The sequence below is a fragment of the Acinetobacter sp. SFB genome, assembly GCF_001647545.1.
GTDB lineage: Bacteria > Pseudomonadota > Gammaproteobacteria > Pseudomonadales > Moraxellaceae > Acinetobacter.
Window position 1 is genome coordinate 490,444 of the sequence record NZ_LSZH01000001.1, and the last position, 115,343, is coordinate 605,786.

Annotated in this window: 106 protein-coding genes, 3 tRNA genes and 6 pseudogenes (1 of these 115 running past the window's edge); 48 read left to right on the forward strand and 67 right to left on the reverse strand. The window is 39.7% G+C overall.

What is annotated here, in order from left to right; genetic code table 11:
- From AY606_RS02265 to AY606_RS02280, 4 genes and pseudogenes are all read left to right on the forward strand, one after another.
- Positions 1-885 (forward strand): annotated as a pseudogene (locus AY606_RS02265) (IS3 family transposase); the annotation flags it as partial.
- Between the two features lie 364 nt (positions 886-1,249).
- The gene (locus AY606_RS02270) at positions 1,250-1,633 is read left to right on the forward strand and encodes a hypothetical protein (protein WP_067864072.1); all 384 of its coding nucleotides are present in this window, start codon (positions 1,250-1,252) and stop codon (positions 1,631-1,633) included.
- A gap of 139 nt (positions 1,634-1,772) precedes the next feature.
- Positions 1,773-3,944, forward strand: a complete 2,172-nt coding sequence (locus AY606_RS16485; protein ID WP_249409204.1) for an McrB family protein — start codon at positions 1,773-1,775, stop codon at positions 3,942-3,944.
- A gap of 12 nt (positions 3,945-3,956) precedes the next feature.
- Positions 3,957-5,234, forward strand: coding sequence for an McrC family protein (locus tag AY606_RS02280; RefSeq protein WP_067864075.1), 1,278 nt, complete (start codon positions 3,957-3,959; stop codon positions 5,232-5,234).
- Positions 5,235-5,356: 122 nt separating this feature from the next.
- On the opposite strand, the gene AY606_RS02285 is transcribed toward AY606_RS02280, so the two are convergent.
- Complete coding sequence (locus tag AY606_RS02285) at positions 5,357-6,229, reverse strand: competence protein CoiA family protein (RefSeq protein WP_067864079.1); 873 nt, start codon at positions 6,227-6,229, stop codon at positions 5,357-5,359.
- Positions 6,230-6,426: 197 nt separating this feature from the next.
- Here AY606_RS02285 and AY606_RS16490 point away from each other — a divergent pair, with 197 nt between their 5' ends.
- The 3 genes and pseudogenes from AY606_RS16490 to AY606_RS16500 form a co-directional block, all read left to right on the forward strand.
- A complete protein-coding gene (locus tag AY606_RS16490; protein WP_249409205.1) occupies positions 6,427-6,771 on the forward strand; it encodes a hypothetical protein in 345 nt (114 codons plus the stop codon).
- Positions 6,772-6,872: 101 nt separating this feature from the next.
- Positions 6,873-7,319, forward strand: coding sequence for a hypothetical protein (locus AY606_RS16495; protein ID WP_249409206.1), 447 nt, complete (start codon positions 6,873-6,875; stop codon positions 7,317-7,319).
- 20 nt (positions 7,320-7,339) lie between these two features.
- Positions 7,340-7,522 (forward strand): annotated as a pseudogene (locus AY606_RS16500) (metallophosphoesterase); the annotation flags it as partial.
- 1,391 nt (positions 7,523-8,913) lie between these two features.
- Here the strand turns inward: AY606_RS16500 and AY606_RS02300 are convergent.
- Together AY606_RS02300 and AY606_RS02305 are read right to left on the reverse strand one after the other, a co-directional pair.
- The gene (locus AY606_RS02300) at positions 8,914-9,384 is read right to left on the reverse strand and encodes a hypothetical protein (protein WP_067864085.1); all 471 of its coding nucleotides are present in this window, start codon (positions 9,382-9,384) and stop codon (positions 8,914-8,916) included.
- Positions 9,385-9,479: 95 nt separating this feature from the next.
- Entirely contained in the window at positions 9,480-10,730 is a 1,251-nt protein-coding gene (locus AY606_RS02305; RefSeq protein WP_155858093.1) for a YncE family protein, read from the reverse strand.
- Positions 10,731-11,319: 589 nt separating this feature from the next.
- Between AY606_RS02305 and AY606_RS02310 the strand changes: the two genes are divergently transcribed.
- From AY606_RS02310 to AY606_RS02345, 9 genes and pseudogenes are all read left to right on the forward strand, one after another.
- A complete protein-coding gene (locus AY606_RS02310) occupies positions 11,320-12,108 on the forward strand; it encodes a tellurium resistance protein (protein ID WP_067864088.1) in 789 nt (262 codons plus the stop codon).
- Positions 12,109-12,128: 20 nt separating this feature from the next.
- Positions 12,129-13,262, forward strand: a complete 1,134-nt coding sequence (locus AY606_RS02315) for a toxic anion resistance protein (protein ID WP_067864091.1) — start codon at positions 12,129-12,131, stop codon at positions 13,260-13,262.
- 42 nt (positions 13,263-13,304) lie between these two features.
- The gene (locus AY606_RS02320) at positions 13,305-14,225 is read left to right on the forward strand and encodes a hypothetical protein (protein ID WP_067864094.1); all 921 of its coding nucleotides are present in this window, start codon (positions 13,305-13,307) and stop codon (positions 14,223-14,225) included.
- 231 nt (positions 14,226-14,456) lie between these two features.
- Positions 14,457-16,022 carry an alkyl hydroperoxide reductase subunit F gene (gene ahpF, locus AY606_RS02325; protein ID WP_067864096.1) on the forward strand — a complete coding sequence of 522 codons (1,566 nt, stop codon included), beginning with the start codon at positions 14,457-14,459 and terminating at the stop codon, positions 16,020-16,022.
- Between the two features lie 200 nt (positions 16,023-16,222).
- Positions 16,223-16,333, forward strand: a pseudogene (locus tag AY606_RS16505) (hypothetical protein); the annotation flags it as partial.
- A gap of 1 nt (position 16,334) precedes the next feature.
- Positions 16,335-16,731: pseudogene (locus tag AY606_RS02330) on the forward strand (FAD-dependent oxidoreductase); the annotation flags it as partial.
- 200 nt (positions 16,732-16,931) lie between these two features.
- Complete coding sequence (locus AY606_RS02335; RefSeq protein ID WP_067864100.1) at positions 16,932-17,273, forward strand: hypothetical protein; 342 nt, start codon at positions 16,932-16,934, stop codon at positions 17,271-17,273.
- Positions 17,274-17,397: 124 nt separating this feature from the next.
- Positions 17,398-18,090, forward strand: a complete 693-nt coding sequence (locus AY606_RS02340; protein WP_067864102.1) for a VIT1/CCC1 transporter family protein — start codon at positions 17,398-17,400, stop codon at positions 18,088-18,090.
- 140 nt (positions 18,091-18,230) lie between these two features.
- Positions 18,231-19,442 carry a YeeE/YedE family protein gene (locus tag AY606_RS02345; protein ID WP_067864104.1) on the forward strand — a complete coding sequence of 404 codons (1,212 nt, stop codon included), beginning with the start codon at positions 18,231-18,233 and terminating at the stop codon, positions 19,440-19,442.
- Between the two features lie 66 nt (positions 19,443-19,508).
- On the opposite strand, the gene AY606_RS02350 is transcribed toward AY606_RS02345, so the two are convergent.
- From AY606_RS02350 to AY606_RS02360, 3 genes are read right to left on the reverse strand one after another with little or no spacing between them, the layout of a single operon-like run.
- Positions 19,509-20,030, reverse strand: coding sequence for a hypothetical protein (locus AY606_RS02350; RefSeq protein WP_502692101.1), 522 nt, complete (start codon positions 20,028-20,030; stop codon positions 19,509-19,511).
- 53 nt (positions 20,031-20,083) lie between these two features.
- Positions 20,084-20,863 carry a TIGR03915 family putative DNA repair protein gene (locus tag AY606_RS02355; protein ID WP_067864107.1) on the reverse strand — a complete coding sequence of 260 codons (780 nt, stop codon included), beginning with the start codon at positions 20,861-20,863 and terminating at the stop codon, positions 20,084-20,086.
- The gene (locus AY606_RS02360; RefSeq protein WP_067864110.1) at positions 20,863-22,122 is read right to left on the reverse strand and encodes a putative DNA modification/repair radical SAM protein; all 1,260 of its coding nucleotides are present in this window, start codon (positions 22,120-22,122) and stop codon (positions 20,863-20,865) included. Before AY606_RS02360 ends, AY606_RS02355 begins: the two co-directional genes overlap by 1 nt.
- A 206-nt stretch (positions 22,123-22,328) precedes the next feature.
- Between AY606_RS02360 and AY606_RS02365 the strand changes: the two genes are divergently transcribed.
- Entirely contained in the window at positions 22,329-23,372 is a 1,044-nt protein-coding gene (locus AY606_RS02365; RefSeq protein ID WP_067864113.1) for an NAD(P)H-dependent flavin oxidoreductase, read from the forward strand.
- An 86-nt stretch (positions 23,373-23,458) separates the two neighbouring features.
- On the opposite strand, the gene AY606_RS02370 is transcribed toward AY606_RS02365, so the two are convergent.
- Positions 23,459-24,082 carry a hypothetical protein gene (locus tag AY606_RS02370; protein ID WP_067864115.1) on the reverse strand — a complete coding sequence of 208 codons (624 nt, stop codon included), beginning with the start codon at positions 24,080-24,082 and terminating at the stop codon, positions 23,459-23,461.
- Between the two features lie 271 nt (positions 24,083-24,353).
- Positions 24,354-25,376, reverse strand: coding sequence for a tRNA dihydrouridine synthase DusB (dusB, locus tag AY606_RS02375; RefSeq protein ID WP_067864117.1), 1,023 nt, complete (start codon positions 25,374-25,376; stop codon positions 24,354-24,356).
- Positions 25,377-25,458: 82 nt separating this feature from the next.
- Here dusB and AY606_RS02380 point away from each other — a divergent pair, with 82 nt between their 5' ends.
- Positions 25,459-26,667, forward strand: a complete 1,209-nt coding sequence (locus AY606_RS02380) for a DUF1615 family protein (RefSeq protein ID WP_067864119.1) — start codon at positions 25,459-25,461, stop codon at positions 26,665-26,667.
- Positions 26,634-27,284 (forward strand): HAD-IB family hydrolase, encoded by a 651-nt coding sequence (locus tag AY606_RS02385; protein ID WP_067864121.1) that lies wholly within the window; start codon positions 26,634-26,636, stop codon positions 27,282-27,284. The genes AY606_RS02380 and AY606_RS02385 overlap by 34 nt, the downstream gene beginning before the upstream one ends.
- Before the next feature lie 109 nt (positions 27,285-27,393).
- Here AY606_RS02385 and AY606_RS02390 read toward each other — a convergent pair whose 3' ends face one another.
- Complete coding sequence (locus AY606_RS02390; RefSeq protein ID WP_067864124.1) at positions 27,394-28,488, reverse strand: fatty acid desaturase family protein; 1,095 nt, start codon at positions 28,486-28,488, stop codon at positions 27,394-27,396.
- Between the two features lie 14 nt (positions 28,489-28,502).
- Positions 28,503-29,570 (reverse strand): ferredoxin reductase, encoded by a 1,068-nt coding sequence (locus tag AY606_RS02395; protein ID WP_067864127.1) that lies wholly within the window; start codon positions 29,568-29,570, stop codon positions 28,503-28,505.
- Between the two features lie 139 nt (positions 29,571-29,709).
- Here AY606_RS02395 and fabR point away from each other — a divergent pair, with 139 nt between their 5' ends.
- On the forward strand, positions 29,710-30,405 hold the full coding sequence (fabR, locus tag AY606_RS02400; protein ID WP_067864130.1) for an HTH-type transcriptional repressor FabR: 696 nt from the start codon (positions 29,710-29,712) through the stop codon (positions 30,403-30,405).
- Positions 30,406-30,457: 52 nt separating this feature from the next.
- Here fabR and AY606_RS02405 read toward each other — a convergent pair whose 3' ends face one another.
- From AY606_RS02405 to AY606_RS02425, 5 genes are all read right to left on the reverse strand, one after another.
- Positions 30,458-31,285, reverse strand: coding sequence for an alpha/beta fold hydrolase (locus AY606_RS02405; protein WP_067864132.1), 828 nt, complete (start codon positions 31,283-31,285; stop codon positions 30,458-30,460).
- 157 nt (positions 31,286-31,442) lie between these two features.
- A complete protein-coding gene (locus AY606_RS02410; protein WP_067864135.1) occupies positions 31,443-31,709 on the reverse strand; it encodes a PAAR domain-containing protein in 267 nt (88 codons plus the stop codon).
- 151 nt (positions 31,710-31,860) lie between these two features.
- Entirely contained in the window at positions 31,861-34,698 is a 2,838-nt protein-coding gene (gene rapA / locus AY606_RS02415) for an RNA polymerase-associated protein RapA (protein ID WP_067864139.1), read from the reverse strand.
- 144 nt (positions 34,699-34,842) lie between these two features.
- Positions 34,843-35,487: an RluA family pseudouridine synthase gene (locus AY606_RS02420; RefSeq protein ID WP_067864141.1), complete on the reverse strand. Its 645-nt coding sequence runs from the start codon at positions 35,485-35,487 to the stop codon at positions 34,843-34,845.
- 129 nt (positions 35,488-35,616) lie between these two features.
- Positions 35,617-36,327, reverse strand: a complete 711-nt coding sequence (locus tag AY606_RS02425) for an acyl carrier protein (protein ID WP_067864144.1) — start codon at positions 36,325-36,327, stop codon at positions 35,617-35,619.
- Between the two features lie 237 nt (positions 36,328-36,564).
- Here AY606_RS02425 and AY606_RS02430 point away from each other — a divergent pair, with 237 nt between their 5' ends.
- Positions 36,565-36,987 carry a hypothetical protein gene (locus AY606_RS02430; RefSeq protein ID WP_155858097.1) on the forward strand — a complete coding sequence of 141 codons (423 nt, stop codon included), beginning with the start codon at positions 36,565-36,567 and terminating at the stop codon, positions 36,985-36,987.
- Positions 36,988-37,206: 219 nt separating this feature from the next.
- Here AY606_RS02430 and AY606_RS02435 read toward each other — a convergent pair whose 3' ends face one another.
- The 4 genes from AY606_RS02435 to AY606_RS02450 form a co-directional block, all read right to left on the reverse strand.
- Positions 37,207-37,623, reverse strand: a complete 417-nt coding sequence (locus AY606_RS02435; protein ID WP_067864148.1) for a GlcG/HbpS family heme-binding protein — start codon at positions 37,621-37,623, stop codon at positions 37,207-37,209.
- Positions 37,624-37,700: 77 nt separating this feature from the next.
- Positions 37,701-39,002 (reverse strand): glutamate-1-semialdehyde 2,1-aminomutase, encoded by a 1,302-nt coding sequence (gene hemL, locus AY606_RS02440; RefSeq protein ID WP_067864151.1) that lies wholly within the window; start codon positions 39,000-39,002, stop codon positions 37,701-37,703.
- Between the two features lie 39 nt (positions 39,003-39,041).
- Positions 39,042-39,662 (reverse strand): thiamine phosphate synthase, encoded by a 621-nt coding sequence (gene thiE / locus AY606_RS02445; protein WP_067864154.1) that lies wholly within the window; start codon positions 39,660-39,662, stop codon positions 39,042-39,044.
- A 596-nt stretch (positions 39,663-40,258) separates the two neighbouring features.
- On the reverse strand, positions 40,259-40,642 hold the full coding sequence (locus tag AY606_RS02450) for an Mpo1-like protein (RefSeq protein ID WP_067864157.1): 384 nt from the start codon (positions 40,640-40,642) through the stop codon (positions 40,259-40,261).
- A 271-nt stretch (positions 40,643-40,913) separates the two neighbouring features.
- Here AY606_RS02450 and AY606_RS02455 point away from each other — a divergent pair, with 271 nt between their 5' ends.
- Together AY606_RS02455 and AY606_RS02460 are read left to right on the forward strand one after the other, a co-directional pair.
- Positions 40,914-42,374, forward strand: a complete 1,461-nt coding sequence (locus AY606_RS02455) for a CYTH domain-containing protein (RefSeq protein WP_067864159.1) — start codon at positions 40,914-40,916, stop codon at positions 42,372-42,374.
- Between the two features lie 162 nt (positions 42,375-42,536).
- Positions 42,537-43,997 (forward strand): CYTH and CHAD domain-containing protein, encoded by a 1,461-nt coding sequence (locus tag AY606_RS02460; protein WP_067864162.1) that lies wholly within the window; start codon positions 42,537-42,539, stop codon positions 43,995-43,997.
- 33 nt (positions 43,998-44,030) lie between these two features.
- On the opposite strand, the gene AY606_RS02465 is transcribed toward AY606_RS02460, so the two are convergent.
- On the reverse strand, positions 44,031-44,663 hold the full coding sequence (locus AY606_RS02465; RefSeq protein WP_067864165.1) for a hypothetical protein: 633 nt from the start codon (positions 44,661-44,663) through the stop codon (positions 44,031-44,033).
- Positions 44,664-44,772: 109 nt separating this feature from the next.
- On the opposite strand from AY606_RS02465, the gene AY606_RS02470 reads away from it, so the two are divergent.
- Positions 44,773-45,168, forward strand: a complete 396-nt coding sequence (locus AY606_RS02470; RefSeq protein WP_067864168.1) for a DUF3144 domain-containing protein — start codon at positions 44,773-44,775, stop codon at positions 45,166-45,168.
- Between the two features lie 121 nt (positions 45,169-45,289).
- Entirely contained in the window at positions 45,290-46,354 is a 1,065-nt protein-coding gene (locus AY606_RS02475) for an amidohydrolase family protein (protein ID WP_067864171.1), read from the forward strand.
- A 132-nt stretch (positions 46,355-46,486) separates the two neighbouring features.
- Here the strand turns inward: AY606_RS02475 and AY606_RS02480 are convergent, their stop codons facing one another.
- Both AY606_RS02480 and AY606_RS02485 read right to left on the reverse strand, forming a co-directional pair.
- Positions 46,487-49,258 carry a M16 family metallopeptidase gene (locus AY606_RS02480; protein ID WP_067864174.1) on the reverse strand — a complete coding sequence of 924 codons (2,772 nt, stop codon included), beginning with the start codon at positions 49,256-49,258 and terminating at the stop codon, positions 46,487-46,489.
- 138 nt (positions 49,259-49,396) lie between these two features.
- A complete protein-coding gene (locus tag AY606_RS02485; RefSeq protein WP_067864177.1) occupies positions 49,397-50,218 on the reverse strand; it encodes a PhzF family phenazine biosynthesis protein in 822 nt (273 codons plus the stop codon).
- Positions 50,219-50,433: 215 nt separating this feature from the next.
- On the opposite strand from AY606_RS02485, the gene gloB reads away from it, so the two are divergent.
- Positions 50,434-51,165 (forward strand): hydroxyacylglutathione hydrolase, encoded by a 732-nt coding sequence (gene gloB, locus AY606_RS02490; RefSeq protein ID WP_067864180.1) that lies wholly within the window; start codon positions 50,434-50,436, stop codon positions 51,163-51,165.
- A 21-nt stretch (positions 51,166-51,186) separates the two neighbouring features.
- Here the strand turns inward: gloB and AY606_RS02495 are convergent, their stop codons facing one another.
- A complete protein-coding gene (locus AY606_RS02495) occupies positions 51,187-51,459 on the reverse strand; it encodes a hypothetical protein (protein WP_067864183.1) in 273 nt (90 codons plus the stop codon).
- A gap of 496 nt (positions 51,460-51,955) precedes the next feature.
- Here AY606_RS02495 and AY606_RS02500 point away from each other — a divergent pair, with 496 nt between their 5' ends.
- On the forward strand, positions 51,956-52,159 hold the full coding sequence (locus AY606_RS02500) for a hypothetical protein (protein WP_067864186.1): 204 nt from the start codon (positions 51,956-51,958) through the stop codon (positions 52,157-52,159).
- A gap of 157 nt (positions 52,160-52,316) precedes the next feature.
- Here the strand turns inward: AY606_RS02500 and AY606_RS02505 are convergent.
- The 5 genes from AY606_RS02505 to AY606_RS02525 form a co-directional block, all read right to left on the reverse strand.
- Positions 52,317-52,401 (reverse strand) — tRNA-Leu (locus AY606_RS02505).
- 37 nt (positions 52,402-52,438) lie between these two features.
- Positions 52,439-52,512, reverse strand: a tRNA-Trp gene (locus AY606_RS02510).
- Between the two features lie 33 nt (positions 52,513-52,545).
- Positions 52,546-52,630, reverse strand: a tRNA-Leu gene (locus tag AY606_RS02515).
- A gap of 104 nt (positions 52,631-52,734) precedes the next feature.
- Positions 52,735-53,565 carry a protein kinase domain-containing protein gene (locus AY606_RS02520; RefSeq protein WP_249409207.1) on the reverse strand — a complete coding sequence of 277 codons (831 nt, stop codon included), beginning with the start codon at positions 53,563-53,565 and terminating at the stop codon, positions 52,735-52,737.
- Positions 53,555-55,066 carry a DUF3336 domain-containing protein gene (locus tag AY606_RS02525; protein ID WP_067864192.1) on the reverse strand — a complete coding sequence of 504 codons (1,512 nt, stop codon included), beginning with the start codon at positions 55,064-55,066 and terminating at the stop codon, positions 53,555-53,557. Before AY606_RS02525 ends, AY606_RS02520 begins: the two co-directional genes overlap by 11 nt.
- 186 nt (positions 55,067-55,252) lie before the next feature.
- Here AY606_RS02525 and AY606_RS02530 point away from each other — a divergent pair, with 186 nt between their 5' ends.
- Entirely contained in the window at positions 55,253-56,125 is an 873-nt protein-coding gene (locus tag AY606_RS02530) for an ATP-binding protein (protein WP_067864195.1), read from the forward strand.
- A 314-nt stretch (positions 56,126-56,439) separates the two neighbouring features.
- Entirely contained in the window at positions 56,440-57,006 is a 567-nt protein-coding gene (locus AY606_RS02535) for a DUF4385 domain-containing protein (RefSeq protein WP_067864198.1), read from the forward strand.
- A gap of 470 nt (positions 57,007-57,476) precedes the next feature.
- Here the strand turns inward: AY606_RS02535 and AY606_RS02540 are convergent, their stop codons facing one another.
- Together AY606_RS02540 and tsaD are read right to left on the reverse strand one after the other, a co-directional pair.
- Positions 57,477-58,418 (reverse strand): sensor domain-containing diguanylate cyclase, encoded by a 942-nt coding sequence (locus AY606_RS02540; protein ID WP_067864201.1) that lies wholly within the window; start codon positions 58,416-58,418, stop codon positions 57,477-57,479.
- A 205-nt stretch (positions 58,419-58,623) separates the two neighbouring features.
- A complete protein-coding gene (tsaD, locus tag AY606_RS02545) occupies positions 58,624-59,640 on the reverse strand; it encodes a tRNA (adenosine(37)-N6)-threonylcarbamoyltransferase complex transferase subunit TsaD (protein ID WP_067864205.1) in 1,017 nt (338 codons plus the stop codon).
- Positions 59,641-59,784: 144 nt separating this feature from the next.
- Here tsaD and rpsU point away from each other — a divergent pair, with 144 nt between their 5' ends.
- A complete protein-coding gene (gene rpsU, locus AY606_RS02550) occupies positions 59,785-60,000 on the forward strand; it encodes a 30S ribosomal protein S21 (protein ID WP_004652785.1) in 216 nt (71 codons plus the stop codon).
- A 32-nt stretch (positions 60,001-60,032) separates the two neighbouring features.
- Positions 60,033-60,479 carry a GatB/YqeY domain-containing protein gene (locus AY606_RS02555; RefSeq protein WP_067864208.1) on the forward strand — a complete coding sequence of 149 codons (447 nt, stop codon included), beginning with the start codon at positions 60,033-60,035 and terminating at the stop codon, positions 60,477-60,479.
- Between the two features lie 73 nt (positions 60,480-60,552).
- Here AY606_RS02555 and AY606_RS02560 read toward each other — a convergent pair whose 3' ends face one another.
- The 14 genes from AY606_RS02560 to AY606_RS02625 form a co-directional block, all read right to left on the reverse strand.
- A complete protein-coding gene (locus AY606_RS02560; protein WP_067864211.1) occupies positions 60,553-60,915 on the reverse strand; it encodes a hypothetical protein in 363 nt (120 codons plus the stop codon).
- Positions 60,916-60,996: 81 nt separating this feature from the next.
- Positions 60,997-61,365: a GFA family protein gene (locus tag AY606_RS02565; RefSeq protein ID WP_067864213.1), complete on the reverse strand. Its 369-nt coding sequence runs from the start codon at positions 61,363-61,365 to the stop codon at positions 60,997-60,999.
- Positions 61,366-61,414: 49 nt separating this feature from the next.
- The gene (locus AY606_RS02570) at positions 61,415-62,854 is read right to left on the reverse strand and encodes a M48 family metalloprotease (protein ID WP_067864216.1); all 1,440 of its coding nucleotides are present in this window, start codon (positions 62,852-62,854) and stop codon (positions 61,415-61,417) included.
- Between the two features lie 86 nt (positions 62,855-62,940).
- Entirely contained in the window at positions 62,941-63,909 is a 969-nt protein-coding gene (locus AY606_RS02575) for a 2-hydroxyacid dehydrogenase (RefSeq protein ID WP_067864219.1), read from the reverse strand.
- Positions 63,906-64,574 carry a hypothetical protein gene (locus AY606_RS02580; protein WP_067864222.1) on the reverse strand — a complete coding sequence of 223 codons (669 nt, stop codon included), beginning with the start codon at positions 64,572-64,574 and terminating at the stop codon, positions 63,906-63,908. Before AY606_RS02580 ends, AY606_RS02575 begins: the two co-directional genes overlap by 4 nt.
- A 114-nt stretch (positions 64,575-64,688) precedes the next feature.
- Positions 64,689-66,539 (reverse strand): M48 family metalloprotease, encoded by a 1,851-nt coding sequence (locus AY606_RS02585; protein WP_502692102.1) that lies wholly within the window; start codon positions 66,537-66,539, stop codon positions 64,689-64,691.
- 131 nt (positions 66,540-66,670) lie between these two features.
- Entirely contained in the window at positions 66,671-68,209 is a 1,539-nt protein-coding gene (purF, locus tag AY606_RS02590; protein ID WP_067864228.1) for an amidophosphoribosyltransferase, read from the reverse strand.
- Between the two features lie 24 nt (positions 68,210-68,233).
- The gene (locus tag AY606_RS02595; protein WP_067864231.1) at positions 68,234-68,821 is read right to left on the reverse strand and encodes a CvpA family protein; all 588 of its coding nucleotides are present in this window, start codon (positions 68,819-68,821) and stop codon (positions 68,234-68,236) included.
- Positions 68,818-69,828 (reverse strand): quinone-dependent dihydroorotate dehydrogenase, encoded by a 1,011-nt coding sequence (locus AY606_RS02600; RefSeq protein ID WP_067864234.1) that lies wholly within the window; start codon positions 69,826-69,828, stop codon positions 68,818-68,820. Before AY606_RS02600 ends, AY606_RS02595 begins: the two co-directional genes overlap by 4 nt.
- Before the next feature lie 90 nt (positions 69,829-69,918).
- The gene (locus AY606_RS02605) at positions 69,919-70,398 is read right to left on the reverse strand and encodes a type II secretion system protein M (RefSeq protein ID WP_067864237.1); all 480 of its coding nucleotides are present in this window, start codon (positions 70,396-70,398) and stop codon (positions 69,919-69,921) included.
- The gene (gspL, locus tag AY606_RS02610) at positions 70,398-71,537 is read right to left on the reverse strand and encodes a type II secretion system protein GspL (protein WP_067864241.1); all 1,140 of its coding nucleotides are present in this window, start codon (positions 71,535-71,537) and stop codon (positions 70,398-70,400) included. The genes AY606_RS02605 and gspL overlap by 1 nt, the downstream gene beginning before the upstream one ends.
- 30 nt (positions 71,538-71,567) lie before the next feature.
- On the reverse strand, positions 71,568-72,023 hold the full coding sequence (gene sixA / locus AY606_RS02615) for a phosphohistidine phosphatase SixA (RefSeq protein ID WP_067864244.1): 456 nt from the start codon (positions 72,021-72,023) through the stop codon (positions 71,568-71,570).
- 77 nt (positions 72,024-72,100) lie between these two features.
- A complete protein-coding gene (locus AY606_RS02620) occupies positions 72,101-73,174 on the reverse strand; it encodes an NAD(P)H-dependent glycerol-3-phosphate dehydrogenase (RefSeq protein ID WP_067864247.1) in 1,074 nt (357 codons plus the stop codon).
- 48 nt (positions 73,175-73,222) lie between these two features.
- Positions 73,223-73,798 (reverse strand): nitroreductase family protein, encoded by a 576-nt coding sequence (locus tag AY606_RS02625; protein WP_067864250.1) that lies wholly within the window; start codon positions 73,796-73,798, stop codon positions 73,223-73,225.
- A gap of 224 nt (positions 73,799-74,022) precedes the next feature.
- On the opposite strand from AY606_RS02625, the gene AY606_RS02630 reads away from it, so the two are divergent.
- The gene (locus tag AY606_RS02630) at positions 74,023-74,403 is read left to right on the forward strand and encodes a hypothetical protein (RefSeq protein WP_067864254.1); all 381 of its coding nucleotides are present in this window, start codon (positions 74,023-74,025) and stop codon (positions 74,401-74,403) included.
- A 117-nt stretch (positions 74,404-74,520) separates the two neighbouring features.
- On the opposite strand, the gene rhlB is transcribed toward AY606_RS02630, so the two are convergent.
- Together rhlB and AY606_RS02640 are read right to left on the reverse strand one after the other, a co-directional pair.
- The gene (gene rhlB / locus AY606_RS02635; protein WP_067864257.1) at positions 74,521-75,672 is read right to left on the reverse strand and encodes an ATP-dependent RNA helicase RhlB; all 1,152 of its coding nucleotides are present in this window, start codon (positions 75,670-75,672) and stop codon (positions 74,521-74,523) included.
- A 98-nt stretch (positions 75,673-75,770) separates the two neighbouring features.
- The gene (locus tag AY606_RS02640; protein ID WP_004648643.1) at positions 75,771-75,983 is read right to left on the reverse strand and encodes a cold-shock protein; all 213 of its coding nucleotides are present in this window, start codon (positions 75,981-75,983) and stop codon (positions 75,771-75,773) included.
- Positions 75,984-76,363: 380 nt separating this feature from the next.
- On the opposite strand from AY606_RS02640, the gene AY606_RS02645 reads away from it, so the two are divergent.
- The 5 genes from AY606_RS02645 to AY606_RS02665 all read left to right on the forward strand — a co-directional run bounded on the left by AY606_RS02645 (position 76,364) and on the right by AY606_RS02665 (position 79,140).
- Entirely contained in the window at positions 76,364-76,597 is a 234-nt protein-coding gene (locus tag AY606_RS02645; RefSeq protein WP_067864525.1) for a sulfurtransferase TusA family protein, read from the forward strand.
- 139 nt (positions 76,598-76,736) lie between these two features.
- Positions 76,737-77,606: an RNA polymerase sigma factor RpoH gene (rpoH, locus tag AY606_RS02650; protein WP_067864260.1), complete on the forward strand. Its 870-nt coding sequence runs from the start codon at positions 76,737-76,739 to the stop codon at positions 77,604-77,606.
- A 148-nt stretch (positions 77,607-77,754) separates the two neighbouring features.
- The gene (locus tag AY606_RS02655; RefSeq protein ID WP_067864262.1) at positions 77,755-78,120 is read left to right on the forward strand and encodes a DUF423 domain-containing protein; all 366 of its coding nucleotides are present in this window, start codon (positions 77,755-77,757) and stop codon (positions 78,118-78,120) included.
- Between the two features lie 24 nt (positions 78,121-78,144).
- Positions 78,145-78,342 (forward strand): sulfur carrier protein ThiS, encoded by a 198-nt coding sequence (gene thiS / locus AY606_RS02660; RefSeq protein WP_067864265.1) that lies wholly within the window; start codon positions 78,145-78,147, stop codon positions 78,340-78,342.
- Between the two features lie 12 nt (positions 78,343-78,354).
- On the forward strand, positions 78,355-79,140 hold the full coding sequence (locus tag AY606_RS02665; protein ID WP_067864268.1) for a thiazole synthase: 786 nt from the start codon (positions 78,355-78,357) through the stop codon (positions 79,138-79,140).
- 289 nt (positions 79,141-79,429) lie between these two features.
- On the opposite strand, the pseudogene AY606_RS02675 reads toward AY606_RS02665, so the two are convergent.
- Positions 79,430-80,011 (reverse strand): annotated as a pseudogene (locus tag AY606_RS02675) (NAD(P)H-dependent oxidoreductase).
- A gap of 189 nt (positions 80,012-80,200) precedes the next feature.
- Entirely contained in the window at positions 80,201-80,812 is a 612-nt protein-coding gene (locus AY606_RS02680; RefSeq protein ID WP_067864272.1) for a glutathione binding-like protein, read from the reverse strand.
- 219 nt (positions 80,813-81,031) lie between these two features.
- Between AY606_RS02680 and AY606_RS02685 the strand changes: the two genes are divergently transcribed.
- The 3 genes from AY606_RS02685 to trmB all read left to right on the forward strand — a co-directional run bounded on the left by AY606_RS02685 (position 81,032) and on the right by trmB (position 83,960).
- On the forward strand, positions 81,032-82,480 hold the full coding sequence (locus tag AY606_RS02685) for a SulP family inorganic anion transporter (RefSeq protein WP_067864528.1): 1,449 nt from the start codon (positions 81,032-81,034) through the stop codon (positions 82,478-82,480).
- Between the two features lie 96 nt (positions 82,481-82,576).
- Positions 82,577-83,005, forward strand: coding sequence for an EamA family transporter (locus AY606_RS02690; protein WP_067864275.1), 429 nt, complete (start codon positions 82,577-82,579; stop codon positions 83,003-83,005).
- A 238-nt stretch (positions 83,006-83,243) separates the two neighbouring features.
- On the forward strand, positions 83,244-83,960 hold the full coding sequence (trmB, locus tag AY606_RS02695; protein ID WP_067864278.1) for a tRNA (guanosine(46)-N7)-methyltransferase TrmB: 717 nt from the start codon (positions 83,244-83,246) through the stop codon (positions 83,958-83,960).
- A 60-nt stretch (positions 83,961-84,020) separates the two neighbouring features.
- Here trmB and AY606_RS02700 read toward each other — a convergent pair whose 3' ends face one another.
- The 6 genes from AY606_RS02700 to AY606_RS02725 all read right to left on the reverse strand — a co-directional run bounded on the left by AY606_RS02700 (position 84,021) and on the right by AY606_RS02725 (position 90,101).
- Positions 84,021-84,695, reverse strand: coding sequence for a class I SAM-dependent methyltransferase (locus AY606_RS02700; RefSeq protein WP_067864281.1), 675 nt, complete (start codon positions 84,693-84,695; stop codon positions 84,021-84,023).
- 54 nt (positions 84,696-84,749) lie between these two features.
- Positions 84,750-85,529 carry a Rossmann-like and DUF2520 domain-containing protein gene (locus AY606_RS02705; RefSeq protein WP_067864284.1) on the reverse strand — a complete coding sequence of 260 codons (780 nt, stop codon included), beginning with the start codon at positions 85,527-85,529 and terminating at the stop codon, positions 84,750-84,752.
- 84 nt (positions 85,530-85,613) lie between these two features.
- A complete protein-coding gene (locus tag AY606_RS02710) occupies positions 85,614-87,092 on the reverse strand; it encodes an OmpA family protein (protein ID WP_067864287.1) in 1,479 nt (492 codons plus the stop codon).
- A 164-nt stretch (positions 87,093-87,256) separates the two neighbouring features.
- Entirely contained in the window at positions 87,257-88,492 is a 1,236-nt protein-coding gene (locus AY606_RS02715; RefSeq protein WP_067864291.1) for a dihydroorotase, read from the reverse strand.
- 9 nt (positions 88,493-88,501) lie between these two features.
- Positions 88,502-89,518 (reverse strand): aspartate carbamoyltransferase catalytic subunit, encoded by a 1,017-nt coding sequence (locus tag AY606_RS02720; protein WP_067864294.1) that lies wholly within the window; start codon positions 89,516-89,518, stop codon positions 88,502-88,504.
- Between the two features lie 232 nt (positions 89,519-89,750).
- On the reverse strand, positions 89,751-90,101 hold the full coding sequence (locus tag AY606_RS02725; protein ID WP_067864297.1) for a hypothetical protein: 351 nt from the start codon (positions 90,099-90,101) through the stop codon (positions 89,751-89,753).
- Positions 90,102-90,332: 231 nt separating this feature from the next.
- Here AY606_RS02725 and rlmKL point away from each other — a divergent pair, with 231 nt between their 5' ends.
- Positions 90,333-92,537 carry a bifunctional 23S rRNA (guanine(2069)-N(7))-methyltransferase RlmK/23S rRNA (guanine(2445)-N(2))-methyltransferase RlmL gene (gene rlmKL, locus AY606_RS02730; RefSeq protein ID WP_067864300.1) on the forward strand — a complete coding sequence of 735 codons (2,205 nt, stop codon included), beginning with the start codon at positions 90,333-90,335 and terminating at the stop codon, positions 92,535-92,537.
- Between the two features lie 553 nt (positions 92,538-93,090).
- Here rlmKL and AY606_RS02735 read toward each other — a convergent pair.
- The 5 genes from AY606_RS02735 to AY606_RS02755 form a co-directional block, all read right to left on the reverse strand.
- Positions 93,091-94,260: a GNAT family N-acetyltransferase gene (locus AY606_RS02735; RefSeq protein WP_067864303.1), complete on the reverse strand. Its 1,170-nt coding sequence runs from the start codon at positions 94,258-94,260 to the stop codon at positions 93,091-93,093.
- A gap of 20 nt (positions 94,261-94,280) precedes the next feature.
- Entirely contained in the window at positions 94,281-95,825 is a 1,545-nt protein-coding gene (locus AY606_RS02740) for a GH3 family acyl-acid amido synthetase (protein WP_067864306.1), read from the reverse strand.
- A gap of 2 nt (positions 95,826-95,827) precedes the next feature.
- Positions 95,828-96,655 (reverse strand): hypothetical protein, encoded by an 828-nt coding sequence (locus tag AY606_RS02745; protein WP_067864309.1) that lies wholly within the window; start codon positions 96,653-96,655, stop codon positions 95,828-95,830.
- A gap of 214 nt (positions 96,656-96,869) precedes the next feature.
- Complete coding sequence (gene clpB / locus AY606_RS02750) at positions 96,870-99,452, reverse strand: ATP-dependent chaperone ClpB (RefSeq protein WP_067864312.1); 2,583 nt, start codon at positions 99,450-99,452, stop codon at positions 96,870-96,872.
- A gap of 495 nt (positions 99,453-99,947) precedes the next feature.
- The gene (locus tag AY606_RS02755) at positions 99,948-100,370 is read right to left on the reverse strand and encodes an OsmC family protein (protein WP_067864315.1); all 423 of its coding nucleotides are present in this window, start codon (positions 100,368-100,370) and stop codon (positions 99,948-99,950) included.
- Between the two features lie 146 nt (positions 100,371-100,516).
- Between AY606_RS02755 and crp the strand changes: the two genes are divergently transcribed.
- On the forward strand, positions 100,517-101,224 hold the full coding sequence (crp, locus tag AY606_RS02760; RefSeq protein ID WP_067864317.1) for a cAMP-activated global transcriptional regulator CRP: 708 nt from the start codon (positions 100,517-100,519) through the stop codon (positions 101,222-101,224).
- Positions 101,225-101,417: 193 nt separating this feature from the next.
- Positions 101,418-102,467 (forward strand): NADP(H)-dependent aldo-keto reductase, encoded by a 1,050-nt coding sequence (locus AY606_RS02765; protein ID WP_067864320.1) that lies wholly within the window; start codon positions 101,418-101,420, stop codon positions 102,465-102,467.
- 182 nt (positions 102,468-102,649) lie between these two features.
- Here AY606_RS02765 and AY606_RS02770 read toward each other — a convergent pair whose 3' ends face one another.
- From AY606_RS02770 to AY606_RS02785, 4 genes are all read right to left on the reverse strand, one after another.
- Positions 102,650-103,426: a M48 family metallopeptidase gene (locus AY606_RS02770; RefSeq protein ID WP_067864324.1), complete on the reverse strand. Its 777-nt coding sequence runs from the start codon at positions 103,424-103,426 to the stop codon at positions 102,650-102,652.
- Between the two features lie 113 nt (positions 103,427-103,539).
- Positions 103,540-103,848: a hypothetical protein gene (locus tag AY606_RS02775; protein ID WP_067864327.1), complete on the reverse strand. Its 309-nt coding sequence runs from the start codon at positions 103,846-103,848 to the stop codon at positions 103,540-103,542.
- Positions 103,849-104,043: 195 nt separating this feature from the next.
- Positions 104,044-105,363: an adenylosuccinate synthase gene (locus AY606_RS02780; protein ID WP_067864330.1), complete on the reverse strand. Its 1,320-nt coding sequence runs from the start codon at positions 105,361-105,363 to the stop codon at positions 104,044-104,046.
- Between the two features lie 68 nt (positions 105,364-105,431).
- Positions 105,432-106,598, reverse strand: coding sequence for an ATP phosphoribosyltransferase regulatory subunit (locus AY606_RS02785; protein WP_067864333.1), 1,167 nt, complete (start codon positions 106,596-106,598; stop codon positions 105,432-105,434).
- 327 nt (positions 106,599-106,925) lie between these two features.
- Between AY606_RS02785 and AY606_RS16780 the strand changes: the two are divergent.
- Positions 106,926-107,036: pseudogene (locus AY606_RS16780) on the forward strand (AzlD family protein); the annotation flags it as partial.
- 21 nt (positions 107,037-107,057) lie between these two features.
- Here AY606_RS16780 and AY606_RS02790 read toward each other — a convergent pair.
- Both AY606_RS02790 and AY606_RS02795 read right to left on the reverse strand, forming a co-directional pair.
- Positions 107,058-107,375 carry a hypothetical protein gene (locus AY606_RS02790; protein ID WP_067864336.1) on the reverse strand — a complete coding sequence of 106 codons (318 nt, stop codon included), beginning with the start codon at positions 107,373-107,375 and terminating at the stop codon, positions 107,058-107,060.
- A 534-nt stretch (positions 107,376-107,909) separates the two neighbouring features.
- Positions 107,910-108,935, reverse strand: coding sequence for a type I glyceraldehyde-3-phosphate dehydrogenase (locus AY606_RS02795; protein WP_067864338.1), 1,026 nt, complete (start codon positions 108,933-108,935; stop codon positions 107,910-107,912).
- 428 nt (positions 108,936-109,363) lie between these two features.
- Between AY606_RS02795 and alaS the strand changes: the two genes are divergently transcribed.
- The 3 genes from alaS to csrA all read left to right on the forward strand — a co-directional run bounded on the left by alaS (position 109,364) and on the right by csrA (position 113,916).
- Positions 109,364-112,057, forward strand: a complete 2,694-nt coding sequence (alaS, locus tag AY606_RS02800; protein ID WP_171255339.1) for an alanine--tRNA ligase — start codon at positions 109,364-109,366, stop codon at positions 112,055-112,057.
- A 65-nt stretch (positions 112,058-112,122) separates the two neighbouring features.
- Positions 112,123-113,403: an aspartate kinase gene (locus AY606_RS02805; RefSeq protein ID WP_067864343.1), complete on the forward strand. Its 1,281-nt coding sequence runs from the start codon at positions 112,123-112,125 to the stop codon at positions 113,401-113,403.
- A 249-nt stretch (positions 113,404-113,652) separates the two neighbouring features.
- Complete coding sequence (csrA, locus tag AY606_RS02810; RefSeq protein ID WP_067723263.1) at positions 113,653-113,916, forward strand: carbon storage regulator CsrA; 264 nt, start codon at positions 113,653-113,655, stop codon at positions 113,914-113,916.
- Between the two features lie 59 nt (positions 113,917-113,975).
- Here the strand turns inward: csrA and rnhB are convergent, their stop codons facing one another.
- Both rnhB and AY606_RS02820 read right to left on the reverse strand, forming a co-directional pair.
- Positions 113,976-114,554 (reverse strand): ribonuclease HII, encoded by a 579-nt coding sequence (rnhB, locus tag AY606_RS02815; protein ID WP_067864346.1) that lies wholly within the window; start codon positions 114,552-114,554, stop codon positions 113,976-113,978.
- 64 nt (positions 114,555-114,618) lie between these two features.
- Complete coding sequence (locus AY606_RS02820; RefSeq protein ID WP_067864348.1) at positions 114,619-115,011, reverse strand: hypothetical protein; 393 nt, start codon at positions 115,009-115,011, stop codon at positions 114,619-114,621.
- A gap of 223 nt (positions 115,012-115,234) precedes the next feature.
- Between AY606_RS02820 and AY606_RS02825 the strand changes: the two genes are divergently transcribed.
- Positions 115,235-115,343 carry the start of a cytochrome b gene (locus tag AY606_RS02825; RefSeq protein ID WP_067864350.1) on the forward strand. 446 nt of this gene lie beyond the right edge of the window, so 109 of the gene's 555 nt are visible here — the first part of the coding sequence; its start codon is at positions 115,235-115,237; its stop codon lies beyond the right edge, outside the window.

Sequence of the window (115,343 nt, forward strand, 5' to 3'; positions counted from 1 at the left end):
CAAGCCAGTCCAAGTGAGGTATGCCTTTATTCAGGACAATCAGCGTATATGGCCGATTCGTCGTTTGTGTTCAACTCTGGATGTTCATCACAGCGGCTATTATGCATGGTTAAAGCAACCATCAGTAAGACTGTTAAGAAACGGCAACAGCTTTCAGGATTGATTAAACAATTCTGGCTCGAATCTGGTGGAGTTTACGGCTATCGCAAGATTTACTGTGATTTAAAAGATCTCGGTGAAGGCTGTGGAATTAATCGGGTACATCGGCTGATGAAAGCGGATGGGCTTAAATCACAGCGTGGCTATCGCAAACCTAGAGCTCATGCTGGTACTCCATCGATTGTTGCTGCAAATACTTTAGATCGTCAATTTAACCCAACTCATCCTAACCAACTGTGGGTGACTGATATTACTTATATCCGTACGCATGAAGGTTGGTTATATCTTGCTGTGGTGATTGATTTATTTTCAAGTCTTGTTGTTGGCTGGTCTATGAAATCGAGAATGACTACAGATCTAGTTTTAGATGCATCATTGATGGCGCTATGGCGAAGAAAACCACAAAATAAAGTCCTGATTCATTCTGACCAGGGCAGCCAATACACCAGCCATGAATGGCAAGCATTCCTTAAACAACATAATCTGGAATGCAGTATGAGCAGAAGAGGAAACTGTCATGATAATGCTGTTGCTGAGAGTTTCTTTCAACTGTTAAAGCGAGAGAGAGTCAAAAAGAAAATATACGTATCGAGATCAGATGCAAGAGCAGACATATTTGAATATATTGAAATGTTTTATAACTCAAAACGACGACATAGTTCCAATGGGCAACGTTCTCCATTAGATTATGAAAGGACCCATCAAAAGATGGTTAGGTGTGTCTAGAATTTTGGTGGCTATTCACATTTAAAGTATTTAATGTAATTAGTCAGAGAGTGGAAGCACTGATATACAAGCATGACATTCGCTATTGGTCCTTTAGTTCAACATCGGGAAAAAAAGCCAATGTTTATGAAAAATTGCTAAAACGTTGGATGAATCGTCATACATTGAATTTTAGATTTGATCGTATAGCCAATGATTTCTATGTCTATGTAGAAAAAAGTTCTAATGATTAATAGTGAATTAGTTTCAAAATAGTACACAAGAATAGTCTGAGTGCATATGGCGCATAGCTTAAAGTGGAATTCTGAAAATGTATTACTTAAATATGATCGTATATAAGATAAAAAACTAGAGGGGAAGCTAAATGAAAAAACCAGTTGTGGGATTTAAACCCATCTATTTAGATAAGGTTTTAATGGGTAGGGGATGTGCTGAAGAACCACCACAATTATTCCATGAAATTGCACAAGCAAATCAAAGATTTATAATTAAATTGAATGCCTTTAAACAATTGATTGATTGTTTAAGTGGAGACAAGGTTTTTTTACTTAGGATTAGTGACACAGAAGAGTTACTACAACATTCTGAAGAGAACTTGCGACAACTAGCTCATGGGATGCATGAGCAGCATTTTATTGAGCAGCATAGCATGATGGCTGGAAGAATTTTAGATTTAGCAGGTCGTATAACGAAGGCCATTGGGAATATGGTGTATCTCAAGAGGCAGATCAACAGTTTGATGATCTGACGGAGTTATGTAGTCGCATTTGGGATAAAGAAAGTAAGGCGTGGAAGGTATTAGCTAGAGCTTGGCGAAATATTTAAATCAACTGAACTCATATATTAAGTAACAAAGAAAAATTAAATCTTTAGAGATTAGGTGGTTTATGAATTATTGGATGTTAGGGGCTGATTGGGATGGTGATGATCAAACTAAAAAGTTCGTTGAACAAGGCATTTGGCAAAATGGATATACAGATAAGTTTTTAGATACAGCCAAACGTGTCCAAGTTGGCGATAAAGTTGCGATTAAAACCGTATATGTGCAAAAGAATAGTTTGCCATTTAAAAACTACGGCTGTGATGTCAGTTGCATGAAGATCAAAGTCATTGGGGAAGTGACTGAGAACTTAGGCGATGGGCGGACGTTAAAAGTGAAATGGGAACCGCTTGATCAAGAGCGCAAGGTATATCTTTATACATATTGGCATACGATTATGCGTATTGCACGACCCTTTGTTAAAGAATGGATTTTCGATGAAGTACCACAAGATTACGCAGAATTAGAAGAAATTTATAAAAAAAGAGCTGGAATCGCTGAAGATCAAATATCGGATGAGCAAATCTTAAATCACTTTAAAACAGTGAATGGCTATTTAGAAATAATACAAAACGAAGAATATAAGTCTCTCTTTTTAGATTTTGTGCGTTTTATGCATCATATTCCGTTTGATTGGTGGATTACGTACAATGATAGCAAACATCAAATTCGATTCGGTGAAAACAAGAGTTATAACGTTTTACATAGCACTAATCGTATTTTGGGTTTCTTAGACTTTAAGCCTGAGGGTTTATTTTTAACCTCAAATCAGGATGATTTTTTTTCTGCACAAGAACGAATTCAGTTAACCCGTGAAATATTTAATGAATTAAAAAAAGGTGACTTTGTTGCGATTGATAAACAACGAGAACCTTATGTGGGTTATTTCCCAAATGATTATGTAGATACGAATATGGACGAAAACAAAAAAAATCCAACTCTCTCAGAAGAATCAGTATTAAACCGTATTCTATTTGGTGCCGCAGGTACAGGTAAAACCTACAATACCATTAATCATGCTTTAGCAATTTTAGAAGATAAAGATTTAATTGAAATTGAGAAACAGGAAAAACAACCAGGTGGAAGAAAGAATTTAAAAGATCGATTTGATCAATTTAAAAAAGAAGGGCACATTAAATTTGTGACTTTCCATCAAAGCTTTAGTTATGAGGATTTTGTAGAAGGCATTCGTGCTGAAACAGATGATATAGGGAAGCTGACATATGATGTTCAATCTGGTGTATTTAAAGAAATTTGTAAAAGAGCTGTTTTCAAGCAAGTGTCAGAAGTTGATATAGATAGAACAATAGATGATTTTGTTGAACAAATTTCTCTAAATGAAAAGGTGCTAGAAACAAAAACAGGCGTGGAATTCACAGTATTTAACAGCTCGGGGAAAGGAGGAATATCTGTTAGAACAACGACACAAAATGAAATTGTGATTTCAAAAAAAGCAATCAAAAACTACTTATTAGACCCTAGCGAAAATATACGTAGTAATCAGGCTTATGCTTGGGCTGTTGCTCGCTACATTAAATCTAAATTAGATGAAAAAATTTCAGACGTTGAGACTAGCGCAAAAAATTATGTATTAATCATCGATGAAATCAACCGAGGGAACATTTCCCGTATCTTTGGCGAGTTAATCACGTTAATTGAAGATTCAAAACGTCAAGGCGCTGAAGAAGAGTTATCTGTAACGCTGCCATATTCAAAAGAAGAGTTTTCTGTACCAAGTAATGTCTACATCATTGGCACAATGAACTCCTCTGACCGATCTTTAACAGGTTTAGATATTGCATTGCGCCGTCGTTTTACCTTTATTGAAATGCCACCAAAACCTGAGCTACTGAATGATATAGAGGTAGAGGGATTGAATATTGGTAAATTATTAAAGGTCATTAATCAACGTATTGAGGTGCTGTTAGACCGTGATCATTGTATTGGTCATGCCAACTTTATGCGTTTGAAAAAAAAGCCCATACTTGCGCATTTGGCATCGATCTTTAAACAGCAAATTATTCCTCAACTGCAAGAATACTTCTTTGATGACTGTGCAAAGATTAATATGGTTTTAAATGCCAATGGTATGTTGACACCTAAACCAGTTGAGCGCTCGGTATTATTTCCAAATGTAAATACTGAATCAGAAGGCTTCTTTGAAGAACAAAAAACATGGCAATTGGTGGATACGTCTTTTGATTCAATTGACAGTTTTGCCAAGATTATTAAGCATTAATCGGGGAAAGTAATGCCTGATTTTACCGTCCGAGAATATGCTTTCATCAGTGTTGATTATAAAGGTTGTCCTATATCTAGCTTGGATCATGCTTATATTCCTGAAAAAGCATTTGAGCATTTGTGTGAACTTGCCGCTTCCTTTTCTAAGCACGGCGCAAAAGTGTTTGAACTCGCAGGACGTAGAAAGCTAAAGTTAGACCAATATGTGGGTGTGATTGAAACGCCTTGTGGTACGCGTATCGAAATATTACCGAAGCATGTCGAGCTTAATGGGACAAGTGATAAAACGATTATTCAAGACGAGCGGAAACTTCTGCAAAAAATGCTAAGTGTTTCATTACATTTACCATATAGAGAAGCAGGCAGTGCCAATTTAAATCGTTTTAAACAGCCTTTGCATGAATGGATTATGACGCAGTTCCTCGCGTCATTTGAGTGTTTGGTACAACGAGGTCTGCGTTTTGACTACAACCGTGTGAAAGAGGAACAAAAGTTTTTACGTGGGCAATTACAGCATGTGAAATATATGCGTCAGACACCTGCAAAGAAGCATATATTTCCAATTGAACATGATGTCTATGAAGTCAATCGTCCTGAGAATCGTCTAATTCGTACAGCATTGGAAGTGGTCTGTAAAAAGACTAAAGATGCAGGGAATTGGAAGCTTGCCCAAGAACTGCGTTTGATGACTAGTGAAATACCACGCAGCCAAAAGCTTCAGCAGGACTTTAGACAATGGCAATCAGGGCGTTTACTCGCACTATATGCTGAGATCAAACCTTGGACAGAGCTGATTTTGGGTGAATACATGCCTGTATCTACACAAGAGGAATGGCGAGGTATGAGCTTATTATTCCCAATGGAAAAGCTCTTTGAACACTTTGTGGCTTATCATTTACGCCGTAATTCCCCTGCATGGAATGTTAGGACACAACATGCCACTGAGCATATCTGTGAGCACCGTCAGAGTAAGATCTTTAAGCTAAAGCCTGATATTTTTATTGAACGTCCAAATGCGAAGTCGATAGTAATGGATACCAAATGGAAACTCATTGATCAAAGTGATCGTGGTGGTCGTTATGGTTTAAAAGATAGTGATATTCAGCAAATGTTTACCTATAGCCATTATTATTTAAAACATGAAAGTGAAGTCGTACTCATCTATCCATATCGGAAGGACAAGTTTACACAGGCATTAGATGACTTCGAGTTTAGGCTTACCACTAGTGCAAAACTACGTGTGGTGCCATTTAACTTAGATGAGCCACAAAATTTCAAAATTATTTAGTATGTACTTTGTCTGCTAAGTGCAATATTTGGTACTTAAAGCTACTTTTTGGCTAGGTAGGTTCCAATTTTTGCACTTATCGTATGGCATATATAGGCATGTAATTTATGGGGGATACCCCTTCATTCATTGAGTGCTTTGAGTCTTTCCAGAACTTTCTCGGAAAATGGTAGCCAATAGTTCCAGGATTTATATGTAGGATTATACGAGCCACGCCCTTCACGTCTCCACTCTTTTAGCATAGCAATGATTTCAGGGTTGTATGCACTATTTACGGAGATCATTCCACTCGAAAAATGGCGTACATTCACATGCATGCCTTTAACTGTAAATTTATAGTCCTGCCATTTTGGGAGAGTATTTTGTTGCTCCGAAATTAATTGTGGTGTGTTGATGATTTGGGGATAGACAAGGGGGTTTTGTTGGGTAGATGATTGTTCCATTTGGATTGGGTAAACCCATTTTTTATTATCTAGGTTCTCAATGATTTCTTTTTTTGCATCAGGGCTTGGTATAGAAATATTGCTTTTAAGAAGCGAGGAGAGATTAATTTCAATACATTTTGATTTAAATATTTCGATGCGTTTTAGTTTTTCAGCATCAATAAAATGAGTTACAGCAATTTCAATTAAGATAGGTTCTCCATCAAAATAACCAACTAAATCTGGACGTATCAATCCTAGAGAGAATTCTGGTAATAATGTTTCGAAGCTCCACCATGCGGCTGCATTATCTGAATCGGGTAAAGCAGGAAGCATGAGCCCCATAGATTCGAGAATAACTTCTTTAGCATATTTCTGTAGTACGGACTCGGTGTTAATCGTACAGCTTGTTTTATTGCTTGCGTGAGCAAAATGATGTTCTTTAATTTCACCCTTACGAGCGATAACTGTTTCACCACATTCAAAGCAAGTACATTGGCAAGCAAAACCGCGTTTAACCTGCTCAATACTAACCAATTTATTATTTTCGTCTAATGCAATATTCATAGTCATGATTAAAACCCTTTAGGAAGTTGATTTACTCACTTACTATGCTTGTGGTCTAATCCTCATAACACCGTATAAAAGGGGTCAATACGGGTATCTGGGGGTTTAAGTGTTTGAATTAAAATTAAAAGTTTTATATATTTTATTGGAAGTGCTGAAGGATGATTTAGCACAAAATAGGGCATTATGAATGCTTAAAGGTCATGTGTGCTGAGACAATCGAGGCACTTAACAGTCAAACTGAAGAGCATGTTGCTTATTCAAGGTATAAATTGAAGTCAGCTGTAGATGGGAAACTTTCTGCGGATAGAGTCGATCCAAAAGAATTAGGAAAATGGATTACTGAAAGAAAATTGAATGAATATCTTGATCGCTTGTGTATTAAGCATCGTCAAAAATTTTTAGAAATTGGATATGTGCCTGTTATACGCACGAATGAAACCGTTGGTGGGAAAGGTAATGAGCGCCTCTTTTGGCTGGACATCAATGAGATCTTGATTGAAAGTATAGATGAAGAATTAATAAAAGAAGAAGGGGGGAATTCATAACTTATGAACGAGTTGATCCTTCTGAAATCAAGCTATCGTGGCTTTATCGATTTATTTTTAAAAATGGTGAAATAAAAAATAAAAGTATGAGAGGGTTATTTATGTTGATAGTTCTCTTTGGCGGTTTTATTACATGGGCATTATATGTTTGTGCATTTTCATTAGTTTTAGTGCGTGAAGGACAAAATTTCACGACTTTTGATTTGTTACTTATAGTCTGTCTACTGGGATTTTCTTATCATTCATTTAAATATTGGTTTATACCAATTTGGAATTTACCAGAGCATCGTGTCATTAAGGCACCCATGACGTTTATTTCATTCACAGAAGAGCATGCTGATATTGAAATGTATCGTGACAGGGATCGTCATCAATTAACAAGAGTGACTCGTTTTAAAGGTATATGTCCAATCTGTTCTTCAAATGTCATTCTGAGAGATGGAAAGACAGATCAACGAGTCCCTTTGGTTGGACGATGTGTAGAAAGCCCTTTTGCGCATGTTTATAGTTTTGATCGTATACTAATGACTGGGAAGATTTTTAAGTAATCGATTTGATTGGAAATAATAATGCATCATGGGGAAGAGGGCGTATTCGTCAGCAATCAGCATACTACGATATTGTCGAAAATATTGATGAAATTTATCTAGGTCATACCATTGTAAAAGAACCAACTAAAATTGATAATTGCCATTATATTGATGTTGGATCTTTCTTCACGAAGAAGCTTTGTATTGTCAAAATCCAATGAGCCTAGAGTTAAGGTAGGGGGGTGATGGAAAAAGCTCGATTGATTAAAAAATAAACATTTAAACCATGTATCCTGAAACATATTAGAATAAATTAATGCAATAAAAACAATTGGTTGGTTGGTTGATAATTTTTGTCCGTCTGGGGGCATCAAATTAATTAGTTTTTAATATACCTATATTAAAGTTCGACAGACTATAGTTATCTGGCAGTGGTAGCGGCACTAGTAAAGAAAGATGCTTTGACCAAAGAGAATAAAACGATATCCTTACAAAAAGATACAATAAAAATCATAAATTTTCTTGTATCACAACGTGTATCACTGAAATATTTTAATTTAATAAAGTGTTAAAAATCAAAATATTATAATGATCATGGGTAGTGCTTATACCTACCAAGATTCAAAGCGGTATGTTATAAGGGTTTTAAGCGAAAACAGTAGCTTAAAACCCTTTTTTAATGCCTGTCGTAAAGTTTGCTCTAAACCTTACATTCTGCAAAATCGGTATTTTATGCAGATGATTTAGTTGCAGCTTTTAATGGATAAAAATAAGCCTACTTTTTAGAATTGGAAAAAATTGATATTGGACAGCGCGAAAGCAATGATTTAAATAAAGCAGCTTAAATAAGAATGATTAGAGCTTTATAAAAAGAAAGGAAAAATATGATTTACGTTCTTCTGCTTGCCTTAGGTATTTTGTTGACTATTCCACTACTTATAATTTGGTATTTAGTTCTACCGAAAACATACTTCCTGACATTTGATGGTGATACACCTTCACGGATTTATATCTTCACACATCTTTTCTTCTCCTTCATCCTGTTATTTATAATTATTGGTTCGAGTTCTGAAATAGCATTTAATCATCCAAAAGGTACAGTCTCACCAATATTTTTCTTATTATCTATCCTTGTACCACTAATCTTCTGCATTTATTTTGGGAGGAATAAAATAAATTTGGGTGATAAGAAAAGAGTATAAATATCCAAAAATGATCACAACCAATTTCAATATTACTTTTTTGTTCAATCCATTATTACTTAAAGCTCGAAGACGAGCTTTTAACCTATACCATATAAGAAAAAAATATTGACAGAAATGAAGCCAATCAAAATGCTGATAATAAAAGGATAGATCCACATTTAGATCTCCTTTGTTTGTACTTTATCAATACAACGTTCAATGAGGCGGTGCTCTTTTTTAACACTGTTTACAAACGTTAGTTATAAGGGTTTTAAGCGAAAACAGTAGCTTAAAACCCTTTTTTAATGGTTCTAAAACAGTTTAATAAAAAATATAAGATACTGGATGTTAAATTCACTGGTAGCAGACTCGTGCTATTAAATTTGTATTATTCCTTTGCCATACGATAGTAAAATTCCAGATCAAATTTATGATGTGGAATATTTAAATTGTTCTAATTTCAAAATATGTTGATTAATCTGATGATCCATATCGGGTAGAATTTGCCTTAAAAATTGGCAATATGAAATTGCATCGTTCGCTGAAAGCCCGCCTGCTTTTACCAGCTGTTGTTGCTTGTCTAATAAATCACTTACTTGGCGAAAATCAGGTTGTTGTCCCACACTCAATGACTGACTGATTGCTTCAAAATCCCGATAAAGTTGGTCACGTTGTTGAATCAATTCTATTTGAGTCGGCAATGATGTTGAAATTACTGGATCTTGCTTTATAAATACTTTTTCTTTTTCTAACGAAATATGAGCTTGAGCATTAACAACTCTTGGCTTAACCGTATTTTCTTGAGATATAACAGAGGGTTGAAAGAGATAGATAATGCCGATGAGCGCCCATGTCACAATTATTCCAGCGATAATCCCAAGTCGTATAGTGCGATCCATCTATTAACCTTGTTAATTTCATTTAAATTAAAAAATAGACCCAATCTAGGATCAGGTCTGTTCAACTCATCAATTATCCACTCATTAACTGTTCATTACTTCGTTGACCAGCCAGCCGGTGCATAACCGATACGAACACGCTGTGGATGATTACCGACTGGTACACTCAGCACTTTTTCACCTGTGGCAAAATCAATTACGGTGACCACATCAGTCGCACTCTCTGAAATCACACAACTTTTTCCATCCGGACTTTGCGTTGCCCAATATGGCTTGCCGGCAGCGATCAGCTTCCCAGCTTTTAGCGTTATGCGGTCGACAATGGTGGCATAGTCATCCATAGTGCCTGCTACACATAATTTCTCACCATCCGCACTGATGGATAATCCATGATGGCGGGAGTCATTGACATATTTGGTTCGGTCAGAGGGAATGGTCGAGCTGCCCGGTAATTGTCCAATTCGAGTAACTTTATCCTGATTCAGGTCATACTCAATCAAGCCGTTGAAAAACGAAACCTGAGCATAAATTTTACTTTCATCCTTGCTAAATACGATCGGACGTACTGCATTGGATAAATCCTTACGGCCTACCGCATCGAGTGCTGGACGGAAATCAATTTTTTTGAGCACTTTAAATGTATTGGCATCGGCAATGGTAATGAACCGTTTACCCTTGGTGAAATCTTGCCATGCGGCATCCATGGCGGTCTCTACATTGCCAATGGCTGAGTTTAAGATTTTTGTTCCACCACTAAAGAAAATGTTTTCATGTGGTTTGTCACCGGTTGCAAAGCGACCCAGTTCCTTACCGGTATTAATATCTAAAACATGAACCACATTTCCAGAAGAAGCAGATACCGCTAGACGCTGACCATCAGGAGAAACTGCCATATGATCGGCACGGAATCCTTCTACAGGCGTGCGCCAGTTGACCTTGCCGGTAGTAATATTGATAGACACCACATCTGCAAAACTTGGGCGAGAGGCAACCACTGACTTTCCATCGGGTGTTGAGTACATGTCATCAACCAGTTGATCATTCCCTTCACCAGCGGTGGACTGAATATAAGTATAAGCAATCAGTTTAATTGGGTTGAGGTGGATTTCCTTTAAACGCTCTGACCGGTCAGGGACCATGTTAATAACACCGATTTTGCCAAAATCCTGTGAGGGACGAATCACGGTTACGGTTCCATCCCAGTTATTGCCCACAAAGAAAACTTGCTGGCTATTCGGTGGGGCAGGCGTTGTTGCTGTGATTGCATTTACACAGAGGGATGTGAATGCGCTAGATGCAAGCACGACCTTCGTAGTCCATTTAAAAAATAATTTTTTGTTTTTCATATTCGTTTTATCCAGTTCAGTTCCATGAAAGCAATTTTTATTTGAATTTTCATTGCCAATACTCCTGTATTAGCAGAACAATAGAATAAAGAACTGAGTGATAATTAACCACAATTACCCGATAATCATGTATACAGGATGATTATTGGCTTAGGGAAATTCACCAAACCTGATCAGTAAATTGAATCATTCTTTATTTAAATACTTGAAATATATATTTTATAAATTGTTATTTTGAGTTTGTGGGAAGTGGTTTTTGCAGAGAATATTTATGAGCATCAACGTTCAATGTAGAAATTGAGATTCTAGGCAGACTCATCACTCTGCATTACTCCAGCTTTTAGACGCTTAAAAATGATGCTGAGAAGTGGGTGCAGGTGATCCAATATTTCACATATTCAGCGTAGTGAACGAAATGAGCAAAAGATAGAATTAGGCGAGGTAAATTTTATTTTTTAAATCTTGTTCGAATTTTGATTGAATTTCTTATCAAATTTATGATTTATAGCAAACAGGGATTGCAAAAATCTACATGATATTTTTTCTAAAAAGCTTACTATAAAAATGATTTTATTGAGTTTCTAATATTATGTCTCAGATAGATGTTCTCGTTCCCTTGGCTGAAATTGAAGTGAATCGGGCTGAACTTTTCTCCATTCAGCGTAATGATTTAGTGCCTGTGCTGAATGATCAATATCGTCTGAATCATTATGCTGATCAACTTATTCAAGCACAGTCAGTGCTGTTAAACGGGGTAGATCCACATTTAACCCAACAGTTAAGCTCGACCATTGAACAACTGATTCAATCCCTGGCCGATTCAAAAAAATATTTAAAAAAACGTAAGTTCAATGCCTTGCAAAAGTGGCTAGGTATCGACTTGGAATATGCTGCCGGGCAGGTCGAATATTATAAAAATCTGGATCAATTGCTCAATCGTGCCAATCATTTAAGTCAAAAATTGCAAATCGAGATTCAAAAGTCGCAAGCTCGTTTTCAGCAGTTGCTCGGGCTTCGTGAACAAATGGCAAAATATATTATGGCTGCGCAAGAATTTTTGGTGGAATATCCCAATTTTGTCAAGAACCAGCATCCACTCGATAATTTTTCAGAAAGATTATCTAAGAAAATTAATACACTACAAACATTACAAGCCAGTAATGACATTGCAATTACACAGATGCAGTTATCTCAACAGCTCTCGTTTACCTTGCTGGATCGTTTTAAAGAGGCGCAGCAAGTCTTGATTCCTGCATGGCAATATCATGTTAAACAAAGCAACCAAAGCAATTCGACAAGTGAATTGGAAAAGCTGGATAATAGCCGAGAGAATCTGATCCAAACTTTAAAAAAATCCCTTCAGAAACCGACACATTAAACAGAATATTCAGGTGAAGCATGACCGATTTTGAACAGAAAGATCTCCCTGCTGAAGTGAACACTGATGTGGTTCAGCAAAAATTTCAGCAATTAAATTTACAAGAACTGGGTTTGCAGCATTCAGACTTTAATGAAGTGATGAATGCACATAAAGAATTAGCTGCAATGAACCATACCGCAGTGGCGGAATATGGCAAAAATATTGCGACTAAAACATCAAGCTATACTGACGAGCTACTCAATCTGGTACAGAACAAAGACCTGGACACGACCGGTCAAAAGTTAAATCAGGTGGTACAGGTTGCCCAGCAGTTGAATACCAGTAGCATTCTCAACAAGAAAAAGAGTTCCGGTTTTTTGGGTGGCTTGATCAGTAAAATGAAAGGAGCCAAGCAAAGTTTCGATCAGAATTTTAATAGCACCAAAGAACAGATAGATGTTTTGGTGAAAGAAATTGAAACTTCACAATCCGGACTGAAAAGTCGTGTGGATACCTTGGATAAGATGTTTCAGGGTGTGCAAGACGAATATAAACAACTGGGTATTTATATTGCTGCCGGGAAATTGAAAGAGCATGAAATTCAGCAACAAATTGGATCTTTAACCATACAACCCCAAGATCAAACCACCGTTCAAAAAGTCTATGACCTGAATCATCTGGCCAATAATCTGGAAAAACGGGTCAGTGATTTACAGGTTTTGCAGCAATCGGCAATGCAAACCTTGCCGATGATTCGGATTATTCAGTCCAATAACTTGATGCTGGTAGATAAATTCTATGCCATTAAAAACATCACTTTACCTGCTTGGAAAAATCAGATCAGTTTAGCCATTTCCTTAAATGAACAGAAAAATAGTGTCCAACTTGCCAATAGTATTGATGATGCCACCAATGACCTGTTACGCCGTAATGCAGACTTGCTACATCAAAACTCGGTCGATACCGCTAAAGCCAATCAGCGTTCAGTCATTGACATCGAAACGCTTGAACATGTGCAAAACACCCTCATTAAAACAGTGAATGATGTGATTCAGGTACAGCAAGAAGGCATGCAAAAACGTGCTGAAGCCACCACGCGCTTACGTGCTTTGCAGGAAAATTTGAATCATTTGGTTATAGAATCAAGTACCAGTGGAGCGAATAAATCTTAAGAATACACTTAAGTTGATTGCTTGCACTTTAGGAGAAACCGTTTGCCTCCCTTAGATGAATATGCTGTGAATCCGCAACAGATTGAATCGGGTGTAGTCGCGTTGAAAAAACGTCAACGCAATTTAATGTTGTTGGGGATTACCAGCAGCACTGTTTTTATTGCTTCAGTGGTAGCTTTATTTTTACAACATGATTTTGTGTATAGCTTTTTTGGAATTAGCACTGAATTAAAGCAATTGCATATGCCGATGAGTGTGGATGCAAATCTGGCTGAACTTGGGCAGCATACCGATTATTTTACTAATCTGTTGTCATGGTTTGGCTGGCTGATTCTGAAGCTGTTTGTGTCTTTTGTCGGGGCATTTTTTGTTATTCATTTTTTGAAAAAAATACGTTTTTTTTATACTCGTTTTCAGTCTTTTATTCTGAAATTTGTGGGCTGGCTGGTTGCCTTTATTGTGTTGTGGTCAGGCTTAACCTTTCTGCAGTACGATCTAAATGATGATGCAAATAATGCTTATAGCGAAGCGATTCAATACAATAAAAATATTCAGCAAAGCGAATTGGCACAGGATTTACAGCATTCTGATCTCGATGCGCCAGTAAAGGCTTATTTGTTGGCTCAAACTGCGCTACTCCATAGACCGGTCGATAAAGATGCTGCCATTCCTCAGGTTCTGGCTTTGGTTAAAGCGGAAAAAACAGATCCGCATTTTATTGAATATGGCTTCAAGCCTGAACAACTCTGGACCATGCAGCATCAACTTTATGGAAAAACACTCACCCCGATGGCGCAGAGTGTTTCGAAGCAAGTGGATCAGGCTGAGCAAGTGAGCAATGTAGTCAATATCTTTATTATTGCAATGCTCATGCTATCTGCAATTCTGAGTTTGATTTTGTTTTTATTATCGCAGTATTTAAAAGGGCGCGTGTTAAGAGTTGAACAACGCATTACACCTTAAATGAGGTAAGTCAAAAGCTCCGGAAGGGGCTTTTGTTGTTTTTATTGACGGTTATTTCATTATGGTTTTTCTTAAGTTTTAAAATCATGCTGAGCTTTGTGTGAATAAGATAAATGCTATTTGATTTGATAATCCGATCATAACAATAAAAACAAACTGTTTTACCTATATTATTGTTTGCATTAGTATAGCTTTATTCAATAAGCATTTACTCCCTTGGAGACGTTAGCCATGTTAGACCCAAATACTTCAGCTCAGTTAAAAACACTGCTTGAACGTCTGGAAAGCCCGATTGAAATTGTGGCGACTTTGAACGGTTCGGATAAATCAGACAAGATCAAGGAACTGGTCACGGAAGTTGCGGCGCTATCGGATCAGGTCACTGCCCGTTTCGATGGTACAAACTCACGTGCACCCAGCTTCGGGATCGCCAAAGTCGGTGAACAGCCACGGGTCAACTTTGCCGGCTTGCCGATGGGACATGAATTCACTTCCTTGATTCTGGCATTGCTGCAAGTCTCGGGTTATGCCCCAAAAGTGTCGGATGATGTATTGGCACAAATCAAGGGTCTCAATCTGACGGATGATTTTGATGTCTTTGTCTCGCTCAGCTGCCATAACTGTCCGGACGTGGTGCAGGCGCTGAACCTGATTGCAATTTACAATCCGGGTGCAACAGCAACCATGATTGACGGGGCTTTCTTCCAGGACGAAGTGGAACAGCGCAAAATCATGGCGGTACCGATGCTGTTCCAAAATGGCGAGCATATTGGTCAGGGCCGTATGACCCTGGAAGAGATTGTAGCCAAACTGGATTCCGGTTCATCCGCCAAAGATGCCGACAAACTCAATGCCAAAGGCGCCTTTGATGTGCTGGTGATTGGTGGCGGACCTGCAGGCAACACTGCGGCAATTTACGCGGCACGTAAAGGCATTCAAACCGGGATCGTGGCTGAACGCTTTGGTGGCCAAGTCATGGATACCATGGACATTGAAAACTACACCTCGGTGCAGAAAACCCAGGGGCCGAAATTTGCTGCTGAAATGGAAGCCCATGTGCGTGCTTATGATGTCGATATCATGAACCTGCAAAAAGTTGCTGCTATTAAAGGCGCTGATGAAACTAAAAACGGTCTGGTTGAAGTGACTTTGGAAAACGGCGCCAAACTGGAGTCGAAAACCATCATCCTGTCAACCGGTGCACGCTGGAGAGAGATGAATGTTCCTGGTGAGCAGGAATACAAAACCCGTGGTGTAGCATATTGCCCGCACTGTGACGGTCCACTGTTTAAAGGCAAACGTGTTGCGGTGATTGGTGGCGGTAACTCGGGTGTGGAAGCAGCAATTGATCTGGCCGGTATTGTGGAACATGTGACCTTGGTTGAGTTCGATACCAAACTGCGGGCCGACCATGTATTGCAGGACAAGCTCAACAGCTTGCCGAACACCACGGTGATCATGAATGCCTTGTCGACTGAAGTAGTCGGTGACGGTTCACAGGTGACTGCGCTGAAATACAAAGACCGTGCTACTGATGAAATTAAAACAGTTGAACTGGCCGGAATCTTTGTGCAGATCGGTTTGTTGCCGAACACGGAATTCCTGAAAGCATCGAAAGTTGAACTGTCTAACCGTGGCGAGATTGTGATTAATGACCGTAACGAAACCAGTGTCAAAGGGGTGTTTGCTGCCGGTGACTGTACCACAGTGCCGTACAAGCAGATCATCATCGCCACCGGTGAAGGTGCCAAAGCAGCACTGTCTGCCTTTGATTACATTATCCGCTCAGGGCAATAATTGCATCATTCAGACCATTAAATTTGGATAAAATAGAAAAGGCTTATATCTCCCCATAGATATAAGCCTTTTTTTTCACTCGTTTTTTTCACCAAACGTTACATTTAATCAACAATTTTTGAGCGTTATTTAAAAGACTTTTCGATTATATTCGCTTTATCCCATTTATCTGGGTAAAACAATTACAAGGACATATGAAAATGAATAAATTACTTGTTGCTTTAGGTCTTGCTGCTACCGTTGCTTTAGTTGGTTGTAACAAAGACAAAGCGCCTGAGACGGGTGCGACAACTGGCGAACATATGCAGAATNAGTTGAACTGGCCGGAATCTTTGTGCAGATCGGTTTGTTGCCGAACACCACGGTGATCATGAATGCCTTGTCGACTGAAGTAGTCGGTGACGGTTCACAGGTGACTGCGCTGAAATACAAAGACCGTGCTACTGATGAAATTAAAACAGTTGAACTGGCCGGAATCTTTGTGCAGATCGGTTTGTTGCCGAACACGGAATTCCTGAAAGCATCGAAAGTTGAACTGTCTAACCGTGGCGAGATTGTGATTAATGACCGTAACGAAACCAGTGTCAAAGGGGTGTTTGCTGCCGGTGACTGTACCACAGTGCCGTACAAGCAGATCATCATCGCCACCGGTGAAGGTGCCAAAGCAGCACTGTCTGCCTTTGATTACATTATCCGCTCAGGGCAATAATTGCATCATTCAGACCATTAAATTTGGATAAAATAGAAAAGGCTTATATCTCCCCATAGATATAAGCCTTTTTTTTCACTCGTTTTTTTCACCAAACGTTACATTTAATCAACAATTTTTGAGCGTTATTTAAAAGACTTTTCGATTATATTCGCTTTATCCCATTTATCTGGGTAAAACAATTACAAGGACATATGAAAATGAATAAATTACTTGTTGCTTTAGGTCTTGCTGCTACCGTTGCTTTAGTTGGTTGTAACAAAGACAAAGCGCCTGAGACGGGTGCGACAACTGGCGAACATATGCAGAATGCTGCAGATCAGGCAGGTCATGATATTTCTAATGCAACCGCTGAAGCCGCTGCAAAAACCGAAGCTGCGACTGATGATGCTGTAGCTAAAATTGATGCTGCAGGTAAAGAAGCTGCTGCAAAAACTGAAGCTGCCGCACAAGATGTAAAAGAAGCGACTAAAGAGGCTACTGCAGCAACTGCTGGTGCTGTAGAAGATGGCGCTGCTCACGTTAAACAAAAAGCCCAATAATAATTTAATTAATTAAATAAAAAAGCTCCTTTTTTAGGAGCTTTTTTATTTTTTAACAATCTTGCTTTTATCTTTCTACTTCTTATATGGTTGAAGTGCCAATATTTTTTAAGAGCATGTTTACATGTCATATTCTATTCATCATGAAAAACATTATATCCAAAGAACTGGTTGGCTTCGTGCAGCAGTATTGGGCGCAAATGATGGGATTATTTCAGTCACCAGTTTAATTATAGGAATGGCCGCAAGTGGAGCTTCATCGCAAACCCTACTGATCACATGTGTTGCAGGTTTAATTTCAGGCGCAAGCTCTATGGCCGCAGGTGAATATATTTCTGTCAAATCACAAGTAGACATTGAAAAAGCAGATTTGCATATGGAGGCTCACGAACTTAAACATAATCCTGAACATGAGCTTAAAGAACTGTCCCAAATCTATATTATGCGCGGTTTAAAACCTGAACTTGCACATGAGGTTGCGCTACAACTCACGGCACATGATGCTTTGCAAGCGCATGCCAGAGATGAAATTGGGATTCATGAAAATACAGCAGCCAAGCCCCTACAGGCCGCTGGTTCCTCTGCCCTGGCTTTTTCACTGGGAGCATTATTTCCAATGTTTTCAATTTTGGTCAGTCCGGAACGCTATGTAGCAATGACTGTCATGATTGTTGGGGTTTTATCTTTAGCTATACTGGGGGGATTATCAAGCTATTTTTCCGGCACCTCCCTCGTTAAAGGCAGTTTGCGTATTACGCTTTGGGGCATTATTGCCATGACTTTCTCTGCATGGATTGGTTCTCTCTTTAATCTTTAACCGATTTAGTTAATTTATTTTATTGATATACAAAATAAGTTATTCTCAATTAAATATCCTATAATCTATCAGTTTAGATAATATTAAAGGTGAATAATCGATTAAAATATCATTAATCATTTATTCAATTTTATACTCCCATGTCTGTTATCGCTGCAAAATCCAATCGATCTAATCTATCGATCTGGGTTGCTCTTTTTCTATTGCTGGTGGGTACACTCGGTGCCTATCAAGTGGTTGGGCTGAATCAAGCCTTATTGTTTCTGGTTGGCGGTGCTTTAGGCATGACGCTTTATCATGCTTCATTTGGTTTTACCTCCAGCTGGCGGGTTTTTATTAAAGAACGTCGTGGTCGCGGCTTACGTGCACAAATGATCATGTTGGGTCTTGCGGTATTGCTATTTTTCCCGGCGTTAGGCGCAGGTGAGCTATTTGGCAATCCGGTTAAAGGTAATGTCAGCCCTGTCTCCATGTCGGTGATGATTGGTGCATTTATCTTTGGTATAGGCATGCAATTGGGCGGTGGTTGTGCTTCCGGCACACTTTACACGGTGGGTGGCGGTAGTGCCCGCATGATCGTAACGCTGATTTTCTTCTGTCTGGGGTCTTTAATTGCAACGACACATTTGGATTGGTGGTTTAACCTGCCTCACCTTGAACCTATTTCTATAGTTTCAAGTCTGGGCGTTATTCCTGCGTTAATTGTCAGTTTTATTCTGTTTGCCGCGATTGCATTTGCCACCATCTTTTTTGAAAAAAGACGTCATGGTTCACTTGAAGTCGAACCCATTGCTGAAACTCAAGGTTTCAAACGTTTTCTACGTGGTCCATGGCCGTTGGTCTGGGGCGGGATTATTTTAACCTTGCTTAACTTTGCCACTTTGGCTTTAGCCGGTCGTCCTTGGGGTGTCACTTCTGCCCTTGCAGTTTGGGCAGCTAAATCTGCGAGTTTGATGGGTGTAGATGTAGCATCTTGGGCTTATTGGCAATTACCGGGTAATGCCAAAGCGCTCTCGCAATCATTATGGTTCGATATTACTTCCATGATGAACTTCGGCATTATGCTGGGTGCATTATTGGCGGCAAGTCTGGCGGGTAAATTCGCACCAAACCTGAACATTCCAAAGCGTTCATTTATTGCTGCTGTGGTTGGCGGATTATTACTCGGTTATGGTGCACGTTTGGCCTATGGCTGTAATATTGGCGCTTACTTCAGCGGTATTGCCTCAGGTAGTTTACATGGCTGGCTGTGGCTGATTTTCGCCTTTATTGGTAACAGCATTGGTGTCAAACTTCGTCCAATTTTCTTCCCGGGTGAACGTCCACAACCTGAAAAATTAACCGGTTGTTAATTCCAAAATACTGAAATTAAAAAGCCCATCAGATGATGGGCTTTTTATACATTTTATTTTTAGTATTTAGTTTAAAGCGGCTTTTAAATTACAGCCAAAACCCATAATTTCTTGCGCCTGACGGTAGGTCGTATAACGATTTAAAATAAAATCATAGAACTGATCGGCATCTGCAAAACTTTTTGCCAGGTCTTCCCCCTGCGCATTGGGTAACTGGACTTGTCCGATTAAATTCAGGTTTTGATTGCCCAAATGATACATCTCGGCAAAATATCCATTCATCATTTCACAATAAGCCTGTTTAACTGGCTTTAAGGAAGTCCGGCTTACAGCATTCTGATCCAATGTCCTGAGCTGATTGACATCAAGTACCGACTGATCTGAAAAGGCAATATTATTGGTTTTCTTAAATGCCTGATAATTTTTAGATAACTGTTGATTTAAAGTCTCGAAACGCTGCTGCAAACTTGCGAGATCTTGAACTTTGTATTGTTGAGGATCAATCTGTGTTTTATGCTGTTCAGAGCTTGAACAAGCTGAAAATAATAAACTTGAAATCAAAATCGTAAAAATTAACCGCTTCATCATCACTTGCCCAGTAGTCGCATTATACAACCCCATATTATGCCTGAATTATCCGGTTAAATTGACTTTTCATTCATATAGCGCCAATACCGTTTCGGTACATATTGAATGTGCAATTTCATGTTTTGTCGTGCCTGAATGTTTATACTCTGGAAATAGTCTTTCCACAGCTGATCATAAAGCCATTCTTGTTCATCCAGTTTTACAGTAAAGGATTGACTAAAACCGGCAGCGAGCTTGGCATCGACTTCACCGGCATTCATTTCAATTTGATGTACTTTCTGCAAATCATAATAAATCCCATACTTACGTTTTTCATCATAAATTAGCCAGGTTTGATCCTGATAACGCGCTTTAAAATGTCGTTCAATCAAGGGCAGAACGTTAAAATCTGGTCGAACCAGACTTAAAAACAAACCATCCTGACATTTCTTAAAACGCACAAAGGCTTCCATACGATGTTTTTCACGCCCCACCTGTTTGGTCCACTGTGCTAAGGCCAAAACATCGGGATGTCCATAATTTTCATCGACCTTATATTTATGCTGAAAAATATACAGGCAATAATTAAATAAGTGCTGATAAGCAGTTTGATTTTCCGATAGATAAGTATAGTAAAAATTGCGCTGACTCTGACTCGAGGTTTTTTTCTTTAATCCTTGCCAGACACGCTGCGCCTGCTCATCATTTGAAGCGACCTGAATAAAATCATCAAATAATCCATTTTGGGCATGTTCGTCGCTGGTGATCTTGACTTGAAAATCTTTAAATTGAAATGCGCGAAATACACAACTGAGCAAGCCAGTCATACTGCCATCGAAGCCATAGGTCGCCATCAGAAACCAAAGCCTAATTGTGGGGAGAGTTGTTGAGTATATTTTGACTGTCCCGACTGTAAAATCTGATGACGAATCTGGCTCGGTAATTGTTCTTTGATAAATTTAGGCGTATCTGCACAACGAATAAAATGTTGCGCCCAGTTATATGCCACCCCTATACGTTTTAGTTGATCAATATAAATTTTACCGAAACGACGCGCCTGTACAATTTTTTTCGCAGAACGCACTCCTATACCCGGTACACGTAAAATCATTCGATAATCCGCGCTGTTCAAGTCCACCGGAAATTGCTCCGGATGACGCAAGGCCCAACTCAGCTTGGGATCAACATCTAAATCCAGATTCGGATATTTATCATCGACCAGTTCTGTCGCATTAAAACCATAAAAACGCATTAACCAGTCACTTTGGTATAAACGGTTTTCTCTGATTAAAGGCGGTGCGGAACCAATCGCCGGCAAAGATTTTTCCTGCTCATTAATTGGAATATAACCGGAGTAATACACACGTTTCAGATTAAATTCTTTGTAATGACGATCTGCCATTAAAATAATATCCTGATCTGTTTCACTATATGCCCCCACCACCATCTGCGTAGTTTGCCCTGCTGGAACAAACTTAGGAACGGAGCGTATGAGCTTGCCTTCATCTTTAAGTTGAATTAAACGGTCGCGCACAATGCCCAAATCTTTTTGCACTTCTGCATGGTTTTTTTCGGGCGCAAATTTTTGCAAGCCTGCTTCAGTCGGCATCTCCAGATTAATACTCATCCGGTCTACATACAGACCCGCTTCGGTAATGATTTCCTGTGATGCTCCAGGAATGGTTTTTAGATGAATATAACCGTTAAAATTTTCTTCCAGGCGTAATTTTTTCACCACTTGCAGCATACGTTCCATGGTGTAATCTGCCGATTTAAAAATACCGGAACTTAAAAACAAGCCTTCAATATAATTGCGGCGATAAAAGTTCATGGTCAAATCGACCACTTCCTGTACGGTAAATGCGGCTCGTTTTACATCGTTGGAGCGTCGTGATACACAATAAGAGCAGTCAAAAATACAAACATTGGAAAATAAAATTTTTAGTAAGGATACACAACGACCATCTTCGGTATAGCTATGACAAATTCCGGAACCGGTATTACCCAAACCTTTATCTTTGTTTTTATGGTTACTGCCACTTGAAGAACACGACACATCATACTTGGCAGCATCGGCTAAAATTTGCAGTTTTTCACGGATCCGTTCAGACATGAGCAGGCAACATTTGACGATAAAAACACATTATAAATTTTAATTTCATAACGAGCTGTTCACTAATCTTGGACGCGACAAATAATGACGTTTTATTTTTTAATTCAGGGACTAAAACCCCTTTTTATTTCACCAGGAAATAACGAATATTATTTGCTTAATTTTCAGGGCTTGGGCAAAGTAATACGGATGAGGAGGAACCAAATATGACTTTATTACAACAACTCGAGATTAAACATCCTATTTTCCTTGCTCCAATGGCGGGGGTTTCTACTCCAAAATTGGCTGCCGAAGTCTCTAATCAGGGAGGTTTGGGTTCACTCGGTTTGGGAGCAAGTTCTGTTGAAGCTGCACGTCAACAAATTTTAGAGACTCAAGTACTGACCCATCAACCTTTTCAGGTAAATTTTTTCTGCCATCAAAGTTTAGAATCAGACCACGAGATTGCACAGCAATGGATTGAATATTTAGCGCCTCAATTTGAAAAGTATCATGCTGTTCCTCCAACAGAATTAAAATGTATTTATCCCAGCTTTTTAGAAAATGACGACTATCTAAACCTGGTTTTGGAAACCAAGCCTAAGGCGGTCAGTTTTCATTTTGGTATTCCTCATCCTCATCAGATTCAGGCTTTAAAAGCTGCCGGTATTATCACTATGGTTTCCGCCACCAATTTGGCTGAAGCCCTAGAAATTGAAGCTGCAGGTATTGATATCATTATTGCCCAAGGCATTGAGGCGGGTGGACATCGCGGTATCTTCAATGACACATTTGACAGCGCGGTTAAAACACCAGATTTGGTTCAACTCCTTAAACAATACTGTAGCCTTCCTATTGTCGCAGCAGGTGGCATTATGAATGGGCAACAAGCGCAGTTATTAATGAAATTAGGTGCAGCAGCTGTTCAGCTAGGCACAGCCTTTGTACAATGTAAAAGTTCCAATGCGAATGCTGCGTATCGAAAAGCCCTGTTTAGCAAACCGATTACCCAAATCAGCGCAAGCATTTCGGGTCGTCCTGCGCGTGGCCTGATTAATCACTGGCATACTCAAGTAGATCGTCCTGAACGACCTGCTGTTGCGACTTACCCCTACTGTTATGATCTGGGTAAACAACTGAATGCCGCAGCAACAGCACAAGGCGAATATGGTTTTGGTGCATTTTGGGCAGGAACCAACGTGGCACAAATTCGAGAAATTGAAGCTGCCGATTTAATTAATCAACTGGTTTTAGAGATGATCCAACACTAAACCTCTCTATCCCGAAAATTAAAAAGCCATGAAAAAAACCTCTCCAGAGAGAGGTTTTTTAACTTAACATTTACATGAATAACAGATTAGCGATGAGCACGCAGCCAGGCATCTTTAGCGGCATATTTTGCCTGTTCCCAATTTAGACGAGATTGTCCTTTATTGCCTTCCCATTGACTTTGTAGTTCAGGCTCTACCTGTTCAAAATGGGTATCGCTATCAAATAAAGGACGATTTTTATATCCGACTTCATACGCCCCACGATAATCCCGATCATAATCTAGATCATGATGTGTAGTACGTGTTTCATGGAAGTAAGGCCTGTCTTGGTGTTGCTCGCGCCAGTAAGCATCTTCCGCTTCTGGATTAGATTTTTGCGCGATGTCATTACCCGCAAGCCCACCTACAATACCTCCGACAATACCGCCAATCACAGCGCCTGGGGGACCACCGACCATACCTAGTGTCGCCCCGACAGCTGCACCCCCTACAGTACCGGCACTGGTTGCAGCCAAATGATCACCCGCTTCAGTCATATCTGGTACACGACGGCTTTCAGTCGCTGGCGAATTCAGATCAGGACGTGCACTGGCATCGGTGGCTGGACTCGATATTAGCGCATCATTATTGATTGCATCACTGCGTTCTGGAAACCGTTCTGTTGCAGCTGCCGGATTAATATCTGAAACTGGTCGATTAGTACTGGTCATTTTTCATCTCCCTCGATCTTATTTCTTCTTTAAACAACATTGCTTGGACAAGACTAAAATTACATCTTGTTATCTATGTAGACTTTCAGCATAGAGAAAATTTAGGTAAATAATGTTCAAGTCCTGTCCAGTTTCAGTGAATAAAGGACGGCGCTATGTATAAGAAGATATTTCATGTAACCGGTGTGTTGAGAAAACATGACACAAGATAAAAAAAGGTACTGTCTCCACAACAGCACCTTGATTGTTTTTTCTATCAGTATTGATTACATCAGGGTTGCAGCAGATTAACCTGTTCAATTTGTACATCACTCATAATTTCACCTTGAGTGAGTAACTGATTAAAATAGTCTTCAACTACATTAAATTGTTCAGCCGTACTTTCAACCTTATACATGTTCTGACGAAACTCATTACTTGAACGCAAACCTTTGGTATACCAGGCAATATGTTTACGTGAAATCCGGCAACCCGAATATTCTCCATAGAAGTCATACAGTTCAGATAAATGCCCCAACAGCACATCTTTCACTTCCTGAATATTCGGTGCAGCCAAGTGCGTCCCAGTAGCTAAATAGTGAGAAATTTCACGGAAAATCCACGGTCTGCCTTGTGCTGCCCGTCCAATCATGACCGCATCAGCACCGGTGTAGTCGAGCACATATTTGGCTTTTTCAGGACTGTCGATATCGCCATTGGCAATCACGGGAATATTCAGCATCTGTTTGACTTCTTTAATCAAACTATAGCGCGCAGTATTTAAATACATATCTTCACGAGTCCGACCATGCAATGCCAATGCAGCTATACCCGCTTCTTCGGCACGTTTGGCAACCCGCATAATATTTTCATGGCCATTTAAATACCCCAAACGCGTTTTTAAAGTCACCGGTACATCCACCGCAGCCACGACCGTATCTAAAATACGTGCAACCAGATCTTCATCTTTTAATAATGCAGAACCTGCCAGTTTATTACAGACTTTTTTGGCGGGACAGCCCATATTGATATCAACGATCTGTGCGCCATTGGCAACCTGATAACGTGCTGCTTCGGCAAGCTCGAATGGGTCGGAACCTGCAATTTGTGCAGATATCGGCGCAAGTTCACCATCAAAATTGGCACGGTACAAACTTTTCTTACTCATGCGTAAGGTCTGGTCTGAGGTCATCATTTCACTGACGGCATGTCCTGCGCCAAAATACTTACACAACGTCCGAAAGGGACGATCCGTAACACCTGCCATGGGAGCAACAATTAAATTATTTGACAGCTGATATGGACCAATATACATATAAATTCATCACTTTTTCGACCGGCATAGTATACTGCATCTGCGGTATTGGCTCATCCTTTTGGAATATGTTTTCATCATTATGAAAAAAACTTTTGTTCATTCATCTTACGTTAAATCTTTGAGTGTTTTAGCTTTGTCTCTTAGCTTGGTAGCATGTGGCGATAGTTCCTGGTGGTCAAAAAATAATGAACCGACTTTAGAAGAAGATCAAATCAAGCATCTTGTTCCACCACGCGTCAATGATCGTAGCTCATGGGCTAAAGATATTTTCGATATTACCGACCAGCTCGGTATTCCCCAAACCAAAGAAAACATTTGCAGCATTGTGGCAGTTGTCGATCAAGAGTCCAACTTTGTTGCCGACCCGCAAGTAGCCGGTTTAGGCGAAAAAGCAGTTAAAGAAGTTCAGGACCGTTTGGATGAAAAATTTAAAGATAAATTGGGTGATGCAATTGGTGGAACCGTTGCAGGCTATTTTCAGGAAGTCTTAAAAAATCAGCCAAGCCCTGAAGATAACTATTTAAACCAAATGCGCCGGGTAAAAACTGAACGAGAATTAGATGAATTATATCGTGAAATTTTTACTTATATGTCAAAGCATTATCATGTCAGCGCATTAACAGGCGCCGCTAAACTGGTTGGACAAGATATTGCTGAAAAATTAAATCCAGTTACTACATTGGGCTCAATGCAAGTCCATATTGGTTATGTCAAAGAACACAAACGTCAAGGCGGCAATATCGCCGAATTACGTACTGACTTATATAGCCAGTATGGCGGTTTGTATTACGGCATTCACCGTTTAATGATGTACCCTGCCGATTACGACAAAGCCATTTATCGTTTTGCAGATTATAACTCGGGTATGTATTCAAGTCGCAATGCAGCTTTCCAGAGCATGCTGAATGATTTAACCGCAGCTGAGCTAGAGCTGGATGGCGACTTGCTGCTTTACACTAAAGAGGGTTCAATCCGTTCTGTCGGCAGCCAGTCGGAACGCGAACTGATTAGTGTTTTTGCAGCCAACAATATATTGGTCACACCACGCCAAATTCGCTCGGACTTGAAAAAAGAAAAGGATAAAGCTTTTGAAGACACAGCCACCTATCGTGCTGTAACCAAGCTTTACCATGAGAAAACAGGCAAAGACCCTATGTATGCGATTATGCCTGAAGTGGTCATTTCTGGTCCTAAACTAAGCCGTGAATATAATACCAACTGGTTTGCAACACGCGTAAATGGAAGATATCAATCATGTATGCAACGAGCAAAAAGAATAAAAATTTAGCGCTTTTTGATTTTGATGGAACCCTGTGTAAAAAAGACAGTTTTACGGGGTTTATCTTTTATGCTTTATCTAAACGTCATATCGTTAAACAAGGCATTAAAATCCTGCCTTGGATTCAAGCCTATTATTTAAATGCTTACCCTGCGCATGCCATGCGCTCTAAATTATTTCGCGCAATGTTTAGTAATGCAAATGCTTTAGAATTAGAGAAAGTTGCTCAGCAATATGCCAACAATCTAGTCTCCCAATTAAATCCGCCTTTGCTAAAACAACTTAGACAGCATCAGGCTTTAGGCGATGAAGTTGTACTTGTTTCTGCATCAGTTGATATCTATCTGCAACCTGTTTGTAGCTTATTGAATATTGATTTAATCTGTACCCAGACTGAACAAATAAATGATACTTATACTGGTCAATACACAACTCCAGACTGCAGTTCGGAGCAAAAAAAGCAGCGTATTTTAGAAAAGTATTCTTTAGAGCATTATTCTGTCATTTATGCCTATGGAAATAGCATTGAAGATAAGGAAATGCTGGAGCTAGCTGATCATCGCTATATGGTCGGCGTAGATAAAACCATTCCGCAATTACCTGCCAATATTCAAATTGCAATTTAAAGAACTGCAAAAATGGTAATTACAGGAATTTGATTAAAACCTTATGCGCGCATATGCATGATATAAAAAAGCCACTTCAATTGAAGTGGCTTTTTATTTGAGATTTTATTTATTTCTTAAATGGGAAAGCATATTTAGCAATACGTTTAATCACGCTTCCGTATTGTTTGATCAGACTGGCATTGTTGTAGTTTAAGCCATACTTTTCGCAAACCGCTTGTACTTTTGGTGCCATTTTACGATAGCGACGTGCCGGAACATCTGGATATAAATGATGTTCAATTTGATGACTTAAATGGCCGGTCAAAATATGAAAGGCTTCTGAACCGGTTAAATTCGATGAGCCACGAATCTGACGCATATACCAGTGACCGCGACTTTCGTTTTCAAGTACTGTTTTTGGGAAGACTTCAACATCTTTCGTGAAGTGACCACAGAAAATAATACTAAAAGTCCAAATATTACGCATACCGTTCGCCACCAAGTTACCCGCTAAAACAGGTAAAGCTGCCGGGCCGGCAATTAATGGGAAGAACACGTAATCTTTAAACAATTGTTTAGTGATTTTGCGTTGCATCGGACGCCATTCTTCTTTCGCTTGTTCTTTGGTTTTACGACCAAACAATACTTTACCTAATTCAAGGTTCTGAATCGCTACGCCCCATTGAAACAATAAGCAAAATGGAATTGCATAGATCGGTTGTAAAAGATAGCCGGGTTTCCAGCGTTGTTCCGGGAAAAGTCGAAGCAGTCCATAACCGATATCATCATCCATACCCTTAATATTTGTATAGGTATGATGTTTATAGTTATGGGTTTGACGCCAGTTATCCGCTGTGCCGACAATATCCCATTCGTAAGAAGGGCCATGGAATTTTGGGTCATTCATCCAGTCATATTGACCATGCATAACATTATGACCTAACTCCATGTTTTCCATAATTTTAGAAAAACCAAGTAAAGCTGTACCTAAAAGCCATGCTGGCGGAAACCAACCTGCAAACAAACAGGCACGACCCGCGATTGATGAATAACGCACGGTTGAATAAACACGGCGAATATATTTCGCGTCTTTTTCCCCAATATCATCTAACACTTCTTGCTTAATGGCATCTAACTCACGTGCCAATCCATCTAACTGAGATTGAGTGAGTTCACCATTTTTAGGATTTTTAAAATATTCTATTTTTACGGGCATATTCATGATATTTGACTCACTTATAAATCAATAACAAGATCAGACTGTGCTGAATTGATACAAATTTTTAATAAATTACCGGGTTCTGTATTTTGTCCGCCATTTACCAGATTCCTGGTTGAACCTTCGACTTTATTGCAGACACATTTATTACAGATTCCCATACGGCAGCCATGAATGGGTTTAACATTCTGCTGCTCAAGGCTGGCTAAAATTGACTGGCCCTTTGGAATGGCCAGCACTTTTTTCGATTTCAATAAGGTTACATTTACAAAGCCAGTTTCAGAATTTTCCAGAGCTGTCATGCTGAAAGCTTCACTTTTAAAACTTTGTGCATGTGCAAATAACTGTTCAGCCTGTGCGACGAATCCAGATGGACCGCACGCATACACCACGCTATTTTCAATATTTTTCAGCAATGCAGCATGGTCTTGGTTTAGGCGCTTACCAGCATCGGCTTCTTGGGTATAAAACACCTGAAATGAGAAATTTGGATATTGTGCAGCAAGCTGTTCAAAACGTGCTTTGAAAGCGACATCTGCATATTCTCTAACCCAATACAACAACTGAATAGGTGCTTGAATCATGCGATCTGTTTTAGACAGGGCTTCGAGTAAACTTAGCATCGGGGTAATACCACTACCCGCAGCAAGCAACACTATCGCTTGAGCCTGTTCAGATAACAGCATATCGCCATAAGGCTGCCCAAATTCGAGGACATCACCCACTTGCGAATGTTCAACCAACCAAGAGCTGACTTTGCCCTGGTCGACTTTTTTCACCGTCAACAAAACACGTTGTGAATCAAGTTGAGTCAAACTATAGCTGCGCTCATAACGAATACCATCGACTTCTACAAAGATCGGATGATGCTGTCCTGCTTGTCCCACCTTAAAATAACGATTGAACTGAATGGTGAGGCTCACCATATTTTGAGCAGAATTTTCTTTTTTAACAATTTTGCCCAACGCCTGGTTAACTGACCAAAGCGGATTAATTTTTTGCAGCCAAAAGTTTGCTGCATGCTGATCAATAACAGTTTCAGCAAGAGAACCCAAGGGAGATTTGGTTTTTTCTAACACATGCACAGTAAGCACCACGCGATTGAATTTTAATTATTATACACATGTATATATATTTGTATATATATTCGTATTGTTTCTATTCATTTCCCAAGTGAGCTAGCAACAGCTATAATGGTTGGGTACCTCTAATCCTTTGAAAAATATGAATCAGTCTTCAATCAAAAAAAATGTTGATGTCATAACCACTCCCCAAGGCCTTGCTCATGAGCTAGTTATGGTCCGTACGGTTGGTCGAAAAGCAACAATTACCAAAGAAGAACTGTTTCAAGCTGCACTTAATTTAATTGGTCCTCAAAAAAGTATTTCATCCTTAAGCCTGCGTGAAGTTGCCCGTGAAGCAGGTATTGCTCCGAATAGTTTTTATCGACATTTTAAAGATATAGATGAACTTGCAATTGAATTGATTGATCGTTCAGGGAATGTATTACGTCAAATTTTGCATCAGGCACGCCTAAAAGCCTCCAAACAAAGCAGTATTATTCGCAGTTCAGTTGAAGTTTTTATTGAACAGTTAGATGCAGATGAAGGAAATTTAAGCTTATTACTGCGTGAAGCCTATACCGGTTCTGCTTCTTATAAATTAGCGGTTGAGCGCCAGTTAAATTATTTTCAACAAGAATTAAAAGATGATCTGATTCGTTTGGAACGTCTTAATCACAGTAAATTGTTTCATCCTGACATTGTGGCAAAAGCCATCACCCAATTGGTGTTTAATATGGGTGCGATCGTAATCGATATGCCCATAACTGAACGCAAAGAAATTGCAGAACAAACCATGATTATGATTCGCATGATTTTGGAAGGTGCACGTCACCTGGATGAAGCACAAATTCGCTAAGTGTTGAATATTTTAGAACTCAATCCTGATTGATTCAATTCTTCATGTGTTTTTAAATGCTTTTCTGCTGAGCAATAATGGATTTAACCAGTTCAGCTGTTTTTTCGGGCTGTTCCAATGGGAACATATGTCCGCCTGGCATTAAACTATAATTAATCCGATAAATCTTTTGCATCGCTTGCGGAAAACCTTGCTTGTAAAAGGGGCTGTTCTGCGCACTCATTAAATGTACAGGCACAGCTGGGGCTTTTCTTGGCGTACGCCACCACCATGCAGGCACCGTTCTAAAAATCTGCGCTTCAACACTTTTAGGCACAGCCAAAGTCAAGCCTCCACGTTGAAGATCTAGTTGCAAACCGCAGGCTAAAAAATCCTGAAAACAGCTTTCATCAAAATGTTTAAATAATGAGTTATGCCGCATGGAAGCATAGGCTTGCTCATGATTTTCCCAGTGATCTGTACGTTTTAAGGTAATTCCTGCGGGTGTAAACCGGTCGACTGACTTAAGGTTTAATTTTTTTGCAATCTCAAATATGGGTGACTTCGCACCAATCACAAAAGGCGGATCCATAATCACCAATTGTGAAAATAAATCAGGGCGCTTATAGGCACTCATGAGTGTGAGTAATGAACCAAAAGAATGCCCAAGACCTATGACCTTTTTTCCTTGAAATTTCTGTTCAATATCATTAATAATTTGATCAACCAAATAGCGCCAATCATGGGTAATCGGATATTGTGGATCCATTCCAATCATGGGAATAGCTTTCAAATCAAACTCATCTTCAAAGCAGGCAAAAAACTTTTGATAACTTGGTGCAGGAATTCCATTGGCATGGGTAAAATGAATCGCGGTCCTATTAAATAATGAATCCTGCATGTAGTTAAGCTCTTCTTTTATTAAACCTATGAACGTCGTCTAGCTTAAGGAAAAGTCTGCTTAATTCAAATCTTTAAATCGTAGATCAGCTGACTTTAAAGTCAGTCTTTTCTTATGATGAAGCATTATGATAAAAATACTTTTCAATGCATTACCATTATTTCTGAGAAATAACCAGAAACTGATTGCCTAGAAAAGTTGCGCCACACGTGGTCTTATCTCCCGCAATAACAACGCCCCGTCCTTTCACAATGGTAGATTGATCTGTAGCGACTGCAGCCACCACTACGTGACATTGGGGACAATAATGTTTCATACCATGCAAATGTACTGCAATTCCATTGATGATAAATGTATTTTCGCATTCGGAGACAATGCCGCCATGCGTGGTTGACGAGCCCAGAGTCACTAAAGATTTAGCCATATTTTTCTAATTTTATTTATAAAATTTATGCGCCATTTTAACATGAAGTGATTTACAAGCTCTAATCGTCCACTGTTCACACAAAAATAAACGAGAGAATTTTCAACAATAAAAAAGCACCCGAAGGTGCTTTTTAAAACAAGTCTCAAAATTATGGTTTAACCACCACCAGCACTTGAATGGCTTCTGGTGTTACTGATAAACCATCTAGCAGGCTAATGCCTTCTGATTGAAATTTTTGTAAGCGTGCAATTTCATCTTCACGAATACTTGGATTAAATTGTTTCAAGTAAGTTAAACGGTCAATTTCATATTGCCACTTATTGCCATACACTTCTCTGGCTTGTTGTTTGAAGTTCGGCAGTGCGGTTTTAGCAATATCAAGCGCTTGTGTATAACGCTCCTCAATCACATCACGGCGAGCTTTCACCACCTGACGGCAGCTATTACTATCTAAATGATGCAAATACGGTTTTAAAATACTTGGATCAATCTTGGCAGATAAATCCTGACCGGTTTCGCTGAGCAATACGCGAATCAACTGCTGTGGCAAGCTGGAAGGCAGATTCAATGCTTTTGGTGCAATGACATCTACTTTAAACCACACTTCTAACAATAAAGAACCCTGTTTCAAGGCATTGGATTTTAACAGTGCGACGTTGGTGCTACCAAATGACTGGGTATTAATCATTTCCATCACACTTTCAGTGAATGGATGTTCCAGCGTTAAGTATTGCGCATCTTCACGGATTAAAGCCTGATCACGATAGAAAGTCGCGGTCATACCTTCTTCATCAAGAGACAAGCCTTGCACCTGCATTTGATCGGTTGGCTTGATGATTACCGTACCATTGCTTTGTTCATCAAAATCGATGTTTGTTGATGCCATGAAGCGCTTCATAAACATAGGCAAAGTGGTGTTGTCATCGTAGTTTTCAAGCGCTTGAACAATTTCTTGCGCCACAATTGGACGACATGAGTTGTATTCAAGCAAACGGTCACGACCTTGCTGCAATTCTGTTTCCAAGGCTTCACGCTGAACACTGACTTCTTCAAGCAAATCTTCAAACTGTTGTCCTAAATCAGCCAATAAACAGCCTTTTAATTTAGCAATGAAGTTTTCTTGTAGCGTTTGCGCAGTGGGCGAAATATTGCTGAAGATATTTAAACCTTCGTTATACCAGCGGAACATACGCTCTTGCGCCGTACCAACCAAATAAGGCACATGAATTTGAATACGGTTTTCTTGACCAATACGGTCTAAACGACCAATACGTTGTTCTAAAACATCCGGATTTGCAGGTAAGTCAAACAGAATGAGGTCAGAGGCAAACTGGAAGTTACGTCCTTCTGAACCAATTTCAGAACATAATAAAATTTGCGCACCATAAGACTCTTCTGCGAAATAAGCGGCTGCTTGGTCACGCTCTAAAAGGCTCATGCCTTCATGGAACATGGCAGTACGAATACCCGCATGGAGACGAAGTACATTTTCCAAAGCTTCAACCACGGGACCACTACGCGCGATGAGCAACACTTTTTTGTGTTTAAGCTCGGTACGCAGCATTTCCATCAGCCACATCACACGTGGATCATGTTCCATCCAAGCACCATCAAGCTGCGCTTCTTCAGGCCACATTTGTTCACGTAACTTGCCGTCTTTCGACCATTGAGCAGGTGCCGGTAACGGTGCAGGTTGACAGTCACGACCAGGAAAACCTCGAATGGCTTCACGAGTATTACGGAATAAAATACGACCAGTACCATGACGGTCTAACAATTCATGAATGGCACGGAAACGCTGTTCTGGCTCATCCTGAATACTATGACCCAATAAGCCTTCAATCGCAGCCAAATGGTCTGGCTCCAAAGGCAGATCCGACATCAGCACTTCAGCAATTTTTGCCGTGTGGTGATATTGCTCTTCTTCATCCAAGAAGCGATCAAGCGAACTAAAACGCTGCGGATCAAGTAGGCGTAAACGGGCAAAATGGCTTTCTACACCCAACTGTTCAGGTGTTGCGGTAAGCAATAATACGCCCGGCGTTTTTTCAGCAAGTTCTTCAACAAGGTCATAACGGTCGTTACCACCTTCTTCTTCACTCCACATCAGGTGATGTGCTTCATCGACGACAAGAAGATCAAAACCGGCTTCTAAAGCCTGTTCACGTAAATCTTCGTGATCGACCATCAAATCCACACTGGCAATAATGCATTGCTCAGTCAGGAATGGATTTAAATCTGGATCATGTTCTTTAATAGACGCGGTACGGGTCAAATCAAACAATGAGAACTGTAAATTGAAACGGCGACGCATCTCAATCATCCACTGATATTGCAGTGAATCTGGCACTAAAATCAGGATACGGTCAGAACGACCGGTTTTAAGCTGCTGATGAATGATCAAGCCTGCTTCAATGGTTTTACCCAAGCCTACTTCATCTGCAAGTAAAACACGCGGTGCAAAACGCTGACCGACTTCATGTGCAATATAAAGCTGATGGGGAATCAGACCCACACGCGCGCCAATCATGCCACGCAATGGACTGGATTTCATATTGGCTTGCATCATCAAGGCTTCAATACGAAGGTCATACCATTCTTTATAGTCCACTTGACTGGCAAGCAAACGGTCCAGCGGCTTTGAAAGCTGAATCTGTGCGCCAACACGGGTTTCATTTAAAGCTTTGCGTTCTTCAGTACCATCTTCCAGGGTGCGAATTACGTTATAACGAACTACGCCATGACGGTCTTCAAAAGACTCAACCAGCCACTTGGTGCCTTCCTGATCCTGCAATTCATCTTTAATGTTAAAAACAATACGCGATAAAGGTGCATTGTTACGTGCGTAAACACGTGTTTCATCACTCTTCGGGAATAAGATGCTAACCGATCGTTCATCTACATCAATGAGAACCCCTAATCCAAGCTCTGTTTCTGTATCTGATAACCAACGCTGACCAATAGCAAACTGATGCAATTTTTCCACCTTTATCTAAAAATGAGGACACTTATTTTCACGATCAAAACCTGATGAGTATTTGAGCAAGAAAACAGGTCTTTAAGCAATATATTTTGACATAAAGCCCACTAAAAAGTGCGCAAAACCGATGACGATTAAAAAGTTTTTACCTTAAAAAGGAACAGGATAATAAAACTCTACCCGCTCCTGTGTTTGGGGATGATAAAAACTCAAGTGTTCAGCATGCAAGCACAGTCGAGGAATCAACTGTTGCTGTTCTGGTGTGGCATATAAAGTGTCACCGACAATCGGATGACCGAGATACTGCATATGTACACGAAGCTGATGTGAACGACCTGTAATGGGAGTAAGTTTGACACGCGTTACCGCCTGTCCTTGAATTTCAAAATGCTCGATGGCTTGCCAATGCGTTAACGCAGGCTTGTTGTGATCTGGAGCTGCAATATGTAAAGGCGGATGTTCAGGATCGTAAATTACCGGTACATCAACCGTGCCTTCGCCCTCAAGATGTCCGGCAACGACCGCTTGATAGGTTTTCTCGGTTTGGCGTTCCTGAAACTGACGGGAAATGGTTTTTTGTCCCCATTTGGTCAGGCCAAACACCAGAATACCAGAAGTATCACGATCAAGACGATGAATCAGTAAGGTTTGCGATTCTATTTTTAATAATCGGTTGATCACGCAATCTTGTAAATCTTCAGTTTTACCGGGAACGGTGAGTACACCTGCAGGTTTATGGATCACCATAAAATCTTCGTCACGATGGATCAGGTGTTCGGTTAGAAAATTACTCAATGTTCAATTCCAAGCGGATCGCGAAAACAAGCCGGCAATGATAGAAAGCTTGGCGCAGAATTACAATGCACAATACCGGAATTGGCGACGGATTTTCCGATTTTGCTCAAAAATTATTTTAATCTCGTGTTATGAACGTGCGGATTGCAATATAAAACCCGCCAGTTCATGCATAGAAGCATGTTCTAAAACATCTTCATATTGCACATTTGCACCATGCGCGCGCCAAATGCCGGCCAAAGTGACAATGGCGATAGAATCCAAACCGTATTGTCTCAAATCGACAGAAGGATCAATTTCAAGCGCATCCATGTTCAACTGCTCTGCAACAGCAAGCATAATTCCCTTGGTTGAAATTACATATTTTGACGGTGCAGTTAAATCACATAGCCGAGCCAAACTATAGCTAGACATGTGATGCAGACCTTGTGCCGAGATATTTTCAATCCACTGAATATGCTGGTCTTGATTCGACAATAAAATCGCATCATCAACCACACAAATTTGCTCGGAGACACTTTGTAGATGCGGCAAAATCTGCTTGAGCATCGGACTCACCTGCCCTGCAAATACCATTTGTGGATTCGATGATGCATATTCACCGAGTTGTTGCATTCCCTGTATCAAATCATCACCATACAAATCAACAATTGGAATGTCTAATGCTTTGGCTTTATTGCTGATCTGGATTAGATTACTCAGCAAATCAGTGTCTTGAATTCCGGCCTGCATTCGCAAATTTTGCAATCCAATAAGTACCAATACTGAATTTGCAGCAGCAAGCTGCCATTTGGCTTGAGAGGGTGCAAGTTGGATTTTTTTGGGCATGGGGTAAAGCATGGGAGATTATTTATCTAACATTTACATAGTTAGACCATGCTAGCTTAGATTGATTTGTTTAATTGATAAGCTTCTCAAGTAACCGAAATATTTTTTAATATGAATTTCGTATAACGAACAGTATTATTAAATGGAAGTTTTTTAGCCTAGCCAATTAAACAATAAATTATACTAAACTAGCTCTTATGACTTAGTATCTAAATCGATAAATGCATGCTAAATATAGGATTTAGTTCCATGAAAATAAAAGGTTTTCTTTTAAACCAAAGTCCAGTATTTTTTGATGGGAATGCATATATTTTCAAAAATCCGCCTACGATAAAAATAAAAAAACTCTGGAGTATGTGTAATAGAAATTTTAGTGATCTTACTAATAAAAACTATCCCGAGGTAATTCAATTAGTTTTTTCTAAATATAAAGTGAATGAACAGACAAGCTCATTTGATTCCACAGGAAAAATATTAGAGTTTGATATTTCATGCTCTATGTATGATTGTTTGGCATATGAAGAAACTGAGGGATTCTTCGATGAGTGTGATTGTCCCCCCCCAGAGTTTTGGATTGCTTATATTCCAAAAGAATATTTAGATATAGCAAATTTAGGTGTAGAAATATCTATGAGCGGAAGCTTGCAATGGATTCAACCATTCCTAGATTAGATTTTTCTTTTTATTCGTTTATAAGTTTTTCTAAAATCAACATAATAAAATTTATAGAAAATATCTTATTAATTTAATATAAATCAATCGTTTAAATTTCAATAACAAAGCCCAATTAAAAAATATTGGGCTTTGTTATTGAAATTTCACGCTCAGCACTTAATTTTCGTAAAACTTAAGATAACTTTACTCAGTTAAGCTTGTAATTTTTTATTTGAATTAGCTCGTCTGCGCCAAAAACTTCTCAATCGCCTGTTGTGCAATCTCCGCATCTTCAAAGGATTTCACCCCGGAAACACCCATCGCCCCAACCAACTGCCCTTGATACAAAATCGGCTCGCCACCTTCCAGCATGCCAGAAAAACTGTCCATAGTCAGAAAACCCATTTGACCGCCCTTAATAATATCTTCAAAAAGCTTGGAAGGACGACGGCTCATGGCCGAACACTTGGCTTTTTCTATTGCCAAATTTGCAGTCATCGGTGCTGCGCCATCCATACGCTTCATGACTAATAAACTCCCTGTTTCATCTACCACAGCAATACTGACATTGAAACTGTTCTGAATCGCATATTGATGGGCCTGATCTAATAGAAACTCAGCATCGCTTAAAGTCAAATAATGTTTGGTTTGCATCCGTCTTTTTCCATTTTCAAAATCTATATAAAAAAACCCGAACGAGTTCGGGCTTGGGCTAATTTATACTATAAATATTAAGCTTTCATTTCGGCAAAGGTTTCTTTGGCAGCTTGAATCGTATAAGCAATATCTTCATCACTATGCGCTGCTGAAATAAAGCCTGCTTCAAAAGCAGATGGTGCAAGGTTCACACCACGGTCTAACATGCCATGGAAGAATTTACGGAAGGCAGCAACATCACATTTCAACATTGAATCAAAACTGGTGATGTCTTCTTGATCTGTGAAGTACAACCCAAACATACCGCCCACTTGTTGCGTCTTAAATGCAACACCCGCTTCTTTCGCAACTGCTTCCAAACCTGAAAGTAACTTAGCAAGTTGGGCAGTTAAATTTTCATAGAAGCCTTCAACACGTAAATGTTTGAACATTTCTATACCGGCACGCATCGCCAACGGATTACCTGACAATGTCCCCGCTTGATAAACTTTACCCAGTGGCGCGATGCATTCCATCACTTCACGTTTACCACCAAAAGCACCCACCGGCAGACCTGCACCGATGATTTTACCCAATGTGGTTAAATCAGGGGTTACGCCATAATGCGCTTGCGCACCGCCAAGACCGACACGAAAACCGGTCATGACTTCATCAATAATAAACACCGCCCCATGTTCATCACATACATCACGGATTGCTTGCAGGAAACCATCAATCGGTTTCACCAAGTTCATGTTGCCTGCAACAGGTTCAACAATGACACCGGCAATTTCATGACCAAATTTTGCAAAGCATTCTTTTAAAGTAGCAATGTCATTGTATGGAAGCGTCAGCGTATGCTTGGCAAAATCAGCAGGCACCCCCGCAGAAGTCGCTTCACCTTCACCGCTGGTCAACATACCTGAACCTGCTTTGACTAAAAGCGAATCTGAGTGACCATGGTAACAGCCTTCAAATTTTACAATCTTGTCACGACCGGTATAACCGCGTGCCAGACGAATCGCGGTCATGGTGGCTTCGGTACCTGAATTGGTCATACGAACCAACTCAATGGACGGCATAATTTCACAAATAATATCCGCCAATGTGGTTTCATGAACGGTTGGTGCACCAAAGCTTAATCCATCAACCGCTGCTTCTTGAACGGCTTTAATAATCGCTGGATGTGCATGACCCAAAATCATCGGTCCCCATGAACCCACATAATCGACATAGCGTTTACCATCAACATCGAACAAATACGCACCTTTGGCTTTTTCAATAAATACAGGCGTACCACCCACCCCATTAAACGCACGTACCGGGGAATTCACTCCACCTGGAATATGTTTACTGGCTTGTTTGAACAATTGTTCTTGCTTTGGAGATAAGCTCATGAAGGCACTCGACTAAAAATTAAATCTATCAAAAATATTTTATGCTGTAGCTTGAAAAAGCGCAGACCATTCATCTAAACGTTCAGGAATGGCATACATGGGAAGTCCCAATATATCACTAATCACGGCGCAATAATCTGCACCTGATTCAATGACTTCTCTGGAATTTTCGACCGTTAAACCGCCAATTGCACAGAGGGGTACATTGAGTTTTTCTTTGGCCAGTTTTAAGGTCTCCAAGCCAATGTTACCTGCTTCTGGTTTGGTATCGGTGGCATAGATTGCACCAAATGCCACATAATTTGCACCCTCTGCAATCGCCTGTTCAGCCAGCTCAAGCGAGTTATTGCAGCTGCGGCCTATTAACACGCCTTGAGGCAAACGTGCAACAGCATCAACAATAGAACCGTCACCCTGCCCCAGATGCACACCTACCCCGTATTTGACCGCCATTTCAAGATCATCATTAATCACGAAAGGTACACCGTATTCAGCACACATGGCTTTCATATACTCGATTTCGTAAATTTGGTCTTCTTTGGCGACTTTTTTACGACGGTACTGCAACACCGCAATGCCACCATTGGCCATTGCACCTTCCAACTTCGCCAATAAAACCTCTACAGGATCATCATTAGTAATTAAATATAAACCGCGCATAAAAAACTGCCAAAACGAGAACTGTCTTATTATATGCATATCAACAGCGAGATTCAGCGCATATCATGCAAATACAAATGAATTGCTAGCGGTAAATTCTCAAAAAATTGGCAGTTGATCATCATTTTCATATTTTTTCTGATCAAGTAAAAAACATCTAGTTTTATTGATCGATCATATGGACATTAAAACGATTTAATTCGTCTTAAAATAACAGTCAATAAAATATAAAAATTACAACAACGATCTGACTTTCTAATCCATTTTTATAAAACGCGCTATGGGAAGTAAAGACACGATTAGAGAGTAGTATCTATATTTCAATTCAGATTTAAATTCAGATTTAAATTCAGATTTAAATTCAATTTAAATAAAGCCATAAAAAAAGCCCGGAGAAAGGTCGCTCCAGGCTTGGAAAACTTAAAAATTACATGGTTTATTCAATCCGAGAAAGGAATTAAATAAGCACAACATCATTAATAGAATATTCGCTCTTTTTTTGCAAGTCTTAGCGGTTTAAATTTTGTATTATTTTACCTTTTAGTCAAATTTTGTTTTTAATTGTGCAACGATTATTGCCTAAAAATTTAAATCCATTAACTTGGGATTTTATCCAGTGACCGATCATTTAAACTCAAATTTCCGCGTAGCACATCAGAGAACATACGCCAATCCGAGATAAAGCTATACAGCGGTTGCTTAAAACTGGCAGGTTTATTCTTCTCAAACATAAAATGCCCCACCCATGCACAGGCATAACCAGACAATAAACCATAAGCCAAATATTTTGGTTTCCTGTGGCGAATTGCCTGAGTAAAGAAATATACACCGACGCTGCTTCCAAATACATGCAAACGGCGACTGGTAATATTGCGATGCTCGGTCAAATAAAACCGATAAAATTCATGATAGTCTTGAATCGGAAGCTGAAATTCCGGTTCTAGAGGATGTTCGAATTTTAGCTTTACAAGTCCATTCATTGTTATGATCCCGATTATTTTTATTTACGTTAGCGTATATTTTGTCCAAATAAAAGCTTTGTTTGTTATTCGTTTTTGTTCATTTCAAAAGCGCTTACTTAAGAATTGCCTCGTCAAGTCTTACATCAAAAATCATTTTCGTTACAATCGAGGACTTAAAATGCAGAATACAATTCCAGCGCTATAAAAGAACAGATTTCATAACGCATTTGTACCGTAAAGAGGACGTATTTCATTGCTGAAATAACGTCAGAAATTAGGATGAAAGATCATGGTCGAAGTTGAATTAAAATTTCAAATTCCTGAAACAAGACGTAATGCTTTACTGAAAGCTTTAGATCCTAAAAAATCGGAAATGATTCAACTTAAAGCAAAATATTACGACACTGAAGAGCGCCTGCTTTCCCAACATGGTGTTGCCCTACGCCAACGGCTGGAAGGTACACGTTGGATTCAAACCTTAAAAGCTGCCGGGAAAAGTCATTTACACCGCTTTGAGCATAATTATGACCTTGGGGAATTTGAACAGGCGCCACAGCTTGATTTAAGTATTTATGAGGATGATGCTGAAGCACAGCAAATCTTAAAAAATGCTTTAGGCGATTCACAAGAGCCACTTAAATTACAATTTGAGACGGATATTCAACGCACCTTCCGCGTGATTCAGTTCCAAGAGACTGACATTGAAGTCAGTCTAGATGTGGGTGAAGTACGAACTGAAACTGCGCAAAATGCAGTGCATGAAGTCGAATTTGAACTTAAGGCAGGTTCTGTACAATCACTGTTGGCCTTCAGCTTTGAATGGGTTAAAAAATACCAGCTCTGGCTCGATGTTCGTAGTAAAGCCGAGATCGGTAATCTTTTGGCGACGACTCAAAAAGTTAGTCCAACAAAATCAGCCAAAGAATTCACTTTAAGCAAAAAAGACCCAGCCAATAAAAATTTACGTTTATTGATTGCTCAACAATTACAGCATTTACTGCCTAATATTGCCGCTATTTCGGCGGTGGTTTCTGAAAAAGAACATATTCAGCAAGCGCAAATTGCTCTAGATCATTTGAATTTGACGCTATCGTTATTTAAAGACTGGAATGAGGCTGTCTCAGACAAATGGGCCATGCAACTCGGTGCATTCAAGCAGCAATTTGATCATTTGCAGCATTTGGAACATATACAGACGACTTTGGGAGCTTTTTTACAGAACCCCAATACCGCATCAAATTTAACTAAAGATATTCTATATGCCAAAGAAAAGTTATCTAATTTGGTTCGCTCAACTCAAAATGTGCATCACTATTTAGAATTACTCATGTTTAGTTTAGACACTGAAGAAAAGACTCAGGATCATGACTTGAAATGGTTTGCGCAAAATACCTTGCAAAATCAATATAAGCAATTACAAGACAGTTTAACCAGTGCAGACATTACTGATTTTGAAAGCTTGGATAAATTAGCCACTAAAATTCATGAATTGAAATTTAGTTTTCCTATTTTAACTTCTATTTATGATGTCAAAAATTTACAGAAATACAGTAAAGCTTTAAATGATGCACAACTTGCCGCAAGTGAATATCAAATTTTGGCATCCTCTGCGGATTATATTCAGCAAACTGAACTTGAGGCCAGTGACTGGTTTGTATTGGGCTGGCTGACAGCCAAACAGGAAGTTTATGCACAGAATTTACTTGAAGCGACAGAACAATTTTTAATCAGTCGTAAATTCATTAAGTAACAGGCAAAATTAAAGCGTAGCGCAGGATATTTCAACAATTGTTATGAAATATCCTGCATAGACTTTGCTTAATTTCGCGCAAAACTCCACTACTCTTTTTTGCCGTCTGGCTTAAACTCGAAGTCATCACAACTTTGATTGTAAAGTATCAGGAGTTTTAACATGCTCGAAGTAGAATTAAAATTTCAGATTCCTCTATCACATCAAAAACAAATTCATCAATTATTTTTGTCCAAAAATGCTCGTCCGATTTCTTTATCTGCACAATACTATGACACGCCCGAACGGCATTTAGCCCAACACAATATTTCATTGCGTCAGCGTCTTGAAGACTCGCACTGGATACAAACGTTAAAAGCTCCCAGCAGTCACAACCTAGAACGTTTTGAATTAGAGGTTGATTTAGGTGAGGTAGATCAACCTGAATTAGATCTCAAAATTTATCATGCTTATCCTGAAGCAAAAAAGTTGCTGCAACAGGTATTAGGCAAACAGGTTAAAAACCTAATCAAGCAATTTGAAACGGATGTCGAACGTCTGGTTTATGTGGTGCATTATAATTGTGCAGAAATTGAAGTCAGTTTAGATCGCGGCGAGATTCGCCATGATGATCAGTCATTAGCGATTTACGAGATTGAATTTGAGCTTAAACAAGGATCTATACAAGACTTAATCAAATTTATTCAACCCTGGGTCAAACAATATCATTTATGGCTAGATGTCAGAAGCAAAGCGCAACGTGGAGATTTACTTGCCCAGGATTTAAAAATTTCACCGGCCCAGTTTGCAAGTCCCTTACAGTTAAATCAAAAAGATTCCATAGATAGTGCATTAAAACAGATCGTCAATAATGCCTTGCGCCATCTTTTACCCAATGCTTCCGCCATTTCTTCAGAATACTATAGTAGCGAGCATGTTCATCAAACTCGTGTCGCGATTCGCCGTTTAAGAAGTGCCTTACGTGTTTTCGGCGACTGGTCAACAGATGTCGATCCTGATTGGCAAGAACAACTAACGACCTTATTTCGTCAACTCGGTTCAACCCGAGACCGCGATGCTTTAAGCGAAGGGCTTTTACCTCAGCTTGAAGCAGCTGGAGCACCGTTTGTGCAACTGCCAAACCTCCCTGAAGAAAACAGCATTCCGATTGATGCATCTTTACGCTCTGCTAATTCGGTTCACTTATTATTGGCTTTACTACAACTCGTGCATCAGCCTTGCGCAAAAAAGCAAAAGACCACATTAAAAAAAGATATCGCAAAAAAACTTCAGAAATTGCATCAACAAATTTGCAAAGATGCCGCTCAATTTTTAGAACTGGATATTGAATCACGGCACCGTACCCGTAAACGGATCAAACGCTTACGTTATTGCGTCGAATTTATTGCTTCGCTCTACCCAAGCAAAGATGTAAAAAGTTACTTAAAAGATTTAAAACCTGCTCAAGAAAGCTTGGGCCACTATAACGATTTAAATGTGGCTGAGGCTATGTTTCAAGACATTGTCAAGCGGAAGCAAAAAGCATGGTTCATCTTGGGCTGGATTGCAAATGAGAAAAAATACACCCTGCAACAAGCTCAAGAACATTTAGACACTTTTTCTAAAACCGAGACTTTCTGGTAAGAGGAAGATAATCTTGATTAATGTCACACCAGATTAGCGATATTTACCAAAAATCTTCCAGGTGTCATTATCCGCCAAGGGATCGCTATAACTGTCATTACGTTGTTTACGTGGCTTATCCCGGGCATCGACCAATTCAAAATGTGGCTCGGTACTGAGTACAATGCCATTCACATAAAATCGGGTACGCGTGTATTCACTTTGCCCATGCTGGAACACATAAGTACGCAAATCAATAAATTCACGGTGTGCAACCAGGACAGCGGTATCATCACTGTCTAGCCACAGTCTCATGGCTTGAATTTGCTCTGGCTCAAATTGCCCGCATTTATCGATCAGACTCGCTATGCCACGAAAAGTTTTCGACTCTTTGGCACGGGTTTTATTAATCCGGATTCGATCCACATGAAAATAAAATAACGGTAAATTTAAATGACTGGGTAAATGAACCGCATCGAGGGTTTCATCCTCCATAAAAGGTTGAAACAGATCTTGCGCCCTCTCAATCAGGCCCGTCCATTGTCGGTAATATTCTGCGACTTCTGACTTCGAGCCATAATAAATCGGCAAGCCTTCCACATTGGCCAAGTTTGCAGGTGGCCAAATGTTTTGACGTAATAAGGCAATGTCACTTTTTAAACTTTGTACCGCAATGGCATCTTGCATTGGATTATCCATTTTCACGCTTAGGCTATTTTTAGATTAATCCAAAGGTTTAGTTTCTGCAAGGCTTTGCCTATAATATGCCATTAGATCGTTTTTGCAGGAAAAGTTCATGGTTCAAAAGATTGAAGCAACAGATGTCACCGAAGAAGAAGCGTTAAATGCTGTTTTTTTTGAACGTGCTGATGAATTTATCAAACAAGCCAATGAGTTTTGTCGGGTTGAAAAAGGTTCACAAGTGAAACCTGCTGAAATGCGCGGTCAAGTCAGTGCTGCAATGCTGTTTGGTACTGCTCGCTTTAATACCTGGGTTGCAGCAAACAACTTTAAAGATGGCAATGAAATGCGTGATGCCAAAGACCAAGTTATGTCTTACATCATGCAGCAGTTTCAGATGATGCTTGAAGACAACTATGACGAATATTGTGAACAGTTTGAAAACTATCTTCGCTTCCGTCATAACGAAGAATTTCATGCCAATAAGCATGATCCTGAGCATAAACACTGATCAGTCGATTAAAAGCCCGAAAGGGCTTTTTTTACGCCCCTCTTTTTGGATAAAAGGTCATTCAAAGCCATGCCACTTTGCAGTATGGTGATAACAGAGAGCTGCTGAATTAAGGAAAAATATGCAACAACTGGACTTTGCAATTATTGACTCGCACATTCACCAATGGGATCCGTATAACACGCCCCATGCAGCGGCTTTGGCAGTTAAATTATTGGGCAAGCATCCTTATCTGCTGGATAAATTTATACGTCTGGTGAAGTCAGATGATCTCATTGAAACGGTCGGACTCACCAACCATATTACCGCGCCCTATTTACCTGAAAATTATATGCAAGATATTGGACATTATCAGGTCGAACAGGTGATCCATGTAGAAGCCAATTGGCATAAAAATAAAGGCAAAGGGGTGATAGGCGAAACAAAATTTATTGAATCTCTGCCTTTTAACCAAGGGACGGTGAAACTGGGCGGTATTGTGGCCACAGCAGATCCACGAGATAGTAATTTTAAGAAAATTTTACAGCTACACCAAAAGGCCTCACCGCGTTTTAAAGGCATTCGTAAAATGGCCGCGGTGCATGAAGACAAGGATATTCATGCCTGGGCAGATGAACCCCATTTATATCTGAATAAACAATTTCTTAAAGGTTTTGAGATCTTAGCGCAAAATAATTTGACCTTTGATGCCTGGGTTTATTCAACGCAATTGAATGACCTCATTTCCTTAGCCAAACAATTCCCTGAAACCCCGATTGTGCTAGATCATTTTGGAACACCTGCGGGAATTTTCGGTCAAGTCGGAACACTGACCGGACTAACAAAAATAGCCCGTGAAAACATTTTCATGCGTTGGCAAGAAGATATTGCCGAACTTGCTATGTGCCCAAATGTCTATACCAAGATGTCAGGCTTGTTAATGCCTGTTTTAGGCCATCAATTCCATAAGCAAGATCGACTCGCCAACAAACAGGAAATTTATGATTTAGCCATGCCACTGATTAGCCATGTACTCAACTGTTTCGGTACATATCGGGTGATGTTCGCTTCCAATTTCCCGATGGATCGTGTCAGCTCATCATTGGTGAATATTATTGATGCCTTTAGTGATGCAGTTGTCGCCTATGACCCGAATGCCTTAGAACAAGTCTTTCATCACAATGCGAAGCAGTTTTATCATTTATAGTTTTACTCAATTCAGCAAAATCTAAAAACCTCTCCCTTTGCGAAATAACATTTCTTAGCTTTCTAAAAGGAAGAAGTTTTAGTGCCCCTTTTAAGATGAGAGGTACTCATATATAAAGGTTTAAATTAAGAATTATGACTTGTTTTGTGCTTTCCCATATTGATCCGCCATAACTTCAACCAGCTGATCCAGCTTGATATATTTTTTGATCACGCTATCAACATCAGCTTTGGTCAATTTTGCTAGCGCCTGATCACGTTTTTCACGAAACAATAGGTCACGATCACGTTCCAATTGTGGCGTTAACATTTGATGAATATTGCGCTCATCTTCCAAAGCCGTAACACGTTTTTTCAGGATATTGGCTTTGGCTGCTTCCAGTTCTTGGTCTGTTACCCCTTTCGTTAGCAAGTCATTTAAAACTTTACGCACGCCTTGTGAAACTTGAGCCGATTTACCTGCCGTGTAATTGGCTTCAATGGTTAGCGCACCTGAATCAATCCAGTCATCCAGTTCGACATTACTGCCAAAACCATAAACCAGGGCATTTTTTTCACGTAATTCTTGTGCTAAACGTGAAGAGAGTTGTGAGTCACCTAAAATATAGCTGAATACGATTAACGCTGTAGCATCGGCATGATTTGCACCGGCTGGAAAAGTCAAAATAGATTGATAACTGCCGAACTCACGTTGTTCGGATAAAGTATGAATTTTCTGTGCCGGATAGGCTTGATAATCAGAACTTAGACGTTGATATGGTAGTTGTGCTTTCCAATCACCAAATTCCTTTTGAACTAATGTGAGCATGGGTTGGGCTTGGTAATCACCGGTAATCGCGATTTGTGCGTGATTGCTAATGAAGAAATCCTGATACAATTTCTTCACTTGCTCAACCGTTGCAGCTTTAATTTGTTGCTTGGCAAGATCAGGCTCAAAATGGTAACGCAAATCACCGGGTTGATAGGTTTCAAGCAGTCGGGTCATGGTCAGCGCCGCAACAGTTTCAGGCTCGGTATAAGGACGATCCAATGCAGATAAAGTTTGCGATTTAATCAAATCAAATTGTGACTGTTCAAACTTCGGCTTTTTCAACACCTGCAGCATAAATTTAAAATAATCATCAAACTTTTCTTTTTTCGCCACAATCTGAATGGTAATACTATTGGCTGATGCAGTTGCAGTGGCGCCACCACCGGCTTCAATTGATTTATCGGCAATATCTTGCAAGCTATATTGGTCTGATCCACGTAATAATAAATACGCCATCAGATCAAGGACTTCACCTTTATTAAACAGCGATTTCTCCGTACCGAAATCGACAGAAATGGTGGCATAGGTTTTGTCATCACGGGTCGATGTTGGATACAACGCGTATTTAATTCCATTCTTTAAGCTGCCGCGTTGAATTTTCTTCTCAGTATCAACTAAATACTGTTTCGAGGTTTTAACATATTCAGCAACCTCTTTTTTATATTCACTGCTATCTTTCAACGGCTCTTCTTTTACATCGCTTTGATCAAGCGTTTTAGGCTGATCAGCTGGCTGTTTTTGCTCTAATGCTTTTTTCTGATCTTCAGGTGTGGGTGTGATATCCCCTGAAATACGATGTTCGGGCACTAAGAACTGGGTTAAAGTTTGATTGACTTCAGAGAGGCTCAATTTTTTAACATTATCCAGATCAGTAAAATATTGTGACCAATTGCCTTGATAAGAGACGTAATAATCACTCAAACGTCCGCCCAAAGCTGTGGCATTACTCTTGATGTTGTCTGCCTGATTCTGAATCAGATTTTTGACCCTATTCAGCTCGGTTTCATTAAATGGCTTGCTTTTTTCTACTCCTGACACCAATTCAGATTGGACTTTCTTCGCATCATCATTTGGGGCATAAATAGCACCCATGAAAACCAGATTGAAGTCCTGATCTAACCAGGTCGTAGATTGAACTCCGGTACTTACACCTGTTTCCACCATACTTTGGTAGAGATGTCCACTTGGCTGCATGGTATATAAAGACGGTGCTAAGGCCAGTGCAGATTTGATCTTTTCATTTTTGCCATTCAGATAAATATTGAATTTAGCCAGATCACTGCCCTTTTGTACCAGAAAGTTTCTGTTCTTAATTTTGGCTGAATCAAGAACAGGAACTTTAATCTGTGCTGGAACTTGGCGTGCCGCAATTGGGCTGAAACGCTTATCAATCTGTTTTAATACTTCTGCTTTATCAAATTTACCTGAAATCACCATGACTGCATTATTCGGTGCATACCAAGTACGGTAAAATTTATTCAGCTCACCCATTTTAATAGACTGTAATTCGTTTAGGTCTCCGATCGGTAAACGCCCCAGATATTGATTGCCATAAGCCGACTTCCACATTTGATCCATCAGGACCGAAAAAGGTTGGTCCATTCGAACTTCACGTTCCCGTTTCACAATTGAAATTTCAGAAGGTACAAACTTTTCTTGCAGCACCAGTTTATCCATTCGTTCCGCTTCGAGAGAAATCACTTCATTAATGGCACTCTGTTCTGGGCGAATAATATTGGTATATTTAGTCGAGTAATAATCGGTGCTGGCATTGGTCATTAAGGTGTATTGATCCAGACGGCGCTGGAATTCTTCGCCTTTGATATTTTGCGTGCCTTTAAATGCCAAATGTTCTAATAAATGCGCCAATCCCCCTTTGCCTTGTGGATCATTGAGTGAACCTGTGAGATAGACGGTATTCATAAATACTTTATTTTCTTTGTCATTTTGCGCAAGTAATATGCGCAAACCATTATCTAATTTATATTCCTCAATCTTCTGTTGCGATTTTACTAAAACAGGCTGTGACCAAGCGGTTGCGCTAAAGCCAACCAATAATAAAGAGATGGTAAGTTGTTTAAACCGCATTAACATAATTATTCCAATTTTATTCAACACTATGAATTTTTATCACCCACGCCATCTTAGAAAATGCATTTGAGTTTTAGTAGTAGTTTTTTGAAAAAACAGCCGTTTATTTCAACGGCTGTGTAGCAAATTTATTTACATATTTTATAGATACAGCTCTGCCTGCATATACAACTTTGCATAACCTGAAATTTCGATGCGCTCATTTTCAAGTATCACACAATACAATTCACCACCCCGTTTTGATGCCTGATAAGCCAAAATTTCACTTTTACCCAGTTTTTCAGCCCATAGCGGTGCAATGGCGGTATGAATTGAACCGGTCACCGGGTCTTCATCAATGCCATTGGCAGGCGCAAAATAACGTGAAACACAATCATATTGCTCAGCTTGTGCAGTCAAGGTTAAATCCATACATGTTCCTTGCGCTGTAATTGCCGTACGAATGCGCCCCAATTGTTTGAGCAATGCCAGATTTGGAGTTTCATCAACAACATCTTGCGGATTTTCATATTCCACAATATAGGCTTGGCTATTCAAATAGACATTTTTAAAGGGCTTGCTTAAAGCTTGATTTAAAATTTCAGGATAACTTTCAATTTTCTCTGCACGGCGAACAGGAAAATTCATTTTGATTTTGCCATCAGCTGCTTCTGTGACCACAAAAACGCCCAAATTTTTCACATGAAATTGGATGACTTTTGCCGAGGTAAAATCTTTAAACAGCACAAAACTGCTGGCTAATGTGGCATGTCCACAAAAGTCCACTTCTGTGGTTGGGGTAAACCAACGGATTTCATAATTCTCTGCATCAATGATTTTCACAAAGGCGGTTTCAGACAAATTGTTTTCCAATGCAAGATTCTGCATCAAAGTTTCATCTAACCATTGCTCAGTCACAATCACAGCGGCAGGATTTCCCTTAAACAGCTCATGGGTGAACGCATCCACCTGATACATTTTCATCTTCATTTACCTGATTTTATTTGCGGTCATTTTACCAATTGAAAACTTGGATATAGAAAAAGAATTAAAAATAATTTTATCGATCATTTTTACAAAATACAGATAGTTATTACTTTATTGAAATTAAGTTTTATGATGGATTTGCAACCTTCTACTGGCAAAAAATCGACATTAACGATAGCTTATTGATATCTCTCTCATTGATCGCCTATCTCATGACTTTTCAAATCCATATGATTGATGTCAAAAATCAACTACAAAACTATATTTGGTTATTGGAACATACGCCGACTAAGCAAGTTGTCGCAATTGATCCCACTGAAGCGCATTTGGTAGAGGCATATTGTGCAGAAAACAATTTAAAGCTAAGTCAGATCTGGCTGACCCATTGGCATAAAGACCATACCGGTGGTGTACCTGAGCTTTTGCTCAATCGTAATATCCCGGTCTATGGTCCACGTGAAGAATTAAGTAAAGTTCCTTTTATCAGCCATCCCCTGCAACACGAAGCTCATATTACTTTCCACGATTTAGATATAGAGGTCATTGCCGTACCGGGGCATACCTTAGGACATATCGTCTATTTTATTGATGCTTTAGATGTTCTTTTCTGCGGCGACACCCTGTTTGCGATGGGCTGTGGTCGGGTCTTTGAAGGCACATATGAGCAAATGTATCACTCACTTAATCGCTTAGCTGCTTTACCTGCCCGAACCAAAGTTTATTGCACCCACGAATATACCCTTTCCAATGCAAAATTTGCATTGCACGTGGAACCGGACAATCTGGCGATTCAACAGCGTTTCGAAAAAGTTGAAACTCAACGTATGCTCGGTCAATGTACACTACCGAGTACTATTGAATTGGAGTTGGACACCAATCCGTTCTTAAGGGCTGAAAGCGTTGATGAATTTCAACGTCTGCGAGAGTTAAAAGATGATTTTTAATATGAGGCAAATATAGAAGGTTTATAAAATCTGATGTGTTTGCGCATAAGCATCTAGCTCAATTTGACTCACCACACGAGTCATATTCATTTCATCAACCCGAACCAAGAGCAAACCACCTAAAGCAGGTTGATAACGTCGGGCACTGCCAAAAGGCGTATAAGACACATTTGATTGTTCCGCAAAGACCAGCCAATCTTCATGTCCTAACATGACAGCAACAGGGACTAAATCTTGTTGCTGCATATTTTGAATTTGATTCAATACATTTTGTTCAATTGTGTCTATCGTCATTTCAATATAATCATCATCTTAATAAACATTACACATCTGCCAGAATTCAAAAATCCCTCGGCATGGCGGAGATACAGTTTATCTTATCTTTTTTTAATATCGGAAGCATTGTGATTTTTTTTGACTCATTTTTAGTCGCTTATAAAATGATAATGATTTCCCGCTTCAGCTCAGTATTTCTAAATAATCCTCCAAAGACAGCTCAAATATAAATACATTTAAGCTACATTGAAAATTGTGTATAAATATTTCCACCTTTAAAAACCCAAACAATCAATAAATTTTTATATAAATCAATTTCATAAGAACAATTATCTCAGTATTTGGTTAAATTTTGACTTCGATTTTAGATATTATTTGGTCTTTTTAAGCATAAAAAATATACGTAATATTTATTTTATAAAAAACAATACAAAGCGACCCTTTAAAAAAAAACCTGCATCCCTATTATTAATTTAATACTGTAATGTATCCAATATACACAAGGAGTTCTCTCGTGAAGAAAGTTGTTAAGGCAAAAAATTTAATTGCGTTTCGCATTTGGCTAGAAAAATTAGGATATTCAGTAAGAACATTAACCGATAATCGTGGCTTCACTTTTAGTTTTAAAAAAGAATATGGCTTAGTTACCTGTGATTTGGCCGGTAATTCACTGGCTATGCAACTTGGTGAAGAATTCGAGGATCACCTAAAAGCTTAAAAATATATTTCACGTTTGAATCGAGATAAAAACAACCTATTTAAAATATATTTTTAGAAATAACTTTTGAAGCCCTCTTTTGGGCTTTTTTATTTTATCTTTCACTTTTTTCCAGACAATAAAAAAGCAAGGTAGAAACCTTGCTTCAATATCTTGATGGTGGGGACGGAGAGACTCGAACTCTCACACCTTGCGGCGCTGGAACCTAAATCCAGTGCGTCTACCAATTTCGCCACGTCCCCATCAGGGTACTAACATAGTGTTAGATTTTTTAAAACTTGGCAGAGGATCAAGGACTCGAACCTTGACGAACGGTTTTGGAGACCGTCATGCTACCATTACACCAATCCTCTACAGCCTTATTACCAAACAAGTTTGATAATAATTGGTGGGGACGGAGAGACTCGAACTCTCACACCTTGCGGCGCTGGAACCTAAATCCAGTGCGTCTACCAATTTCGCCACGTCCCCAATGGCTGTGTATATTATAGAGATCGTTTCCTGATGACAAGACCTTTTTATGAAAAATCCACTTGTTTGTTTAAATAAAAAACAAAAGTGGTTTTTTTGTATTTTTATTGAACATTTTCAGTGAGTAAGCACTGTTTTACAGTGTAAATATCGGTAAATCTTCGCTCTTTTTGCTTTGCCAACATCCCCGATAAAAGCTTTTTAAATATTAATAAATGTTCTGGAAGTTCAATTCTTAAACGCTGGCAATGTAAATATGCCCAATCTTGATAATTTTCTGCAGTTAAACGCTGCCCTGTAAGCCACTCATAAAAAATAATCCCTACAGCATAAATATCAGTTTGTATGGTTTTTTTTGCTGCATGAAAAAGTTCAGGTGCCATATAGCGTGGAGTTGCGGTCAGGCTTTGCATTTTTTGGGATAAATTGACTTTTTCAACCTGTTCAAAATCAATCAAACATACGCGCTGCTGGTATTGAACAAAATGCTCTCGCTTTAAATCGGCATGAATCCAGCCAAGCTGATGTAATTGATCCAATACATCGAGTACTTTTAACAGCGTCTTTTTAATCTCATTTAGCGACATATCAGAACAATCACTAAAGAATGATTCAGCATGACTTAAAATCAAAATAGGGCTTCTCCCCGACTCCGCTTGCCTATCAGTTTTTAAATGAGCAATCACTTGAAAGGGTAATAAAAAATCAGGCATGAGGTTGGAAGAACTGCGTTGCTCTACAAATTGCTGATAAAAAGCCAACTCATTTAAAAACCCTGCTTCATAACTTTGATTTGTGCTGAGTGCTTGAGTTTTTAACCAGTAGTGTTGCTGCTGATGTTCAAAGGTATATAAAAAACGCCCAAAAGTTAGACTTTTAGGCTTAGTTTTAAGTATTAAGTTTAATGAAGAAAAATCTTCCTTTTTAAACTGCAATAAATTCTGCGGCTTTTTGCTCTGGATCATGTTTATAATTTAAAATTTCCAAACAATGCTGGATGGTTTTCCCTACCCGGGCATGCATTTCAATTGAAGATATCTTAGGCCACGTCGCCCGCTCACCTTCACGTTGTAATAATTTGAACAAATATGGTCGCGGGTTCTGAAACATATAACTGTAGTGTCGCAAGCTATAATCACCGACAATATTTAAATCGCCATAATAACCTTGATCAATCACACCAAAACCATGATCAAGCAATCGTCGAACCGGGGGGATTTTTCCAACCCGATCACGGGTAAAGTCCATAATGCCTTTGCTAATCACCTTCCCCTGACGACGAATAATCCGTTCTGGCCAACTCAACAGATCTCGACGGTGACGTTCTGCATCACTTTGCATAAACGGCACAATATGAGGATTAACCTGACTTGCGATGGTGTAATTTAAATTATACAGTCTTGCCATTTTTTCTTGAGGGAAATCACTGCGTACACTGCCATCTACCCAACGTGTGTCTGCCATATAAGGCGTTAATTGACCATTTTGACGTTTACTGGTCAATTTAACCGGTGGAAATAAAATAGGAACTGCACAGGAGGCCAATACTGCACTCCAAACCAGCAAATCTGGCGAAGTATAGGCATTCAAAATCCGGGCTTCTTGTGAAGCATCATACGGGGCAACAGCCACATTAATATGTAAGCCAGAGATTTTAAATGCTTCTTCAAAGGTCACATCACCCAAATTTTCAATCAAGAATTTCTTTAGGTACATCACATCGGCAAAACCACCGTTGCCCTTTAAAATTTCGCTAAATTTACGAAAATGAAAAGCTTCACTAAAAAAGTTCTCACCATTTAAAAGACCTGAAATATCTGACGGTTTTGAAGTTCCCAACATGGCCGTCATAATTGCACCCGCGCTCGAACCAGATAGCACTTTTGGCATTAAATCTTGTTCAAGCAATGCCTTACATACACCTGTATGAAACAATCCCAACGTCGCACCACCTGAAAACATGATAGCAGGCTGGCCGTACGCCTTTTTACAATGCTGAAAAAATTCAATTTTTTCAGCAAGACATAAACAAGAACAATTATCTGAAGCAATGTAGGCCAGACTTTCACTGACTTCTTCCACATAATCTTCTATGATTTTTTTCGTTCCCACATATGTGGCGGTAAATAACATCGGATTTGCAATATTGGCGATATCATAGGTTAAACCTTCACGTAATATATACATGATATCTTCAGTACGTTTCTGGAAACGATAGCGTTTTAACCGGCTTAATCGCTCGGCAATAATTTCAGCATCAAAATAAGGTGAACAGTTATCATATTTCCATTCTTGCGCACCGGTTTCTTCATCTATTTCTAATGCTAGGCTTTTCCATTCTTCATATGTTTCAGCTGTTTCAAGTTGGCGCTTTAATTTTTTTATGCGATAGGCTTGATGTGGATTAATATCCTGTGTGAAATCTTTAAATAGCATATCTATCCCTCAAACACTTTCATTATTATTTGCATCTTATGATAGGTTATCATACATGACATTGACAGAATACTCGGTGGAATATCGGTGCAAAAATGTCTATTGTATTAGCAAATCATGACTAATTCATATACAGTTCTTCAGTAAAACCACCCTTTTACTTTTACACGTATAAGCTGAACAATCATGGCAACAATTGATTTACCTGATCATATCTTACAAGCACTTTCTACTGTACTCCAACAACTACAGCAAAATTTACCAGAACTGAAACAAGAAACTGACTTTTCAGCATCTGCTTATAAATGGCAAGACAAACAATTAAAAGCCATTCAACAGCCTAAAAAAATGTATTTGAATGATTTAAAAGGTATTGAAAGACAAAAAGAAAAAGTGATTCAAAATACTCTGCAATTTCTGAAGGGTTTGCCGGCTAACGATGTTTTACTTACCGGCTCACGTGGTACAGGTAAATCTTCCATTGTGCGCGCCCTACTTACTCAATATGAAGCAGAAGGTTTACGTTTAATTGAAATTGAACGTGATGATTTGTCTGACCTTCCTATCATTCAGAAGCTGATTGAAAACCGTCCGGAAAAATTTATTGTCTATTGTGATGATTTAGCCTTCAACGCAGAAGATGAAAACTATCGCAGTTTAAAAAGTGTTCTAGATGGCTCATTACAATCCGGTTCAAGTAATTTTATTATTTATGCCACCAGTAACCGCCGCCATTTACTGCCTGAGTTTATGCATGAAAACACCCCAATAACGCGTGTAGATGTGCCGCAATATACTGAGCTTCACCCACAAGAAGCGATTGAAGAAAAAATTTCACTTTCTGACCGTTTTGGCATGTGGCTGTCATTTTATCCAATGGATCAAAATTTGTATTTAGAAATTGTTGAGCATTATTTATCAAAGGCCAATATGCCAATGGATGAGTTTACCCGTGCTGAGGCGTTACGCTGGTCTCAGGCTCGTGGACAGCGTTCGGGGCGTGCAGCCTATCAGTTTTCAAAACACTGGATTGGTTCGCAAAAATTGGCATCGTTTTAAGTCATCACTATTTAGCCATTTTTAATACCTTCATAAATACCGAAATAAAGATCTAAACTTCACCTCAAGATAACGTTTAATCTTTATTTCAGTCATTACACTTTGCAAAAAATTCTGGATTATTTATTCTTTTAGATCTTTCCTCAAAAGATTTAAATCAGTTTATTTGGACGATATAAACAACTGTTGCTATATTCATTGCAATTTTGACATATCAAAGTCCATCAAAATGCTTCAAACTCTGCAAAATCTCTTGAGAGTCACGAATATTGTTCATTATTCAGTGGACTCACACATTTTAAGGAATCTCCCCTATGACCAATAACGAACAAGACTCATTAACAGCCAAGCCTGATGGCAAACCATTTTCACGCAGCTTTGACTTTTCACTCGACTTTGAAAAAATTAATTTTAGAAAGCGTCCAGAATTATATCGAATTGGTCGTGGTGAAGATGGTGTTTTATTGGTTGAACCTTATACATCTGAAATTTCACCATTTTGGAAATTTGAAGATGAAGCTCAAGCTATTGAAAGTAGTACAAAGATTTTTGAATTATTTCAAGATTATTTAGAGAAAAATGATTTTGTTGGCGCAGACATGGCAAGAAAGTTTTTGCTGATGGGCTACACCCGTGCACGTCGCTATGCACACCATAAAAAAGGCAGCCAAAAAACTGGCCGAAAAAATAAAGGTGTTACCTCTACAGTTAAAGCAGAACTAAATGAGGCTGTTACAGCCGAAAAAAAGCCACGTAGCACCGAAGATCAGGTGAAAGCTGCTGTTGCGAAAATCTTTAAAGACAAGAGCGATCAAGCTAAGTTAAATCAGAAATATATCGAACTTAAAGAAAAATTCAATGAAATAATTCGCGAGGATTAATTGAACGCCGTTATTTAAATATCAATGATAGTTAACAATTAAAGAGCAGTTTAAATTTAGAAACTGCTCTTTTTTCATTGTCTAAAATCATTTTTATCCATGTCACATTGCATGGCTTTGTTCTACGAATTCAGGCTAACTGCCGATGTAATTTCTATGATGCAATCAACAAAGAATTCTATCTATTTATTAGAATTAATTACAATTCTATTCTTTTAATAGATTTTTCAAACAGAAGTTTACCAAAACATTCTGCTGTTATATTGAATTATGAATAAGAAGTTTTATGGATCGAAGCTTATAAATTAAAAATACTTGCTTATTGGAAATGTGCAAAGGCAACTCAAGCTGTCACTGCTTTTTTTGAGCAAGGTACGATAAAGCCGAGATAAATAACGCCTATCTAATATTAAAAGACCAATTCAATCATTTTATGGAAGAAAATAACCATAATTGATTTGATAAAAATTTTAGGCTTTCAACTTGATTTGATGTTTATGCTCATACATCTTTTTATCTGCCTCAACAGCCGCCTTAAAGAGGCCTTGAGAAGGATGACGCATAGCGACTCCAATTGCTGCGCATATTTTTGCTTGTGCTAAAGCCTCTGTAATTCGATTTAAAAGTAGGTTTGCACCCATTTCATCATTTTCCACACTTAGAATTACAAACTCATCTCCACCTAAGCGCGCCACAATATCGTTTCCGCGTGCGGTTTCACGCAATACATATGCAGCCTGCTGAATCAAGTCATCCCCTTTATTATGTCCTAAGCTATCATTCACTTTTTTTAGATCATTTAAGTCGATAAAAAAAACTGCAGCAGGATGCCCATAACGCTTACAACGTTCTTCTTCTGCATTTACCAACTGCTCCCAAGCTCGACGGTTGTAGAGTCCGGTTAATCCATCTCTTAAAGCTTCCGCTTCTAAGCGCTCACGCTGACGAATTTGTTCATTTTGACGCAGTTCAGCTTGCAGAATATTACTTAACAAGTTACCGAATAATTCGATTAATTCGACATCCTGAATAATGGCTTCGGATTTTGTTTGCGGATCAATGGCACAAAGCGTACCAAACAGGCTTCCATCTTCATTAAAAAGAGGCTGGCCAATGTAGGATTTAATACTGACCTGTCGGTTAATTGGCGCAGTTGCGTATAACGGTATGTCTTCCGAGCGAGGCGCAATTTTAGGCGCTTTACCAACAACCATATGAGAGCAAAAAGAATCTGCCCACAGAAATACCTGTCCAGGTTTAACATCATAACCATGGTCTTCGCTCTGTAGTACAATCCAGTCTTTACCCTCTACTCGAGTAATCATCCATAAATTAAATCCGAAGCGTTGATAGAGATACTGTAATACAACTTTTCCAGCTTCTTGAAAACTTTCGATATTTTTATGTTTCATCCGAGTTGGCCTATTTTTATGATCTTGAAATAATGATTTTTCATGATCTAATTTAAAAGATTTTTCAAAAATTCAGTAAAACCTATTCTGAATATAATATCTGATATACGCATGGATCTATGCAATTATTTTTTGCAAAATCAGTTCGCATTAAAATAAAAAAGAGACTTCAGCCTCTTTTTTTTAAATCTTGAAATTTCACTCATTAAGCTTCGTTTGGATTTGAAAGCTCTGTCATCGGCCAACGTGGGGTCGTCGTAACCGCCAAACCCTCATATTGCCCAGCTTTTAAACGCTGATAACCTGCAAAAGCAATCATTGCACCATTGTCAGTACATAAAGCAGGTTCTGCATAATAGACTTGCGCCTGAATTTTCGCTAAATCTGCTTCCAGGCGTTCACGTAAACGTTTATTCGCGCTAACACCTCCTGCGATTACTAAACGTTTTAACCCTGTCTGTTTCAGTGCTTTAACCGATTTTTTCACCAAGGTATCCACCAAGGCTTCTTGGAATGATGCTGCAATATCCGCTTCACGGTTTTGACCTTCGACTTTTTTCAATTGAATTGAAACCGCAGTTTTTAAACCACTAAAAGAAAAGTTCAGACCTTGATGCAACATTGGACGCGGGAAATCAAAGGCTGTTGCGCTACCTTGCAGTGCCAATTTTGAAATATTGGGTCCGCCCGGATAAGCCAAGCCCATCATTTTAGCGACTTTATCAAAAGCCTCACCCGCTGCATCATCAATCGATTCGCCAAGCAATTCATATTGACCAATACCGTGCGCTGCCATGAGCTGAGTATGACCACCTGAGACCAATAAAGCGACAAACGGAAATTCTGGTGGTGTAGCAGATAATAAAGGCGCAAGCATATGGCCTTCCATATGATGCACACCAATGGCCGGTTTGTTTAAGGCAAATGCCAAGGTACGCCCGAATAATGCACCCGTCATTAATGCACCCATCAAGCCTGGACCACGCGTATATGCGATAGCATCAATGTCTGATTTCTCAATATTACTTTGTTCAAGCAATTGATTAATTAAAGGAATTAATTTTCTTACATGGTCACGTGAAGCCAGTTCCGGCACAACACCACCATATTCTGCATGCAGTTTAATCTGACTATATAACACCTGTCCTATCAAGCCGACTTCACTGTCATAGAGTGCTAACCCAGTTTCATCACAAGAAGTTTCTAAGCCAAGAACGATCATTAAACTGCCTTTTACCAGTATCTAAATATTGCTAAAGCTATTATAGACTTGTGGTATGAGATGTAAATGAGTAAAATACTGTCCTTCACTTGTGATCTAAGGCAATCGTGCCTAGATCTTATCCATAACTTATGAGGATTCTTCATGCCACAAGTTAAATTGAAAGAAGGCGAACCAGTAGACGTAGCTATCCGTCGTTTCAAACGTTCATGCGAAAAAGCTGGTGTTTTAGCGGACGTTCGTAAACGCGAATTCTACGAAAAACCAACTCAAGAACGTAAACGTAAAAAAGCTGCTGCAGTTAAACGCTATCAAAAGAAATTGACGCGTGAATCTGTACGTACTACTCGCCTTTACTAATTAATTTGTGATTGACTGCCTGGACAAGATAAATGACTACTTTAAAAAACCAAATAACCGACGTTTTGAAAGCAACTATGCGTGCCAAAGAAATGTCAAAGTTAACGGTAATACGTGGTCTTCAGGCGGCAATTAAGCAAATCGAAATCGATGAGCGTAAAGAGCTTGACGATGTTCAAGTTCTTGCGGTCATTGAAAAACAAATTAAACAACGTAAAGATTCGATTAAAGCCTTTGAAGGCGCTAATCGACAAGACTTAGCTAGTAAAGAACAAGCCGAACTTGAGATTTTATCTCAATTTCTACCAGCAGCTATGACTGAGGAAGAGCTTGATTCTATCATTGCGCAGACTATTTCTGCTCAAGAAGCTACTAGCATGAAAGATATGGGTAAGGTGATGAATTCTCTGCGTCCGCTCATAGCCGGGCGCGCCGATCCTGCACAAGTTTCCGCTAAAATTAAAGCTAAACTTGCATAATCCTACTTCTATATAATTCTTGACTTAACGTTGAACTGCCTTTATTTAAAGACAGTTCAAGTGTATCCCCTTCTTATTTCAGATCACACTGAATATTATATTTTTTCAAAACCAGCATCTCTTTTGATAACATCACTTGATGAATCACATCCTGCTTAGTTATCTGTCTAAATTTACGATCTAAAGAATCCCGGTTTCGATCTGCTGCTTGATACAACTGTTCCACATAATTACCCACAATTCCGCAGAATTGAACGTGCTGTTGGGGTGTGAAACTGGTTTGCTGAGCATCTAGACTACTGAAAAAATTTCTGGTGTCCTGCTTATATTGTTCAGAAATTTTTTCTACCGATAATACGTATTGCTCAACACCTGCCAAGACAACACTTGATGCCGTGCACCCAATTAGAAAACAAGAAAATAATATTTTTTTCATCATTTAATCAATCTTGTTAATCGTTAAAAATATAAATATGGCTCAATATTATCATATACTTAGCTTTTATAACGGTAGATTTTATCCATCAATATGTAGAAAAGATGGCTGATATTGAATATAAGCCTGCTCTATGGGTGCCGGTAATTCGCCCACAGTGACCGTTCCCAAGCGTAAGCGGATAATTTCAGGTGAATCTATCCGATAAGAATAAATTGGACTACCGCATTCCTGACAAAAAACACGTGCCTTATTCGGGCTATGAAAATATTCTTTTAGAAATTTAATCCCACTGCTAATTTCAAATTTTGATTTCTGCAAAGGACTGTTCCAGCCAAAGATTGAACCTTGAGCCATTTGGCAGTCTTTGCAGTAACATATGATAGTTTTTTCAATTTCACCATGATAGCGATACTTCACCATTCCACATAAACATTGACCTTCTATCATGCTTAACTCCTTATTTTTATTATTCAAAATTTAAAATAATGAATTTAATTTAAATTTTTAACTGTCGCTCTTTTTGCATTTCATTAATTCGTATTTTTAATTTTGCCGACAAGACTTCATTATTTTTAACCAAGCGCTGTGCATGCAATAACGACTTAATCGCATTTTCTTCCCAGCCCGACCAATATTCTACTTCTGCACGATAACGCAGGACATTGACCGTTCTAAATGGGGATTGTTGATCAATATTTGCAGTTTGTTGCATCAAGCGCCAAGCCTGAATATCCCGAGGATTTTTATTGGTAAAACGCTGAATTAAGCTCTGGGCTTGAGTAGCCTGTTTTTGACGAATCAACACTTCCGCCAACTTGAAAGCCAAAGCACGATTTTCAGGCATAATTCGCACGGCCGACTGAATTGCTTTATAGGCTTCATCGGTTTTATTTTGCCCCAAATAGATATCAGTTTGTATGAGCACCAGCAAATTATTTAAGCGCTGCTGTGCCTTGGCCTGATCTAAAACTTGTTGGGCTAAAACATAGTCGCCTTGTTTGAGATAAAAAGCGGATAGCGCCAACTGTCCTGCAAAATTTTTACGATTGGCTAAAATTTGTAATTGCTGTTCAGTGGCTTGATTAGAAATTACCCTACTGTACCATTTCAGTATTTCAAAATCTTCATCATGCAAACTTGATTTCACTTTGGGGAATTGATTGGCGCGTAAACGTGCTTCACTCATCCGTTCTGTACTGAGTGGATGGGTTAACCAAAAATCCGGCAAAAAACTGACTTTGCTGGTTGCCCGATCCATCACCTCAAAAAAGTCAGCCATACTTTGCGGATTATATCCGGCGGTATACATGTACTGCATACCGATACGGTCTGCTTCACGTTCCTGGTTGCGACTATAATTCAGCTGCTTGTCCATTATTGCAGCCTGCGAGCCCAACATCACTGCTGTACCCACATCACTATCTGCTTGTGAAGCCACCAACGCTCCAACCAAAAGCCCAGCAAGTGTCAGAAAACCTTGTCCCTTAAATGCCTCTTGTGAGCGACTGTAATGACGTTGTGATACATGGGCAACTTCATGCGCCATTACTCCCGCCACTTCATCCATATTTCGTGCAGAGGTCACCATCCCTGTATTAATGGCAAATAATCCACCGGGAACAGCAAAAGCGTTAATTTGAGGGTCATTGATAATGACTAAACCAATAGGTTGCCCAAACTGGGTTTGACTTAAAATATGGGAAAATACACTGACCAATTGATCCTCTAACCATGGATTTTGCAGCACAGGCATTTGTTTTTGAACTTCGCGAAATACTTTTTCGCCAATCATTTTTTCTTTTTGTTGATCAATTAAACCGACTCCACCGCCGATTTCAGGAACATTAAACTGTGGCGTTGAATTCACATTCGCACTGTGCGTCAGCCCCATGATTGACACTAAACCAATACTGCAAGCCAATAAAAACCGTTTCAATGTTATATTCTCAAACTGCTTTTTCTCAATTTATCCGACTATAACATTGAAAATTGGAGGGATTTGCAATGAAGTGTTATCAATTTTTAAGAAAATGAAGCATTCACCACATAAGGCGGTGTTCGCCCTTCAAGCGCATCGACCAAATTACGATAAGCCAATTCAGCCATTTTTTTGCGTGTTTCTGCAGTCGCAGAACCGACATGTGGCAAAGTCACCACATTCTCTAAATTAAAAAGCTCTGATTCCTGTAAAGGCTCTTTTGCATAAACATCTAATCCGGCAGCAAAAATCTTGCCTGCTTTTAAGGTTTCAATTAAGGCCTGCTCATCTACCACAGAACCACGGGCAATATTCACAAACACAGCATGTGGCTGCATTTGATCAAACTCATGCTGACCGATCAAGGCTTTGGATTCTGGATTTAAATCAACAGCGACCACTACAAAATCTGATTGTTGTAATAATTCATCTAAACCGCAATATCGTGCGTTTAAAGGCTGTGCCAATTCCAGCTTTTCACGGCGATTATGATAAAGAATATTCATATTAAAGCCATAAAAGCCACGACGCGCGACAGCAGCACCAATATTACCTAGACCAATAATACCTAAAGTTTTACCAAAAATATCACGTCCAAATTGTACTTCAGCTGCGGTACGTTTCCATTGTCCTTGCTTGGTCCATTGATCCAAATAAGGCACTTTACGCGCAGCACTCATCAGCAAGGTAAAAGCCAAATCGGCTGTGGTTTCCGTAAGCACATGAGGCGTGTTAGATAACCAGATTTTTCTCTGATTTAAATAAGCAAGATCGTAGTTGTCATAGCCTACGCTAACACTGGAAATAATTTTAAGTTGTTGTGCTGTGACCAAATTACTTTCATTCAGCAGGCGCCCTGCACCAATCATGGCATCTGCATCTTTAACCTGTTCTCCGATCTGCTCGTTGACGTCCCCCAGTTTTGGATTAATGACTTCCACCTGATATTGAGCTTGTAAACGCTGCAGCACCTCTGCATCTAACTGACTAAAAACAACAACTTTTTTGTTCATGTAGCATCCGGGTTTTGGTTGGTTTTTTGCATAAATTGCCATAAGCGTTTTTTTAATAATGGCTGGCCCAGCATCTCTTGCAAACCAGCCAGATGAATACTTTTTGAATGATTAAAATAAGGGAATTGCCCTAAAAAAATAATATTCTTATCCGTACTAATGGCATCTATAAAACCTTGTACATAACTTTCTGCACCGCGCCCATCCTGAAAATTCATTAAAGGAAATGGCCACTGTAATTCATAATATTCCGCTTGAACGGCTTGCTGAATATTATTCCACAATTGCTGTTGTTCAGTGCTCAGTTCAGTCGCATCAATCACAATAACACAATGTGGCAAACCAAAAGCCTGCAATTGAAAAGCCGCTATGTGGAGTGCTGGTCGCTCTTCAATCACTTGAGACACAACTTCAGCTTGAACTTCTTTATCAACAACCGGTGGCGTTGGGAGTTGTTCTGGTAGATCAAGTGTTTTAAGCTGTTCAGTCTTTGGCTGTGGAGCTAGGGGGATTTGAGCTTTCGCAACCACAATTTCGGTCAGATATTCAGGTGCAGCCTGATCTCGCCAAATGGATGAGGATGGCATATTTTGGCACACAGCACCCTGAGGAACCCAGATATCGATTCCTAATGTTGCCAGTATGTCACGCTGATGCCCTATCATCTTTTTCATCACCCATTGAATGCTTGGTATTCTAACGAGATTAGTTGCCTTTTGCTGATCTTTTCTCAAAGATTAGTTTAATCATCACCCATCTATAATTTTATCGCATCCAGCTTATACAATTATTAAACTATTTTTTTTCTGCATTTGCTCAACCATTTCATTCGTTTCGAAACCCAAACGCCAATACAGCAATTGCAAAACATCCAGTTCATCTTGGGTGATAATACGATCATTCCACAAACATAATTCAGCAATGCCTAAAATACTTAAACGGTCACGCAGTAGTAAGCCTGCAATATCATTTAAGATTTCTGCCAAATCAATCGGCTCATCTGAAATCTCGGTATACATTTCCAGTTCTTTCGCACTCAACACACGCTTGAGAATCTTTTCACGTACATCCAGCTGATTCAGGCTATTGATTTGCTGCACATGCAATAAGGCATCAATCAAACGTACAATATGCGGTTTCACTTCTTCTAATGACGTTGGTGTATGTAATGGCAGAAGATTGAGTTCAAATTTCACATATTCAAGTAGCAAGGCATCTAGCAGACCAATTTCACCATCTTCTTGAATAATACGTGCCAATTTCATTAAAAACTGCCGCGCAATGGTGGCAGGCATTGCTCCAATATTTTTACAGGCATCATAGAAAATAGAGATATGGACTCGTCCATCTAAATTCAACAATGAATCCACAATCGCCCGACTGACTTCAGCATCTGCAGGGATAAATTCACGATACTGCCGAATCATTAAAATCGACACCATCACTTCTCGCGAACCTGTCGCCGTCTGTAAGGCACGCTGGATTAACTCAGGGCGTCGTATATTATTTCGGAGGGCCGGATTTAAAGGCTTAATCGCGTCATTAATTGCAAAACTAATCGGTGATAAACGCAACAGTGGAAGCGGTTGAGGGGAACTCCACGGTGAATATACTTCACTATTCATTTCATCCAGTGACCGGAACAAACTAAACAGCGGCTGATTACGTAATTTTTTTAAATTTTCGAGCTGTAAATCCTGTACCAATCCTGGGTTCATTTCATAAATGCGCTGCTCAATGCTTGGATGGATATTCATCCAGTTTTGCGGACTTAAAGAATTAGCAAAACACATATGAGAAATGGATTCCGCATATTCACTGTGAATTTGCGAGCCGGAATGATGGACATAAATTCTTAATAGGGTTTGTACATTGGCATCGTTTTGAATCAGACGTTTGGTTTTTTGATCATTTTTATATGTTCGCCCACCCAATGAAATATATTTAATAAATCGTGCAATCAAAACACCGAGACTTCCAACCAGCCAAATTACCCCACCCATCGCCACAAAAAAAGTTGCGAATTTATGCGTATGTGCTTGACCATGCTTGGTAAAACCCAGCTTGGCAATTTTACTGCCCCACTGGCTAAAAGTGGTCAGACTACTGTAGAGAATTTTTAGACGGGTATTTTCGGCGGTTTCACCGGATAAAATTTTATTAAACTCATGACTTAACAAGCCATAAAGTTCCAGTTCATCTAAATTTTGCAATGCCCCCCAAGTCAAAATAATGACAATATCACTTGGATAAAAACCTGCCGTGAGTGCATTCACCCCCACTTCATCGGGCAGCACATAGACTGCGGGAGTATCAATTAAAAAGGTTTCGGCAAGTTGCTGGGTTATTGTTAAGGCAACACTTTCTTCAGGAATACTTTCGATTAAGCTTAATCGACGCGCACCCAACTGTTTTGTCAGCGAATGCCCCCCAGAACGAAAGACATAGAATTCATACAACACAGAAATCGTCATCAGGCTCAGCAAGAGCGCAATGAGATAAGGACTCAAAACATGCCAAAAAACGGACTGGGTAGGATCAAGATAAAATACCCACAACCCCGTGATCGTATTTAAAATGAATAGTGTGAGCAATACCGCAAGTACACAAACACTTGCAGACCAAACCATATTTTTGTTTTGAATAAAAGAATAACCCGCACTCTTCAATGTGAAGATCCTTTATTACAGTGTATTTTGTTTAAACATCATAAATTAAAAAAGCGGGAAATTCCCGCTTTTCATAGAATTAAGAAGAATTTTTATTCTTCTTTCACTCCAGTAAGGTCAACCGATGCAGCATCAATATTGACATCAATATAACCACTGACAGCTTTTTTTGCAGAATCATTGCGTTTACGCTCAAGCTCATCTAGATAAGCTGCATCAATTCCGCCTGCCACATACACACCATCAAAAACTGAACAATCAAATTCTTGCAGTGCAGGTACTTTACTGGTGCGAACAGCACCTTTTAAATCTTCCAAATCTTGGAAAATCAAACGGTCAGCGCCAATAATTTCACGAATTTCTTCAACGCTACGGCCGGATGCAATCAGCTCATCTTTCGCAGGCATATCAATACCATACACGTTTGGATATTTTACCATCGGTGCAGCGGAAGCAAAGAACACTTTCTTCGCACCGGCATCGCGTGCCATTTGAATAATTTCGTTACAGGTTGTACCGCGAACAATCGAGTCATCCACCAGTAAAACATTTTTGCCTTTAAACTCAAGCTCAACCGGGTTCAATTTTTGACGAACTGATTTTTCACGTTGTTGCTGACCCGGCATAATGAAGGTACGTCCGATATAACGGTTCTTCATAAAGCCTTCACGGAATTTAACGCCCAAGATATTGGCAAGCTCTAAAGCTGAAGTACGTGATGTATCTGGAATTGGTATCACCACATCAATATCGTGCTCTTCGCCCCACTCACGTGAAATTTTATAGGCAAGTTTTTCACCCATTTTTAAACGTGCTTTATAGACTGAAATGCCATCTATGATTGCGTCTGGACGTGCAAAATACACATATTCAAAGATACAAGGACGATATTCAGGATTTTCTGCACATTGCTTGGTAAACATTTCACCTTCTGAAGTAATGAAGATTGCTTCACCCGGCTCAATATCACGTTCAACTTTAAAGCCCAAAGCAGTAATGGCGACTGATTCAGAAGCAATAATATATTCCATGCCTTTTTCAGTTTCACGCGAACCATAAATCAGTGGACGAATACCGTTTGGATCACGGAAGCCCACCAAACCATGTCCGGTGATCATTGCCACAACGCCATAAGCACCTTTACAGCGCTCATGTACCCGTGTAACCACCTGGAAAATATCTTCTGCAGCAGGATTCAACTTGCCATTTTTTTGCATTTCATGCGCAAAAACGTTTAGAAGCACTTCAGAATCTGAATCGGTATTCATATGACGAAGATCTGTTTTAAACAAATCATCGTGAATTTCTTCAGCGTTGGTCAAGTTACCGTTATGCGCCAAGGTAATCCCATAAGGCGAATTCACATAAAACGGCTGTGCTTCTGCACTGCTTGATGAACCTGCTGTTGGATAACGTACATGACCAATACCGTAATTACCTAGCAGTGCACGCATGTGACGCGTATGAAAGACGTCTCGTACCATACCGTTGTCTTTACGCAGGAACAAACGCCCTTCATGACAAGTTACTATTCCGGCTGCATCCTGACCACGATGCTGTAACATCGTTAATGCATCAAACAACATTTGGTTAACAGGTGATTTACCAGCTATACCAACTACTCCACACATAGCAACCTCGCAAACAAGCTAGGATTAATAAAAAGGATTATTTGTTGATTCATCTGTACGCGCTGCATGTTTCTGCGTTTTATCAGATGATGAGTCGGAAGATGTCGGCGCACCTTCATCGGACTTGATATGATTGAGCGCTCCATGCGCGGCTTCTTTGGAAAGCTCGGCTGCCCATGGTGCATAAGGGATAAGAAGTTGTACAAATTTAGACTGTTTCCAGTGCGGAGAACTTTCCACCCAGGGACCAATGCCCTGCATGGTAACAAGTACAATCATTAAACCCTTTAAAGAGCCAAAAGCACCACCTGCCAGTCTGTTGAGCGGGCCCAGTTTTAGACTCTTTAATATCTTGTTGAGGAATGCAGTAATAATCCAGGTTAATACCACCATGACCAATACAATAAATGCAAAAGCTGCAATTTTTTGTACCACCGGATCTCCACTGAGTGAGACCATCGAAGGTGCCAGGATGGTTGCATATTTTGCACCGATGATGAGTGCAAAAATCCATCCTACCAAGTTCGCAAAGGCTGAAATCAATCCTTTTCGCAAACCGTTAAGCCCTCCAATGAGCAAAATAATCAGTATGAAGATATCCAGTGTATTCATGGAGTATTTAGCACATCAACACACTCTTTAACCAGTGTTGGACCTGTATATATGAGGCCGCTATAGATTTGTACAAGGCTTGCACCTGCAGCTTGTTTAGCAACGGCCTGCTCACCCGACAAAATACCGCCGACTCCAATTAATGGAATTTGACCTTTCAATGCTTTTGAAAATGCTGCAAGACAAGCGGTACTTTTTTCAAACACCGGTGCGCCCGACAAGCCACCCGCTTCATTACCGTGCTTGAGATTTTCCACGCCTTCACGTGACAAAGTCGTATTCGTCACAATCAAACCATCAATTTTAAACTGGATCAATTGCTTTGCAATAAATTCGATATCTTCGACTGTTAAATCTGGCGCAACTTTAAGCACCAAAGGGACATAATGCTGATGTTCTTCGGCCAGTTCAAGCTGACGCTTTCTTAATGTTTCCAGCAATTCTGTCAGCGCATCACCGCTTTGCAAGCTGCGCAAATTTTTGGTATTCGGCGATGAAATATTGACCGTCACATAAGAGGCGTAGTTATAAACTTTTTCCAGACAAATCAGATAATCATCGACTGCATTTTCAACAGGAGTATCGGCATTTTTACCAATATTAATCCCCAAAATGCCTTTGAATTTTGCCGCTTTGACATTTTCAATCAGTTTGTCTACGCCATCATTATTAAAACCCATTCGGTTAATAATGGCTTTGGCTTCAGGTAAACGGAATAAACGTGGATGAGGATTACCCGCTTGTGGACGCGGGGTAATGGTTCCAATTTCAATAAAACCAAAGCCCAGTCCAGCCAGGGCATCAATATAAGCGCCATTTTTGTCTAAACCGGCCGCCAAACCTACCGGATTGGGAAATTGAATCCCCATACAAGTCACTGGTTTAGAGGCAATGCTTTGACGCATCATGCCCATGCGATGAGCTGATTTCAATAACGATAGTGTCAGCTCATGTGCACGCTCTGGTGCTAAAGAAAACAACAAAGGGCGGGCAAGAGAATACAACATATCTGTAAAAGTCTACTGCTTTTTAAGTCGCCATATTATAGGCATAGCCCATGGAAAACGCCATGCTTAGCGGATCTTTATTTTTACCTATTATTGCACTGTCGCTGTTAATTTAATCTGACCTGCCTCGGAAATGAATTCTATTTTTTCAAGACTTAATCCCATTTGCGCGAGTTGGGTTAAAAAATTTGCCAAAATGGCATAATTTTCATGGGCTGCCACAATTTGAATTTGTTCACCCGCTTGCTGTGATGCAACCGATAACCCTTGCTGCTGGGCAACACGTTGCACTTTATCTGCTGCAGTTAACTGCAAATCATCTGCTGGTTTCATGGTCACTGCATTACTTTGCATCCACACCATCATGTCTTTTAAATCATTAACTCGGTTTTGCTGCTTGTTTGCTGCTGCATGCATAAACCAAAGTGTCGAACCAATCGCTATAACCACAACAAAAATAGTGGTAAAAATTACCATGTAGCGTTCACGTACAGACAGCCGGTCTAAATAATCGGTAACTCTCTCGATGGATTGATCAATCGAGCTTTGCAGTTTTTCTGATGTATTCATTATTGTATTTTCACCAATCCAATTGCACCCGTGCCATTCGGCTGAATATTGCCTAATTCAACTTTAAACCCTTGCTGATTCAGTTGTTGCGTTAAAGTTTGCAATGCCGTCGCAGAATTGGCTATCAGTTCCATATTTAAAACTGAAGCATCGTAGTTGATACGCTTCGCCACAATTTGATTCTGCATTAAAACCGGCCCCACCCGACTGAGTAATTGCAAGGCTTGAGTATTGGCACTTTTATTCAAACGCACATGACTTTCAAACTGGCTTTTTAAATTCTGCTCGGTGACACGGCTACTCTGTCCAAACCAGTATTTATATTGATCAATCGCTTGTAGCGCGGTCTGATCTGCCACTTTTCGATACTTATACCAGCGTGTTGCATCATAGCTAAACTGCACTATCAAAGCAGCGACCAACACGGCAGCACAGGCTTTCCAATACCCTGCAACACCAGTGCTGTTTTTCGCTTTCGGCAAGATATTAAAAGGATGAGCTTTGGCTTTTTTTAAGACGGGCAATACATAATGAAAAAATTCTGTCTGCTCATGCGTGACCATCGCTTCCAGGCTTTGCATTTGCTCAGCACTAAAATTGCTAATTTTATAACGTTGTCCTGGCGGCTGATAATCTAAAAATAAGGCTAAGTCATCAACCGAATTTCCCAGAAATTCATTTTCACGTGCTAGCAAGCGCCCAGATATATTAGCTATAACAGTTTGACCTGCTTCAGGAATAGGTAAAATCTGAAAATCAGGCAACAAGGAAATGACTTTAACCGGAATCAAGCTTAAAGCATGATTTAGCATTTCTACTGTGCTATTGGCTACACCCAAAATGAACAACTGATCTGGATTTTGAAAATGATGTAAAACTTTCATTGCATCAATGGGTAAAACCACAAACTCTTCTAAAAGATACTTGACCCCATCCCCACCCAATTTTTTATATTGTGATTTGGCTAAAGTCTGTTGCAGCATTTGCGTATCACGGCTTGGAAAAAACACGATGGCCTCTTCCCCATGATAAGCTTGAGTTTCTTGAATCAAATGTTCAAGACTAGAGACTGTATACCAGTTCTCTCCAGTCGACCATTGCCAAACCCCATTGGCTTCAGGCATCCATAAATACAACATTAATGTTTTTCTGCCGTTTTAATTAATATTTTATGTGTTTGGAATAAAGCTTTTTAATTGTGTTGATAAGCCAGCCGCAATCACTGCTTGTTCATATATCCGCGCCTCAGCCAGAGCATAAGGATTGAACGGCTCGGATGTCAATAATGAGGAAATATGCGCCACCACATTCATATGACACACCACCACAATTGATTCATAAGGTAACTGGGACAACCATTCAACTGCAGATTTTGCATCATCTTCAGGTTTAATCTTATTACATACCAGTACAGGCACATCATTAAAATAATGTTGCAGATGGGCTAAAGTTTCTTGAGCACGTAATAAAGGACTCACCACAAATACATCGGGTTTAATCATGTCCTTTAAATATTCTGCAGTTTGTTGTGCCTGCTTACGCCCTCGCTTGGTTAATGGGCGTTTGTCATCATTTCCATTGACCGCAGCAGAAGCTTCACCATGACGGACTAAAGTGAGTTGCATAAAATTTCCTTATTTTCAATCTGCAGCAATTATAACCCAGCTTTATGACAGCGCTTATTCATTCAAATATTTTAAAATTATACTTCATGATGGGGCAAAACGAATTCCACATCACTGCGATGTCCATTTTTCATCAATGAAAGTGCAATGCTTAAAGGCGGTGCGCCTTCAAAAATCACATCATATAAAGCACTGGTAATGGGCATGTAAACATCCAGTTCTTCTGAACGGCTGCGTACCTGAACAATAGTGTTAATCCCTTCTGCCGTTTGACCCAATTCTTTGATTGCCTGATCCAAGCTCTTACCAGAACCCAATGCAAACCCGACTTGGTAGTTTCGACTGAGTGGACTACTGCAGGTTGCAAATAAATCGCCCACGCCAGACAAACCTAGAAAAGTCAGCGGATTTGCACCCAGTTTCACTGCAAAACGGCTCATTTCTGCCAATGCACGGGTCAAAATCATACTCTTGGTATTTTCACCTACTTTATAAGCGGCTGCCATCCCCATTGCGACGGCATAAATATTTTTTAATGCCCCGCCAAGTTCTACTCCATGCACATCGTCACTGGCAAAGACACGGAATAAAGCACTATGTAAGGCTTGCTGTACTGCATAACGCACCAGTTCAGACTCACTGGCGATCACTGTCCCTGCGGGCTGTCCTGCCATAATCTCTTTGGCCAGGTTCGGCCCAGAAAGCACCCCATAAGGCACTTCAGGCAATTCTTCACGAATAATATCGCTCATAAAACTAAAGGTTTTAGCTTCAATACCTTTGGTTAAAGAGATAACTGCCTGTGAAGTAATAAAGGGCTTAATTTGTTTGAGCACATCACGAAAAGAATGGCTGGGAATCGCCACTAAAATAATGTCACGATTACAAATAGCCGTTTCTAAATCAGATACCGCTTTCAAACCGGGTTCCAAAGTAAAATCGGGTAAATATCGTTTATTGATATGGGTTTGATTAAGTTCTGCTGCAGCAACTTCATCACGAATCCAGATCATGGTCTCGCAACCATTACGTACTGCAGTATTCGCCATTGCAGTACCAAAGCTTCCCCCACCTAACACTGTGACGCGTAACGCCGTTTTTTGATTTAAGCATACAGGTTCAACTAGATCTGAAAATTTCAACTCTGACATTCTTTTTATATCTCGACTCAGTATTTAATGACTCAGTATTTTATAAAGTTATTTATTCCAATAACTCACATAATTTTGTGTATTTATTTCTGCACGTGCAGGAATTACTTTTGCTGCCGTTCCAATATAAATAATTCCAGAAATTAAATCATCTTCTGCAAGCCTTAAAGCCTGTTTAAATAAATTCGATTCAATCACGGCACCACTGCGCCACATACTTGAAAAACCCTGAACTTGTAATGACAACAAGAAATTTTGTATTGCTGCCCCGGTACTTAAGGTTTGTTCAAAATTGGGAACTTTTGGATGAGGCTGAAACTGTGTTAAGGCCAGCACCAAAAGTGGCGCACGAAATGGATGGTTTTTGACACGTTCCAACTGAACCGGATCAGTTTCGCCTAAATCTGCCAAAGCTTTAGACAGCAACTCACCAAAAACTTCACGTTGATCACCAGGAATAACCACAAAGCGGGTTGGCTTTAAACGGTGATGATCCGGTGCAGTCAGTGCCGCTTGAAAAGCTTTTTCCAACTGTTCTGCATTCGGTGCAGGCTCGACTAAATGGCCAATCGACTGACGTTGATGAATATTCAAATGAACCATATCTACCGCTGAATCAGTCATTAACTTTCATATCTGTGTACTAAAATATTTAATCAAGATTAGCATATTCTTATTCAGATACTCTAGAGCAATTAGCCAATACCCTTCCCTCATTCTATCCTTGTCTATTTAGCAGTCACACAGGCACCATATAAAACTGCATATTTTATACAAGTCTTTCAAAATGCATCTAAAAAGTTATGCTCAAATACTTTTATTCTTTTAAAACAAATCAGGGGAAAAAGATGAATAAAGTTTTTGCGCTCTCTTCCACAGTAGCGATTGCTCTTGCCTTAACCGCATGTGCATCTAATCCGACTACATCATTAGCTATTCAAAAACAAAATAACCAATATGAAGTGACCGGTGTAGGTAAGAGTAATCTCATTTCTAAAAATAATGCGATTACGGCTGCCAACAATGCTTGCGGCAAAAAAGCCACTCCAGTCGTGATGGATGAAAAAACTGAATACAATGGAGCATTGAAAGGCGTTGTTGATGATAAAACAGGACAAATGATTCAAGCTGCAACCAGTGTTCTGGGTACTTTAGCAGGAAAAAGTGCCAGTCTAGCTCGTGATGACGACTACCAAACAGTTCTAACATTTACTTGCCGAGCAAACTAGATCCTTAGAAAACCATTCTATTTCATCATATCCAGCAGATAATGATATTTTGAGTGACACAATAAAAAGCCGCTTTAAATAAGCGGCTTTTTATTTAACATTTTATTTAATAGCAAATTAACAATAACCTTCCATACGGGTTAAAGGTAGTTTTTGACCAATGGCTTTTTCAATTTCTGGAAGGTAGAACGCATCATCTTCAGACAAGAAACTAATACTGACACCTTGTGCACCCGCACGACCGGTACGACCAATACGATGAACATAATCATCTGATTGTTCAGGCAAAGTAAAGTTTATAACATGTGAAACACCATCTACATGAATACCACGACCCGCAACATCGGTTGCAATCATAATATTATGTTGGCCATTTTTAAACTGATCGAGCATTTTGGTACGCTTGTCTTGTGCAATTTCACCTGACAACATCACAACCTTATAACCATCTCTTTTTAAATGATCATACAGTTTACGCACCTGGTCACGACGATTGGCAAAAATCATCACTTTTTCAATCGGTTCATCGCGTAAAATTTCTTGCAACAATTTATATTTATCTGTTTTTGCAACCATGTAAACGCGTTGCTCAACATCTGCATTGGTTTTCTTTTCTGGCTCAATCTCAACAGTCACTGGTTCAAACAACCATTGTTGTGCCAAATTTAAAACATCATAGCTAAAGGTTGCAGAGAACATAAGCGTTTGACGTTGTTCTTTACGCGGTGAATAACGCACAATTCGTTTTACAGATGGAATGAACCCCATATCCAGTAAACGGTCTGCCTCATCAATCACTAAAAATTCGATTTGATCCAGCCAAACTTCTTTTTGTTCAACAAAGTCAATTAAACGACCTGGTGTTGCCACAATAATATCGACAAACTGTTTATCGAGTTGTGCTTTTTGCTTATCAAAATCAACACCACCCAACAAGGTAACCACATGCAAATCGGTAAATTTGGTTAAATCTTTGGCATCACTTTCAATTTGTAAAGCTAACTCACGGGTTGGAGCAAGAATGAGCGCGCGTGTTTCACCACGAAAACGTTGTTCTTTAATCGGATTATTTAACAAGTCATTAATCACACTAACCAGGAAAGCGGCTGTCTTCCCCGTTCCTGTCTGTGCACGACCAATGGCATCATGTCCAGCCAAAGTAAATTTTAAAACCTTTTCCTGAATCGGTGTCATTTCTGTGAAACCTAAAGCATCAATCGCTTGTTTAAGTTTCGGATGTAAATTTAAGGTTTCAAAACCAGATGACATATAAATGTGCTCTAACTTAATAATCAGGAAAATTATAGCCTATTATAAACAAAAACGCCCCAAATTACATTGGGGCGTTCTCATGAATAATCAGGCGATTAGTCTAAAGGTTGTACTTCTTCAGCTTGGAAGCCTTTTTGACCTTTAACTACGCTGAATTCAACACGCTGGCCATCACGAAGTGAACGGTGACCGTCACCTTGGATAGCGCGGAAATGAACAAATACGTCATCGCCGCCGTTACGTTGAATAAAGCCGAAGCCTTTAGTGTCGTTGAACCATTTAACTACGCCTTGTTCACGAGCTGTCATAAGTTAATCCTCATTGTATTTAATAGAAGGACCACCCGGTGTTGCAAACAGCAGAGTAAACAAGGTTTAAAAATATTTATTATTTCTAAGCTTGTAATCATTCTGTATTACTATTAACAAAATCCCGGTTACATCCATTACTGCATTCAATTTTAAGACAAATTTAAGTGTGTCATTAATTTGAATACGCAACGAGCTTATCATGGGTTTATAACAATTCATACTGTTTTTTTTGAATAATTTTCCGTTTGATCGAGTTTTATTTTACTAATTATTTCCGTATTTATATAAGTAGTTTTTCTGTTGAAATTATATAATTTCGTTTAGCTTTGGCATCAAATTTGCTAACATTTAAAAAATTTTTTCAGAAATTTCATGAGATGAATGAGCGAGCCAGCACAGCGATTATCATAGATGCGATGGGTAAACCTTGCCCCATGCCATTATTGATGCTTAAGCGAGCGATCAAGAATAAAACAGAGTATCTGTTTTTATTGAAATCTTCAGATCCGCACAGTCAGCAAGATGTACTGCGTTATTGCCAAATACATCAATTGAAGTGCAATATGACAAAAATAACTGATTTTGAATATCACTACTTAATTGAATCTTAATTATTTTCATTTAAACTAGAGCTTTTCAAATTTGCATAAAAAATTACATTTCTCTACCCAATATCCCTTAATTCAGAAAAATATTGGATTAAGATAAAATTTAAGTTGGTTATGCCACCCAATCCTTTAAGGAGAACACATGAGTGACAGCAGCAAGCAATTGATGCCCCTGTCATTATCGGCGCCAGGGGTAAATCTCGGTGCTTATATCAGTACTGTCAATCAGATTCCTATTTTAACGGCTGAACAGGAAAAAGAGTTGGCCGAACGCTATTATTACGACCAAGATTTAGATGCCGCAAAAATGCTGGTCATGTCGCATTTGCGTTTTGTCGTCCATATTGCTCGTAGTTATGCTGGCTATGGTCTACCACAAGGTGACCTGATTCAAGAAGGCAACTTAGGTCTAATGAAAGCGGTTAAACGTTTTGACCCGACTATGGGTGTACGTTTGGTCTCTTTTGCCGTGCACTGGATTAAAGCTGAAATTCATGAATATGTGATTCGTAACTGGCGTATTGTTAAAATTGCGACCACTAAAGCACAACGTAAACTGTTCTTTAACTTACGTAGCTTAAAAAAATCGACTAAGAAGCTGACCCTTGAGGAAGCAAGATCGATTGCCCATGACTTGAATGTAACAGCTGAACAAGTCCTGGAAATGGAAGGTCGTTTAACAGCCTACGATGCAGCATTTGAAGCTCAGGGTGATGACGATGATGAAGGTTCCACTCATGTCGCACCGGCTTTATATTTAGAAGATAATCGTTACGATCCAGCACGTTTAGCTGAAGAAGAAGATTACGAGCAACAAAGTACATCTGCTCTGCATAGTGCAATGGATCTGCTTGACGATCGTTCGCGGAACATTTTGCAACGTCGCTGGCTAGATGATGAAAAATCAACACTGCATGAATTGGCGGCTGAATATAATGTCTCTGCGGAGCGTATTCGCCAGTTAGAAAAAAATGCCATGGAAAAAATTAAAGTCGCCATGTCTTCTAATTAAGCTATTGGACTTATTTTATTCGTTTTTAAAGAAAGGGCTGCGTGCCCTTTTTTTCATCCTTAAACATTTGTATTGTCGCATTTGGCCTTTTGTGTAAACACTAAAATATGCTAAGTTAGGCGCAAATTTACTCAGGTGATCATTGCTTATGTGGATTGCAATTTCAGCCCTTAACTTGGCATTTGCTGTCATGCTGGGTGCATTTGGCGCGCATGGCTTAAAAGCACATGCGAGCGAAGTCCAATTGACTTGGTGGCATACCGCAACTGATTATTTTTTCTATCATGCCCTGGGGCTGTTAGCACTTGCCATTCTCAGTAAAGTTATTCCTCAATTGCCTGTTAAAGCCAGTTTCATCCTGATTCAAGTCGGTATTTTATTTTTCTGTGGCTCACTGTACCTAATGGCCCTAGGTTTACCCCGGGGATTAGGTGCGATTACACCTTTTGGTGGTGCTTTAATGATTGTAGGCTGGCTGGTACTGGCGTGGAATGCATTGAAGTACGCAAGATAAGGTAAGGGAATAGGGAAAATCACTATGCATATTTATTTAAATGGCGAATCAAAAAATACCTTATGTACTAATTTATTAGAATTGGTTCAAGAATTAGCCTTGGAAGGCAAACGCTTTGCTGTAGAACAGAATGAAATGATCATTTCCAAAAACAAATTGGCACAAACCCCCATTTGCGCTGAAGATCATATCGAAATTATTCATGCCGTCGGTGGCGGCTAATTCGGAGCTCCCATGGAAGATACCCCGCTTATAATTGGTTCTCGTACATTTAATTCACGCTTATTGGTCGGTACAGGTAAATATAAAGATTTAACTGAAACTGATTTAGCCATTCAAGCCAGTGGTGCAGAGATTGTTACGGTCGCAATTCGCCGCGTAAATATTGGTCAACATCCTGATCAGCCGAATTTACTTTCTGTGATATCACCAGAAAAATATACCATCTTACCTAACACTGCCGGCTGTTTTGATTCCGACAGTGCGATCCGTACCTGTATGCTGGCCCGTGAACTGCTGGATGGTCACAACTTGGTTAAACTAGAAGTATTGGGTGATGAAAAAACCCTATATCCCAATATTACCGAAACTTTAAAAGCTGCCCGTACCTTAATTGACGATGGCTTTGAAATTATGGTCTATACCTCGGATGATCCAATTGTAGCGCAAGAGCTAGAGAGTATGGGCTGTGTGGCGATTATGCCTTTAGGCAGCCTGATTGGTTCAGGTTTAGGCATTTTAAATCCGCATACCATTTCCATTATTAAGGAAAATGCCAAAGTTCCCGTGTTGGTCGATGCTGGTGTCGGTACAGCGAGTGATGCTGCTATCGCAATGGAACTGGGTTGTGATGGCGTACTGATGAATACCGCGATTGCTGCTGCACAAAACCCTATCTTGATGGCATCTGCAATGAAAAAAGCAGTCGAAGCCGGTCGCGAAGCATTTTTAGCGGGTCGCATGCCACGTAAACGTATGGCCAATGCCAGCTCGCCTGAAACAGGGTATTTCTTTAAATAAAGTTAAAGCTTAAAAAGGGCTCTTTTGAGTCCTTTTTTATACTTCAAGAATGTAATTAAAGACTTAAACCCTTTTGCATAATCCGGATTTTAACCTCAAGTACATCATCTTTAACTTGCTTTTGATACGCTTGCATATCCGGTGTGTGTAAATGTGCATTTAAATGTTCCATACTTTTTCCACTGTTCCAACATGGTAATTGTATCAGGCATTTTAGTCTGATCATTAGGATCAGATTCATGATCTACCAGTAATTCATAGCCGTAACATCCATTTTATTACTAAACCACTAGGCAAAAACATCCATCAAATGCTGGCGATATTTATTTTCATATTCAGCGACATTCGGCATTTTAATCACATCCTTTACGATGAAGGTGCCTAAACTTTTCATCCCTAAAAATTGATTGGCTTTATGAAATGACAGATACACCCCGTCAACCCCGACGCCATGAAAAAATTGATCAGCTTCATTAAACGCTTCCATGGGCGCATTCCACGTTAACGATAACATATACTTTTTATCGTGAATGAGACCACCTGAACCATATTTTTTCGATGCATCTGAACGAGATCGACCATCACTGGCATATAAAGTTCCATACCCTTCTGTAAAAATATCATCAATATATTTTTTTACTGTCCCAGGTGCACACATCCACCAATCTGGCATTTAATCAATAATCACATCTACCCCCACATATTTTTGAATTTCTTCCTAAATTTTATAGTAGTTATCTGCAGGAGAAATTTTAATGCGATGACCCAGCTCACCAAGCACAGCATTTGCCAATTTAGTTAAAGTATTATTTAACTCGCTATTTGAGTGTGCAAATTGCTTGGCACCATTCACAATCAGGATATTACTTATTCATTCGCCTTGAAGGATGTGTTTAAAGCGACCAATATACGCAACTATTTTATTGCTAAAAATTCATGAATCTGCAAAATACTCTTGAAAAAAAAATCAACAATAAAAATTCTCTAGTTATTTAACATTTCACACTCTTAAAAGCAAAGAAAAAAGCACCCTCAGGTGCTTTTTAAAATTAATGGAAAATTAAGGAATTAGACCTTCATCACGCATCGCGATTTGTACCGACTGGCGTTCAGCCACTTTATTACGTAAGGCAATAATATGGTTATACGGCGTAAGGTCATGCCCAATACCATTCGACCAGTTTGTTAATACAAATAGATAGGCATCTGCGGGACCAAAATTATCATCAACCAAATAGTCGTTATCTGACTCGCCAATGGTTTTTTCAATATAGGTAAGCAAACGATCAATTTCAGCATAGGCTTTTTCTTTCGCTTCATCTGACAAAGGCGCACCGAAAAATACCGCATAAGCATCATGTAATTCAGAGTTTAAGTAACCCAACCATTCCAGAACTTTGGCACGCCCCAAACCAGACGGCGGAATTAAATCTTGTTTGGGATCATGTTGGGCAAGAAACGGTAAAATTGCCACATTTTCAGTCAGAATCAAGCCTGGATTAATTTCTAAAGCCGGAACATAGCCCTTTGGATTAATTGCGTAATAATCAGCACCTTTTTCTGTTGTATGTGTTTTTAAATTGACACGCTCTAAATCAAAATCGACATTAATTTCATTTAAAATAATATGTGATGCTAGAGAACACGCGCCCGGGGCGTAATAAAGCTTCATATCTGATCCTTGTTATTTAACTATTAACTGTTTTAAATCTCTTCTAACAAACTTTCAAGTGATCGTACCTGTAAATTGCAAAAAAGCATCAATGCGTAAAAAACCCTTACCTTTTGAATATTGTCTAAAATGCAGTATTTTTCAAGTCAATCTGATGTGCTTTTTTCTATAAAACTGTTTTAACATACCCAGCTTTAAAGTTTGATGAAAATTAACCTAGTGATTAGCCTTAAAAAAGAAGAATGGTTTTCCAATATCCGCACCGATATATTAGCCGGTCTGGTGGTGGGTTTAGCACTGATTCCTGAGTCAATTGCCTTTTCAGCCATTGCAGGTGTTGACCCGCAAGTCGGTCTATATGCCTCTTTTTGTATAGCCTTTACTATTGCTTTCTTTGGCGGTCGTACGGCAATGATTTCGGCGGCGACCGGCGCGATGGCTTTGCTGATGATTACCTTGGTCAAAGATCACGGTTTGCAGTATTTACTGGCAGCAACCATTTTGACCGGCATCATTCAGGTGATTGCAGGTTATTTTAAAGTCGCCAAGCTGATGCGCTTTGTTTCGCAGTCCGTGGTGTATGGTTTCTTAAATGCGTTGGCGATCTTAATCTTTGTGGCTCAACTGCCCGAATTAAGCAAGATGGATAGTTTAGGCTATTTATTTGTAGGCTTAGGTCTGGCACTGATTTACCTTTTTCCCTATATTCCGAAAATTGGCAAAGCAATTCCCTCACCTTTAATCTGCATCGTGGTACTCAGTATTTTAGCTTTATTACTCGGCGGCGACATGCGTACCGTGAGTGATTTGGGATATTTTCCAGACACGCTTCCTATTTTCCTGATTCCAGAAATTCCACTGAACTTTGAAACTTTAAAAATTATCTTTCCTTATTCAATGACCCTTGCAACAGTCGGTTTATTAGAAACCATGATGACCACGACTGTTGTGAATGAAGTTACCGACACCGAAAGCGACCGTCATCAGGAATGCCGTGGTCAAGGTTATGCCAATATCGTCAGCGGTTTTATGGGCGGCATGGCGGGTTGCGCCATGATTGGTCAATCCATCATTAACGTATCATCAGGTGCACGAACGCGTTTATCCACCCTGGTTGCAGGTGTGTTTTTACTGTGCTTAGTGGTGTTTCTTAAAGACTGGCTGGCCTACATTCCGATGGCTGCTCTTGTTGCTATTATGATTATGGTGTCTTTTACCACCTTTCAATGGGGCTCTATCAAACAGTTCCGCAAGCATCCTGCTTCATTTAATGTGGTGATGATCGCTGTCGTGATTGTGGTATTGGCCACCCATAATCTTGCATTAGGGGTTTTGATTGGTGTGCTACTGTCTGCGCTGTTCATCATCAATAAGCTTGAAAGTGAAGTAAAAGTCAGCTCAGTATTGCTCAATGAATCAACACGTCATTACACAATTTCAGGGCAAATTTTCTTTAGCAGCTCAGAAAAATTCTTCCAGTTTTTTAACTTTAATGAAGATGTTCTTAAAGTTGAGATTGACTTAACCCATGCTCATATTTGGGATATTACTTCCGTCAATATGCTGAACAATGTGATACAGAAATTTAAAGCTCAAAATATTGAAGTTGAAGTTAGCGGTCTGAATGAAGCCAGCAATACATTAATTGATCGCTATAATCCGCTTTAACTTTTGATTAAAATAACAGTGCGATCATGGCTGCTATCCGTTCCTAAATTTCCAATATGATGGCAGCCCAAAACTAAAAAAATTATAGGCAGTATTATGAATACTAATCACTGGTTTATGTGGGCGATATTATCTGCCTGTTTCGCGGCCTTAACCGCTATTTTTGCTAAAGTAGGTTTGCGACAGGTCGATTCTGATTTGGCTACTCTGATTCGTACCGTTATTATTGTCTTTGTCTTAAGTTTAATGGTGTGGGGATTAGGCAAATGGCAGAATCCCCTGTTGCTTTCAGGCAAAACCTGGTTGTTTTTAACCTTGTCGGCTTTAGCGACTGGCGCATCTTGGCTGTGTTATTTTCGCGCCCTACAAATCGGTCAAGCCTCACAAGTGGCACCGATTGATAAACTCAGTGTGGTTTTAGTGACCCTATTTGCTGTGCTTTTTTTAGGTGAACGACCCAGCCTACAAGAATACTTGGGTATCGTCCTGATTGCGCTTGGCGTACTGACCATTGCCTTAAAATAATCATCACTCTATTCCATATAGTTCAAGCCTTTCTTTTACCCAACACTCATCACTATTCATTTAGTCAACTTATTTTTCTCCATCAGAAATCCTTATACCTTGTCCTTATTACGATAAATAAAGGCGCAATAGCCATATGGCTCTGCTGTCTTTATTGCAGCTTAAAAATGAAAATGTTTGACTTGTTAGGCTCAGGACTTAAAATACCGCATTCGAATTTTTTACATTTGCCAAAGTTATGTCGAACGATCAATTAGACCCGCAAGTCGTCGAGCTGGACAACTTGAATGAACATCGCGAAATTGTTACTTTTATGCGTCGTTCATCTCCGCTGAATACCTCTCAACGTACTGCGCTTGAACAATATGGTCACCTAATTTTGGAATATCCGGTGGGTGATTTACGTCAGCACTTTGAACATCCAGAACACCCTTTAACAGTTGAGATTGGCTTTGGTATGGGCCGTTCGCTGGTGCTTATGGCAAAAGCCAATCCTGAACGTAACTATGTCGGGATTGAAGTGCATGTTCCCGGTATCGCGCAATGTGTATATGAAGCCGGCATGGCAGGCGTAACCAATCTGCGTTTACTTGATGCCGATGCGATTCAAGTACTTCGGGAAATGCCGGACAACAGCATTAATGCAGTACAGCTTTATTTCCCCGATCCTTGGCAAAAGAAACGTCATTTCAAACGTCGTTTTGTATCGCATGACCGTATGCCGCTGGTTGAGCAAAAACTGGAAATGGGCGGTACCTTCCACTCGGCTACAGATTGGGTGCCCTATGCGGAATGGATGCTGGATGTGTTAGATAACCGTCCAAATCTTGAAAATATGGCGGGTAAAGGCAACAGCTACCCTCGCCCTGACTGGCGCCCACAAACCAAGTTTGAACGTCGCGGTATAGAGGAAGGTCATACCATTAATGACTTCCTGTTCAAGAAAATTAAATGAACCGAGTAAAGATTTAAAAAAATGGCTCATATAAATATGAGCCATTTTTATGCCTAGACTTTAAGCTTTTATCGCCAGATAACCTTGATAGGATAAAATTTGGGTAAAGCGTTCTACAGAATCAAATCCACTCAATTTCAATTGTTCAAATGTTTCCTGTTTCGACAGCGGATAAAAATCATCTTCCAAACGATCAATCATTGCAGCAGATTGCGAAGTCGTTAAGCCATTTGCCTGAGAGATATGTTTCAGTATTTCCAGCTCCTGATCTGACTTTATTCGGGTTAAATCAAACGTAATGAATAGTCCTTGAGGTTTTAAACGTGAGTGAATAGCTTTAAACAACTTGGGCTTATCTGAATAAGCTACAAAATGCGTGACCAGAATAGAAAGCGCCGCATCGTATCTTTGACCTGTTTTTAACTGGTCTACATCTCCCAATACAAACTCCACCCGATGCGATGCATTTAAAGAATGGATCTGCTGTTTGGCTTTATCCAGCATAGCGGCTGATAACTCTGTTGCAGTAAACGTCCAGTTCGGAAACAATCGTACCAGATGACCCAGTTCATAGCCGGTACCGCAACCTACAATTAGCACATCTGCATATTCATCAGCATAAGTTTTCAACAAGGCTTGAATTTGTTGATGTACAACTTCATAGCCGGGAATTAATTTACGGATATGTTCATCATAACCATCAACTACATATTGGCTGTTAAAATCCTTTGCCATAAAGACATCCTTGTTCTATTCATTCTTCAAGTATATTGACTTAATTTTAAACGATTATTTTTGCTGATGCGATTGCAAAATCTGCTGGCTCATCAAACTATAAATATTTTTCAAATCATCCCGATTTAGATCTTGTAGCATCTGTTGATGCATATTCAAGATATTTTGATCCCCTCGCATTGCAGGTCCAGTCTGCATCTGTTTAGGATCATGCTGTACAGCTTTATGGGTTGTTTCTAATATCAGTGGATAAAGCAATGAGAAATCTACCTGCTGTGCATCCACAATCTGCTTCGCCATGTCATAACAATAATTACTAAAATTACAGGCAAACACCGCAGCCAAATGCAAGCTTAAGCGCTGTGCCGATGTATATTGATAAACGCGACTACTCAACTGATTGGCCAATTGGCTTAATAAAACCAGATCCTTTTCAAACTTGGCTTCTATAAATAATGGCGTATCGGCCCAAGTAATTTCCCGATCCAGACTAAAGGTCTGTAAAGGATAAAAAACTCCAGCACGTGCATGAACTTTTGCCAAGACTTCAATATCGGTACTGCCTGAAGTATGCACAATCAAAACATCTGCTAAGTGTTGATGAGCCTCTGCAATGATGGACGCAATCGCCTGATCACTTACTGCAATGATCACCAAATCAATTTCAGGATTTATCTCGGAGATATCCACCGTTGCAGTTGCACCGACTTGGGCAGCTAAAGTTTGTGCAGGCTCAAGACTGCGGCTATAGATTTGCATGATTTGATGATGCTGGCTTAAAACACGAGCCAAATGATGTGCAACCCGCCCAGCGCCAATAAAACTAATACGCATAATATGTTCACGTTTTATAATTCACTACAGCATGCCAATAAAAAAAGGACGAATCAATTCGTCCTTTTAGTGAGTGCTCATTATTTACTGTTTATTAATCCCTTGCTCATCGACTTCACGAACTACACCTGTTTCGGTATTTAACACTTCAAACTCAATACGGCGATTTTTAAATTGACCTTCAGGCGTTGCATTATCCGCTACAGGCTGTTCCGAACCATAACCGACTGCCTGTAACTGTGCTGGATCAACACCTTGTTGTACCAGGTAATCGACAACGGCTTGTGCTCGTTTTTGTGATAATGCTTTATTTGCTGCAGCATCCCCCACAGCATCGGTATGCCCTTTAACCGTCAAATGCACTTGTGATGCACGTTTAATCAGCGCAGCGGCTTGATTTAAAATTGATTTATTGGCATCAGGAATAGTGCTACTTGCTGTATCAAAATTGATAATTTGCATATTTAGTGCTGTTGCAATATCTAAGGCGCGAATGCGATCTGGATTAATTTCCGCCAAAGCTTTTTCCGCATTGATATTACCTTCACTAATTGCGGTACTGGTATCAACCGGTGTAGAAGCAGCAGTCGTTGCTTGCGTCATTACTGTCATGTTTTTAACCAGTGGCTTAATTTTAGTCGCCAATTGCTCTGCATCAGTCGGATTGGCAGTCTGAATAGAAAGCTGATCTCCCATCCAGATTATGGATGCATTTGGAACCCCTTTAACCAATTTCAATACACTTGGAATGGCATCTTGAGCAATAAATTCGGTATGGTAGCTTGCATTTGTTTCTACACCACAACCAATATTGTGATTAAAAATTTGTTTAATTTCTTTCTGCAGAATATCGATATAACTCGCATTGCCAGAATATAACTGACATGTGGTTAAATCTCCTGTCGAACCCGTGCTGAGTTGTAATTTTGCTGGCTCACTGGTGGCAGTCTGTGCAGGCACACCGCTTACAGACTCAGTTTCCTTTCTATCAGAACAAGCCCTAAACATTATGGCAAGTAGTACAGCCAAAATAATAAAACCAATAAGTGGCAATAAAAGACTCGATTTCTTTTTTTCTTCTACCAGCACATGTGTTTCAGGCGCCTGATGTAAGGAATGTTCAGAGGCAAGTCCTACGCCTAAAGCACTTAAAAACGCTGGTGCCCAATGTGGCAAAGCACTCGATACAGCAGGCCAGTGTGTCTCGATAAGATGTGCAATCGCACTTGGTTCAGAGGAACCGGCTTCATTTTCTAAAAAGCCAAGTGTGGGAGCAATTGAGCGATTTAAGGTGGATTCAATTGCGCCAGGGGGAACTGTGCCTGAAATCTGTTCTAAAAATTCCCGCTTTAAATCGGGATTTGTTTCAAACAGATCGGGCAATCTCGGATTTAATTGACTCTGCAAATTTCCAATAAGTTCTGGTTTAGATTTGAAAATTGCCAATAGAATAGGGAAAAAACTACTTAATGCTTGACTTTTCTCGCTTAGGTATTCCGTTTCACCTTCAAGAACAATTGCAGATACTTTCTGCTTCAATAAATCAATCAAATTAATATTCATCCATTATTCCTTTTATTTTGGTCTTATCATATGTATTTTTATTTTATCTGCTCATTTTTCAGACAGTGTAATTAATTGTATTATTTGAATACTCTTATTTTTTTCAAAAATAAAAAAGCCAGCCGAAGCTGACTTTTATAAATTATAAAAAAATATTAAATCCATTAAGGCACAAAAGTTTGGACCACTTTACCCACTACTTTTTGATTAATAAGCGGTGTATTTTTACCTTGTGAAAGAATGGAATCTTTAGCAACTATCCATTCAAGTTTAGGATCAACCAAGGCCCAACCTGATTCTTCAGTCCAGCGATCCATCATATTCGCCACTTTTGCCGGAGCCAGAGTGACTTTTTCCACCCATTCTAAAGGCTCGAACAGTCCTTCATTGATCAGCTGAATACCAAACGCCACATAAGTATCAAAAGCAGTTATACCCGGTTGTGTTTCCGCAAATGGTGCTAATTTTGCAGAGCTGCTGAGCGGTTCATGGTGGGTACAAATCGCATCAATCACGCCGTCTTTTACACCTTGTCGTAATAATTGCTTATCTTTTTCAGCCCGTAATGGCGGGCGTACATGCGCCAAAGAATTAAAACCGTCAGTTAGGCTTTCGGTTAAATGCAGTTGATGCATCGCCACGTCAGCAGTGACAGGCAAGCCCTTATCTTTTGCAATTTTGATCAATTCAACAGATGCCCCACAAGACAACAATCCGAAATGTGCACGTACTTTGGTTGCTTCGATGATAAGCAAATATTTAGCAATCGCAACAGTTTCAGCCAATGCCGGAATCATCGGCAAACCCTGACGTGAAGCAATAAAGCCTTCATGTGCACAACCATCTTTGGCAATTTGATGTTCCTCTGCATAGAACACGACAGTCATGCCTAAACCTGCAGCATATTCAAGGGTACGAATCACCACATCATCATCAGCAAACGGTGCATTGGCATTCGAAACAGCAGTACAACCGCCTTTTCTCAAACCTGCCATATTTGCAGGCTGTCTGCCTTGCAAACCTTGCGTTTGCGCACCAATCACCTGCAGATAAATACCGCCATCCAGCATGGCCTTTTCAACCAAACCATGAATCAGTGCACCATTGTCTTGTACGATTGGTTTTGAATCTGGTGGAGTAAAGACATGTAAAATACCGTTTTCACGCGCGGCCTTTCCTTCAGATTTCAAAGTACCGTGTTGTTGCTGACCGGGTTCACGTAAACGTGCACACAAATCGACCATGGTTGGCATCAGCCATTGACCTTGACCATCAATGCTTTCACTAATCTGATCCGTTTCCGCAACCAGTTTGCCGTTTTCGATAAATACCGTTTGTACGCTATCCGTTTTTTGAATGGGGTCTAAGACACGGACATTTTCAATTTTTACAATACTCATGACTTTACCTTATCCCGCAATCGCTTCAATTAAACCTTTTTCTTGCAACTGACCTTGCATAGACAGTGCCAGTACCGCCATTCGCACAGCAATACCATTGGTCACCTGATGCAAAATGACCGCTTGCGGACCATCAGCAATACTGGAATCAATTTCGACCCCACGGTTCATTGGCCCCGGATGCATCACGATGCAATCAGGTTTCGCCATCGCCAAACGCTCTTTGTTCAAACCGTACATCTTGTAAAATTCAGCTTGTGACGCCAGCGCTGGAGAATCAATACGTTCATTTTGAATACGTAAAGTAATAATCACGTCGCAATCTTTAATTCCGGCTTCCATGTTATTGAACATACGAACATCTTCACCATATTCTTCAAAGCCATATGGCAGCAAGGTATTCGGTGCAATCACACGAATGTCTTTACAGCCTAAAGTTTGCAATGCCGCCACATCAGAACGGGCTACACGCGAATGTTTGATATCACCAATAATGGCCACACTTAAAGCTTCGAATGGCTTTTTAGTTTCACGGCGAATAGTTAACATATCCAGCATGGCTTGAGTCGGATGCGCATGACGACCATCACCGGCATTAATAATTGCAACATCCAGGCAAACGGTTTGGGCAATAAAATGTGCTGCCCCTGAAGATGAATGACGAACCACGAAAATATCCGCTGCCATGGCTTCAAGATTCCACAAGGTATCTCGTAATGTTTCACCTTTTGAAGTACTTGAGCGTGCAATATCGATATTCAGTACATTGGCTGACAAGCGTTTTGCCGCTGCTTCAAAAGTGGTACGCGTACGGGTCGAATTTTCAAAGAACAAATTCATCACTGTACGGCCTTCTAATAAAGGCGTCGTGATCAATTGATTTTGATCATTAAAAAAGGAATTGGCTGTATCAAGAATTTTGGTCAGGGTTTCTTTAGAAAGACCGTCAATGGTCAAGAAATGTTTGAGATTACCCTGTTGATTGAGTTGAATCTGGCTCGGAGTATGCAATGCCGCCAAGTGCATGAGAGATTCCCGTTCAGTTAAGTTGAACTATTATACAGATATTCCCCCGTGGTTGGCAGTTGAAGTTTTCAGCATTCAGTGACTATTTACGTGTCATGTCAATTTATTAATTAAAAGTAAGGGATTAGTTTTACCCATTTAAATGTTCCACCACCTAATGAATGAAATTCAATTTGTGAGTAATTTATTAAAATCAGGCTCTAAATCAAAGCAATATTTAGAGCCTAAAAAATCAACGCAATGCACCAATATAGTGATGGGATACTTGTGCTTTATAAATTTCTTCTTCTGTTAATTCCGTTTCATAAATGTCTGCAATTTCTTCCTTAACCTCAATTTGAATTTGATGAGGTTCAGCATCGAGCACCATTAAGGAACGTAGACGCTCTGCTTGTCGCTGCAACTCGGAATCATCCCCAGATAAAGCAAGATCAATCACATATTTGGCGTAAGCTTGATTTTCTACCAGATACATAACATCTATTACCCGCCCACTCACGCGCCTTAATCGGGTATACAGCAGTGTCGCAACAGAAAAAGCTTCAGAGCGGTTCAAAAAAATATTTTCAGTTGTATCTTGCATTCAGTACCCCTTTAAAATCAAAATGATTACAAATAGCAGTTAGGGTCAGCATCACGTGACTTATAACCAATAAGCAGGGTTATCAGCAAAATACATACCAGTTATGCAAGTTTAATAGATAAAAATCATATATTTCCTCTATCAAGCTTAGGCTTTGCCCTAATTTAAAAACTTTTCAGGACTAAAATACGTTAAAATAATAGATTGCTTAGCTGCTTTTGGAAAATTTGCATGAATTCGAAACTACGTCTTTCTACATACTGGGTCACCTGTGCAGATGGGCTTGAAACCTTACTCCAAGAAGAATTGGAAGGTTTAGGTGTTCAAAATATTGAACGCTTTCCAGGACGTTTAGTTTTTCAAGGCACGCTAGAAAATGCATACCGTATTTGTTTGTGGTCACGTTTAGCTTCTCGTGTACTGACGCCTATTCATACGCATGAATTGGACTTCACGCATGATGCACGTGATGTGGCTGAAGAATTGTACGAAGGTGCAATGAACTTTGACTGGTCACTTATTTTTGCTACACAAAGTACATTTGCCATTCGTTTACATGTCGAACGTGACATCAAAGTAAATACTCAGTTCGCGACTTTACGTGTAAAAGATGGTGTGGTCGATTCCTTTATGGAAGCGGTAGGCAAACGCCCAAGCATCGACATTAAACAACCTGAAATTACTTTATACGTACTTGCTGGTAAAACTCAGCATACGTATTGCCTGGATTTATCAGGTGATTCTTTACATAAACGCGGCTATCGTCATTTCATGACCGATGCACCAATTAAAGAAAATCTTGCAGCAGCAATTCTGCAAAAAGCCAAATTAATCGAACGAAATCCTGACATTATTTTAGATCCAATGTGTGGTTCAGGGACATTCATCATTGAATCTCTAATGATGCTCACCGATCGTGCACCCGGTTTAGTCCGCCGCTTTGGTTTCAGTGGCTGGAATGGCCATGACCATGATTTATGGATGTCGATTAAAGCTGAAGCAGTTGAACGCCATCAAGCAGGATTAGAAAAACAGCTCCCTCAGTTCTATGCCTATGATGCTGACTGGGAGGCTGTAAAAGCCACCAAGCAAAATATTATTGCAGCTGGTTTTGAATCGATACTCGATCAAATCAAAATTGAAGAACGTACCCTTGCAGATTGGCCAGATTTCCAAGCTGAAGGGAAAACTTCATTTATCGTCACCAACCCACCCTATGGTGAGCGTTTGGGTGAAAAATCGTCAAACCGTGCTTTGTATTTAGGCTTATCAGGTCTTTTGCAAAAGAACTTCCCGAATCAATATGCTGCAGTGATTGCTGCACAAGTTGAACAGGCCGATGTACTGGCGTTCAATGATCCGCAAATCTTGCGTTTGATGAATGGTAAGCTTCCTATTTATGTACGTTTCGGCACGATCAAACCTGCAGCTGCAAGCCAGCCTTTCCTGGCGACTTGGCAACCGCAACAGTTCGAGCCAATTGAAGGTGCTGAGGACTTTACCAACCGTTTGCAAAAAAATATTCAAGCCTTGAAAAAATGGGCGGTTAAAGAAAATATTTATTGCTTGCGTTTGTACGATGCAGATTTACCTGACTTTAATGTCGCAGTAGATTTATATGGTGATCGTCTGCATGTGCAGGAATATGCACCACCAAAAACTATCGATCCTGAAAAAGCAAAAAAACGCTTTAATCTTGCATTGGCTTCTATTCGTGCGGTGACTGGTTTAGGTCGTGATGCGATCTTTATTAAAACACGTGCCCGTCAGGAAGGTAAAACTCAGTACGAAAAACAAAGTACTGCTTCTAAGCGTTTTATCGTTCAAGAAGGCAAAGCCAAACTTTTAATCAACTTGACCGATTATTTAGATACCGGTTTATTCCTCGATCATCGCCAAATGCGTCTACGTATTGCTGCGGAAGCAAAAGGTAAACACTTCTTGAACTTGTACAGTTACACCTCTACTGCCAGTGTTCATGCAGCTTTAGGTGGCGCAGCAAGTACTACAAGTGTCGATTTATCCAATACCTATTTGAATTGGTCTAAAGAAAACTTTGTCCTTAATGGCTTGACGGTAGATCATCCAGATCAACAACATCAGTTCTTCTCTAGCGACTGTTTTGAATGGTTAAAAGAAGGTCATGAACAATATGACCTGATCTTTATTGATCCGCCAACCTTCTCAAATTCGAAGAAGTTCTACGGCACTTTCGACGTACAACGTGACCACAACTCTTTGCTTAAACGTGCCATGAACCGTTTAACCACTGAAGGCACTTTGTACTTCTCGAATAACTACCGTGGTTTTGAGATGGATGAAGAAGTTCAAGCCATGTTTGATGTGCAAGATATTACCAGTGAAACCATTGGGCAAGATTTCAAGCGCAATACCAAAATCCATAAAGCATGGATAATTAAGCACCACCCAATCTAATGACGCTTGGCATGAAATAATACACATTGAGATGAAATGCGATTTAGCATTTCATCTCAATGGTAATCCCCTCATAATAATTCATATGTAGATTATCTGATTGATTTACGGTATCAAATAAACGAATGGTCGAATGGGTGCTGACTTGCTTTTCATTCAACATTCATTGTTCAGCCGCTTTTTTCTTCTGCATCGCGTAATCGGTTAATACCGTTTCTTCAATATTCTGCTTTTGAATATGTTGATTGTTTTGATCAGTTAAAATTTTACTTTCTTTTTTTGTTTATCCACCGATGGCTTAATACTATTTTGTACACGTTAAATGCTTTCAGCATCAAGATGCTTGGAATCACTCATTTTTTCTGACAATTTATGATTAATGAGATGAAACTTTGCAATTGATGAACAAAGTTCACTTTAGCCTACTCTTGGCTTAAATCAGGCTGACTTATTTTGCGAAAAAATATAACTAAAAAATGAAAATTAATATAATTTTTTCAAACAACTTGCTACTCCCAATCACATTGCATGATTGGGTCATACCAAACACTAATTAAATACGTCCCACTTCAAAATAACTAATTTTATTACGATCAAAGATGGTATAGGGATTAGCTTTAAAACTATGAAAATAATGCTTGGCTTGAATCACATGAGAGCTGGTATTGTTCATCCAATGAATACGTGGGTCATTATTTGCTAAAGTAATACAAAAGGCTTGTTTACGACGCAGTTTAGTCTGTTGCTTCGCATGAAAAATCAGACTGGCAAACACATCTTGTTGCACGGGATGACATAAAGCACTATGAATCATCAAATATTCAAAGGCATCATTTTTTTTCGGTAAAGACAAAACCCCTCGAATGCCAGCATAGATATTATAAAAAGGCTTAATAACTTTTAAGGGCAAAGAGTAATCGACAACACGGGTTTGTTTAAAAGTTTTTTGATTCCACAAACCATACAAACCGACAATTTGATTATTCTGGTCATACATAATATAAAAATCATTGATATTCATGCCCAACCAAAAAGGATGATTCGATTCCGCTAAACTTGAAAAATCATAATTTGGTAAAAAATTATAATGTTGTTTCATCGTCAAGATAAATGTATTGGCTTCGCTTATATGGCTCGCATTCATTTGCTGAAAACGATATTGTGCAAATTGCGCCGGTTTTTTCGCTTGTGACACCGTAAAGGTACGAATATCGTCATAATGAAACGGTTTGGGAAAGCCTTTACGCTCATTGTGCAAAATATTGCATGCGACGGTGTTATCTTCTAAAACCACACTTTCAAAAATAGTATCCAAGGGAATTTCGTCATAGACATAGTCCATCAGTAGACGTAGAACTTTATTACCGCGGTACATCGGATGCATGCGCAAATCTGCAACATAACGTAATGGCTCTGCTTGACCATTGATAAAACAATAGCGCCAACCTAGATTCATCATACCGACTACTTGTGCCGGATTTTCCTCCAGCACCACCAACTTGATATCTGGACAATTGTACTGGGCATGACTGGCACTGAGATAACTTGGAGAGCGCTCAAAAGCCCAAGTCATACCATTGCTTGGCATGGTTTCCGCAATCAATTGAACCAGTTGCTCGTCATCTGCTACAGTTGCGGAACGTACCAGAAAATCCGGTTCATTTTTGGAGCGATAAATTTGGTTGTCATTGTCATCTTGTGCATACAATACGTTTAAGCTCATATAGTTTTACTCAAATACACTTAAATTATTTTTGTTTTCATTTTTTTCAAAGGTTCAGGTTTAATATTCCCTTCGATCATTCCATTATGCATTGCTAAGGTTTTATAATAATGCCAAGCATCATCTACATGTTTCACCTCAGGTTCATCTAACTGGCCTAAATTTCGTGCCAATTCATAATGAAAATTTTCTTTTAACAATTCATCTAATTCTACTGCTGAAGGTTGCTTAGATAAATTACCTTCACTTAATAAAATATAGTGAGGCTTTTTAATCTCACAAAACTCAATCCCTAACAAACTTACTGGAACATAATCGTCTTGTTGAAATGTGGCTAATACTTTTTGTGCGGTTATCTGATCAATTTTCTCCCCCACCAAATCGACCGTCATTTTTCGCCCCAAAAACAAAAAGCATGGAATTTTTTCATAAAAACCGGTCACTTCAAGTTCATCATCAATCACATACCGGATCAGTCCAGAACCCGTAGTAATAACAGGACTTACAATATCACCCACTTTAAGCCCCCATGAAGGTAAGGTTTGACCACTTTCTAAATTTAAAAATTCGTAAAAGTGTGACTGATAGCTGAGCGGATAACAATTATTGAAAGGAATCGTGACTACGCCTTCTGTTGCCCATAAGCCCTTACCCTCAAAAGCAACATTCGCTACACGATCTTGTAAATTTTTGGCCCAGCGTTCAGCACTTGCTGTATCCCAACTGGAAATTAAGGTCAATTTAGACCAAAGATTTTTCCAGGCAGTGGGGGCTGTTAAATCTAAACGTTGTAATTTATAACTTTGCTCTGAAGATTGTGGTGCTTTTAAATAATCCAGACTGTTACGTTTCCATTGCCCTGTTCTCAGCACTTCCACAATTTCATTTTGATTCTGTTCAATCACGTCCAATAATTGCAGTGCAAAAGTCGGACTCCACACTGAAATCATACCTAGATTTTTATCTGCAACCAAAAACACGGCGGTTGCAAACATGGCATCTTCTGCTGATTTGGCCAGGGCAATGTCGGTTGGGACAGATTGAGTAATTTTACTTAAAAAACGTTTTGAAACATTGAGTAATGCACTGTCATCATTGAGATTACTGTTTTCTAAAAGTTTACGCTGGCTTTCCGGCAACCATGACACCGACCAATAATGGGTTGAATTTTTTAATTGTGGATATTCACGATATAAATTCGTTAGCCATAAACCAATAGCTTCATCTAATTCATTTAAAAAACTTTGCGTATAGGGAATAAATTTCAGTGCTTCACTTGAGCCACTGGTGGGTTGAAAGCGAATAATTTTCCCCGCTCCTAAACAGTTTTTGCCACTTTGGCGAGACTGTTCAATTTTTTCCTTCCAATGGCTATAACGGGTAAGTGGATATTTTTCTACAAACTGTTCATAACTCAGACTTTGCGAAGTATGCTGCTTTAAGAACAGGTCCAACTTTTGACGTTGCACCCCTTCTAAATCATTCGCTTGCTGCCGATAACGTTGAAATGCTTTACGGCAGGCGAATTCCAGTATTTGATGTGAAGCTGAGAGCAGCAATCCCATGGTTACGCCACCTTAGAATCAGAATCTGAAGCAATATGTAATGGACGTTTTTGTTGCACTTGGCTTTCTACTTTGCCCACACTCATATTTTTGGTCATAAAGCGGCTAATAAAGCGATATAAATCACTCCAGCGTAATTCACCGATACAGGGTAATTCTGTCCCTTCCACCCATGTCGGATTTTTATCTTCAAAGAATGCAATTTTGGTATTTTTCTCGCGCAATTCTTTGGTAATCGGTGCAACATCCGCTTTCAAAGGCTGATAATCTTCACCGAAATTCAGCAACCCCGATGATTTATCATAATATTCGGCAAAATATTGTCGGCAATAGGAATCGACATAATCTTGTAAATGCGAATTTTTTTCCCCATAGTGCGGATAATAGCTGTAATAGTTATTTGCGAGCAATAAATAGGTTTTAAAGCCTTTGGAAATCAAGATCCAGTAAATCGGCGTAAGTGGATAGCGCATTTTAAAACTGACGATATAACGGTACATGGCACGCGTTAACGCCCGATTTCCCCAATAAGCCTGCTCAATAATAGTGTCACCGCTAAAAAAAGCATGGCGAGCTTTACCATTGACCACGAAATCACGTTCCATAACTGTAGAAAAGCCGACGATTTGTTTGTTTTTAGGTTCGATAATAAAGAAAACACCTGTTTTTTCTAAGAAATCATGTTCAAAAATTTCATAACGGGTGTTGGCATAATATTTTTGATAAATATCATACATCCGCTTGAGTTCTTGAACCGTCACATCTCCCGTATGTTTATACTGACTATACGGCTCTTTTTTTAATTGTCGTAAAAGTTTAAATTCCATCATACTTTTTATTCCTTTTCGCACGCTGCACGGCGGCATTTTTTGTTTTTTTTAAAGCACTGATCTACACATCCAAGTTGTAGATTCGGATGCAATTTTAACCATCGATTAATAAATTGCAATTAGCTTTACGTATAGAAACAAAAAAAGCGATAGACGTAAAATAAAAAAACCCAGCCAAGGCCAGGTTTTTTTATCTTTTGGTTTAATCAAATACTTAACTTAATTTCATTTTTTCAAACTCAAGATGACCATTTTCACCTTTAATCAAAATCGTATCGCCAGGCAGAAAATCTCCGCTTAAGATTTTTTGAGCCAATGAATTTTCAACTCGCTGTTGAATTGCACGTTTCAATGGTCGAGCACCATATACAGGATCAAAACCAGCATCGATCAATTGATCAAACGCACTATCATCGACAGAAAGACGCATGTCTTTTTCACTTAAACGAGAACGCAAACGATTCAACTGAATATCTGCAATACCGCGAATTTGTGCTTTTTTCAGTGAATGGAATACCACCAGCTCATCAATACGGTTAATGAATTCTGGACGGAAGTGTTGTGATACGGCTTCCATTACCACTGTGCGGACTTCATCATCGGTTGCATTTTCACCTAATTCACGTACATCCTGCGAACCCAAGTTAGAGGTCATGACTATAACGGTGTTTTTAAAATCGACCACACGGCCTTGAGAGTCAGTCAAGCGTCCATCATCAAGCACTTGCAGCAAGATGTTAAATACGTCCGGATGCGCTTTTTCGACTTCATCAAACAACACGACACTATAAGGTTTACGACGCACAGCTTCAGTTAATACACCACCTTCTTCATAGCCCACATATCCTGGAGGTGCACCGACCAAACGGCTGACAGAATGTTTCTCCATGAATTCAGTCATGTCGATACGAACCATCGCATCATCACTGTCGAACAGGAAGTTTGCCAAGGCTTTGGTCAATTCAGTTTTACCCACTCCTGTTGGGCCCAGGAACATGAATGAACCGCTTGGACGATTCGGATCAGACAATCCTGCACGTGAACGGCGTACCGCATTCGACACTGCAACTACCGCTTCATCTTGTCCAATTACACGGTTATGTAAGAAATCTTCCATTTGAAGCAGTTTTTCACGTTCGCCTTGCAACATTTTCGCCACTGGAATACCGGTTGCCGCACTCACCACTTCTGCAATTTCATTCTCAGTCACTTTGGTACGGATTAACTTTGGTTCTTCATTGTTTTCTTCGGCAACTTCTTCGCTTTCCAGACGTTTTTGCAATTCAGGAATCACTCCATATTGCAGACGGCTGGCTTCCGCCAAGTCACCTTCACGTTGTGCTTTTTCAAATGCGGTACGCGCTTTATCCAGCTCGACTTGTGCCTGATTAGTGCCTTCAACCAATCTTTTCTCAGCGATCCATTGTTCTTCCAAATCGCTATATTCACGCTGCACTTCTTCGATTTGTTTTTCCAAATGTGATACTTCAGCTTTACTGACTGAATCTGCATCCTGTTTTACCGCTTCCAGTTGCATTTTCAACTGGATTAAACGACGGTCCAAACGGTCAAGTGGCTCGGGTTTTGAATCAATTTCCATTTTGATTCGTGAAGCTGCTTCATCAATCAAATCAATGGCTTTATCCGGTAATTGACGATCGGTAATATAACGATGCGACATTTTTGCAGCAGCAATAATGGCTGAATCCAGAATCTGTACGCCATGATGCGTTGCATATTTCTCTTTCAGTCCACGTAAAATTGCAATGGTATCTTCAACACTTGGCTCATCTACCAAGACTTTCTGGAAACGGCGTTCTAGCGCAGCATCTTTTTCGATGAATTGACGATATTCATCTAGAGTCGTTGCACCGACACAATGCAGTTCACCACGTGCCAATGCAGGTTTCAGCATATTGCCTGCGTCCATGGCACCCTCGCCCTTACCGGCACCGACAAGGGTATGTAATTCATCAATAAAGAGAATAACTTCTCCTTCATACTTGGCCAGATCTTTCAGAACCGCTTTTAAACGTTCTTCAAACTCGCCACGATATTTCGCGCCTGCGAGCAATGAACCCAAATCCAAAGATAAAACCCGTTTACTTTTTAAGCCTTCAGGGACTTCACCATTGACGATCCGTTGTGCCAGACCTTCGACAATCGCAGTTTTACCCACTCCCGGTTCACCAATCAATACCGGATTATTTTTAGTACGGCGTGAAAGTACCTGAATTGTGCGACGAATTTCTTCATCACGTCCAATCACTGGATCGAGCTTGCCGGACATCGCACGTTCAGTTAAATCAATGGTGTATTTATTCAGTGAATCACGCTGATCTTCGTGGTTATTACTCATGACTTGTTCACCACCTCGAATATTCTCAATTGCTTTACGTAAACCTTCTGATGTTACGCCTACACTATTCAGTAAAGTTTTAGTTGCACCAGTTTCAGCCAAACTAAGCAATACCCAGTCGGTCGATAAAAATTCATCTCCGGCTTTTTGTGCATAGCTGTCTGCCAGGTTTAGGGCGCGTACCGCTTCAGGATTAAGATTGATATCTCCGGTTGGATTGGCAATGGTCGCTGCATTATTCAATGCTTGTTGTAGCTTGGTCTGAAGATCGCGCAGATTTGCCCCGGCCTGTTGTAACAAGCTGATATTGGCAGGCTCTTGCAATAGCACGGATAAAACATGAATACCTTCGATTGAGGTATTGTCTTTACCCATGGCTAAAGATTGAGCATCTGATAAAGCTTGCTGCAGCCGATTTGTAAATTTTTCAAAACGCATTCTTATTTTCCTCACAACAAATTTTGTACTTGGACAATAGATGGGAATGGTTTGATATTTTTCAACACAATTTATTAAAAAATATTTTAATTTTCAAAGACTAAAGAAATAAAAATAAAACATGAAACTGAGTTTTAATATGGGGATTTAGCTCAATTTTTTCAAGCTAAATTTAATATCTTCTGTATCAAATTCTATTTAGAACATATTTCATCACGATGTTGGATTAACCCAGTTGAAAACTCAATATTTGCAGTTGAGAATTTTGAAAAAATTATATATTTATTTATAGTATATAGACGAAGTTCACTAGATTGATCTACGTTGTGATTTAACAAAAAATTAGAGATTGAAATTGAATAAAAAAAGAAGTGAAAGAATGAAAATTAGTTTTTTAAATTGTGCATTAAGATGGTACTGATTATATTTTATAGAATAATTCTAAGTTGAATGATTCATAAAAAAGGCAATTCATTTGGAATTGCCTTTTTTTTATTACGCAGCTTCAATAATTTCAAAATCGTGGGTAATTTCAACACCACCATCAGATAACATTTTGCTTGCGGAACAATATTTTTCAGCAGAAAGTTCAACAGCTTTAGCCACCTGTTTTTCTTTTACCGCTTTACCCGTCACGACAAAGTGTAAATGAATATTGGTAAACACTGCAGGAATCGTATCCGCACGATCCGCTTTTAGCTGACATACGACCCCTGTCACATCTTGGCGTGATTTCTTTAAAATAGTCACAATATCAAAGGAGGCACAGCCACCAAGTCCCATTAATATCAGCTCCATGGGACGTGGACCACGGTTTTCACCACCATATGCCTCAGCGCCATCCATGACAATGTGGTGACCACTTTCTGATTTTGCTTCAAAAGCAACATTCTCTAGCCAATGTACGCTTGTTTGCATTGCAACTACCTGAAAAAAGCTATAAATTTACGAAGTACCCGTACACTAACATAAATTGAGTTGATAAGGAATTTCATCTCTTCTATGTGACAAGTTCATTTTAGGTCTGTGCGATCTATTACTTATCCATATTCGGAACCGTTAGCATGACTGCAAGCTTTTCACAACTAAGCACCGATGCCCTTTCTCCTGGTCAATTACCAGAGTCAGTCAAAGCATTATTAAAACGTGCATATATAAATCGCTATCCAAAACGTACTGCAATTATTGATGCAGGCACTGAATCAAAATCACTTTATTTAATTTTAAAAGGTTCAGTATCCATTATTTTACGTGAAGATGATGAACGTGAAATTGTGGTTGCGTATTTGAATGCAGGAGACTTTTTTGGGGAAATGGGTCTCTTTGAAGCAAATCCACAACGTACTGCGGAAGTCCGTACTCGTGATGTCTGTGAAATTGCCGAAATCACCTATGATAACTTTCACGAGTTAAGCAAACAGTATCCAGATCTGAGCTATGCTGTATTTGCCCAGCTTGTCCGTCGCTTAAAAAATACCACTCGTAAAGTGACTGACCTGGCATTTATTGATGTATCTGGTCGTATTGCGCGCTGTTTAATCGACCTTTCTTCGCAACCAGAAGCCATGATTTTACCAAATGGCCGACAAATCCGTATTACACGTCAAGAAATTGGCCGTATTGTCGGTTGTTCTCGTGAAATGGTGGGACGCGTTTTAAAAACGCTTGAAGAACAAGGCATGATCGAAACTGAGGGTAAAGCCATTCTTATTTTTGATGTTTCAACTGAAGATGCAAATGTCGCTGTGGATGAACTGGATGAGGAAGAATAAGTTCTTTATCCTTTAGCACGCACGAAAAAAAGCAAATCTTAGGATTTGCTTTTTTATGGCTTGATTTTTATTCATCTCCTTTTGTAAATTTGATGACAACATTAAAACTATTGATGATTTAACGCTGATCAAAAAATCAGTTAGCCTTAAGTCATTTAAAATTTCATTGATAAAAACTCAAGGATCAAGCTCTATGCAATTCAAACCTTTAGCCAATACAGGAATACTTGTTCCTGAAATCTGTTTAGGCACGATGACTTTTGGTGAGCAAAATACCCAAGCAGAGGCCTTCCAACAACTTGAATACGCTTTAGACCAGGGTTTGTTCTTCTGGGACACTGCTGAAATGTATCCTGTGCCACCAAAGCCTGAAACCCAAGGGGCAACTGAAACCATCTTGGGTCAATGGATTGCTGAACGAGGACATCGTGACCAGCTGTTTATTGCTTCAAAAATTGCAGGTCCCTCACAAGGCGGCAGTCACATCCGTGATGGACAAACTCGCTTCACAGCAACAGAGATTAGCTCAGCTATAGATGGCTCCTTAAAACGCTTACAAAGCGATTATATCGACCTATATCAGCTGCATTGGCCACAACGTCCAGCCAATTTCTTTGGCAAGCTCGGTTATGGCAATACTGAAGCTCAGCAGGATGCAGAAATCACTGCTTTAGAAGAAACCTTAAGTGCTTTAATTGATGAAGTCAAAAAAGGACGTATTCGATATATTGGTCTATCCAATGAAACCCCGTGGGGCACTTTGAAGTTTTTACATTTGGCTGAAAAGTTAGGTTTAGAAAAAATGGTGAGTGTACAAAACCCGTATAGTCTCTTAAACCGGACTTATGAAATCGGCATGTCAGAAATTGCCCATTATGAAAATGTGGGACTACTTGCATACTCCCCTTTAGCTTTCGGTTATTTGACCGGAAAATTCCGTAATGGTGCACGCCCTGCAAATGCACGTGTCACCCTATTTTCTCGTTTTAGCCGCTATAGCAATCCAGAGAGTGAATGGGCAACCGAACAATATGCTCAACTCGCGGAAAGACATGGCTTAACCCTGACCCAACTGTCACTGGCATTTATTAAACAGCAGTTCTTTGTGACCAGTACCATTATTGGTGCAACCAACCTGGATCAACTCAAAGAAAATATCCAAGCCTTTGAAATTGATTTATCAGCTGAAGTTTTACAAGGTATTGAGGATATTCACCGTCAACAGCCCAACCCTGCCCCATAATTTTATTTTAAGCAGTGCTTAAAAATTAAGTTAGACAGATTTATACTGCTTTATCTTCGATCACATCGAAATAATTAACATCCTTACCCCTTGCGCAGCAGTGCTGCTCATCCTATAAGGATGAGGAAGTAAAACTAAAAAAAGGATGCTTCGTGCATCCTTTTTTATGAGTTAAACAGCAATTAACGTTTGTTATAAATCGCTTGAGCGGCTGGCAAGTTTTTACGCATTGCTTCAATACGCTGGCTATTTGAAGGGTGAGTCGACAAGAATGAAGTACCGCCCGCACCTTCCAGTTTGTTCATTTTTTCCCAAAGGGTAATAGCAGCTTGTGGGTTATAACCGGCACGCGCCATCAGCATTAAACCGCCTTGGTCAGCGCGACTTTCCAGACTACGAGAATAAGGTAAACCTACACCCACTTGTGCACCCAACTGGGCAGCAGCAGAACCCAACTGCCCTACATTACTTCCCGCAGCGCTTAGACCGATGCTTAAAGCCAAATCAGTTAATGCTTGTTGACCAATTTTATTTTTAGAGTGTTCCTCTAAAGCATGCACCATTTCATGACCCATAACTGCTGCAATTTCTGCATCAGTCAGGTTTAATTTATTCACGATACCGGTATAGAACACAACTTTACCACCCGGTGCTACATACGCATTGATCTGGTCCGATTTTAGCACAGCCAGTTTCCAATCAAACTTTTGACCCGTTTGATTGATTTGATCGCCATAAGGTTTTAAACGCATAAATACGGCATTAATGCGTTTATAAGTCGCTGAAGAAGTATCTAAGGTTTTATTTGCACTTGCTTCCTGAACTGTTTTATTAAAACCTTGTGCTGCTGTTACATTTAATGTTGATGAATCTGCCCCTGCCATTTCCGCTACAGTGGTACAACCAGAAATAGTGATCATACTAGCCGCACACAAACTTAAAACGAGTTTGCTATTCATTATAATAATCTCCACCTTGAATACAGATATCAGTTTTAAACAGATTATAGGGAATCGTGGATAAGCTTTGAATTATTATTCCATCCATATTCATATTATTTATGTAACTGTGCTTATTTAAGAAACTGAAAACTAAGCCAATAAATAAGACATAACGCATTCAAAACCAAATACACTTGGCAAAATGGTTTGATTTTCTGTTCCAGCTGTTCATTTTTTCTTTTAAAAAATAAAATACCATTTTGAATAAGAATTAATGGAACTAAAATGCAGGCAATAATGACACTTAAACCAATAAATGCCGTATAGATAATATTGGGATCTTGGGTTTGTGCCTGAATGATCAGCATCGCAATGGTGGGTGCACCACCCATGGCAAAGAGTAAGGAATAAAAAATCGTTCCTGAAATATTCTTATGCATCCAGCATAACCTTTCATTTATTTTATGTTTTGTATTCTAACAAGTGCCAGTTATTTAAACAGTATTCTCGGATGCAACTTTAGTCTCGCTAAAATTTTCCCCAATATATTCTTTTAGTACATTTTCAAAATAGTGAATACAAAAAAAGCCCCGCAAATTGCGAAGCTTTTTTAATCATCGTCGTATCAGCTTAAATTAAGCATCAAACGGATGACGCAGGACAATTGTTTCTGCACGGTCAGGACCGGTCGAAATAATGTCAATTGGACATTCAATCAACTGTTCAATACGTTTTACATAAGCAATCGCATTTGCAGGTAATTGAGCAACATCAGTTGCACCCACTGTAGACTCAGACCAACCTGGCATAGACTCATAAATTGGTTTTAAAGCTTCAAATGCAAGCGCATCAGAAGAACCGACACAACCAGAATCAGCCGCTTCGTAACCCACACAGATTTTTACTTCTTCTAAACCATCAAGAACGTCAAGTTTAGTTAAGCAAATACCTGAAAGTGAGTTTACATCGACTGAACGACGTAAAATTTCAGCATCAAACCAACCACAACGACGCTGACGACCAGTTGAAGCACCAAACTCATGACCAATCGTACCCAAATGTTTACCAATTTGGTCGCCTGTGTCATTTGCAGCATCGTAAACCAATTCCGTTGGGAATGGCCCTGCACCTACACGCGTTGTGTAAGCTTTGGTAATACCTAGTACATAATCAAGGTGCAATGGACCCAGACCTGAACCTGAGCTTACGCCACCAGCAGTTGTGTTTGAAGATGTGACATACGGGTATGTACCGTGATCTACGTCAAGGAGCGAACCTTGCGCGCCTTCAAACATAATGTTGTCACCGTTTTTACGGAAATTGTGCAATTCCGTAGTTACGTCCACAACCAGCGGAGTAACGACTTCACGCCATTGATCGCAAAGTGCCAGCACATCTTCTAATTTAACCGCTTCAACACCGTAGTATTGAGTTAACTGGAAGTTATGGTAATCCAGAAGCTCAGTAAGCTGGGCTGTAAGATGCTCACCACCACGAACAAGATCAGCAACACGGATTGCACGGCGTGCAACTTTGTCTTCATATGCTGGACCAATACCACGACCCGTGGTACCGATTTTCGCATTGCCACGTTTCTTCTCACGCGCTTGGTCAAGTGCAATGTGATTCGGCAAAATTAATGGACAGTTTGGAGAGATTCGTAGACGTTCTTTAACTGGAACACCTTCTTTTTCAAGAATATCCATCTCTTTGATGAGCGCTTCAGGAGAAAGAACCACACCATTACCAATTAAGCACAATACGTTTTCACGTAAAATACCAGATGGAATGAGGTGTAATACAGTTTTCTTACCACCAACCACAAGTGTATGACCTGCGTTGTGTCCGCCTTGGTAACGAACTACCGCAGCCGCTTGATCTGTGAGCAGGTCAACGATTTTACCTTTACCTTCGTCGCCCCATTGGGTACCAAGTACCACAACATTCTTGCCCATAATAGCCTCATTGCATCATGCTGTTAAAATTGAAAACTTGAATTAGTTCATCAAACCAATTCACATCATTAAATCTTTTCGACTGTCCACTCACCCGCCACACCCACCAATTGATGCGTTGCATGCGGTACCGAGTCTAAACTGTCCTTGCCAAGTAATTGAATTACCCCAAAGCCTTGTGTACGGGCATTTGAAATTGCCTTAAGCAAATCAGCGTCTGTACCCTTCGGTGCAACAACTACATTTAAATCTTTAAATTGACCTGCACTTAAGGCATATAAGTCGCACGAAAAACCTGTTGCAGGACGTGCACGACCAAAATGTTCACCAATGCCATCATAACGTCCACCTTGAGCCAGTGGTGCTGCACGGTTTGGTGCATATACTGCATACATTAAACCAGTGTGATAATGGTATGAACGCAACTCTACAACATCTATACCAATATGCAGATTTGGCCAACGCAACTGAATTTCGACTTGCGTCGTTTTCAAAGCATCAAATGCTTGCCTGAACGCTTCATCAGCGAAAATTTCAGCACTTAAATTGGCTTGTAACGCATCTAGGTCACTTGAATAACGACCTAGTGTATAAAAATCTGCACCAAATTTTAATTCTTGGGTAAATTCTGCAAGTTCAGGTAATGCTTTACGTTGATAAAGATCCGAAAGATGACTTTCAACAGCTTTGGTCAAACCCGCATGTTTCACTAAACTGCGGAATAGACCGACATGACCCAAATCTAGATGGATCCCGTCTGCCAAGCCCGCGGTTTCGATCAGACTCAGCATCACGTCAACCATTTCAACGTCTGCATCAATACTGTCTGAACCGAAAAGCTCCGCACCTAATTGCAGGGGTGCACGTGTGGTATTAAACCCTTGGGGTTTGGTGTGTAAAACCGTGCCAGCGTAGCAATAACGCGCCACGCCTTCGACTGGATGTACATGCGCATCAATACGAGCCACTTGTGGTGTCATATCGGCACGCACACCAAGTAAACGACCTGATAACTGGTCAATAACTTTAAAAGTGGCTAAGTCTAAATCTTGATTCGATTCTGAAAGAGAAGATAGAGATTCGATGTATTCAATAAATGGCGTGTACACCAATTGATAACCCCGAGATGCGAGGAAATCTAGGGCGTTACGACGCAAAGTTTCAATCACTTGCGCCTGTTCTGGTAATACATCAGCTACACCATCAGGTAATAACCATGTCTCTGAAATGGGCATGTTGTAAACCTAAATTCTGTCAGAGCGGAAGTTATCCGCATAAAAAAATCGGGAGCACACCCGATTTCTCCTAGTCTAGCACGATAGTTTTAGCTGTGCATCTGACTTTTTCACAAAAAATAGCGGAATACTTATTGTTTAATCAGACAAAACACTCCAATTCATTTAAAGCGGCTATAGCGCTCAAAGATGACGCTAAAAATGTTTATAATTTTATTATCACTTCAAGGGCAATTCAGTGGTTTGTTTAATCTTTTGTAATGGAATTTCAGTTTTTACATATTGTATCTGCTTTCTTTTAATAGCAAATGAATAATGATTCACTCCGCAATGCTACTTGCAATTATGATTACTTTAATAGCAGCTTCACGTTTTTCATTACTGCCTACGGTTTTGATGAGCATGACATCGGCCGCTATTTTAAGGTTTGTTATTCTTCAGATTGCAACAAGAATGAACTTATACCGAGGGTCTGTCCGAGGAATTGACTGCCCTTGTCAACAATCCAACCAATTCGGCATTTTGCAACTCGACCTGACTAAGTTTAGCGCTGGTTTTATCAAGCACTTCCTGCTGAATATGCATTTTCTTGGCCAAGTCCTGCATAATTTCCAAGGTTTTCTTTAAGTTCTGTTCCAAATGAATTACTTTTTCTTCGAGCTGCAGGTTCATTTGAATGTCACTGACCGCATCATTTTGATTGGTAAATTGTGCCCAAATCAGAAAAATCACTGCTATGGCTAATAGCAGAATAAAACCCCATATAAATATCAACATAGGTAGATGCTCTTTATTTTATTTAGTTATTATTCAACATCATGGCGAATTAATGAAGTGAATTTTTTAAAAGCCTGATTTAAGCAATTTATTTCATATATAAAAGATTACTGTAAACAAGCTCAGCCTTTTCCCAAACCTATCAAAAATTATTTCAACTTGCTTTTTAGATTATATTTTTAGCAAGTTAAATTTTATATGTATTGATCTATCAAAAGTGATTAAAACATCATTTTATCGTTGTTTGTATGATCAGTTTATTAAGATTTGTTCTATTTCTAGAACCACATCACCATCTAAAAGACAACGCTTTAAGCATAAAGTAATGAATCAATGAAATGCCTTTTCTAGCCATTTCATGATACTAAAAATATTCAAACGAGCTGCAATTGCCATTCATCTTATCCAAACTAACCTGCTCGCTCATGCCTTGGCCAATCAAGGCAATCCCATTCAATGATGTGACCCGATAATAAAAAACAAGAAATTACTTCTCAAAACCAAGACACACCAGATATCTAATGCACATCAATTTTATGATGTAAATGACTCGCATAAATCCAGCAAGCGATTGGCATAGCCCCACTCGTTATCATACCAGGCAAATACTTTCGCTTGATGTCCAACCACAATGGTTTGGCTTAAATCCACAATTAAAGAATAGGGTGAATGATTAAAATCAGATGACACCAAAGCTTCATCTGTCACATCCATAATTTCCGCATAGCCCTGCCGTGCCGACTTGAGCAGGACTTCATTAATTTTATGCACGGTGACATGTGATTGAGCAACAAAAGTTAAATCAATGGCAGCGACATTAATGGTCGGTACACGAATGGAATAACCATTAATCCGGTCTTCCATTTTTGGCATAACACGTTTTAATGCAGCCAATGCTGAAGATGTGGTGGGAATAATATTTTGCCCCGAAGCTCGTGCACGACGCAGGTCACGATGTGCATGATCCAGTACCGATTGATCAGCTGTGACCGCATGGATTTCTGTCATGAGTGCGGTATCAATGCCAAAAGCATCATCAATGATTTTAACCAGTGGCACCAAAGCTTGCGTGGTACACGATACGCTGGAAATAATTTGATCCGTTGCTTTAACTTCATGATGATTTACACCATACACAATAGCCGCATCTACACTGTCAAAAGGCGCAGCACCAATAATGACCCGTTTCGCCCCTGCGGTAACATGTCTAGTTGCCGCTTCACGTGAACGGAACAAGCCAGTACATTCAAGCACCACATCAATATTTAAATCATTCCACGGCAAAAGTTCAGGCTGTTCCTGACAAAATACCTGTACTTTTAATTGCGCCAAACCCGCTGAAATATGCAAAAAAATCTGTTCATTTTCCAGCAACACTTCGACTTTGCCTTTAAAGCGTCCGTGGGTAGTATCGTACTTAAACAAATGAACTAAAGTCTCTACATCTGCAACATCATTAATCGCAACAATATCAAAATGAAAATCCTTGGGATTTTCAAACCAAGCACGTAATACATTGCGACCAATTCGCCCGAAACCATTAATGGCTACTCGTTGCATCAGATATCCTTAATTCTTGGGTAGATGTAAACACTGGTGTATGTTAATGGATTTCAACCGAAATCCGATACCATTTCTTCACCTCTATTTATTAAATAAAGTGCGGCAGAAACGTCCTATCCACTTTATAAAGCGCTTTAATCACCAATCAGCATCAGAAAAAGCCAGCTAAAAATACTCATTCAAGCATTCGTTAAACTTTACTGGCAGTTTGATGATATAAATTAACACGTGGATTTACCTCAAGATGCCTATATCGCGAATACATAGAATTGTCATGAATTCGCCTTAAAGTGATTGGTGCATGCAGCTTTTTCCGTTATAATTTGGCGTTTTAAAATTTTAAGCCCGGTGTACTCAGGCAGTTCATCTTCTATGAAAATGCTCGGTATACTTCTAGCCAATACGAAATATGGAGTGACTTGGTTGTGAGTACTCGTTTTATGACATCAGCTGAAATTCGTGAAGCATTTTTGCGTTACTTTGAATCGCAAGGGCATACACGTGTCGCGTCGAGTTCACTAGTACCCGCCAATGACCCGACTTTATTGTTTACCAATGCCGGGATGAACCAGTTTAAAGACTGCTTCCTGGGTTTGGAAAAACGTGATTATGTTCGCGCAACATCATCACAAAAATGTGTACGTGCCGGTGGTAAACATAACGACCTAGACAATGTCGGTTATACAGCACGTCACCATACTTTCTTTGAAATGTTGGGTAACTTCTCATTTGGTGATTACTTTAAACGTGATGCGATCAAATTTGCCTGGGAATTTCTGACTGGCGATGAATGGTTAGCACTACCTAAAGATAAACTCTATGCCACTGTTTATCATACTGATGACGAAGCATTTGACATCTGGAACAAAGAAATTGGTCTAGATGCCAGCCGTATCATCCGTATTGGCGACAACAAGGGCGAAAAATACGCATCAGACAACTTCTGGGCAATGGGCGACACTGGTCCTTGTGGACCTTGTTCTGAAATTTTCTTTGACCATGGCGATCATATCTGGGGTGGCTTACCAGGCACACCTGAAGAAGATGGCGACCGTTTCATCGAAATCTGGAACAACGTATTCATGCAGTTCAATCGTACTGCTGATGGCGTGTTACATGAGTTACCTGCTCCGTCTGTAGATACCGGTATGGGCTTGGAACGTATTTCTGCAGTTTTACAACATGTAAATTCAAACTACGAAATCGACTTATTCCAAAACTTACTCAAATCAGCTGCAGAAATCATTGGCATGGATACTACTGCTATTGAAGCTGAAGCTGCTGCAAATAACAAAGCTGTTGAATACCCTGCATCTTTAAAAGTGGTTGCGGATCATGCACGTTCATGCTGCTTCCTTATTGCTGACGGTGTAAACCCTTCTAACGAAGGTCGTGGTTATGTACTGCGTCGTATTATCCGCCGTGCTGTTCGTCACGGTAACAAATTGGGTGCGACAGGTTCATTCTTCCATAAAATGCTACAGCCTTTAATTGAAGTGATGGGTGAAGCCTACCCTGAACTAGCAGCACAACAATCACGTATCGAAGCACAGCTTTTAAAAGAAGAAGAACAATTCGCGAAAACTTTAGAGCAAGGTTTAAAACTGCTTGAAGGTGAATTGACTCAACTTAAAGGCAACGTGATTCCGGGTGAAACAGTATTTAAACTGTATGATACTTACGGCTTCCCTGCTGACTTAACAGCTGATATTGCACGCGAACGTGATTTAACGATTGACGAAGCTGGCTTTGAAGTTGAAATGGCAGCACAACGTCAACGTGCACGTGATGCAGGTAAATTTGCGATTGATTATAACTCGATTGTAAATGTCGACAGCGAAACTCAATTCGAAGGCTATGAAGCAACTCAAGGTCAAGGCCAAATTGTTGCGATCTATAAAGATGGCGAACAGGTTGAAGAAGTGGTTGAAGGTGATGAAGCGTTAATCGTATTGAACCAAACACCTTTCTATGCAGAAAGCGGTGGTCAGATCGGTGATACCGGAATCTTCAAAAACGATACCGGTATTTTCGAAGTGCAAGATACCAAAAAATCTGGTGCTGCATTTGTACATCAGGGTATCGTGACCATGGGCAGCCTAAAAGCTTCTCAAAGCGTTGAAGCTACTGTTAAAGCGGACATTCGTGCTGCAACTGCACGTAACCACTCTGCGACTCACCTTTTACATGCTGCCCTACGTCAAGTTTTGGGTTCTCATGTTCAACAAAAAGGCTCATTGGTTGCAAGCGATATCCTGCGTTTTGACTTTGCCAACGATCAACCGGTTACTTTCGAACAACTTCAGCAAGTAGAACGCTTGGTAAATGCAGAAGTGATTACTAATACTGCGGTCTCCACTGAACTTTTAGACATCGAATCCGCCAAAGAAAAAGGCGCAATGATGTTGTTCGGTGAAAAATATGGCGATGAAGTACGTGTACTGTCTATGGGTTCAATCATTGAAGAGAAAAACTTCTCGATCGAACTGTGTGGTGGTATCCATGTGAAACGCACTGGCGACATCGGTCTGTTCAAAATCACTTCTGAAGGTGGTGTTGCAGCTGGTGTGCGTCGTATTGAAGCCGTGACTGGAACTAAAGCAGTTGAAATCGTGCAAAAAACTGATCGTGATGTTCAATACATCAACGGTTTGTTAAAAGCACAGAATCATCAAACAGTTGAAAAAGTTGAAGCTGTAGTAGACACTGCACATCAATTGCAAAAACAAATTGAGCAATTGAATCAAAAACTTGCAAACCTGCAAGCTGGCGAACTTTTAAGCCAAGTTCAAACTGTTGCAGGTCGTCCGACACTGATTACCACTGTACAAAACATGGACGCGAAATCACTTCGCAACCTGCATGACGGTGTGAAATCTAAATTAGACAATGCAGTGATCGTACTTGCGGGTGTAGAAGGCGACAAAGTTAGCCTTATTGCCTCCGTTGCAAAAGATTTTACTGCCAACATTAAAGCAGGTGACATCATCAAACACTTGGCTACCGAACTCGGTGGTAAAGGTGGTGGTAAGCCTGACTTGGCACAAGGTGGCGCGCCACTTAACGAGAAGTTTGCAACAGTGATGGCAGATTTAACTGCCTGGCTTGAGGCAAAATAACACTTCACTTTTTGTGTAACGGACCCTGATAGCGATATCAGGGTCATGGCTTTTATGGAACAACTATGGCATTAATCGTTCAAAAATATGGCGGTACCTCTATGGGTACTCCCGAGCGCATTTTAAATGTTGCTCGTCGTGTAAAGCGCTGGCATGATCACGGCCACAAGGTAGTGGTCGTAGTTTCAGCAATGAGTGGCGAAACCAATCGCCTGCTTGCTTTAGCGAAGGCCATTACCGAAACCCCTGATCCGCGTGAACTTGACCAAATGGTCTCTACGGGTGAACAGGTTACGATTTCTATGTTAGCGATGGCACTTAACTCTATTGGGGTTGAAGCAAAGTCGCTCACTGGTCGCCAGGTTGGCATTAAAACGGACAGTGCATTCAATAAGGCGCGTATTGAAGCGATTGATACTGATGTTTTAACTGCAAATTTAGACGCAGGCCGTGTGCTGGTTGTTGCAGGCTTTCAAGGCTTTGACGAACAAGGCAATACCACTACTTTAGGTCGTGGCGGTTCAGATACTTCTGGTGTTGCAATTGCTGCTGCACTCAAAGCGGACGAATGCCAAATTTACACAGACGTTGATGGTGTTTATACCACCGACCCGCGTGTTGCACCTAAAGCAAAAAAAGTTGATCGTATTTCTTTTGAAGAAATGCTGGAAATGGCATCTTTGGGTTCTAAAGTTCTTCAAATTCGTTCAGTTGAATTTGCTGGTAAATACCAAGTGCCTTTACGTGTATTATCAAGTTTTGATAATGACAATGATGGCGCATTTGACGAAGACTTTAAACAAAACGTCGGCACTCTTATTACTACTGAATTGGAAGACAACATGGAACAGCCAATTATCTCTGGTATCGCATTTAACCGTGACGAAGCAAAATTAACGATTCTAGGTGTGCCTGATGAACCAGGTATTGCAGCTAAAATCTTATGTCCAATTGGCGATGCGAACGTTGAAGTGGATATGATTATCCAGAACGTTGAAGAAGACGGTACAACTGATTTCACCTTTACGGTTAACCGTGGTGAATTGGCTAAAGCCAAAACAATTCTTGAAGATACGGCGAAAAAAATTGGTGCACGTGAAGTTGCAACACGCTCAGACATAGTAAAAGTATCTATTGTGGGCGTAGGTATGCGTTCACATGCTGGCGTGGCAAGTAAAATGTTTACTGCTTTAGCTGAGGAAGGTATCAATATTTTGATGATCTCTACCTCAGAAATCAAGATTTCCGTGATCATTGAAGAAAACTATTTAGAACTTGCTGTGCGTACCCTTCACACTGCTTTCGGTTTAGACCGCGAGCATGGCGAATCTAGCGTACGTGCATAATATCGGAAAATATGACAAAAAATGTCATTGTTAGACAGTTTTTAAAATAGTAGAAAAAAACAGAGCCACTATAGTTTTTCTTATAGTGGCTCTGTTATATTAACCATGTGCTTTTAAGAAAATTTTAGCAAAATGCGATATAGGACGAAGTTTGTCACATTGCTTTGTTAAAATTTTCTTTGATATTTAAGGTTGTGTTTTTTACATTTTAGATCAATTGCAGGTTTAGCATTTTGCAAGGAGATAAACATGCTGATTCTGACTAGACGTGTCGGAGAAACATTAATGATTGGGGACCAAGTCAGTGTAACTGTGCTTGGGGTTAAAGGAAATCAAGTTCGAATTGGCGTCAATGCTCCAAAAGAAGTATCCGTTCATCGTGAAGAAATTTACCAACGTATTCAACATGAACGCGCTATGCACGAACATCTTCAACATCTCGATCAAGATTATCAACCTTCTTTTGAAGAAGATAATTTTCCACAAAATACCCAGAATGACTTTAATCGTTAAACATTAAATGTTTTTCTCCTAAAGCGGCTTACTTAAGCCGCTTTAATTTTATCTGGCCATTAGTTTTGTCCACCTAAAGCCAAAGCTTTTTTGACGGGTGCATAACTGCGGCGATGCTGATCAATAACACCATGTTGCGCAATCGCCTCAAAATGAGCTTTGGTTGGATACCCCTTGTGTTTCGCAAAGCCAAACTGCGGATATTCCAGATCCAATTCTACCATTTGATGATCACGTGTAACTTTCGCCAAAATACTGGCAGCTGAAATTTCTGCATGGATGGCATCACCACCTACCACCGCATCACAACTCATCATTAAACCTTGTGGAACTTTATTGCCATCGACCAACACATGTTCAGGTTGAATGCTTAATGCCTCTACAGCGCGACGCATCGCCAGCAATGACGCTTGAAGAATATTGATCTCGTCAATTTCTTCATGGCTCGCTTCAGCAATCGCCCAAGCTAGGGCTTTTTCCTGTATTTCAATAAATAACTGCTCACGTTTTTTTTCAGTGAGTTTTTTAGAATCATTTAAGCCCTCAATCGGGTTATTGGGATCTAAAATGACTGCAGCTGCAACCACTGAACCGACAAGTGGACCACGGCCTGCTTCATCTGCACCAGCAATTTTCATAATTTGTCTGCCTAGCTAAAAAAAGAGGCTGAACAAGTCAGCCTATTTATTACTTCATTAAAGATTATTGCACTGCTTCTGCAACACAGGCATTAATTGTTTTAGTCACTGCATTTGAAACGATTGTAGTACGTGCAGCAGGATCAATTGCTGCAGTTGCCAAATCTACCGCTGTTACGCTTTGCGGTGCTTTTTCACTAACACAACCACAAATTTCAGACTGAATATTTTGTTTTTGAGTTGCAGTCATCAATTTAGTGGCTGTTTGCCATGCCGCAATATTATTCAACTCAGTGGTACATTTTGCATTGATGGCAATTTTAAGTGCAGCAGTACCCAGTTGCTGAGTTGCAGATTGCGTACCTGTTGCACCCGCTGTACCTGTCGTTGTGCCAGTTGACACACATGCACTAAGCGCTAAAGTTAAAGGTGCAAGTACAGCAATTAATTTTTTCACAGTGAAATCCTTTGTTATAAAATCTGTTGGGCCTATTCTGCCGAAACTTTTCCCTATAATAAATCTATATTTCAAATGAATTTTCCATGTGTGACTTGCCTGTCTAAAATCCATGCAGCTTTCAGCGTTGCAAAAATTATACGCTTCGTTCCATAGTGCCCATTTTTTTAAATATACGGTTTGATTAGGATACGCAGACTTATAAATCACATGTTGGTATAACATGACAAACACTTCACCATACTATACGCGTACAGCCCAAATGCTTCATTGGCTGATGGCTGTTATTTTTATTGCCGCATGGTTAATTGGTTTTTATAGTGGAAATTTTT

Bases quoted from the DNA above. Each gene is read 5' to 3' on its own strand.
- AY606_RS02270 (WP_067864072.1), top strand. From the start codon at position 1,250: ATGAAAAAACCAGTTGTGGGATTTAAACCCATCTATTTAGATAAGGTT.
- AY606_RS16485 (WP_249409204.1), top strand. From the start codon at position 1,773: ATGAATTATTGGATGTTAGGGGCTGATTGGGATGGTGATGATCAAACT.
- AY606_RS02280 (WP_067864075.1), top strand. From the start codon at position 3,957: ATGCCTGATTTTACCGTCCGAGAATATGCTTTCATCAGTGTTGATTAT.
- AY606_RS02285 (WP_067864079.1), bottom strand. From the start codon at position 6,229: ATGACTATGAATATTGCATTAGACGAAAATAATAAATTGGTTAGTATT.
- AY606_RS16490 (WP_249409205.1), top strand. From the start codon at position 6,427: ATGTGTGCTGAGACAATCGAGGCACTTAACAGTCAAACTGAAGAGCAT.
- AY606_RS16495 (WP_249409206.1), top strand. From the start codon at position 6,873: ATGTTGATAGTTCTCTTTGGCGGTTTTATTACATGGGCATTATATGTT.
- AY606_RS02300 (WP_067864085.1), bottom strand. From the start codon at position 9,384: ATGGATCGCACTATACGACTTGGGATTATCGCTGGAATAATTGTGACA.
- AY606_RS02305 (WP_155858093.1), bottom strand. From the start codon at position 10,730: ATGAAAAACAAAAAATTATTTTTTAAATGGACTACGAAGGTCGTGCTT.
- AY606_RS02310 (WP_067864088.1), top strand. From the start codon at position 11,320: ATGTCTCAGATAGATGTTCTCGTTCCCTTGGCTGAAATTGAAGTGAAT.
- AY606_RS02315 (WP_067864091.1), top strand. From the start codon at position 12,129: ATGACCGATTTTGAACAGAAAGATCTCCCTGCTGAAGTGAACACTGAT.
- ahpF (WP_067864096.1), top strand. From the start codon at position 14,457: ATGTTAGACCCAAATACTTCAGCTCAGTTAAAAACACTGCTTGAACGT.
- AY606_RS02335 (WP_067864100.1), top strand. From the start codon at position 16,932: ATGAATAAATTACTTGTTGCTTTAGGTCTTGCTGCTACCGTTGCTTTA.
- AY606_RS02340 (WP_067864102.1), top strand. From the start codon at position 17,398: ATGTCATATTCTATTCATCATGAAAAACATTATATCCAAAGAACTGGT.
- AY606_RS02345 (WP_067864104.1), top strand. From the start codon at position 18,231: ATGTCTGTTATCGCTGCAAAATCCAATCGATCTAATCTATCGATCTGG.
- AY606_RS02350 (WP_502692101.1), bottom strand. From the start codon at position 20,030: ATGATGAAGCGGTTAATTTTTACGATTTTGATTTCAAGTTTATTATTT.
- AY606_RS02355 (WP_067864107.1), bottom strand. From the start codon at position 20,863: ATGGCGACCTATGGCTTCGATGGCAGTATGACTGGCTTGCTCAGTTGT.
- AY606_RS02360 (WP_067864110.1), bottom strand. From the start codon at position 22,122: ATGTCTGAACGGATCCGTGAAAAACTGCAAATTTTAGCCGATGCTGCC.
- AY606_RS02365 (WP_067864113.1), top strand. From the start codon at position 22,329: ATGACTTTATTACAACAACTCGAGATTAAACATCCTATTTTCCTTGCT.
- AY606_RS02370 (WP_067864115.1), bottom strand. From the start codon at position 24,082: ATGACCAGTACTAATCGACCAGTTTCAGATATTAATCCGGCAGCTGCA.
- dusB (WP_067864117.1), bottom strand. From the start codon at position 25,376: ATGTATATTGGTCCATATCAGCTGTCAAATAATTTAATTGTTGCTCCC.
- AY606_RS02380 (WP_067864119.1), top strand. From the start codon at position 25,459: ATGAAAAAAACTTTTGTTCATTCATCTTACGTTAAATCTTTGAGTGTT.
- AY606_RS02385 (WP_067864121.1), top strand. From the start codon at position 26,634: ATGTATGCAACGAGCAAAAAGAATAAAAATTTAGCGCTTTTTGATTTT.
- AY606_RS02390 (WP_067864124.1), bottom strand. From the start codon at position 28,488: ATGAATATGCCCGTAAAAATAGAATATTTTAAAAATCCTAAAAATGGT.
- fabR (WP_067864130.1), top strand. From the start codon at position 29,710: ATGAATCAGTCTTCAATCAAAAAAAATGTTGATGTCATAACCACTCCC.
- AY606_RS02405 (WP_067864132.1), bottom strand. From the start codon at position 31,285: ATGCAGGATTCATTATTTAATAGGACCGCGATTCATTTTACCCATGCC.
- AY606_RS02410 (WP_067864135.1), bottom strand. From the start codon at position 31,709: ATGGCTAAATCTTTAGTGACTCTGGGCTCGTCAACCACGCATGGCGGC.
- AY606_RS02425 (WP_067864144.1), bottom strand. From the start codon at position 36,327: ATGCTTTACCCCATGCCCAAAAAAATCCAACTTGCACCCTCTCAAGCC.
- AY606_RS02430 (WP_155858097.1), top strand. From the start codon at position 36,565: ATGAAAATAAAAGGTTTTCTTTTAAACCAAAGTCCAGTATTTTTTGAT.
- AY606_RS02435 (WP_067864148.1), bottom strand. From the start codon at position 37,623: ATGCAAACCAAACATTATTTGACTTTAAGCGATGCTGAGTTTCTATTA.
- hemL (WP_067864151.1), bottom strand. From the start codon at position 39,002: ATGAGCTTATCTCCAAAGCAAGAACAATTGTTCAAACAAGCCAGTAAA.
- thiE (WP_067864154.1), bottom strand. From the start codon at position 39,662: ATGCGCGGTTTATATTTAATTACTAATGATGATCCTGTAGAGGTTTTA.
- AY606_RS02450 (WP_067864157.1), bottom strand. From the start codon at position 40,642: ATGAATGGACTTGTAAAGCTAAAATTCGAACATCCTCTAGAACCGGAA.
- AY606_RS02455 (WP_067864159.1), top strand. From the start codon at position 40,914: ATGGTCGAAGTTGAATTAAAATTTCAAATTCCTGAAACAAGACGTAAT.
- AY606_RS02460 (WP_067864162.1), top strand. From the start codon at position 42,537: ATGCTCGAAGTAGAATTAAAATTTCAGATTCCTCTATCACATCAAAAA.
- AY606_RS02465 (WP_067864165.1), bottom strand. From the start codon at position 44,663: ATGCAAGATGCCATTGCGGTACAAAGTTTAAAAAGTGACATTGCCTTA.
- AY606_RS02470 (WP_067864168.1), top strand. From the start codon at position 44,773: ATGGTTCAAAAGATTGAAGCAACAGATGTCACCGAAGAAGAAGCGTTA.
- AY606_RS02475 (WP_067864171.1), top strand. From the start codon at position 45,290: ATGCAACAACTGGACTTTGCAATTATTGACTCGCACATTCACCAATGG.
- AY606_RS02480 (WP_067864174.1), bottom strand. From the start codon at position 49,258: ATGTTAATGCGGTTTAAACAACTTACCATCTCTTTATTATTGGTTGGC.
- AY606_RS02485 (WP_067864177.1), bottom strand. From the start codon at position 50,218: ATGAAAATGTATCAGGTGGATGCGTTCACCCATGAGCTGTTTAAGGGA.
- gloB (WP_067864180.1), top strand. From the start codon at position 50,434: ATGACTTTTCAAATCCATATGATTGATGTCAAAAATCAACTACAAAAC.
- AY606_RS02495 (WP_067864183.1), bottom strand. From the start codon at position 51,459: ATGACGATAGACACAATTGAACAAAATGTATTGAATCAAATTCAAAAT.
- AY606_RS02525 (WP_067864192.1), bottom strand. From the start codon at position 55,066: ATGCTATTTAAAGATTTCACACAGGATATTAATCCACATCAAGCCTAT.
- AY606_RS02530 (WP_067864195.1), top strand. From the start codon at position 55,253: ATGGCAACAATTGATTTACCTGATCATATCTTACAAGCACTTTCTACT.
- AY606_RS02535 (WP_067864198.1), top strand. From the start codon at position 56,440: ATGACCAATAACGAACAAGACTCATTAACAGCCAAGCCTGATGGCAAA.
- AY606_RS02540 (WP_067864201.1), bottom strand. From the start codon at position 58,418: ATGAAACATAAAAATATCGAAAGTTTTCAAGAAGCTGGAAAAGTTGTA.
- tsaD (WP_067864205.1), bottom strand. From the start codon at position 59,640: ATGATCGTTCTTGGCTTAGAAACTTCTTGTGATGAAACTGGGTTAGCA.
- rpsU (WP_004652785.1), top strand. From the start codon at position 59,785: ATGCCACAAGTTAAATTGAAAGAAGGCGAACCAGTAGACGTAGCTATC.
- AY606_RS02555 (WP_067864208.1), top strand. From the start codon at position 60,033: ATGACTACTTTAAAAAACCAAATAACCGACGTTTTGAAAGCAACTATG.
- AY606_RS02560 (WP_067864211.1), bottom strand. From the start codon at position 60,915: ATGAAAAAAATATTATTTTCTTGTTTTCTAATTGGGTGCACGGCATCA.
- AY606_RS02565 (WP_067864213.1), bottom strand. From the start codon at position 61,365: ATGATAGAAGGTCAATGTTTATGTGGAATGGTGAAGTATCGCTATCAT.
- AY606_RS02575 (WP_067864219.1), bottom strand. From the start codon at position 63,909: ATGAACAAAAAAGTTGTTGTTTTTAGTCAGTTAGATGCAGAGGTGCTG.
- AY606_RS02580 (WP_067864222.1), bottom strand. From the start codon at position 64,574: ATGATAGGGCATCAGCGTGACATACTGGCAACATTAGGAATCGATATC.
- AY606_RS02585 (WP_502692102.1), bottom strand. From the start codon at position 66,539: ATGGTTTGGTCTGCAAGTGTTTGTGTACTTGCGGTATTGCTCACACTA.
- purF (WP_067864228.1), bottom strand. From the start codon at position 68,209: ATGTGTGGAGTAGTTGGTATAGCTGGTAAATCACCTGTTAACCAAATG.
- AY606_RS02595 (WP_067864231.1), bottom strand. From the start codon at position 68,821: ATGAATACACTGGATATCTTCATACTGATTATTTTGCTCATTGGAGGG.
- AY606_RS02600 (WP_067864234.1), bottom strand. From the start codon at position 69,828: ATGTTGTATTCTCTTGCCCGCCCTTTGTTGTTTTCTTTAGCACCAGAG.
- AY606_RS02605 (WP_067864237.1), bottom strand. From the start codon at position 70,398: ATGAATACATCAGAAAAACTGCAAAGCTCGATTGATCAATCCATCGAG.
- gspL (WP_067864241.1), bottom strand. From the start codon at position 71,537: ATGTTGTATTTATGGATGCCTGAAGCCAATGGGGTTTGGCAATGGTCG.
- sixA (WP_067864244.1), bottom strand. From the start codon at position 72,023: ATGCAACTCACTTTAGTCCGTCATGGTGAAGCTTCTGCTGCGGTCAAT.
- AY606_RS02620 (WP_067864247.1), bottom strand. From the start codon at position 73,174: ATGTCAGAGTTGAAATTTTCAGATCTAGTTGAACCTGTATGCTTAAAT.
- AY606_RS02625 (WP_067864250.1), bottom strand. From the start codon at position 73,798: ATGACTGATTCAGCGGTAGATATGGTTCATTTGAATATTCATCAACGT.
- AY606_RS02630 (WP_067864254.1), top strand. From the start codon at position 74,023: ATGAATAAAGTTTTTGCGCTCTCTTCCACAGTAGCGATTGCTCTTGCC.
- rhlB (WP_067864257.1), bottom strand. From the start codon at position 75,672: ATGTCATCTGGTTTTGAAACCTTAAATTTACATCCGAAACTTAAACAA.
- AY606_RS02640 (WP_004648643.1), bottom strand. From the start codon at position 75,983: ATGACAGCTCGTGAACAAGGCGTAGTTAAATGGTTCAACGACACTAAA.
- AY606_RS02645 (WP_067864525.1), top strand. From the start codon at position 76,364: ATGAATGAGCGAGCCAGCACAGCGATTATCATAGATGCGATGGGTAAA.
- rpoH (WP_067864260.1), top strand. From the start codon at position 76,737: ATGAGTGACAGCAGCAAGCAATTGATGCCCCTGTCATTATCGGCGCCA.
- AY606_RS02655 (WP_067864262.1), top strand. From the start codon at position 77,755: ATGTGGATTGCAATTTCAGCCCTTAACTTGGCATTTGCTGTCATGCTG.
- thiS (WP_067864265.1), top strand. From the start codon at position 78,145: ATGCATATTTATTTAAATGGCGAATCAAAAAATACCTTATGTACTAAT.
- AY606_RS02665 (WP_067864268.1), top strand. From the start codon at position 78,355: ATGGAAGATACCCCGCTTATAATTGGTTCTCGTACATTTAATTCACGC.
- AY606_RS02680 (WP_067864272.1), bottom strand. From the start codon at position 80,812: ATGAAGCTTTATTACGCCCCGGGCGCGTGTTCTCTAGCATCACATATT.
- AY606_RS02690 (WP_067864275.1), top strand. From the start codon at position 82,577: ATGAATACTAATCACTGGTTTATGTGGGCGATATTATCTGCCTGTTTC.
- trmB (WP_067864278.1), top strand. From the start codon at position 83,244: ATGTCGAACGATCAATTAGACCCGCAAGTCGTCGAGCTGGACAACTTG.
- AY606_RS02700 (WP_067864281.1), bottom strand. From the start codon at position 84,695: ATGGCAAAGGATTTTAACAGCCAATATGTAGTTGATGGTTATGATGAA.
- AY606_RS02705 (WP_067864284.1), bottom strand. From the start codon at position 85,529: ATGCGTATTAGTTTTATTGGCGCTGGGCGGGTTGCACATCATTTGGCT.
- AY606_RS02710 (WP_067864287.1), bottom strand. From the start codon at position 87,092: ATGAATATTAATTTGATTGATTTATTGAAGCAGAAAGTATCTGCAATT.
- AY606_RS02715 (WP_067864291.1), bottom strand. From the start codon at position 88,492: ATGAGTATTGTAAAAATTGAAAATGTCCGTGTCTTAGACCCCATTCAA.
- AY606_RS02720 (WP_067864294.1), bottom strand. From the start codon at position 89,518: ATGCACTTGGCGGCATTGCATACTCCGAGCCAGATTCAACTCAATCAA.
- AY606_RS02725 (WP_067864297.1), bottom strand. From the start codon at position 90,101: ATGCAAGATACAACTGAAAATATTTTTTTGAACCGCTCTGAAGCTTTT.
- rlmKL (WP_067864300.1), top strand. From the start codon at position 90,333: ATGAATTCGAAACTACGTCTTTCTACATACTGGGTCACCTGTGCAGAT.
- AY606_RS02735 (WP_067864303.1), bottom strand. From the start codon at position 94,260: ATGAGCTTAAACGTATTGTATGCACAAGATGACAATGACAACCAAATT.
- AY606_RS02740 (WP_067864306.1), bottom strand. From the start codon at position 95,825: ATGGGATTGCTGCTCTCAGCTTCACATCAAATACTGGAATTCGCCTGC.
- AY606_RS02745 (WP_067864309.1), bottom strand. From the start codon at position 96,655: ATGATGGAATTTAAACTTTTACGACAATTAAAAAAAGAGCCGTATAGT.
- clpB (WP_067864312.1), bottom strand. From the start codon at position 99,452: ATGCGTTTTGAAAAATTTACAAATCGGCTGCAGCAAGCTTTATCAGAT.
- AY606_RS02755 (WP_067864315.1), bottom strand. From the start codon at position 100,370: ATGCAAACAAGCGTACATTGGCTAGAGAATGTTGCTTTTGAAGCAAAA.
- crp (WP_067864317.1), top strand. From the start codon at position 100,517: ATGACTGCAAGCTTTTCACAACTAAGCACCGATGCCCTTTCTCCTGGT.
- AY606_RS02765 (WP_067864320.1), top strand. From the start codon at position 101,418: ATGCAATTCAAACCTTTAGCCAATACAGGAATACTTGTTCCTGAAATC.
- AY606_RS02770 (WP_067864324.1), bottom strand. From the start codon at position 103,426: ATGAATAGCAAACTCGTTTTAAGTTTGTGTGCGGCTAGTATGATCACT.
- AY606_RS02775 (WP_067864327.1), bottom strand. From the start codon at position 103,848: ATGCATAAGAATATTTCAGGAACGATTTTTTATTCCTTACTCTTTGCC.
- AY606_RS02780 (WP_067864330.1), bottom strand. From the start codon at position 105,363: ATGGGCAAGAATGTTGTGGTACTTGGTACCCAATGGGGCGACGAAGGT.
- AY606_RS02785 (WP_067864333.1), bottom strand. From the start codon at position 106,598: ATGCCCATTTCAGAGACATGGTTATTACCTGATGGTGTAGCTGATGTA.
- AY606_RS02790 (WP_067864336.1), bottom strand. From the start codon at position 107,375: ATGTTGATATTTATATGGGGTTTTATTCTGCTATTAGCCATAGCAGTG.
- AY606_RS02795 (WP_067864338.1), bottom strand. From the start codon at position 108,935: ATGCAACGAGTAGCCATTAATGGTTTCGGGCGAATTGGTCGCAATGTA.
- AY606_RS02805 (WP_067864343.1), top strand. From the start codon at position 112,123: ATGGCATTAATCGTTCAAAAATATGGCGGTACCTCTATGGGTACTCCC.
- csrA (WP_067723263.1), top strand. From the start codon at position 113,653: ATGCTGATTCTGACTAGACGTGTCGGAGAAACATTAATGATTGGGGAC.
- rnhB (WP_067864346.1), bottom strand. From the start codon at position 114,554: ATGAAAATTGCTGGTGCAGATGAAGCAGGCCGTGGTCCACTTGTCGGT.